The organism is Nocardia sp. NPDC041819 (assembly GCF_055590505.1).
Genome location: NZ_JBVJAP010000004.1, coordinates 412,341 through 501,867 on the forward strand (window position 1 = coordinate 412,341; position 89,527 = coordinate 501,867).

General features: G+C 67.9%; 74 protein-coding genes and 2 pseudogenes (1 of these 76 running past the window's edge). 27 read left to right on the forward strand and 49 right to left on the reverse strand.

Annotation, left to right across the window (positions count from 1 at the left end):
* Both ACZ6DL_RS16550 and ACZ6DL_RS16555 read left to right on the forward strand, forming a co-directional pair.
* Window positions 1-388: the end of an endonuclease/exonuclease/phosphatase family protein gene (locus ACZ6DL_RS16550; protein ID WP_466051873.1), read on the forward strand. It extends 557 nt beyond the left edge of the window; the window shows 388 of its 945 coding nt (coding positions 558-945); the start codon falls outside the window, past its left edge; the stop codon is at window positions 386-388.
* 151 nt (window positions 389-539) lie between these two features.
* Entirely contained in the window at window positions 540-1,979 is a 1,440-nt protein-coding gene (locus ACZ6DL_RS16555) for a neutral zinc metallopeptidase (RefSeq protein WP_466051875.1), read from the forward strand.
* A 4-nt stretch (window positions 1,980-1,983) separates the two neighbouring features.
* On the opposite strand, the gene ACZ6DL_RS16560 is transcribed toward ACZ6DL_RS16555, so the two are convergent.
* From ACZ6DL_RS16560 to ACZ6DL_RS16575, 4 genes are read right to left on the reverse strand one after another with little or no spacing between them, the layout of a single operon-like run.
* Window positions 1,984-2,436 (reverse strand): 6,7-dimethyl-8-ribityllumazine synthase, encoded by a 453-nt coding sequence (locus ACZ6DL_RS16560; protein ID WP_040865773.1) that lies wholly within the window; start codon window positions 2,434-2,436, stop codon window positions 1,984-1,986.
* A 9-nt stretch (window positions 2,437-2,445) separates the two neighbouring features.
* Entirely contained in the window at window positions 2,446-3,333 is an 888-nt protein-coding gene (locus tag ACZ6DL_RS16565; RefSeq protein ID WP_466051877.1) for an alpha/beta hydrolase, read from the reverse strand.
* A complete protein-coding gene (locus tag ACZ6DL_RS16570; RefSeq protein WP_466051879.1) occupies window positions 3,330-4,700 on the reverse strand; it encodes a M20 family peptidase in 1,371 nt (456 codons plus the stop codon). The genes ACZ6DL_RS16565 and ACZ6DL_RS16570 overlap by 4 nt, the downstream gene beginning before the upstream one ends.
* On the reverse strand, window positions 4,697-6,364 hold the full coding sequence (locus ACZ6DL_RS16575) for a CocE/NonD family hydrolase (protein ID WP_466052007.1): 1,668 nt from the start codon (window positions 6,362-6,364) through the stop codon (window positions 4,697-4,699). The genes ACZ6DL_RS16570 and ACZ6DL_RS16575 overlap by 4 nt, the downstream gene beginning before the upstream one ends.
* Before the next feature lie 679 nt (window positions 6,365-7,043).
* On the opposite strand from ACZ6DL_RS16575, the gene ACZ6DL_RS16580 reads away from it, so the two are divergent.
* Both ACZ6DL_RS16580 and ACZ6DL_RS16585 read left to right on the forward strand, forming a co-directional pair.
* Window positions 7,044-7,487, forward strand: coding sequence for a TY-Chap domain-containing protein (locus ACZ6DL_RS16580; protein WP_466051881.1), 444 nt, complete (start codon window positions 7,044-7,046; stop codon window positions 7,485-7,487).
* Window positions 7,488-7,548: 61 nt separating this feature from the next.
* The gene (locus ACZ6DL_RS16585) at window positions 7,549-8,283 is read left to right on the forward strand and encodes a DUF4191 domain-containing protein (RefSeq protein WP_063049043.1); all 735 of its coding nucleotides are present in this window, start codon (window positions 7,549-7,551) and stop codon (window positions 8,281-8,283) included.
* A gap of 112 nt (window positions 8,284-8,395) precedes the next feature.
* Here ACZ6DL_RS16585 and ACZ6DL_RS16590 read toward each other — a convergent pair whose 3' ends face one another.
* Window positions 8,396-8,851 (reverse strand): RDD family protein, encoded by a 456-nt coding sequence (locus ACZ6DL_RS16590; RefSeq protein WP_062976623.1) that lies wholly within the window; start codon window positions 8,849-8,851, stop codon window positions 8,396-8,398.
* Window positions 8,852-9,102: 251 nt separating this feature from the next.
* Here ACZ6DL_RS16590 and glnA point away from each other — a divergent pair, with 251 nt between their 5' ends.
* Entirely contained in the window at window positions 9,103-10,539 is a 1,437-nt protein-coding gene (gene glnA / locus ACZ6DL_RS16595) for a type I glutamate--ammonia ligase (protein WP_466051884.1), read from the forward strand.
* Window positions 10,540-10,674: 135 nt separating this feature from the next.
* Here glnA and ACZ6DL_RS16600 read toward each other — a convergent pair whose 3' ends face one another.
* Entirely contained in the window at window positions 10,675-11,694 is a 1,020-nt protein-coding gene (locus tag ACZ6DL_RS16600) for a hypothetical protein (RefSeq protein ID WP_466051886.1), read from the reverse strand.
* Window positions 11,695-11,993: 299 nt separating this feature from the next.
* Between ACZ6DL_RS16600 and ACZ6DL_RS16605 the strand changes: the two genes are divergently transcribed.
* From ACZ6DL_RS16605 to ACZ6DL_RS16625, 5 genes and pseudogenes are all read left to right on the forward strand, one after another.
* Window positions 11,994-13,031: a prenyltransferase/squalene oxidase repeat-containing protein gene (locus ACZ6DL_RS16605; RefSeq protein ID WP_466051888.1), complete on the forward strand. Its 1,038-nt coding sequence runs from the start codon at window positions 11,994-11,996 to the stop codon at window positions 13,029-13,031.
* A 10-nt stretch (window positions 13,032-13,041) separates the two neighbouring features.
* Window positions 13,042-13,431, forward strand: a complete 390-nt coding sequence (locus ACZ6DL_RS16610) for a hypothetical protein (protein WP_466051890.1) — start codon at window positions 13,042-13,044, stop codon at window positions 13,429-13,431.
* 34 nt (window positions 13,432-13,465) lie between these two features.
* Window positions 13,466-13,750: pseudogene (locus ACZ6DL_RS16615) on the forward strand (type VII secretion target); the annotation flags it as partial.
* Between the two features lie 237 nt (window positions 13,751-13,987).
* Window positions 13,988-15,469: a hypothetical protein gene (locus tag ACZ6DL_RS16620; protein WP_466052014.1), complete on the forward strand. Its 1,482-nt coding sequence runs from the start codon at window positions 13,988-13,990 to the stop codon at window positions 15,467-15,469.
* Complete coding sequence (locus ACZ6DL_RS16625; RefSeq protein ID WP_466051892.1) at window positions 15,469-17,550, forward strand: hypothetical protein; 2,082 nt, start codon at window positions 15,469-15,471, stop codon at window positions 17,548-17,550. Before ACZ6DL_RS16620 ends, ACZ6DL_RS16625 begins: the two co-directional genes overlap by 1 nt.
* Window positions 17,551-17,555: 5 nt before the next feature.
* On the opposite strand, the gene ACZ6DL_RS16630 is transcribed toward ACZ6DL_RS16625, so the two are convergent.
* From ACZ6DL_RS16630 to ACZ6DL_RS16665, 8 genes are all read right to left on the reverse strand, one after another.
* Complete coding sequence (locus ACZ6DL_RS16630; RefSeq protein WP_466051894.1) at window positions 17,556-19,751, reverse strand: elongation factor G-like protein EF-G2; 2,196 nt, start codon at window positions 19,749-19,751, stop codon at window positions 17,556-17,558.
* A 611-nt stretch (window positions 19,752-20,362) separates the two neighbouring features.
* Entirely contained in the window at window positions 20,363-21,787 is a 1,425-nt protein-coding gene (locus ACZ6DL_RS16635) for a WGR domain-containing protein (RefSeq protein ID WP_466051896.1), read from the reverse strand.
* A 238-nt stretch (window positions 21,788-22,025) separates the two neighbouring features.
* Window positions 22,026-22,376, reverse strand: a complete 351-nt coding sequence (locus ACZ6DL_RS16640) for a hypothetical protein (RefSeq protein ID WP_466051898.1) — start codon at window positions 22,374-22,376, stop codon at window positions 22,026-22,028.
* Window positions 22,377-22,458: 82 nt separating this feature from the next.
* On the reverse strand, window positions 22,459-23,586 hold the full coding sequence (locus ACZ6DL_RS16645) for a DUF6301 family protein (protein WP_466051900.1): 1,128 nt from the start codon (window positions 23,584-23,586) through the stop codon (window positions 22,459-22,461).
* 43 nt (window positions 23,587-23,629) lie between these two features.
* The gene (locus ACZ6DL_RS16650; protein ID WP_466051902.1) at window positions 23,630-33,091 is read right to left on the reverse strand and encodes a toxin glutamine deamidase domain-containing protein; all 9,462 of its coding nucleotides are present in this window, start codon (window positions 33,089-33,091) and stop codon (window positions 23,630-23,632) included.
* The gene (locus ACZ6DL_RS16655; RefSeq protein WP_466051904.1) at window positions 33,091-33,405 is read right to left on the reverse strand and encodes a WXG100 family type VII secretion target; all 315 of its coding nucleotides are present in this window, start codon (window positions 33,403-33,405) and stop codon (window positions 33,091-33,093) included. Before ACZ6DL_RS16655 ends, ACZ6DL_RS16650 begins: the two co-directional genes overlap by 1 nt.
* A gap of 57 nt (window positions 33,406-33,462) precedes the next feature.
* Window positions 33,463-34,146, reverse strand: a complete 684-nt coding sequence (locus ACZ6DL_RS16660) for a hypothetical protein (RefSeq protein WP_466051906.1) — start codon at window positions 34,144-34,146, stop codon at window positions 33,463-33,465.
* Window positions 34,147-34,555: 409 nt separating this feature from the next.
* The gene (locus tag ACZ6DL_RS16665; RefSeq protein ID WP_062975236.1) at window positions 34,556-35,065 is read right to left on the reverse strand and encodes a YbaB/EbfC family nucleoid-associated protein; all 510 of its coding nucleotides are present in this window, start codon (window positions 35,063-35,065) and stop codon (window positions 34,556-34,558) included.
* A 467-nt stretch (window positions 35,066-35,532) separates the two neighbouring features.
* On the opposite strand from ACZ6DL_RS16665, the gene ACZ6DL_RS16670 reads away from it, so the two are divergent.
* Window positions 35,533-38,982 carry a phosphotransferase gene (locus tag ACZ6DL_RS16670; protein WP_466051909.1) on the forward strand — a complete coding sequence of 1,150 codons (3,450 nt, stop codon included), beginning with the start codon at window positions 35,533-35,535 and terminating at the stop codon, window positions 38,980-38,982.
* 15 nt (window positions 38,983-38,997) lie between these two features.
* Here ACZ6DL_RS16670 and ACZ6DL_RS16675 read toward each other — a convergent pair whose 3' ends face one another.
* From ACZ6DL_RS16675 to sucB, 7 genes are all read right to left on the reverse strand, one after another.
* A complete protein-coding gene (locus ACZ6DL_RS16675) occupies window positions 38,998-39,516 on the reverse strand; it encodes a DUF5666 domain-containing protein (protein WP_466051911.1) in 519 nt (172 codons plus the stop codon).
* Between the two features lie 645 nt (window positions 39,517-40,161).
* Window positions 40,162-40,737: a transglycosylase SLT domain-containing protein gene (locus ACZ6DL_RS16680; protein WP_466051913.1), complete on the reverse strand. Its 576-nt coding sequence runs from the start codon at window positions 40,735-40,737 to the stop codon at window positions 40,162-40,164.
* A gap of 749 nt (window positions 40,738-41,486) precedes the next feature.
* Entirely contained in the window at window positions 41,487-42,527 is a 1,041-nt protein-coding gene (lipA, locus tag ACZ6DL_RS16685) for a lipoyl synthase (protein WP_466051915.1), read from the reverse strand.
* 10 nt (window positions 42,528-42,537) lie between these two features.
* A complete protein-coding gene (gene lipB, locus ACZ6DL_RS16690) occupies window positions 42,538-43,290 on the reverse strand; it encodes a lipoyl(octanoyl) transferase LipB (protein ID WP_466051917.1) in 753 nt (250 codons plus the stop codon).
* A gap of 582 nt (window positions 43,291-43,872) precedes the next feature.
* Window positions 43,873-44,409 carry a GNAT family N-acetyltransferase gene (locus ACZ6DL_RS16695; RefSeq protein ID WP_466051919.1) on the reverse strand — a complete coding sequence of 179 codons (537 nt, stop codon included), beginning with the start codon at window positions 44,407-44,409 and terminating at the stop codon, window positions 43,873-43,875.
* A complete protein-coding gene (locus ACZ6DL_RS16700; protein WP_466051921.1) occupies window positions 44,406-45,314 on the reverse strand; it encodes a TIGR01777 family oxidoreductase in 909 nt (302 codons plus the stop codon). The genes ACZ6DL_RS16695 and ACZ6DL_RS16700 overlap by 4 nt, the downstream gene beginning before the upstream one ends.
* A 19-nt stretch (window positions 45,315-45,333) precedes the next feature.
* Window positions 45,334-47,109 carry a 2-oxoglutarate dehydrogenase, E2 component, dihydrolipoamide succinyltransferase gene (gene sucB, locus ACZ6DL_RS16705; protein ID WP_466051923.1) on the reverse strand — a complete coding sequence of 592 codons (1,776 nt, stop codon included), beginning with the start codon at window positions 47,107-47,109 and terminating at the stop codon, window positions 45,334-45,336.
* A gap of 259 nt (window positions 47,110-47,368) precedes the next feature.
* Between sucB and ACZ6DL_RS16710 the strand changes: the two genes are divergently transcribed.
* Window positions 47,369-47,731 (forward strand): oxidoreductase, encoded by a 363-nt coding sequence (locus tag ACZ6DL_RS16710; protein WP_466051925.1) that lies wholly within the window; start codon window positions 47,369-47,371, stop codon window positions 47,729-47,731.
* 151 nt (window positions 47,732-47,882) lie between these two features.
* Here ACZ6DL_RS16710 and ACZ6DL_RS16715 read toward each other — a convergent pair whose 3' ends face one another.
* Both ACZ6DL_RS16715 and ACZ6DL_RS16720 read right to left on the reverse strand, forming a co-directional pair.
* A complete protein-coding gene (locus ACZ6DL_RS16715) occupies window positions 47,883-49,394 on the reverse strand; it encodes a leucyl aminopeptidase (protein WP_062975159.1) in 1,512 nt (503 codons plus the stop codon).
* Window positions 49,395-49,403: 9 nt separating this feature from the next.
* Window positions 49,404-50,210: a TetR/AcrR family transcriptional regulator gene (locus tag ACZ6DL_RS16720; protein ID WP_466051927.1), complete on the reverse strand. Its 807-nt coding sequence runs from the start codon at window positions 50,208-50,210 to the stop codon at window positions 49,404-49,406.
* An 89-nt stretch (window positions 50,211-50,299) separates the two neighbouring features.
* Here ACZ6DL_RS16720 and ACZ6DL_RS16725 point away from each other — a divergent pair, with 89 nt between their 5' ends.
* The 3 genes from ACZ6DL_RS16725 (at window position 50,300) to ACZ6DL_RS16735 (ending at window position 53,246) form a co-directional block, all read left to right on the forward strand.
* On the forward strand, window positions 50,300-50,902 hold the full coding sequence (locus tag ACZ6DL_RS16725; RefSeq protein WP_466051929.1) for a GNAT family N-acetyltransferase: 603 nt from the start codon (window positions 50,300-50,302) through the stop codon (window positions 50,900-50,902).
* 43 nt (window positions 50,903-50,945) lie between these two features.
* Window positions 50,946-52,046, forward strand: a complete 1,101-nt coding sequence (gcvT, locus tag ACZ6DL_RS16730) for a glycine cleavage system aminomethyltransferase GcvT (protein WP_466051931.1) — start codon at window positions 50,946-50,948, stop codon at window positions 52,044-52,046.
* A 102-nt stretch (window positions 52,047-52,148) separates the two neighbouring features.
* Window positions 52,149-53,246: a branched-chain amino acid aminotransferase gene (locus ACZ6DL_RS16735; RefSeq protein ID WP_466051933.1), complete on the forward strand. Its 1,098-nt coding sequence runs from the start codon at window positions 52,149-52,151 to the stop codon at window positions 53,244-53,246.
* A gap of 1 nt (window position 53,247) precedes the next feature.
* On the opposite strand, the gene ACZ6DL_RS16740 is transcribed toward ACZ6DL_RS16735, so the two are convergent.
* The 5 genes from ACZ6DL_RS16740 to ACZ6DL_RS16760 all read right to left on the reverse strand — a co-directional run bounded on the left by ACZ6DL_RS16740 (window position 53,248) and on the right by ACZ6DL_RS16760 (window position 58,094).
* Window positions 53,248-53,961 carry an MBL fold metallo-hydrolase gene (locus ACZ6DL_RS16740; protein ID WP_062975155.1) on the reverse strand — a complete coding sequence of 238 codons (714 nt, stop codon included), beginning with the start codon at window positions 53,959-53,961 and terminating at the stop codon, window positions 53,248-53,250.
* Window positions 53,962-54,093: 132 nt separating this feature from the next.
* On the reverse strand, window positions 54,094-54,849 hold the full coding sequence (locus ACZ6DL_RS16745; RefSeq protein ID WP_466051935.1) for an adenosylcobinamide-GDP ribazoletransferase: 756 nt from the start codon (window positions 54,847-54,849) through the stop codon (window positions 54,094-54,096).
* Window positions 54,850-54,895: 46 nt separating this feature from the next.
* Window positions 54,896-55,975 (reverse strand): nicotinate-nucleotide--dimethylbenzimidazole phosphoribosyltransferase, encoded by a 1,080-nt coding sequence (cobT, locus tag ACZ6DL_RS16750; protein WP_466051938.1) that lies wholly within the window; start codon window positions 55,973-55,975, stop codon window positions 54,896-54,898.
* A 375-nt stretch (window positions 55,976-56,350) separates the two neighbouring features.
* On the reverse strand, window positions 56,351-56,908 hold the full coding sequence (cobU, locus tag ACZ6DL_RS16755; RefSeq protein ID WP_393239393.1) for a bifunctional adenosylcobinamide kinase/adenosylcobinamide-phosphate guanylyltransferase: 558 nt from the start codon (window positions 56,906-56,908) through the stop codon (window positions 56,351-56,353).
* Between the two features lie 217 nt (window positions 56,909-57,125).
* Entirely contained in the window at window positions 57,126-58,094 is a 969-nt protein-coding gene (locus ACZ6DL_RS16760; protein ID WP_396985594.1) for a helix-turn-helix domain-containing protein, read from the reverse strand.
* 85 nt (window positions 58,095-58,179) lie between these two features.
* Here ACZ6DL_RS16760 and ACZ6DL_RS16765 point away from each other — a divergent pair, with 85 nt between their 5' ends.
* On the forward strand, window positions 58,180-58,341 hold the full coding sequence (locus tag ACZ6DL_RS16765) for a hypothetical protein (RefSeq protein WP_466051941.1): 162 nt from the start codon (window positions 58,180-58,182) through the stop codon (window positions 58,339-58,341).
* A gap of 408 nt (window positions 58,342-58,749) precedes the next feature.
* Here the strand turns inward: ACZ6DL_RS16765 and ACZ6DL_RS16770 are convergent, their stop codons facing one another.
* Window positions 58,750-59,421 (reverse strand): DUF3043 domain-containing protein, encoded by a 672-nt coding sequence (locus ACZ6DL_RS16770; RefSeq protein WP_396985597.1) that lies wholly within the window; start codon window positions 59,419-59,421, stop codon window positions 58,750-58,752.
* A gap of 196 nt (window positions 59,422-59,617) precedes the next feature.
* On the opposite strand from ACZ6DL_RS16770, the gene ACZ6DL_RS16775 reads away from it, so the two are divergent.
* Both ACZ6DL_RS16775 and ACZ6DL_RS16780 read left to right on the forward strand, forming a co-directional pair.
* Window positions 59,618-59,968: a HesB/IscA family protein gene (locus ACZ6DL_RS16775; protein ID WP_040865873.1), complete on the forward strand. Its 351-nt coding sequence runs from the start codon at window positions 59,618-59,620 to the stop codon at window positions 59,966-59,968.
* A gap of 192 nt (window positions 59,969-60,160) precedes the next feature.
* Window positions 60,161-61,129, forward strand: a complete 969-nt coding sequence (locus tag ACZ6DL_RS16780; protein WP_391469795.1) for a carbohydrate kinase family protein — start codon at window positions 60,161-60,163, stop codon at window positions 61,127-61,129.
* A 57-nt stretch (window positions 61,130-61,186) separates the two neighbouring features.
* On the opposite strand, the gene asnB is transcribed toward ACZ6DL_RS16780, so the two are convergent.
* Window positions 61,187-63,130: an asparagine synthase (glutamine-hydrolyzing) gene (asnB, locus tag ACZ6DL_RS16785; protein WP_396985601.1), complete on the reverse strand. Its 1,944-nt coding sequence runs from the start codon at window positions 63,128-63,130 to the stop codon at window positions 61,187-61,189.
* Window positions 63,131-63,494: 364 nt separating this feature from the next.
* Between asnB and ctaC the strand changes: the two genes are divergently transcribed.
* From ctaC to ACZ6DL_RS16800, 3 genes are all read left to right on the forward strand, one after another.
* Complete coding sequence (gene ctaC, locus ACZ6DL_RS16790; protein WP_357038051.1) at window positions 63,495-64,586, forward strand: aa3-type cytochrome oxidase subunit II; 1,092 nt, start codon at window positions 63,495-63,497, stop codon at window positions 64,584-64,586.
* Window positions 64,587-64,600: 14 nt separating this feature from the next.
* Window positions 64,601-65,017 carry a cytochrome c oxidase subunit 4 gene (locus tag ACZ6DL_RS16795; RefSeq protein WP_040865876.1) on the forward strand — a complete coding sequence of 139 codons (417 nt, stop codon included), beginning with the start codon at window positions 64,601-64,603 and terminating at the stop codon, window positions 65,015-65,017.
* Between the two features lie 108 nt (window positions 65,018-65,125).
* Window positions 65,126-65,797 carry a TetR/AcrR family transcriptional regulator gene (locus ACZ6DL_RS16800; protein ID WP_357038054.1) on the forward strand — a complete coding sequence of 224 codons (672 nt, stop codon included), beginning with the start codon at window positions 65,126-65,128 and terminating at the stop codon, window positions 65,795-65,797.
* Here ACZ6DL_RS16800 and ACZ6DL_RS16805 read toward each other — a convergent pair.
* The 16 genes and pseudogenes from ACZ6DL_RS16805 to ACZ6DL_RS16880 all read right to left on the reverse strand — a co-directional run bounded on the left by ACZ6DL_RS16805 (window position 65,794) and on the right by ACZ6DL_RS16880 (window position 81,150).
* Entirely contained in the window at window positions 65,794-66,606 is an 813-nt protein-coding gene (locus ACZ6DL_RS16805) for a hypothetical protein (RefSeq protein ID WP_466052016.1), read from the reverse strand. The genes ACZ6DL_RS16800 and ACZ6DL_RS16805 overlap by 4 nt on opposite strands.
* Before the next feature lie 84 nt (window positions 66,607-66,690).
* Window positions 66,691-67,047 (reverse strand): annotated as a pseudogene (locus ACZ6DL_RS16810) (hypothetical protein); the annotation flags it as partial.
* Window positions 67,048-67,217: 170 nt separating this feature from the next.
* Window positions 67,218-68,495, reverse strand: a complete 1,278-nt coding sequence (locus tag ACZ6DL_RS16815; RefSeq protein ID WP_466051945.1) for an FAD-binding protein — start codon at window positions 68,493-68,495, stop codon at window positions 67,218-67,220.
* 52 nt (window positions 68,496-68,547) lie between these two features.
* Window positions 68,548-70,113, reverse strand: coding sequence for an alkaline phosphatase D family protein (locus ACZ6DL_RS16820; protein ID WP_466051947.1), 1,566 nt, complete (start codon window positions 70,111-70,113; stop codon window positions 68,548-68,550).
* A gap of 74 nt (window positions 70,114-70,187) precedes the next feature.
* Window positions 70,188-70,952: a sporulation protein gene (locus tag ACZ6DL_RS16825; RefSeq protein WP_466051949.1), complete on the reverse strand. Its 765-nt coding sequence runs from the start codon at window positions 70,950-70,952 to the stop codon at window positions 70,188-70,190.
* Between the two features lie 108 nt (window positions 70,953-71,060).
* Window positions 71,061-71,720 (reverse strand): phosphoribosylanthranilate isomerase, encoded by a 660-nt coding sequence (locus ACZ6DL_RS16830; RefSeq protein ID WP_466051951.1) that lies wholly within the window; start codon window positions 71,718-71,720, stop codon window positions 71,061-71,063.
* 49 nt (window positions 71,721-71,769) lie between these two features.
* Entirely contained in the window at window positions 71,770-72,501 is a 732-nt protein-coding gene (locus ACZ6DL_RS16835) for a lysophospholipid acyltransferase family protein (protein WP_466051953.1), read from the reverse strand.
* Between the two features lie 178 nt (window positions 72,502-72,679).
* Window positions 72,680-73,690 carry an ROK family protein gene (locus ACZ6DL_RS16840; RefSeq protein ID WP_466051955.1) on the reverse strand — a complete coding sequence of 337 codons (1,011 nt, stop codon included), beginning with the start codon at window positions 73,688-73,690 and terminating at the stop codon, window positions 72,680-72,682.
* On the reverse strand, window positions 73,687-74,103 hold the full coding sequence (locus ACZ6DL_RS16845) for a hypothetical protein (RefSeq protein WP_466051956.1): 417 nt from the start codon (window positions 74,101-74,103) through the stop codon (window positions 73,687-73,689). Before ACZ6DL_RS16845 ends, ACZ6DL_RS16840 begins: the two co-directional genes overlap by 4 nt.
* A complete protein-coding gene (locus tag ACZ6DL_RS16850) occupies window positions 74,093-75,403 on the reverse strand; it encodes an ArsA family ATPase (RefSeq protein WP_466052010.1) in 1,311 nt (436 codons plus the stop codon). The genes ACZ6DL_RS16845 and ACZ6DL_RS16850 overlap by 11 nt, the downstream gene beginning before the upstream one ends.
* The gene (locus ACZ6DL_RS16855) at window positions 75,400-75,837 is read right to left on the reverse strand and encodes an SRPBCC family protein (RefSeq protein ID WP_466051958.1); all 438 of its coding nucleotides are present in this window, start codon (window positions 75,835-75,837) and stop codon (window positions 75,400-75,402) included. Before ACZ6DL_RS16855 ends, ACZ6DL_RS16850 begins: the two co-directional genes overlap by 4 nt.
* Before the next feature lie 37 nt (window positions 75,838-75,874).
* Window positions 75,875-76,258 carry a polyketide cyclase / dehydrase and lipid transport gene (locus ACZ6DL_RS16860; RefSeq protein ID WP_466051960.1) on the reverse strand — a complete coding sequence of 128 codons (384 nt, stop codon included), beginning with the start codon at window positions 76,256-76,258 and terminating at the stop codon, window positions 75,875-75,877.
* 29 nt (window positions 76,259-76,287) lie between these two features.
* Window positions 76,288-77,415, reverse strand: a complete 1,128-nt coding sequence (locus ACZ6DL_RS16865) for a glycosyltransferase family 4 protein (RefSeq protein WP_466051962.1) — start codon at window positions 77,413-77,415, stop codon at window positions 76,288-76,290.
* Between the two features lie 734 nt (window positions 77,416-78,149).
* On the reverse strand, window positions 78,150-79,151 hold the full coding sequence (locus tag ACZ6DL_RS16870) for a hypothetical protein (RefSeq protein ID WP_466051964.1): 1,002 nt from the start codon (window positions 79,149-79,151) through the stop codon (window positions 78,150-78,152).
* Between the two features lie 147 nt (window positions 79,152-79,298).
* Complete coding sequence (locus ACZ6DL_RS16875) at window positions 79,299-80,363, reverse strand: NlpC/P60 family protein (protein ID WP_466051966.1); 1,065 nt, start codon at window positions 80,361-80,363, stop codon at window positions 79,299-79,301.
* Between the two features lie 217 nt (window positions 80,364-80,580).
* Entirely contained in the window at window positions 80,581-81,150 is a 570-nt protein-coding gene (locus ACZ6DL_RS16880; protein WP_466051968.1) for a C40 family peptidase, read from the reverse strand.
* 595 nt (window positions 81,151-81,745) lie between these two features.
* Between ACZ6DL_RS16880 and ACZ6DL_RS16885 the strand changes: the two genes are divergently transcribed.
* Entirely contained in the window at window positions 81,746-83,542 is a 1,797-nt protein-coding gene (locus ACZ6DL_RS16885) for a DEDD exonuclease domain-containing protein (protein WP_466051970.1), read from the forward strand.
* A 5-nt stretch (window positions 83,543-83,547) separates the two neighbouring features.
* Window positions 83,548-83,823 (forward strand): Lrp/AsnC family transcriptional regulator, encoded by a 276-nt coding sequence (locus ACZ6DL_RS16890; RefSeq protein WP_040865888.1) that lies wholly within the window; start codon window positions 83,548-83,550, stop codon window positions 83,821-83,823.
* Between the two features lie 6 nt (window positions 83,824-83,829).
* Here the strand turns inward: ACZ6DL_RS16890 and ACZ6DL_RS16895 are convergent, their stop codons facing one another.
* The 3 genes from ACZ6DL_RS16895 to ACZ6DL_RS16905 all read right to left on the reverse strand — a co-directional run bounded on the left by ACZ6DL_RS16895 (window position 83,830) and on the right by ACZ6DL_RS16905 (window position 85,837).
* Complete coding sequence (locus ACZ6DL_RS16895) at window positions 83,830-84,120, reverse strand: hypothetical protein (protein WP_466051972.1); 291 nt, start codon at window positions 84,118-84,120, stop codon at window positions 83,830-83,832.
* Between the two features lie 155 nt (window positions 84,121-84,275).
* Window positions 84,276-85,337, reverse strand: coding sequence for an anthranilate phosphoribosyltransferase (trpD, locus tag ACZ6DL_RS16900; RefSeq protein WP_466051974.1), 1,062 nt, complete (start codon window positions 85,335-85,337; stop codon window positions 84,276-84,278).
* A 68-nt stretch (window positions 85,338-85,405) separates the two neighbouring features.
* A complete protein-coding gene (locus ACZ6DL_RS16905; RefSeq protein WP_466051976.1) occupies window positions 85,406-85,837 on the reverse strand; it encodes a hypothetical protein in 432 nt (143 codons plus the stop codon).
* A gap of 199 nt (window positions 85,838-86,036) precedes the next feature.
* Between ACZ6DL_RS16905 and ctaE the strand changes: the two genes are divergently transcribed.
* The 4 genes from ctaE to ACZ6DL_RS16925 all read left to right on the forward strand — a co-directional run.
* Window positions 86,037-86,648, forward strand: coding sequence for an aa3-type cytochrome oxidase subunit III (gene ctaE / locus ACZ6DL_RS16910; protein WP_040865892.1), 612 nt, complete (start codon window positions 86,037-86,039; stop codon window positions 86,646-86,648).
* Between the two features lie 85 nt (window positions 86,649-86,733).
* Window positions 86,734-87,597 carry a cytochrome bc1 complex diheme cytochrome c subunit gene (gene qcrC, locus ACZ6DL_RS16915; protein ID WP_396985628.1) on the forward strand — a complete coding sequence of 288 codons (864 nt, stop codon included), beginning with the start codon at window positions 86,734-86,736 and terminating at the stop codon, window positions 87,595-87,597.
* 96 nt (window positions 87,598-87,693) lie between these two features.
* Window positions 87,694-88,869: a cytochrome bc1 complex Rieske iron-sulfur subunit gene (qcrA, locus tag ACZ6DL_RS16920; RefSeq protein WP_396903285.1), complete on the forward strand. Its 1,176-nt coding sequence runs from the start codon at window positions 87,694-87,696 to the stop codon at window positions 88,867-88,869.
* Window positions 88,866-89,527: cytochrome b (locus ACZ6DL_RS16925; RefSeq protein WP_466051979.1), on the forward strand; the 662-nt coding region annotated here is incomplete at its 3' end. The genes qcrA and ACZ6DL_RS16925, both read left to right, overlap by 4 nt.

Below are 89,527 nucleotides of genomic sequence, written 5' to 3' on the forward strand. Positions count from 1 at the left end.
GACGATGGATCATCCCGAGCGTGGGCCGATCACCGTCTTCGCGTTCCATCCCGTCCCGCCGCCGTTCGATTTCCCGGCGTGGCAAGCGGAAATGCGCAGAACCCGCGAAATCCTCGACGCGCACCGAGGTCCCGCCATCGTGGGCGCCGACTTCAACGCGACTCGCGACCACGCTGCCTATCGTGACCTCTTGCGCGGCCGCTTCGCCTCGGCCGCCGACCAGACCGGCGCGGGCCTGCTGCCCACCTTTCCCGGGGACCGCGTCTGGGGCCCGGTGATCGGCATCGATCACATCCTCCTGGCCGACGCCACCGCCGAGGAGTTGCGGACGCTCTCCATCCCCGGCTCGGATCATCGAGCGCTGGTCTCTCGCATCCGCCTGCACTGACCGGGAGTTCGCACTCACCTGCGCGAAGACGTTGCGCGCCTTGCGAAGCCGGTGACAATCGTGGCCGCGATGATGCGCGAAGCCGGTTCGCAGCGATTACGATGTGAGCGCTCGGCGGGCCCGAGACGCGGTACTCGGGGAGGCGAGTTCGATGACGAAGAACACGCGCTTCGGCGCGGTGGCCGTGCTCGCGGTGGTGACCGCCGTGCTCGCCGGTTGCGCAGCGGGAACGAACGATTATGCGGCGCAGCATGTCTCGCCGCCGACCGACACCTGGGAGCTGGCCGGATCCATGACGGCTTCCGGCCCGAACGGCCCGCGCAAGGGCGTGGCGGACGCGCCGCTCACGGCGGTGAACGGCGACGGCGGCACCATGGACAAGCTCGCCCTCAATGCCATCGCCGACGTTCAGGACTTCTGGGCCACCGAGTACCCCGAGCACTTCCCCGGCACATTCGAGCCGGTGACCAAGTACATCTCCTGGGACGCCAAGGCGCCGAAGGTCAAGGCGGTCGAGTTCTGCAAGTCCGACACTTACCAGGTGGTTAACGCCGCCTATTGCGGCGGCGACCACACCATCGGCTGGGATCGGGGCGTCCTGCTGCCGAAACTGGTGCAGAAGTACGGTGAGATGGCGGTGGTGATGGTGCTGGCCCACGAGTACGGGCACGCCATCCAAGGGCAGGCGAAGCTGGCGGGTTTGCTGACCCCGCCGCTCGTGCAGGAACAGCAGGCCGATTGCCTCGCCGGTGTCTTCCTGCGCCACGTGGCCGAGGGGAATTCGGCGCACTTCGCGCTCAACACCACCGACGGCCTCAACGCCGTGCTCGGCGCCACGGTGGCCGTGCGCGACCGGGACCCGAACGATCCGGAGAACGTGCACGGCTCGGCCTTCGAGCGGGTGACCGCGGTGCAGATCGGCTACACCGACGGCGCCGACGGATGCAAGAAGATCTCCAGGAAGGAGATCGCGCAGCGCCGCGGCGATCTGCCCACCACCTTCGAGCCCGGCGAGGAGCAGGCCCAGCTCCCGGTGGATGCCGCCGCGCTGAGCAGTCTCGGCCAGGCGCTGACCGAGATCTTCCCGGTGACGCGGCCGCCGCAATTCGACTACTCCGGCGTCGGTCGCGGCTGCTCGGACGTCACCGTCACCCGGCCGGTGTCGTATTGCCCTGCCGCCAACCGGATCGGCACGGACGTCCCCGCACTGGCCCAGCGCGGCGGACCGATGGCGGGCGACGACCCGCTGTCGGCGGTGGTGGACGGCGACTACAACGCGTTCGTCGTCTTCGTGTCGCGGTATGTGCTCGCGGTGCAACAGGATCGCAAGCTGTCGCTGACCGGCGCGGAGACGGCCGGTCTGCGCACCGCCTGCCTCAGCGGCGTGGTGACCACCATGCTGAGCCGGCCGGGCAGCGATCCGCACCTGTCCGCGGGCGATCTGGACGAAGCGGTCTCCGGCCTGCTCGCCGACGGCGCGGCGGCCGCCGATGTGAACGGCAAGGTCGTGCCGAGCGGCTACCAGCGGCTGGAAGCTTTCCGCACCGGCGTCCTGGACGGCGAGAGCGCCTGCCTGGCCCGGTTCCGGTAGGCGCCTACACCGGCAGCGACCGCAGCGAGCTGAGCGTGCCCGCCAGCGCGCGGGCCGCCTCGGCGCCCTTGGTCAGGAAGTGCTCGGTGAAGTACGTGACGTGCTCGCTGTGCTCGTGGAAGTGGTGCGGGGTGAGCACGACCGAGAACACCGGCACGTCGGTGTCCAGCTGCACTCGCATCAACCCGTCGATCACCGCCGACGCCACGAAGTCGTGCCGGTAGATGCCGCCGTCCACCACCAGCGCGGACGCGACGATCGCCGCGTACCGGCCGGAGTGCGCGAGGCGCTTGGCGTGCAGCGGGATCTCGAAGGCGCCCGGCACCTCGTAGACGTCGATGCCTGCGGGATCGAAACCGAGGTCGGTGTATTCGGTGCGGAAGCCCTCGTAGGCCTTACCGACGATCGAGCTGTGCCAGCTGGCGCGGATGAACGCGATGGATCCGGTTGTACTCATGTCGAGATACTACTTTCCGGTAAGGTGCGCTTCCAGCCAGCCGACGACGTCGTCGAGGACCTTGTGCTGCTCGGGCTCGTTGAACACCTCGTGGTAGAGGCCCTCGTAGCGGATCACCGTGAGATCCTTCGACCCCGCGCCGCGCTCGATGAGATCGGAGCTGGATGGCGCGGCGATCGCGTCGGCGGTGCCGTGCAGCACCAGCACCGGCGCGGTGAGCCGCGCCAGTCGCTGCTTGACCGAATCCGTCGCGCTCAGCATCTCGGCGGCGGTGCGGGCGGGCAGCTTGCCCCGGTAGACCAGCGGATCGTTGTCGTAGGCCGCGACCACCGCAGGGTCGCGGCTGATCTGCGACGAATCCAGCTTCAGCACACCCAGATTCGGAGTGAACCGGCTCAACACCGGTGCCAGACCGCGCTGCACCGGATTGCCCACCGGGATGTCCAGCGGCGGGGCGGACAGCACGATGCCCGCGACGTCGATCGGCTCGCGGGTGGCCAGAGACAGGGTGATCAGACTGCCCATCGAGTGCGCGACCACGAAGCGCGGCACGCCGGGCTGCTCACGGCTCGCGATGGCCAGCATGGCGGCGACGTTGTCGGCGGCGGCCGCCATGGAGCCGATGTTGGCCTTGCCGCCCGCGGACTTCCCGTGCCCGATGTGGTCGAGGGCGTAGACCGCGAAACCCGCGCCGACCAGCCGCCGGCCGACGTGGGTGTAGCGGCCGGAATGCTCGGCCACGCCGTGCACCAGGACGATCACGCCCCGCGCGGCGCCCTCCGGCAGCCACGCGCGCCAGGCGACCGCGCCGTCTGCTCCGTCGAACTCACCGGACTCGGTGCGGATCGCGGGCGGCTCGGTGGGCGTGGCGTCGCCCGCCGTCGGCTTGGTCGTCATGCCTGGGCTCCTGACGTTTCTGGCGCGCCGACCGTCGCGAAATGCTCGATCAGCCGCCGGTTGAACTCGATGAGTCGAGCGTAGTTGACGCGGGAAAGGCGCTCGTCGGTTCCGTGGATCGAGGCCAGGTCGCCCGCCTCCAGCACGATCGGCGCGAAATTGCACCGGGTGTCCGCCAGGTCGTCGTAGTGCCTGGAGTCGGTCGCGCCGGGGACGATGCCGGTGGTCACCGCGATATCGGGGACGACGGCACGGGCGATACCGGCGATCAGCTCGAAGGCGGGGCCGGGCCCCGTGATCCGCGACGGCTCCGACGACATACCGATCAGCTCGAAATCGATCCCTTTGTCGCGCACCACTTTCCGGCAGTGGGCGAGCACCGAGGCGACCGTGTCGCCGGGCAGGATGCGGAAGTTCACCATGGCCTCGGCCCGCTGGGGCAGCACATTCGCCCGCACGCCGCCGCGGATCACCGTCGGCGCCGTGGTGGTGCGCACCATCGCCTCGGTCTGTGGCTGGGCCGCCATCACCCGGGTGATCACCGGCGCGGCGACGCCCGCCAGGCCGAGCAGGCGCCGCCGGGGGCCCGGCATGACCTGGCGCATCCTGGCCAGCATGTCCGCGATCACCGGGGTCAGGCGCAGTGGCATCGGATTGTCCTGGATGCGGGCCACGGCTCGCGCGATCCGGCCGACCGCCGTCTGCTTGCCCGGCATGGACGAATGCCCGCCCACCTCGGTGACCGACAACCGCACCGTCGCGTAGCCCTTCTCGCCGAGCATGATCGTCGCCACCGGCTGCCGCACGCCGTCGACGATGCCCGAGGTGATCACACCGCCCTCGTCCAGCAGTAGATCCGCGCGCACGCCCGCCTGTCGCAGGTGGGCGGCCATCCGCTCGGCGCCGTCGCCGCCGAAGACCTCCTCGTCGTGCCCGAAGGCCAGGTACACGGTGTGCCGGGGCCGCAGGCCCGCGGCGAGCGCGGACTCGACCGCCTCCAGGATGGCCAGCACCCGGCTCTTGTCGTCGATCGCGCCACGGCCCCAGATGTATTCCTCGTCGACCACGCCGGCGAACGGTGGGTGGGTCCAGCGCTCGAGGTCGTCCACCGGCACCACGTCCTGGTGCGCGAGCAGGATGGCGGCCACCCGGTCCGGTTCGACGCCCGGCCAGCGGTAGAGCCTGCTGTGCGCGAACTGTCGCAGTTCGAGTTCGGCGTGCACCCGGGGAAAGGATGCCCGCAGGTGCGCGTCGAGGCGTTCGAACGCCGCGCTGTCGGCGTCACGCGGGTCGTCGGTGGACACCGTCGCGCATCGCAGCGCGGCGGCGAGGCGTTCGGCGGTCAGGTCGTCGACCGGTTCCGTCATCGGTCACCGGTGCGGTCGGGCAGATTCATGGACACCGTTGCATTGTTCAACATGCTCGGGTCCAGGGCGATCGTCTTCTCGTTTCGCCACTTCACGATGCCTTCGGTGAGCCCACCCGGCAGATCGGGACGGCGCGTTCCGGTCAGCAGGGGCAGTTCGATGCGCGCGGACCTCACCGTGACGGAGGCGAAGGCGGGGGAGTGCGACCACACGTCGTCGACCACGTCGGTGACCCGCACGCCGATTCGGTGACCGGCCGCGATCGGCCAATCCTGAGCCAGCAGGCGGACCTCGGCGACGTCGCGGACGGGGGCGATCCCGCGGGTGATCACGGTCGCGCGCAGGTCGGGTGCGATGTCGTAGAGCTCGACCGCGACCGTCGCGCTCGCAGGGCCGCTCAGCCGCAGGGTGGCGGTGGGGATGCCGGACAGGTGCTGGTCCCCGGTCAGCGGCGCGGAGACCGACCAGAGTTCCCGGTCGGGCCCGGGGATCAGGCCCCGGTCGGTGTACTCGCCGGTTCGAAGTTCGACCGGGATTCGCCGCGCGTCGGCGGGCGGCCACGCGGTCTCCGCGCGCCAGCGGCCGTCGAATTGGCCGACGGTGATCCGCGGTCCGGCAACCACCACATCGCGACCCGCGACGTGCTTGTCGAAGAACGCGAGCAGCTCGGTGTCGAAGTGGGGTGTGCCGCATTTGTCGTGGCAGGTGCGGTGCCCCCACTGACCGAACCAGGCCCGATGCTCGCCGGGCCCGAGGCTGTTCCACAAGTCGAACACTCGGTAGGCCCGGGTGTTGTAGTCGACGAAGCCCTGACCGAGGAACAGCGGGATCGTGTTGCCGCGCAGTCGCGCGACGAGGTCGCGGTCGCGCCAGAAGGCGGTGTCCGGATTGTGGTCGCCGATCTCGGCCAGATACTGCCGATAGCACTGCCACGGCAATTGCGTCGCGTTCGCCTGGTATTCGCCGGAGTCCTCCGGGCGCGGTGGGGTCGACGCGATGAGCAGATGCTCCAGCCCCGCGAAGTCGGCGGGGCGCACACCGCTCTCGGTAATCGGCTTGCCGGAGAACTTCCACGAGACGCCCTGCATGTACAGGTAGGAGTACGGGTCGACGACCGGCTCGAACGCGCCCACCGCGGCCAGGCCCTCAGGGGCCATGGCGGAGCCCATGAGACCGGTCCAGGCTTCGTACGACGTGCCGAACAACCCGACCTTCCCGGTGGACCAAGGCTGACCCGCCGCCCACTCCACGGCGGCGGCGACATCCGCGCGTTCGCCGGGGCCGCCGAAGTCCGGGCAGCCGTCGGAGCCGCCGAACCCGCGCAGGTCGACGATGACGTAGGTGTAGCCCGCGTTCAGGAACAGTTCGGCGGTGAGATTGTCGGTGGACGGGCCCCCGGTCAGGCGCGGCTCACTCAGGTACGCCAGGTGCGCGCGATACGGGCTGACGGTGAGGATGACGGGTGTGCGGGTGTCGTCGGAGACATCGGCCGGGCGCAGGATGTCCGCGTGCAGCCGGGTGCCGTCCTTGCCGTCGATGAACGTCTGCTTCCACTGATAGTGCACCGCCAGCGGCTCGGCGGCGGCGGTCACCGGAGTGAACGCCGCCAGCAGCAACAGCAGGCCGCACACGGCACGCGGCAGGACGGCTCGTTCGGTCACCATAGGACTATCGAGTGTGCCCGGATAGCCGTCCAGCCCCCGGAACCAGGGTGGTTGCCGGGCGGACGCCATCCGCCGTTCCTGAGCAGACCGGCATCCGGCGGCCGTTCCGGAGTGCGGATTCGCGGTTGTCACCCATGGAGGGCTTCGGCGGTCGTACCGATGACGCGTGGCCGAACGTGACCGCCATCCGCACATCAGGGCCTGCGAAGGAGTGGACGATGGCGGAGAACACCGAGCCGGGATATCCGGCGTATGTGCGGACCATTCTCGGATTTCGGAGATTCCCGGCGCGATGGTGATCGCGCCACCACGTATCCGGCTGGTGAAGGAATGGGCCTGTGCCGGTGCGTTTTTCGAACTCACCGGTGCATTCATGTCGCATAGGGCGCACGGATCGGCGGTCGTCCATCATTTCTACCGGGGATCTTTCGCGGCCCGCGGGGTCGCGTCCTGGGCGTTGCGCCCGGCGAGCGGTAAGCCGTGCGCGCCGGTGTTCCGGCGATACGGGCAGGTCACGTGGGTGAAGGAGGCGCAACGGGATACAGCGGCGGCGTAATATCGAGGCAGGCCATGGCGAATGGCTATGGCTGGGTCCAACTCATCGGTGGCACAAGGTAATCCATCCGGTGTCCGATGGGGTCGGCGTATGATCATGCCAGTGCGAATACCCGGGGGAAGAATGAACGAGCCGGCTACCGCGGACTGGGAACGGTTCGTGCAAGCGCTGGCGCACTGTCTTTCGGAGTTGCCCTCACGGGCGACCCTGATCATCGCCGCACCCGGAAATCGCTATGTCCAATTTGTCCAATACGACATCAAATTGTCCGCTGAACTGGCCGGGAACCATTACCTGAGCAACCCCATACCGGAGCCCGCCGCGCAGGAGTTACGCGCACTGGGCTGGCACGAGCCCGTGGTGCGGCGCGACGCGGACAACTGGACCAGGACCCTGTTCTGGCCCATCGCGCCGAACAGCCTGGTCGAGTTCGCCCGCTCGGTCGTCGTCGGCCTGCGCGACGCCCTCGGTGTGGCGACCCCCGTCGAGTTGCGCGCGATGGGCTGGACCGAGGCGTCGGGCGACCTGGATCTCACGGTGCTCGGCCCGATCGCCCGGCGCGGGTAGAACCGACCAGGCCGCTGTCCCACGGCAAAGCCGCGACTACCTGGGCACTATCCTGAGAGACATGGCAGCAGGCAAGCCCACCAAGGAAGCGAAGGCCGCGGCGAAAGCGGCCCGCAAGCAGCAGTCGAGAGAACGCCGCAAACAGCTGTGGCAGGCGTTCCAGATGCAGCGCAAGGAAGACAAGCTGCTGCTGCCGCTGATGATCGGCGCCTTGGTCGGCATCACCGCCGTCTTCGTCGTGATCGGCCTCGTCTTCGGGCTGACCTGGTTCCTGGTTCCGCTGGGCGTTGTGCTGGGGGCGCTGGTGGCGTTCATCATCTTCGGCAGGCGGGTGCAGAAGAGCGTCTACCGCAAGGCCGAGGGCCAGGCGGGCGCCGCGGCCTGGGTGCTGGACAACCTCCAGGGCAAGTGGCGGGTGAGCAACGGCATCGCCGCCACCACCCAGTTGGACGCGGTGCACCGGGTGATCGGCCTGCCCGGCGTGGTGCTGGTCGCCGAAGGCTCCCCGCAACGGGTCAAGTCGCTGCTCGCCCAGGAGAAGAAGCGCACCGCCCGGCTGATCGGCGATACCCCGATCTACGACGTCGTCATCGGGAACGACGAGGGCCAGGTTCCGCTCAAGGACCTGCAGCGCTACCTCACCAAGCTGCCGCGCAACATCGACACCAAGCGGATGGACCTCATCGAAGGCCGGTTGTCGGCCCTCAGCGCGCGCGGCGGGCCCGCCCTGCCGAAGGGGCCGATGCCCGCGGGCGCCAAGATGCGCGGCGTGCAGCGGACCATCCGCCGCCGCTGATCCTGCTCGGTCGAAAGGCTCGCGTCCGAGGACGCGGGCCTTTCGTCTGTGATCGGGCGCGAGGACATGGCTCGAGCCGCGCCCGGTTCGCGCTACCGGCCGAAACCGGCGCTCAGCGTGAGCGCACCAGCGCCGTGCCGGTCGCGCGGTCGTGCATGCCGCGCCCGTCGGCGTCGGTGAACAGCGCGGGCACCACGAACAGCAGCAAAACCTGCCTGGCCAGCGCTCGGACGAACCCGACCGGCGCGTCCGCGTCGATACGCACCGTCCGCAACCGCAGGAAATACTGCCCCGGCGTGAACCCGAACAGCGTGACCGCGCCGACGCCGATGACGAACCAGATGAGCAACGTCACACTCGACGCCGAACTGCCGCGGACGATCAGGGCCGCGATGCCGAGCGCGATCATCCAGTCCACGAACAGGGCGGCGATGCGGCGCCCCATACCGGCCAGCGAGCCCGCTCCGGTCTTCGGCAGCCCGAGTTCCGCACCGGGGAACTCGGGGGTTGCCGGGCCGCCGGAGTCGGCCGGAGGTCCGGAGAGCCAGGAGCCGGTGATGCGTGCCATGCCCCCAGAATAGGCGCGGACGGACCTGTGCCCGGGATCGCATAAGCGGAGTTCAGCGTCGGCGAGCATGTCGGCGGAGGCCGGACTACCATGCAAGTCGAGTCCGGGTGGTCAGTACCACGCGGCCGGAGGCACGTGTAACACCGGCGAAACACATCCTTGACTGCGGGGAAACACGGCATCCATAGCGTCTGGTCGCGACGAACCCATGCAAGCGACACTGGCTGGGAACCGATCCGTAAGGAGAACAAGTGACGTTCAGCACGGCCGACGAGGTCATCAAATTCATCGCTGACGAGGACATCGAGTACGTCGACATCCGGTTCAGCGACCTGCCCGGTGTGCAGCAGCACTTCTCGATCCCGGGGAAGGCCTTCACCACCGACCTCGCCGAGGAAGGGCTAGCGTTCGACGGCTCCTCCGTTCGTGGGTTCCAGTCCATCGACGAGTCGGACATGCTCCTGCTGCCCGACTTCTCCACCGCGCGCGTCGACCCGTTCCGCGCCGCCAAGACGCTGAACCTCAACTTCTTCGTGCACGACCCGTTCACCCGGGAGGCCTACAGCCGCGACCCGCGCAACATCGCGCGCAAGGCGGAGGAGTACCTGCGCTCCACCGGTATCGCCGACACCGCGTACTTCGGCGCCGAGGCGGAGTTCTACATCTTCGATTCCATCCGTTACGACTCGGCCATGAACGGCGCCTTCTACGAGATCGAATCGGTCTCCGGTTCCTGGAACACCGGTGCCGAGTTCAACCCGGACGGCACCCTGAACCGCGGCTACAAGGTGCGCAACAAGGGCGGTTACTTCCCCGTCGCGCCGTACGACCACTACGTCGACCTGCGCGACAAGATCTCGACCAACCTGCAGAACGCGGGCTTCGAGCTCGAGCGCGGCCACCACGAGGTCGGCACCGCCGGTCAGGCCGAGATCAACTACAGGTTCAACACCCTGCTCGGCGCGGCCGACGACCTGCAGCTGTTCAAGTACATCGTGAAGAACACCGCGTGGGCCGAGGGCAAGACCGTCACCTTCATGCCGAAGCCCCTCTTCGGTGACAACGGCTCGGGCATGCATGCGCACCAGTCGCTGTGGAAGGACGGCAAGCCGCTGTTCCACGACGAGGCCGGCTACGGTGGCCTGTCCGATATCGCCCGCCACTACATCGGCGGCATCCTGCACCACGCGCCGTCGCTGCTGGCGTTCACCAACCCGACCGTGAACTCCTACCACCGTCTGGTGCCGGGTTACGAGGCCCCCATCAACCTGGTGTACTCGCAGCGCAATCGCTCCGCCGCGGTCCGCATCCCGGTCACCGGCAACAACCCGAAGGCCAAGCGCATCGAGTTCCGCGCACCGGACTCCTCGGGCAACCCGTACCTGGCCTTCGCCGCCATGCTGATGGCGGGCCTGGACGGCATCAAGAAGAAGATCGAGCCGCTGGCCCCGGTCGACAAGGACCTCTACGAGCTCCCGCCGGAGGAGGCCAAGAACATCCCCCAGGCCCCCACCAGCCTGGCATCGGTCATCGACCGCCTCGAGCAGGACCACGACTACCTCACCGAAGGCAACGTCTTCACCGAGGACCTGATCGAGACCTGGATCACCCTCAAGCGCGAGGGCGAGATCGCCCCGGTGAACCTGCGGCCGCACCCGTACGAGTTCGAGCTGTACTTCGATGTGTAAGCCGTAGTTCGCTCCGGCCCCGTGCAGGAGCGCCTCTTCAGGCGCTCCCCAGGCGCTAGCCGACGAGTCCATCTGGTCCGTGATCCTCCGGGATCGCGAGGCAGATGGACTCGTTGACGTCTGGGCGTCGGCGGGCTACACAGCGCTCCACGTGGGTGTGCCGTAGACGTTGAGTTTGTCGATGCCGTGGTCGGCGGAGAAGCCCAGTCCGACCGCCGAGTAGCGCCAGGCGGCACCGGACGACTCCGCAGCCTGGGCGAGTGCGTCTACGGCATATGTGGTGCCGTGGTGGCGGGATGCGAGTTCGGTCACGAGATCGCCGAAGTCGGTATGTTGTCGCGACCCGAGTGAGAGGCCGAAACCGGTGCCGCCCGCGCTTCTCGAACAGCACACGAACCAGTCGTGTCGGTGGAGTTCGGCTGCCTCGATGCCACTCCGGACGAACTCGGACAGCAGTTCCCAGGCCGGATGCCCGAAATATCGGGACAGCTTCATCGGCACACCGACGTCGTCGTAGCGTGCCTTCAAGTAGATCTTGTGGTTCACATCGCCCCGTGCATCCACCTCGAGCGCGGCCGCCACCGGGGTGATGAGCTTCTCGTGATCGGGCACGGTGACCAACCCGGCGAAGCCGGGCCAGGTGCTGCACAGCCTGTCCAATGCCCCCGGCACGATCTTGAGGCCGCCGTAAACCTTGAGGCGAGCCGCATGACGTGGCGCCGCGACATGATGAACAATCCCCGTCCACGTCGCCGAACGATGCTGTGCGGGCACTGTGGCAGGGTCCGGATACAGCGTCCTGACAAATGACTGCAGCATCTCGACCACGTTCTCATCACCGTTGGGCAGCCACGCGACCAGATCGCGTATCGAGGCCAGGTGAGCGGCGACACGAGAGGCGAATTGCGTCTCCTGCGTCGCGATCTCGGTGATGTAGCGAACGGCGGGCGTGAATTTCCCCCGGCCACCGCTGACACTGGCTTCGAACGGCGTGCCGGAAATCGTCAACATGCTGGCCCGGTGACCATCCGGCCCCTGCGCGTCGAGTCGACCTCCGCAGGCTTGTTCCATCATGGCGCGGATGGTCGATGGGTCGCTACCCGGCGACAATCGATCGGCCACGTCGACCAGGAATTCTCCGGCAGGTCCAGTCATCGAGATCGTCAGGATCGCCCGGCGTTGACGGGGCCTGCGGACGGCGCTGCGGCACTTCTACCCATATCGGCAGACTCTCTCACTCCAGCGCCGCGCCTCCTCGCGGCGCTGTTCCCAATTCTGGGAATTGCGAGTCCGTGGGGCCCTGCTGTGCTCGGGAGTGGCATGTCTTTCGATCGGCAGGGGGCGCGACCTTGCCGGGTGGTGGGAGCCTGCCGCCGACGTCCGCGTACACCGCCGGGGCGGCTTGCGCGCGTCGTGGTCTAGCCGGTCCGATCTCAGAGGGAAAGCAGGGTGCCGTGGACAGTGATGTCACCGAAATGATCGCCGCGGCGTGCGAGTTCTTGGTGAGCCACCAAGATGCCGATGGCCATTGGCGCGACTATGAATTGCCCCCCGGCAGATCCGAATCCTGGATCACCGGATGTGTGGGTGTCGCGCTGAACTCGGCCGAGGACCTCCTCGTGCCCGATCCTCGCCGTACCCTGGCGCTCGACCGTGCCGTCGCGGCGTTGCGTGACTCGCAACGACCGGGCGGGTGGGGATACAACCGATCAGTGTCGTGCGATGCCGACACGACCTCATGGGTGGTGCGATTGATGGCCACACGCGATATCGAATATCCCTTGACGGCGGATCTTTTTACCGGCTACATCACACCGGTCGGCGCGGTGCGCACCTTTCCGTCGCCGGTATTCGGTTCGTGGGCAGAGGAACACGACGAGGTTGCTCCCATGGCGGGGCTTGCGCTTCTCGCACTGGGTGACTCGCCCACGATCGAGATCATCCGCGCGCATGCTGTGAGCCGCCACCTGGACAACGGAAAGTGGGATTCGTTCTGGTGGCGCTCGGACGCTTACGTCGCGGCACACAACTTGACGTTTCTGGCACTCTCCGGCGGCATACCGCGGGGGATCGCCGAAGCGGAGCAGGAGCGCTTGCGTGAAGCTGTCGGCCCGGCGGACGGTTACCTTGATCCCGGCTGTGAGCCATCCTTCGACATCGCTCAGCGCCTGATCACAGCCGTGCGGCTGGGTGCATCTGGCTACGTCGCCCTGCTATTTCAGGCGCTGCTGGCGGCGCGGCTACCGGATGGGGGCTGGCCGGCCTCGCTGGGGCTGCTCGTTCCGGGTCAACGGACGCCGACCACCGAGATGTTCGCCGATGATCGCAGGTTACTCAGCACGGCAATGGCTGTGCTGGCCCTGACGGATGTCGCGCGCGCAGCACGGCTCGGGCTCGCCACGACAGATAAGCCTGCGACCGCTGCGCCGACGCCCGAGCCCGTAGGATCGTCGGTCAGTCGCAGTGCAGGCGGGCGTCCTGCCGGCGGATGAGTGAGGATCCATGCGAGAAATTCACCCCAACGTACGCGCCGCACTCGGCCTGGGGCGGGAATTGCGGCACCGCATCGCCGCCATGCGCGAACGGTCCGACGGGATCGTCGCACGCCGACCGTCCCCGAGCGGCTTGGTCATTCCCGAAGTCGACGCGACCGGCCGGTTGCTGGACCTCTACCTGGCGCCCGGAACCTGCGCCCGGTTCGACAATGGAGAGCTGGCCGCCGAAATCATGGCCGCCGTCACCGAGAGCGTGGAGGATGCGCGGCGGCAATACCACATCGCGATGAACGACGCTGACAATCTGCCACGGCCGCTGTCGGAGGTCATGCGGGAATGGCAAGGCGAAAAGGGGCCGGACCAGCAGGCCCCCAACTCTGGGAAGGCGGAACAATGAGCCTGAGATAGCTGGCGGGAGGGATCGACCGAGCATGCCGAATTACCTGGATGTGGAGCCGGATCAGCTGCGCGCGATCGCCGAGCAGCACGATCTGGCCGCCGCGAACATCCGGAAGTGGGGTGAAATCCCGCACCAGTGGCTTGCCGACTTCGAGCCCACCTACGGCATGATCGCCGATCCAGTGCGAGCGGCTCTGGTGGACTACTACAACAGGCGCCATGACACCGCCGAACGCCTCGCCGCCAACCATGAACGGTCGCGAGACGAACTGATCGCCGCCGCGAGGGCGCTCGAGGCGGCCGATCACTCCGGCGGACATCGAATCGGAGGCGCCGGTGATGGTTTCGGCGACGCAGTCCCTCGAGTCGGCCCGACACCCGGCGCGCCTACGGATCACACGGCCCCGGTGGGAGACAGCGGGGACACGCCCTCCACGAACGGCACCCAGCCGCTGCCTCGGCCTTCCGTCGCGCCCGACGCTCCAGGTGCGCCGGGCGTGCCCGACGGTGACGTCGGACGCTCCGACCAGCCGCTTCCACCATCGGTCTCCTCGGTGCCGCAGGCGTCCGACGCCGGATCCACCGGGATCGCCGCGCCGGGCGGGGCGATCCCGTATTCGGTCAGCGGATCGGAGCCGGACATCGGCGATCGGACCGATGCGGCTCCCGCCGTCGACGGCTCGAGCGACACGACAGGCATGGCCGCCGGCATGGCCGGCGATTCGGATAATGCCGGAAGTGCAGTCGGCGGGCTGGGTGCGCCACCGGTGCTGGAACCGCTCCCGGCGAACGTTGCCGGCGATGCCGCGGGAATGGCCACGGGGATGCCCGCGCCCCTGGCAACAGGTCCTTTCGTATCGATGGCCCATGCGTCCGAGAACAGGCGGCGCTTCTCGTCGTTGGTAGTGGGTGGACAGGTCGGAGAGGATCTGGCACTCGCCCGTACCTTGCTCGCCGCTACTCTCGCTGCCGTAGCCCAATCGGCGCATGGTCTGGAATGGGCCGTGGCGGTGATGCGGACTCCGATCGGGCCCATCGTTCTGCTGACTTCCACCGAGGGCCGTGGTTGGCTGCCGTCCGGACTGTTCCTGCCGTCCGAGGTCACCCTCCCGTGGAAATGGGACGCCGTGCTGGACAACGCGGCCCGGAGAGCCACCGCGGCGCTGGAGAGCACAGCCGACCCGGCCCGGATGCTCGCGGAGTTCGGGTCGGTAGGCCGACTCAGGAGCGCTCGAATCAGTGCGATGGTGTCGTCTGCGGCCATCTCCGACGACCTGTTCGCCATCCTTGGCGATGATGTCGCTGTCGAGGGCGGGGTATCGCCTGCCGAGGCCGCCGTCGACTTCACCACCCCCGGTGTCGGACTCGTGGATCGCTTGGCGCTTGCCGGTTCGAGCGCATTGTTGCTACAGGCGGATGCGGTGCCCGAAAACGAAATCCGGGCAAAGTGTCTCGAACTGGCCCGAGTGGCGGATGCCCGGGTCCGCGCCGCCGTCCCGCACATCGGTGGTGAGTTTCCCGCCCACCGTGCCGCGCGGCAGCAGATCTTCGATGCAATGCACGCCGGTCGGCCTGTTCCGGCGATCTGGTTGGAGGAGATACTCGCCGCCGACAGCAGGACGGCGGCGGAATTGCGGTCGCGGCAGACGGGGACTTCTTACGCTCCGCCCGGGGGGCTTCCCTCGGACGTATCGAGCGCGGAAGCGCTGCGGGCCATTGTCTTCGAGCGTCGTGCCAACGAACTGCTGTTGCTGGCCGCCGTGGGCGAACCAGGTCGGCAGACGCTGCGCGACGCGCTCTATGCGTATGGCCAAATCGCTGATCACCCCCAGCTACCGGCGGTCGCGCGCGTGACAGTGGAGGCGACCGACCCCGCCCTTGCGTACCCCCACGCTGGAATGACGCGGGATGCCGGGACGGATTCGCACGGCGTAAGCGTCAGTCCCATCGGCTCCGACGGGGCGCCCCCGCGCATTACAGAATTGTTGAACGGTTCGGCGGGGTCAAAGGGCTCCAGTGAGCAGAGGAGCGCCTGATGAGCAATGTAGACGACGCCGTCAACAAGATCAACAAGCACTATGAGTCGAGCACGTGGGACGGGGCCGGTTTTCAGGACGGCCAAGCCGAAGACTCGCTGAAGGCGCTGGACGGACTGAATTCGACCGAGTTCAAAGAAGCCTTCGACAAGCTGAAGCCCGAGGTGCGAGAAATGCTCGCCAGGGACACGTCCGACGATGTCGCCAAAAAATACCCGAAGATCATCGATGCGCTGAAAACCGGACACCCGGAAGATGTCGTCACCGCGAAAAAGACGAAGGAAGACGAGGCTGCCACTCCGAAGTTCGCGGACGGTTACGGCTGGGAGTTGCCCGACGAGAAAGAACATTTGTATCGGGTCGACCTGTATCAGCCGAAGGGCGCCAGCGCCTCCCTGATCAGCCTGATCGAGGACACCGAGTTCACGATGCAGTGGGGCTTCGACACGCTGGGAGCTCGTGATCCGAAAGCCGCTCCCGACTTCACCAACGTGCTCGACGGCCAGCAGGTCACGAGTGCGGACGGGTGGTCGCAGGTCAGAGACAAGCATGACACGTTGAAAGAGCAGTTGAGCAAGCGGCAGACCGAGTACACCGACGCGCACAAAAACGTCAAGGTAGACACAGACGACTCGGCGGTGCTGAACTCGGATACCTTCAAGAAACTCAAGCGGATCACCGAAGATCTCAATGAGAAGCTCCAGTTCGCGTTCCCGGGTGCGAAAGTGGTCGACGGCAAGATGAAGTACAGCTTCAAAGATGTCGACAATTCTATGACAGAGATCGTGGCTTATGAGAAGAACAAAGATTCGGGAAACTATTTCCTGACCGCAGAAGCGGAGCAGTCGTACTACGTGCGACATATAGATTCCGCTGCCGAAAATTGGGACAAGGAATACGAGCAGGCAACGAAGGAGTTTCAAAAGAAATCCGAGAATATCGATAACCAAAATAACAATAACAATAACAACAACAACTCGAACAACAACAACAACGCAAATAATAATAATAACGCCAACAATAATAACGCCAACAATAATTCCAACAACGGCAACAACAACAGTCCCTATGTGCCGCCGTCGCAGCAGACTTCCACCCAGCAAACCGGCACTACGAACGACGACTGGAGTTCCACCTACGACGACCTGATCGGTGATTCCACCGACACCTCGGCGACCGAGACGGGTACGGGCACCCAGCCGATCTCCGACAGCGGCAGTGTGGATACGTCCTCCTCGGGCGCGTACCCGGCCGCAACTCAAGCAGGGTTGCAGACCGGGACCGGATCGGGGACGACGGGTACGAACACCGGCGCGAATACCGGTAGCGTCGCGCCCGCGGCCAGCACCGGCGACAACGGCATGGCCAATGCGATGCAGCAAATGGCGATGATGAGCGCCATGAGCGGGATGATGAACCAGGGTAATCGTCAGCCCGACGACGATCGAGCCTACGCGGAGCGGGATCGGGAAAGGGAGCGGGAGCGGCGTGAGGAGCGCGAGCGGAACCGCAACGCCCAGACGACCACTGCGAATCAAGCAGTTCAGCAGGGGGCTCCTCCCGGCGTGACGGCGCCGACGTACGCGGGCTCTCCGCCGCCGATAACGGCACCCGGCACGACGCCGGCGGTTCAGATCGGGAATACGACGGTGCAGGCATCGCCGCCGGTGGCAGAGGCTTTGCAGAAACAGACGCAGAACGTCGCTCTCGATGCGATATCCGCGTACAAGGGGACCGCGGGTGAGATCACGGCCGAACATCCGCCCGCGGTGGTCAATGGTCCCGGTGACCTGAAGACGGGCGACATTCTTCAGTGGGAGAAATTCAGTGCGCTGGTCGTCAGGAACCCGAACGGAATGGACGGACTGTTCGTCCTGGACGGTGGCCAGCTCATTCCCTTGGATCCCAACAACCCCCCGTTGACGGAAAAATACGGGAACTTCACGGGCTTCGTCCACCCGACGGGTCTGGATGTCGGTTCCAATACCGCCGATCCCGGAGCGACGGCACCGCCTCCGCCGACGTTGAGCACGGCGCAACCTTCCGGTCCGCCGCCCGTCGGACCACCACCTCAGGTCTGAGCAGGCTACGCGCGCGCCTTCTCCCCGCGCACCGACGCGGCGATTTGGTTCGGCATCGGTTCGTGGCGGGCGTAGGTACGGGTGAAATCGCCGGTGCCGTGCGAGATCGAGCGCAGGTCGATGGCGTAGCGGCTGAGTTCGAGTTCGGGGACCTCGGCGTGGACGCGGGTGCGGCCGGTGCCGTGCGGTTCGGTGCCGAGGACGCGGCCGCGGCGGCTGGACAGGTCGCTGAGGACCGGGCCGACGTAGTCGTCGGAGACCAGGACCCAGACTTCGGCGAGCGGCTCCAGCACTCTGATCCCCGCGGCCGCCGCTGCCTCGCGCAGGGCGAGGGAGCCTGCGGTCTGGAACGCGGCGTCGGAGGAGTCGACGGAGTGGGCTTTGCCGTCGAACAGGGTGACGCGCACGTCGACGAGGGGATATCCGGCGGTCAACCCGCGGGAGGCCTGCGCTCGAACGCCCTTTTCCACCGACGGAATGAATTGGCGCGGAACAACTCCACCGACCACTTTGTCCACGAACTCGATCCCGGCCCCTTCGGGCAGCGGTTCGACCTCGATCTCGCACACCGCGTACTGCCCGTGCCCGCCGGACTGTTTGACGTGTCTGCCGCGTCCGGTGGCCTTGCCCGCGAACGTCTCCCGCAACGCCACCTGGTGATCGGTCACGTCGACCTGCACGCCGAACCGGGTCCGCAACCGTTCCAGTGCGACGTCGCGATGCGCTTCGCCGAGGCACCAGAGCACCAGCTGATGGGTCTGCGCGTTGTGCTCGAGTCGCAGTGCCGGATCTTCGGCGGCCAGGCGGGCAAGGCTCTGGGAGAGCTTGTCCTCGTCGGCCTTGCTGTGCGCGCGAATGGCGATGGGCAGCAGCGGGTCCGGCATCGGCCACGGCTCGATCCGCAGGGGGCTGTCGGTGGACGACAGCGTGTCACCGGTTTCGGCGTGACCCAGTTTGGTGACGTAGGCGATGTCGCCCGCGATCGCCTGCCGCAGCGGGCGTTGCTGCTTGCCGAAGGGTGCCGAGATCGCGCCGACCCGCTCGTCCAGCTCGTGGCTCTCGTGGCCCCGATCCTCCAGGCCGTGTCCGCTGACGTGCACCGTGTCGTCGGCGTGCAAGGTGCCGGAGAAGACGCGGACCATGCAGACCCGCCCGACGTACGGGTCGGAGGCGGTGCGGATGACCTCCGCGGCCAGCTCTCCGTCCGGGTCGCAGCGCAGCGGATGCGGCTCGGCGCCGTTGCTGGCGGTGATGGCGTGCTCGGCCGGTGTCGGAAAGCCGCCGGTGATCAACTCGAGCAACTCGACCGTTCCCAGGCCCTGCTTGGCGCCCTCCGGCGCGGGCGCGGCGAACAGCACGGGGTGGAAGCTGCCGCGGGCGACCGCGCGCTCCAGGTCGGCGACCAGCGTCGCCAGGCTGATCTCCTCGCCCTCGAGATAGCGCTCCATCAGGGTCTCGTCTTCGCTCTCCGCGATGATGCCCTCGATGAGACGGTTGCGCGCTTCCTCCAGAGCGGGTACCTGATCGGGCGAAGGGTCGCCTTGCACCTCCTCCCCGGAGGAGTAGTCGCCCACGCAGTGCGGCAGCAGCTCCACCATGCCGGTGACCGGCCGGTGGCCGTCCGGGTTCTTCGGGCCGTACACGGGCAGATGCAGCGGCAAAATGTTCTCCGACGATCCGCCGCCCAGCACCGTCCGGCAGGTCTCGGTCATCACGTCGAACTCGTCGCGCGCCGTGTCCAGGTGGGTGATCACGATCGCGCGCGGCATCCCGACGGCGGCGCACTCCTCCCACAGCGCCCTGGTCGCGCCCGCGATTCCGTCCGCGCCCTCGGCCGCCGAGATGACGAACAGCGCGGCGTCGGCCGCGCGCAACCCCGCCCGCAGCTCGCCCACGAAGTCCGCGTATCCGGGGGTGTCGACCAAGTTGACCTTCATCCCGGCCCATGCCACCGGCACGACCGACAGCTGCACCGACCGGTGCTGGCGATGCTCGATCTCGTCGTAGTCCGACAGCGAGGTGCCGTCCTCCACCCGTCCGGCGCGGTTGACCGCCCGCGCGGTGAGCGCCATGGCGTCGACGAGCGTGGTCTTGCCCGACCCGCTGTGCCCGACCAGGACAACGTTGCGGATCTGCTCGGGCCGCTCCGCGGTCACTACGCCGCCGTTGCCCGCGGCAGCTCCGTTGGTCTTGTCCACCATGTGTCTCGCTCCTCTGCTGACACCTGCCGTACGTCCACCTTCCCACCGGGCGTTGCGTTCCGCCGACGATTCGGCAGATCAGGGTGTGGACGGGCGGTCCTTCGCAGGCGGAGGATGGCTCGTCGGTGAGAGGGTCGCCTCGCAGGTGGGGCACGTGGCGCCGCCGCCACGAGCCGTCACGCGAGACGAGTGGCACGCTGCTCGGAACCGGCTCCTCGGGCGGGTAAACCTCATAGTCGCGAGGAGCTGACCGGGGCCGGTGACGGTCACCTTGGTCACCGTCGCAGTGACCGGATTGATGGCACGCGCGAGGCGGGCGATCAACTCCGGGTCCTGTCGTCTGCTGCGGGCCGCAGTGGCTTCACCGCCGCCGGGACCGCTGCGTGTGGCGTCCAGCGCACTGTTCGTCCAGGGTGGCGACCGCGGGGTTGGGCGGGTTGGGCTGAGCAGTCGCCGGCCGGTCGGGCGCCGTGCCCGGATACAGCTGCCAGACGATGCCGGACCAGACGGTGGAGGCGGTGGCCCCCAGCGGGGGCGGTGCATCGCCGGTCTGCCAGGACCGCTCGAAGCGGGGCTCCCAGCGGCGAGGCGAGAACCCGATGCGGGTTCGGTCAGGACAGCCGGCGGATGTCTCCACGGACGCGGTAGAAACCGCCGCGTGCCGACTCGGCGATGCCGTCGACTACGTAGCGAGCACCCGGACGTCGGATGTCCTTGGGAAACTGGACATTCCAGCCCTGGTGGAACCCGGGCGAGACGACACGCACGCGCAGCGAAGTGCCGTGACTCACGCATTCCACGATCACGCCGGTGCCCGCGTCGGAGGTGATTTCGACTGTGTCGCTGGGCACCACCGCCGAGATCTCGGGTGCTTTCACCGACACCGTCTGCGGCAGCACGCCCTGCTCGGCATCGCGGATGGCGGCTTCGCCGACGTCGAGACAGGCCAGCGCGCCGGTCGTGGTGACGAGGTACAGCTTCTCGTCGTGATACTGCATGGAATAGGCCGAACCGCAGCCGGTGGCCAGCTTCCACACGCGGTTCCCCGTGGCGTCGAAGCAGTACACCGAGGAGTAGTTGTCACCGGCGAAGACGTAACGGCCGTCCGGCGAGGTGGCGCAGGAGAAGACCGCGGCATCGCACTGGTAGATGTGCTCGGCGCGGCCGTTCTTTGTCACCATGCGGACCTGGTTGCGGGAGGTGCCCGCGTAGACGGCGTCGGATTCCTGCCAGCCGAACAGGACGTCACCTCCGGTACCCGCCTGCCACAAGGGATTCCCGGTGTCCAGGTCGTACTTGGTGACGCCCGCGGAATGCCCGTGGTAGACGCCGTGCGCGTCGATGCGCACCATCCAGCCCGAATCGCCGGTGCTGCGCCGGGTCCACAGCGACTCCTCCTCGTAATCGATCACGGTGATGCCGCCTTGGCGGTCGGAGACGCCGAGGATGCCGTCGTGGATGTCGAGCCAATAGATGTCGACATCAGCCGCGATGTCGTAGGCCGCCCGCGGCACCTTGCCCGACAAGTCGTAGACACGGCCGTCGTCGCATCCGGCGTAGATCCAGAAATCGTCGGCCACAATGCATTTGACGGCGTCCGGCAGGCGGTACCGGCCGGTGACCACGCCGTCCGGGGTCAGGGTGAACACGTCGCCGCTCTCGTTGCCCACCCAGCAGCGGCGCTCGTCGACGAAGATGCCGAAGGCGGCGGCGCCGGAGTCGAAACTCCACAGCACGGGCGCGGCCTTCGCGGTCGAGCGGCCGCTGCTGATCGCCCGCCTGGTCACCGGACGCCTGCCCCGCGCCCCCATCACGGCGGGCGCGTAGCCCTTCCGCACCTTCTCGCCGACCTTCTTCGCCGCGGCCGCCCGCGCCTTCTCCTCGGTGGCGAACGAACTGACCTTCGTCTGCCCCTGCTCGCCGATGCGGCCGAAACGGACGCTCACTTGCGTGCCCGCGACGATCACCTCGTAGAACTTGTGCGCGGTCCCACTGTCCTCGGACAGTTCGAGATAGGTGGTTCCCCCGATTGTCATAGTGCCTCGCCTGTTTTCGTCAGATCAGAACGGAACGAAAGTTAGCAAGAGGCACCGACATTCAGCGGGTCCTCGCTGCATCGCAGGGCAAGCGTCCGACCGGCGCCGGTAGGACAGCCGACGGCCGCGGGCCCTGCGCGAGGCGCGCGTTGGCAGTCCTACTCCTGTTCGGGCGTTCAGCACGTAGCTCCCCAGGCCCTCGCTCGCGGTCTGCTGGGGAGTTACAAGTCTGCCCTGATCAGCTGATCGTCTTCTCGGCGCTCAGAGGATTTCCCTCGGAATCGACTTGTTCGTAGTCGATACTGAATTCGAGACCTGCGTTCCTGGAGAGATCTGCAAGGTCTCGAAGCCGAGTAGTAGCAGTATCGGGTGCGTCCTCGATGCGGCCTTCGAGAAGGAAGTAGAAAGGCGCTTCCGGGCCGCCGGCATCGTAACAATAGAGTTCGAATCCGTCGGTCTCGTAGTGCATCTGAAACCCGCGATGCGGCTTCATCTGCAGATCGTTCTTCGACAGCCACGATCTCAGTATCTGTTCGATGATTTCCGGGCTCTCGGTATAGAAAGTTCCGTGGTACGAGGTAATGGCCATGGTCATCCTTGGTTCGATGCAATAGATGTGGCTGGACCCGATTGCGTACGCCGGCCACTTGGTGGGAGCGAAGTGGTCGATACTAGTCCCGCTCCACGTTTCGCTTGCGGCGAGCGCTTTCGGCTTCTCCATGGATCGTAGTGATTCCGAGGTTGAGGCGCACGATGATCCGGACAGAAGGGTGTCGGTAGGCGAGTGCTAGTGAATTTTCCGTTCCGGTCCATTCGATCTGCGGAGTCATTCCCGAGGAACGCGCGGTGGGTTCACCGTAGGTTTCGATGAGTACTGCGGTCATTCGGGTGAAGGTATCGCTCGACGGTGTACGGCAGTCGTCGCTATCGGACACGGTCGCGACCGGCAGGTCTATGGAATGGACGTCGCGGGCATTTCCGTCCACATAACACTCACCGGCCACATATCTGCTGGTAAATACGACCCGATCGGTTTCGTGTCTTTCTATCGACCAGAATCCGGCTCGTGCGCTGATGGTCATCAGGTCATCCATTCGCCACGACCAGATCAGATTGCGAAGTCCGTTGACGAGTTGGACCAGCTCTGTATCCGCCAATTCCGATCGATGGACTGGTGGCTGCAGTGGAGTGTACGGCGGCACGGCTCCGAGTTGCCGAATCGTTCTATCCATGAGGTCGGCGTCGTATTCAGGCGAGTCGGCCCACCCACTCGAGGGGCTGGTAGGCGATATTGTGCTGAGATCCAGCAGTGGAGTCGGCATCGGATGCGGGGCGGCAGCAAGCGCGGCACCAGCCGTTGACAGTTCATCGGTGGATTGGTCGATGCGAGCCGACGGCGCCGGATCGCCGATATCGGAGAGGGGCGTCGACGACGGCAGCTGTCGTTCGGCGATGGTGAGTCCTGCTTCCTGGGCACTCATTTCGGCGAGGCGCTTCCATTCGGAGAAGTCGGTGCGCGGTATGGCGTCGAGCGTAACGGTCCATTCGTTGATGTCAGTGCGCAGTAAGGTCAGCACCATCGCTGTAATCGTCTGATATTGCGGGTGATATTGGAGGCGCTGTCCGAACCGGGTGCCGACCGGGTCGGTGGTGGAGCCGGTTGAGGACAGGCCGAGGTTGTCGCGCAACAGGTCGAGGTGAACTTGGTCGAGCGGGCCATGGAGGATGAGTGTCAGTTGCCGCTTCAGGAGGTTCACTTCGCGCCGCTCGGCATCGATCGATGTCTGCCACTCCATCATAGGAACACCATAGTCGCCTTTGCTGTTGCATATCGCGCCACGTTCAACGGTCGCGTTCGGCACGGAGCTGCCGCGCACGATCGAGTTCGAGCGCCCGCGCTCTGGTTACTCGCGGTGAATTCTCGGGGCGCTCGCGGACAGCTTCCTCCGCTGCCGTAGCGTGACCGATCGACCGTAGGAAATCAGCCTCGACCAATTGCGGAGAAAGTCCGCCTTGTATGGCTCTGACAGCCTGCGCGTACCGACGCTCCATCGAATCATGGAGGACATGGACGGGAGGTCGCCCTGGCGGCTCGTACACGTACACGCCCCTTGCATGATCGTAATTCGTCGGTGTGAGGTCCAGGCACAGCGAATAAGCTTGTATATCCAAGCGCCTTGCCTGCTCCTGACTCAATTGCAGAACTCTGCTCGGTCCAACGATCTCGTTATGGTGATGTCGCACAATTTCCTTGCCCAACGTATCCGCTGCTTTGCCCAATGTGCGGGCGCGGTCGGCATCGAGCGCCTGGCCAACCAGTCGCCGATGCGCTGGATCCAGACCAAATGATTCGATCCGGCGAGCCTCTATTGTCTGCTCCTGCCGGATAGCACGCTGTATTGCCTCGAAATGCCGCGTCACCTCACCGAGCTCCGGAGCCCGGCCGCGAGCAAGGGCCTGCGAGTATTCGCGTGCATTGTGCAGGTCGTGCTGGAGGGAAGGGGTACGCAGGTCTGGATGCTGGTCACGGAATTCCAGTACTTCCCGGGCGGCTACCTCGACGAGTTGTCGCTCGGTGATCTCCAGCCGGGTCGTGGTCGCGAGGTTGCGCTCGAGCACATCGAGTTCGAGGATCTGCCCGACAACTTGCGTGTGCTCGCCTAACTGAAGTTCACGCAGCGCGTCGAGGCGGCTATGGAGTTCGAGTTGCTGCACTGTAGCCAAGCGGTCCCTCGCAAGCGCGATGTTTCTACTCACATCGGTCAGCGGCGCCCCCCGTTCTAGCGCTTCCCGGATCCGATCGAGCGCATCGCGAGCCTGAATATGTCCTAGCGACTCCGCCGCGCTCTGCACTCGATTCATCTCGGCGAGATCTCTCGACAGCTGCAGGACTTCCCGCATATGCGGGTCCAGCTCCGCCAGCAACTTCCCGCGTTGGCCGTCGATCCGGTCACTCTGGAATTCGAATTCCCGCGCGGCGTATAGCTGACGAGTAAATTCTTGCGCGCGATCCTTATCAGTAGTTTCGACGACGGGTAACTCGGGACTGGAATCGAAGTCGCTGCCAGGGACGATCAGTGAAATATCCTCGATGTTCAGCTCCGGATATTTGCTCTGGATCTCCTTGCCAGCTGCCTTGAGTGGTTTCGAAATATCGTGAGTTGATCGGATTACGCCTTTTCGTACAGCGTTGGCGAATGTATGCGCCTGATTATTGTAAGCCTTCGGATTTTGGTGGATCTTTTGGGCCAGCTCCCGGAGTTCGGACCGCGTGAGCCCTCTCAGGGTAAGAGCCCCGGGCGGTGCCGCATCGGTGGCCTTGGTCGCTATTCGTCCGTCGTAGCGCTCCACGAGAATTTCATGAAACCTGTCACGGTCGATGACGACAGCGATGTCGACGTCGTTGGCCTGGGGACTACGCAGCGCCGATCCTTGAACGAAGACACCGTGGTCACCGAATCCGGCATCGTGGAGGATCCGATCGAGATCCCTGGCGAAGGCGTTGAAGCGACCGGCGTCATCGAAGCGGTACGGGTAGCCGCGATCGGAAACCACGTTGGCCCAATTTTCCATGTGCTGTGCGAGCAGATCAGGGGTGATGGGCTTCGCGATGCGGGAACCGATATGGATGAGGTCGGCGATGCCGCGATCATCGAGTCCCAGTCGACGTCCGTGCTCGATCAGCGCGTTGAGATCCCTCTCGCTGTAGCTGAGTTCGAATTTGGGATCCCGGGCAGCACGGTCGCGAACGCTGTCGACGAGCCTCTCGATAGGAATCCGCCCCTGCTCATCGCGCACGCCAAGATCTCGGAAAAAGAACTCGGTGCTCCGTTCGACGTGGGGTGCTTCGGGTCGGTTGTCGGGGGTTGGGTGGATGATGCGTTGGTTTTCGGCGAGGATGGCGGCCGCGTTGGGGTCGGTGCTTCGCTCGACGGGCCGTGCGTCGGGACGGTTGTCGGGGGTTGGGTGGATGATGCGTTGGTTTTCGGCGAGGATGGCGGCCGCGTTGGGGTCGGTGCTTCGCTCGACGGGCCGTGCGTCGGGACGATTGTCGGGGGTTGGGTGGATGATGCGTTGGTTTTCGGCGAGGATGGCGGCCGCGTTGGGGTCGGTGCTTCGCTCGACGGGCCGTGCATGGGGATGGTTGTCAGGCGCGGGATGGATGGTTCGTAGGTTTTCGACGAACTCCGGGGCGTAGCGCCGTGTGTCTTCTGCGGTCGGGCCCGAAGCATGGTTCGGCGGATTCCGCGGGTCCTCGGGTTCTCTGGAACGATCCCGTGAGCGTCCTGGGTCGGCAGGCGCCGATCCACGGGCTGGGATCGGTGGTACGCGCGTGTCTGTACTCGGTGGAGTGGCCTGCGCGGAGGTTGGTCCAGGGGCTGCTGGGCCGTCGCGGTCGTCTAGAACTCGAATGTCCCGAGCTGCGGCCAGGTCCCATCCGTCCGGTTGCGCATCTCGGCCCAGGACACTGCGTTCGCGGACGGGCTGTCCGTCGGACTGAACCACAGGGTGTTCTTGTTGATCACGAGTTGGTGCTCGATGCTCGGCTCCGGTGGCTCGGTCAGTGACGTCGCTTGGAGCAGGTACTCGATCTCCTGCGAGTCTTCTTGTGTCCGGGAGATGTTCACGCGCCAGGTCGGCGGGTACACCTGGCCGCCCATCGGTGGCCGGCCGGTCCGCTTCGCTTCTGCGTAGTCGTCCATCACCATCCGAGTCGACCAGCTCGGATACTCGATCACCACGCCGGTCTCGGAATCGATCACCAGCTTCGTCGCGCCCAGTCCGAGACCGGCCGCGATCTCCTCTGGTGTCAGGATCGAGTGGCAGACCCATCCGTTCTCGAACTGGTACAGCTGGTACTCCCGATCGGGCTTGAATATTCGGGCCAGGTACTGCTCCACTTGGCCCCTGGTTCGATACTGCTCCGGCACTTCCTGCTCCTTGATTCGGTGGAATCGGTGTGAACCACAGCCGGGACGAATCATCGACCATCCATGCCGGCGGGTGATCAGAAGTGGCACCCGACTGCGGATCCCACCAGACGGGTCCGGTCGCTCCAGGTGGGTACACGATAACGGTGGCGTGGGTGCCCTCCGAGATCGGTTCTCCATTCGAGTCGTACCGCAATTCGCCGTTTCCGTCGCGGGCATGCCACTCGTTGACGACGAGTGCTGCCGATCCAGGGCCCAAGTTGGCGATAACGTCGTGGACCGCGTCGAACTGCTCGGCTGTGGACATGCCTTGGTCGGCATAGCTGAAAAGTCCGCTGCCGAGCCAATCGGCGGCGCGCTCGAGCCCTTCGTGCTCACCGCTTCGGTTGTCGATGCCCCCGTCAGGGAGCCGGTCCGGCCATCTCGGCAGAGCGACGTGCGGATCGCCGAAGAACGACGCCAGTGCCGCCAGCGCGTTGTCGAGGCAATTGTTGCGGCGACCCCGAACGCGTAGACCGCCGTCGTTGATCAGTCGGCCGTAGGGGTGGGTGCGTGGGTCGGCACCGACAATGAAACGATCGCCGTCTCGCAGCGAATCCTCGACCATGGCCTGATACGCCTGGTTCTCGAGGCGACCGAGCCGACGATGATCGATTGTCCGGGTGCCAGGTAAGCCGGTGAACCGGGCCTGTGTACGTGCCGCGGCGATGTCGTTGCTGATCTGCCGCAGGTCTTCCGGACGGACGGTCGGCTGATTCCGGCCGTCTGCCGGCAGGCCGAGATGCTCGCGCAGGTGGTTGGTGAGCGTTTCGGAGCTGTCGCGTGGATGCCAGCTCCTCGGGAGTCCCGTTTCGTTGTCGACGTTGACGGAGAGGTATGCGGTGGATGGGTCATCGGTGAAGACGACATCGACCAGCAGCCAGTCACCGTTGAGCAATCGGTGGCCATTGTTGAAGGCACGGTCTGTTGCCAGGTGAGCGTTTTCGATCAGATTCCGCATATCCTGCGGCGAGAGGTGTGCGCCGGCTTCGAGGTGGATCCGCACGCTGACCACGGCGACATGCTCGGGTCCTTCCGCGTACCGCCGCATCTCGTATGCGGGGTTACCGGGTGTTCGGACCGGGCGCACCGCGACGACTCGATCGGGTTCTCGGTGCCGGTAGTTCTCGCGGGCGTTGCGCGCCTCGAGCGCCCGCTGCGTTTCCGGGTCTATCGGACGGCGTTGATCAGGAATCTCGGCAGGGTGTGCTGAGCTGCGCGGATCATGCGGTGGCACAGAATCCTGTTGCCGATGCCGTGGTTCCGAGCCCGTGTTCCGAGCGATGCGTGGGTCGGGGTGTTGCCTCGGCGCGCGGTCAGCAGTGGTGTGCTCAGGCTCTTGGGGTGAGCGAGGAGCAGGTCGTGGCGCGGGCGTGGGGTGTGAGGGGCCCCGTTGATGCGGGGCGATGGGTGGGTGCGGTTCCGCTGCGTGCCTCGGTGGCGATGGGATACGCGGCGGCGGCAGCGATTCAGGGGCTCGCATTGATGACAGCTCGGCCACCGGTGTGCGTGTTTCGGGTGCGTGCGGCGGCACCGAATGCTCAGCTCGCCACGCCCGATCGGTCCCACGGTGGGAATTCGCGATGTGGCTCGTATCCTGGTGAGCCGGCATCGGTGGAGCCGACTCCACACGTGGTGGCGTTGACGGCAACCGCCGATCAGCGGGCCGATTCGTCGGACCGTTGTGGGGCGGAACCATTTCCGGACGGATGCTCTGCGGGCCACGATCGGACTCCCGGACGCGCGGAGTGTCCGGGTGCGTGTGTTGTGGATACACATTATGCGGACGCTGAGGGCTCACGCGCTGCGTCTCGACATGAGATCGGGGGTTCTCTTGTGCGAGACGTCGCGGCTCGTGAGTAGTCGGTGGGAGCGATTCCGGCGCCCGCATCGACCGCCACTGGTCCTGCTGTGGCGGAGGCTGGGCTTCGGGAGCACGATGGTCGGTGTGCTGCCGGCTGTGGGCGTCGAGCCAGTCGCGTACCTGGATGTCGTACGGGCTCGCACCCAGAGGGTGGGCGTGCGCGGCCTCGGTCTCCTGCGGTGTCGGCTGGTAGCGGCCGATAAGTGGGTTGTATCGGCCGTAGTAGAACGGATCGTGTGGGATCACGCGACCGTCGTTGAAATGGCCGACGTACCTGTGGACGTTCGGGTCGAAACCGGGCCGGTGCGGTGGAGGTTCCGGGCGAGGGATCTGCGTGTGCGATGGTGCGTGTTCCGTTGTGGGACTGTGCTCTTCGAACTGCCCGGAGTGCGCCTCGTGCTGCTGGGCGCGCTCTCTCGTCTGCCGTCCCTGGTCGAGAGCGGGAATGTCGTGGGTGTCGACGAAACGGGGATTGTCGAGGTGGGCGAAGCGCGGGTTGTATACAGGCTCGCCGACTCTGACGGACACCACGTTTCCGTTGGCATCGACGATGATCTCCCGCGGCCAGACTCGGTAGACGGTGTCGCCGGATATTCCGCCAAGGGCCAATATCTCGGCTTCCCGGTGGCTGCCCGTGTTGTATCGACTGTGGGCAGTGGCATCGTGGAAAGTGGCGTCTACATCGATGCCGTGCGCGTGATACAGCTCGTGCATGTACATCGTCTGCCGGAAGGTGCCGTCGGGCAGACGTGTCAACCTCCCTTCGTCGGCGAGCCGGTTCAGGTCGTTGCCCGCGATATCCGCTTCCCGGGCGATGGTGTGCTCCGGACTCCTCGACAGCGACACGAACCCGTCGGCTTGGCCGGGGCCGGTGTGGCCGACGTGCGCACCGATGTTGAGGTTGCTGGGATCGCGTGCCGAGAAGCCGAGGTCGAAGATCTCCGGCCCCCGCGAATCCATCCGAAACAGGGCGTTCCGGGCGTCCAGGAACGCGTCTCCAGCACTTCGATCACGCCATACCGGCGACAGGCCGTCGCCGTGATAGTTGACCACCAACCTCGTAGGGTCGGCCGGCGCTGTCGCGTCGTCGAGCGCCGCGCTGGGCATGGACCGGGTCAGGTGATCGGGCAGCCGGCTGTCGGGGCATCCGGCTTCGAACGCGTCGGGCTCGACACTCGCGTAGCGACGGTGCACGTGATCCCGCAGGTCGTGATCCACGACCTCGGTTAGGTATTCCGGGTCGAGCCGGTCGGGAATCTCGTGTAGTGGCTGTTGTTCCCGGGTCTCGTAGACGCCGTACTCTTCGACACGCAGCTTGCCGTCTTGGACGTCGCGGACGATGTCGGCGACCGCCAGACCGCGCCTGGCGGCGTGATCCTCGATCACCCGCATGTCGTTGTAGCTCAGTTCGGCCGGCCCGTGCGGTGACGAAGGTGGCTGCGGCACAGTGCCCGGGGCATCGGGAGCTTCACGAGGTGGATCGGCTGGCACCCGACTCGTCGACACCTGCGGTCCACGGTCGGACTCCTGTGGGCGTGCAGTGTCCGGATGCGACTGCGCTTCGCGTGGACCGCTGTCGTCGGTTACGAGGCGATCACGCCGTTCTGGGGCCACTGCTTCTCGCGTCTGGCCCGGATCATGATCTGTCCTGCCGCCGCGCGGAAGATCCCGTCCTCCGGTTGGTCCGTGCGGGCGGTGTTGCTCGTCTTGTCGATGGTCAGGGTGCGATCGAGGTTGTCCCTCGTCTCCCCGAACTGGTACTCCACCTCGCTCGGGTTGTCCTTGGTCTGGTTGAAGTAGATCAGCAGTGCCATCGTGTCGTCCCCACAGTGTGTCGTAGCGTTCGCCCGTTCGTGGCGGTATGTCGTTGGACCAGTGGTGGTCGAGGTTCGCGTGTGCGTGTGCGTCCTGATACGTCGATTCCGGATGGGCACGCAGATAGTCGGACTCGGCCAGTTCGTGTTCGAGTAAGACGATATCGGCGGGCAGTGGATGTCCGGCGCGCAGCCGGATCCATGCCTCGGCGATGTCCGGATCGGCGTCGAACCTGCGTTGAATCAGGTTGCCGTCATAATCGACGATGGCGTGTTCTTCGCGGAACAGGTGATTCTTGATCTGTTCCACATCGTCGCGGGTGAAATGTGAGCCGTCGGTGCGCGGATGTTGACCGAGTGTGCGCGCGATGTCATCGATGTCACGGTCGTCGCGGCGGAAATGGTCGTAGGCGTCCTCCGCCCACTCGAATGCCGCGAAGTCGTCGCGTGGACGCACGGCACCACCGGAATACGACATCGACCCGGGATCGGTGGTGCCTGGATCGTTCGGGTTCGATTGCCGCCGCGTACTCGGGTCGGCTCGTCGATTCGGCTGCGCCGCCTCCGATGTGTCGTCCCGGCGGGGCGCACCGGTGGCCGCCGTACGGTCGGTGGTGGGTACCGGCTGTGCAGTATCGACCGATGACGCACGGTCGGGTGGACTCGCGCGGTGGACGAAGTCTGCTGGCGGGGCCCCAGTGCTGCCTGGCCCGCTGGTCGCGGTCGGCGGTGAGACCGATTGCGGCGGAGTCGTCGGGCGGTCGGTGTGGTCGGGCCGAGGTGTGGTGACGGGTGCGGACTGTGCCGGACCGACGGATGAAGCAGGGTCGGGAGTGGGAATGGTCGAGCGCTGGCCCGGGTCGGTGGTGGGCGCGAATGTCCCGGCGATCGTGTTGTGCGGCAGAGCCGCTGGAGATGCTGTTGTCACAGCACTCGAGGTGACGGTTTCCGATGGCGTATTCGCCTGGGCATCCGATCGGGGCGTAGGCGTCGAGGGTGGTGTCGCGGCGTGGGGGCTGGTCGTGCTCGGTGTCGAGGTGTCCGGTGCGGTGGCCTCGTCTACGCGCTGGTTCGGCGCCGAGGCGGCCGGGTCGAGGACGGGCGGTGGACTGTCGGCGGTCGCCGGGGTCTGGGGGTTGGGTTGCGGGCCGGATGGATCAGCGACGACATCGTAGGCAGCGGGCGCGGGGTTCGGTGGGGCGGTCGAGTGCCCGTCCATTTCGCTCGGAATGTGTGACGAAGCCGCAGGGGCGGGTGAAGTCGCGGTTCCCGTCGGGTCTTGCCCGTCAGTGATGTTGTGTGCCGTGACGTCGAGAGACGTCGACTGGTTGCTGCTGAGCCTGGGCGGGCCCGGATCTGAATTCACCGCGCCGGTGGTGCTATCGGATGGGCTGTCGGCATGTGACGGAGTCGAGGTTTCCTCGGCGCTGGTAGCCGGAGTCTGTGGTTGCGGGTTGTTCGAGACCGGATCTGTATTGCCGACCGGGGCCGGGGTGGGACCGGAGTTGTCGTTGCCGACCTCGCTCGTGGGATCCGTCGCGTTCTGCGGCTGGGTCGAGCTTGTCGAGGCAGGCGTGGTGTTTTCCGCGGGGTTCGATGTGACGGACTCACTATCGGTCCCGTTGGTGGTGGCGTCCGCGCTCGCGGGTTGAGTGGGTGTGGGTGGCTGGTTGTCGCTGGGTGTGGGTAGGTCTGGGCTGGTTATGTCGGGTGGGGGGGAGGAGGTTGTGTCGTGGTAGGTGTCGTTGCCTGCGGCGTGGAGTCCGTGGGGTACGCCTTGTGCGGCGGAGGAGGTGATGCTTTCGAGGGTGAGGTTGAAGGGTTGGTCGGTGAGCGCGGCGGCGGTGGCGGCGGCGGCGGTTTCGCCGGCGATGCCGGTGGCTGTCTCGGTGGTGGCGGCGATGGTGGCTCGGCCGAGGCGGCTGGCGGCGACGTCGTCGACACCGGACAGTAATCCGCTGCCGCCGAGTCCGCCGCCGACCGCGCCACCGGCGCCGCCGGCGGCAGCGGCGATGGCGGCGGCTTTGAGATCTTGGGTGGTGATGTCGTCGCGGCCTCCGGCGGCGACTTGGTAGATTTTGGTTCCGAGTTCCAGGCCGCCTTCCTCCAGCGCCTCGTTGAGCGCGCCGAGTAGGGCCACGCGGGCGGCGGCTTTGGCGGCGGCGCGGGTGAGCAGGCGGGCGATGAGTTGTTTGATCGCCATGCGGATGGTGACCTGTGTGGCTATTCGCAAGGCGACAGCGCCTCCGGCGCTGATCCCGGTCCAGGCGGTCAACAGTAGGGGCGCCACTTCGATCGAGAAGATGACCATCGAGCCGATGATGACCAGTTTGGTTTGCTCAATATCGGCTGCGCCGTCACCGATTTGGTCGGCCAGTTTGTCGATGTATTTGACCAGTGCCTGCCAGGCGCCTTCTTTGCCTGCGAGGGTGTCCCAGTGGGCGGCGATCGCGTCGTGGGTTTGTCCGTCGATCGCCGCCAGCGCATGCTGCATCGTGTGAGCGGCGTCGTCATCGAGCTCGTTGAGCGCGGCCGACATCCCCGACCATGCGTCGGCTACTCGCCGCATCGCGGTTTCGTCGCCTTCGGGCCAATCACCCGCGCCGACGACCCATTTGGCGACCCATTGCAGCCACTCCGGGATCTCGATACCCATCAGGTGGTGATCTGGTCGATCCGGGCGGCATTGGCCTGGTCGCGGTTTTGCAGCGTGTTCGCGATGGCGACCATGCTTTCGCCGAGGTTGGTCATCGTTTTGCCGAGGTTGTCGACGCTGGTCAACGCTTTGGGGACGTCGGGTGTGTAGTTCTTGGCGAAGCTTTGGCCGATCTTGTCCGAACCCCAGCACTCGCCCTCGGCCTCGATGACCCGCCGCAGGTCGGCAGCGGCAGCGGCAATCTTGTAGGCGACATCGGTGAAGCCTGGCCGGGTGGCGCGCAGCGCATCTGGGTCGACACGGAAGGTGGTCACGGGCGATCCTGTGAGTAGGGGCGGACGAGGTAGTATCCGGAGGGCCGTTTCATGCGTTTACGTTGCATCGGATTCTGCCGCGGCACGCGTATGTTCGGCGTCCGACCACTCGCGCCACCAATCAGTCAGATCCGAACCGGGAATGGTGGGGGAAAGGAGGCCGCCCCCCAGATCGAGGGATAGACCGGGGTTGAGCGACAGCCATACCGACTCCTGCGGGCACACTTGCTCGAGGAGCTCCCTGCCCGGGACGACCCGCCGTAGCCAGGGGTTCACGTCCTTCGGCAACCTGACCGGCGAGGTGTAGATATCCAGCGTCCTCCCCCATTTGGAAGAAAGGAACGGCCACCCACGCTGCCCCTGCGGGTCGTCCGCGGCCAGTACCATGGTGAACTCGCTGCGGCTGAACGCCTCGATGAACCAGGCGATGTTGTTGAACCCTCGAATCGCTCGCCACAGCATCAGCTCGAAATCATTCGTGAATTCCACGTGGATCGACTCCGGGACGGGTATGAATTCAGGGTTCACCCATTGCTCGGCGAATCCGCCGTTGTCATCGGCCAACCACCCACCGAGCACGTTCTCCTTCCGGATCGCCGACTTGTCGGCGTTCGGGTCCGTGAGGTACCTCCACTTGCCTGGGTTCGCTCGCGCCCAGGCATAGTCCGAATCGGTTGGTGTGGGCAAGATCTCGCGCCGGAGATTAGGTTCCATGAAGTCGTAGAGACGGGTCTCCGCCATCACCGTCCACCGCCGCGTTTCCGAACAGCGACTGACACCCATAGACACCTTGACCGAGCCAACTCGGATTCCCGCCTTTCTCTAAACCAAATATGCTGCCGCACAGGCCGATAGAGATACCTGCTCGATTATCACCAGGTTCATTACTTCCGGTGGCCGTAGCCCTAGACCTGGCCTTGTCCCCATCTGTACGGTCGGATGGCAGGCATAGTCGTCCCGGTCGTGCGCTCGGCCGCGGCGGTTGCACCCGATCGGCGGCCTCGCGCAGCATCGATCGTGGTCCGTCTTCCGGTGACTCTCGGCGCCCCTCGCCCCGGACCGCATCCGGCCGGAGAGTATCGAACAACGACGACACCGGTGGACCCGGAAACGTCGACGCGCAGTACCTCCGGCTCGACACGGATGTAGGTCACGGGCGATCCCGCAGGTAGGAGCGGTCGCGGTAGTACTGGTCCTCGGATTCCTCATCAAGCGATGCGGGTTCGTCCGCTGCGGTGGGCGGTTCAGGAAACATCGTGCGGACCAGATCACGGATGCTGGGAGCACCGGGGACCAGATCGGAGAGATCGGGAATCCCACCTGCGGACGCTTCTAGGGGTGCGACGGCCTGCTGGGTCGCCTCCAACGCCAATCGTGCGGCGGCTTGGACGGCCTCGGTGATGGAGTGGCCGAGCTTCTCCGGAGTGGAACGCTTGAACGCATCCGGCTCCACGTGGACTTCTACCGGAACACCGGCGGCGTTGCTGAGCACGCGTATCAGGTTGTTCGAAGACCACGCCGTGACGGTGGTGGTCGCGAGCGTGGACTGCGCCTCGGCCAGGTCATTGCGCTGTTGCTCGAAGATCTCCAGCAGCGAATCGACTTGGTCGCGCAACGCCTCGTTGCGTTCCTCCGGCGCCTCACGTCCACTGTCCTTCACCTGCAAACCCCACTTCCGAGAATTCGTCCGTTGCTGAATCTGACGCAGCTGACCGCCGATCGGTTCCACCGAATGCCAGATTCCATCACCGGCTATGCGGCTGCGGCAAGTGCGAGGAGCGTCCACATGTTCGTGCGGCGACCGATAGCCGGATCCGGCTGCACTGCTGGAGGTTTGCTCCGAACGGTGCGGATCTGCGCCTCGCCGCGAACCAGTCGAGGACCGTCGCGGTGGTGCTCCACTGGCTGTGCTGAGTATGGTGAGCTGCGCGGGTGTGCGGCTGGGCTACCGGGGTGCGCGTCGCCCCTCGGGCGGCGTGAACGACGACCGCGCCCGCCGGTCGGCCAGCGGGACGAAACGAAAACTGGCTAAGAGCAAAAATATTCGACGGCAAGCGCCAGATCCAATGGATCGACCGGCGACGGGCTCTGGCAGAATCGTGCCGGGCTCGTCGTGAGGGGGACGTCATGGTGTTGACCGCGCGATTCCAGCCGGGATCGACCAGTCGTCCGTTCGTCGATCGGCAGCCGGTGCTGACGCGGTTCGAGGAGTTGCTGGGCGACGCCGCCGAGCATCCCCGGGTCATGCTGCTCAACGGTGTCGGCGGGATCGGCAAGTCCCGGTTGGTCACCGAGCTGCGGGCGCGGGTCGAGAAGCGTCATCCGGCGGCGGTGCTCGATCTGCAGGTGCCGAGCCATCGGCAGGCCGCGGACGGGCTCGCCGTGCTGCGCGTCCAGTTCGGCGCGCAGAAGATCAAGTTCCACCGCTTCGACATCGCCTGCGCGGTGCTGTGGCAGCGCATGCACCCGCATCTGCGCCTGACCTCGGACTCGCTGGCGCTGGCCGAGCACAGCGAGATCCTGACCGAAATCCTCAACGACGCCACCGGCATCCCGGTCTTCGGCACCGCGACCCGGCTGCTCGACCTCGGTGCGCGCCGCGCCATCCGCACCCACCGGATACGCCACGACCCGGTCCTCCAGGAACTCGACCGTTTGAGTCTCGCGGGCCTGGAAGAAGCCGTCTCCTACCTGTTCGCCGAAGACCTCAAGCAAGGGACCCAGGGCAAGAAGCCCTACGTGGTGTTCCTTGACGCTTACGAAGCCTTGATGGGCGGAACCGATCGCGAAGGCCGCGCGGCGGCGTCCGACGCCTGGTTGCGCGATGTGGTCGCACAGCTGGACACCGGCCTGGTGGTGATCGCTTGCCGCGAGCCGCTCGGTTGGGAGCGGCACGACCCGGAGTGGTCGACCCGGATTCGCGCCGTGCCGGTCGATGACCTGCCGATGGACGCCCGCTTCGAGCTGCTCGACTCGTCCGGTATCGAGGATCCCGCCGAGCGCGCGGCGATCGCCGCTTCGAGCGCAGGCGTCCCGTTCTATCTGCATCTGGCCATCGATGCCCGCACCCGGGCCAGCTGGGTGACGTCCGCCGAATCGGTCTCGCCCGAAACGATTCTGGAGCGCTTCCTGCAACATGTGCGCCCCGATGAAGTCCGGTTGCTGGAATTGCTGGGGCTACCTCGTACGTTCGATCGGGAGATCTTCGCCGCCGTCGCGGAGCAGTTCGAGCTACCTCATCACATCGCGGCATGGAAATCCCTGATCGCGTACTCGTTCGTGTACGCCGCCGACGAAAGCGGCGAAGGCGAGCGCTTTCAGCTGCACCAGCTGATGGTGGACGCGCTGCAGCGGCGCTTGGATCCGGATGTTCGGCGCACCCTGCATGCGGTGCTGCACAACCTGTGGTTCATCCGTGCCGAACGGCCGACCGGCCGGGTCACCGCCCTGCGGGAGGCGGGATACCACGGTGTTCGTTCGGGCATGCTTTCTGCGGTGACGTTGCTGCACTACGTCGACCGGATCGAAGCGGCAGGTGGCAGCCAGGGTATCGGCGGAGTGATCAGCGATCTGGACCGCTACCTGAGCGATCCGCATGAGAACCTGGCAGGTATGGCGGAACTGTCGGAACTCACGCGGTGCCTGGAAGCGGAAGCGGCGGTGCTGCTCGGTGACGCAAAGCAAGCCGATCGCCTCACGCGGGACGTCGCTTTGGATCGGACCGGACCGATCGCGGAGCGGTTGGCCGTCGCCGCGGCGAACGCGCGCCGCATCCTCGGTGACACCGACGAGGCGTTGACCATCTACCAGGACGTGTGGTCGCGCGGATCGGGGCGGGCCCGGCTCGTCGCCGGTCAGTGGGCGGCCGACCTGCACATGTGCCAGGGCCGATTCGATCAGGCCTTGACCATGTGCGAGGAACTCGTGACGATGGCGGACGGCGACGACCGCGAGTTCCTGGGCGATGTGGCGCGGTTGCGTCACCTCGCCTACCGGCTGGCGTTCGACACCGACCGCGCCGCACAGCATCTGGCCGAAGCCGACACCCATTACCGCGCCGCGGGCAGCGTCGTCGGACAGGCCAATATCGCGACGAACGTGGCCGAGCTGCTGGCGCTCACCGACCCGCCGCGCGCGATCGCGGCCGCCGGAGCCGCGATCGTGCAACAGCGTGAGCTGGGTGCGCTGCACGAATTGGGAAAGGCGTACACCGCACTCGGTCTGGCGCGGCTGTCGCTCGGAGAACTGGACGCTGCCGAGCACGCGCTCGCCGAAGCATGCGAGATTCTCGAACAAGCCGGGTACCGGTCGGGCCGCGCCAGGGCGGAGCTGTTCCGTGCCGGCGTCTTCGCACGCCGCGGCTTACGTGACGATGCCGTCCGCAGTGCGCGCTGGGCCATCGCGGAATTCGAGGGCGCGAACGTCTACCCGGGGCTGGTGCTCGTGGCGCGAGCGGTCCTGGCGCTGTACGGCTGGACCGAACCGGGCATCTCGAGAGCCGCCGCGGCCGCGCGGTCGCGCATCCAGCCGCCGACGCCAGGATCGGGCGTGGACCGCGACGCGACACGGGTGATCGCACGAGTACTCGGTATCGACGCGGCGGCGATGTACCACGACGCGCTGTCCCGCTCGCAGTCGGCGGCCGGGTACTACAACCACAATGTCCGGGTCGACGGCATCGCGGGCGCGGTGAACGTGCGGATTCCCGTCGAGGGCGCCGATGCGATGGATCTGCGGCAATGGCCGGAACCCGCGATCTTGATCGCGATCGAGCCCTTCGTCGCCTCGGCGCCGAAACTGCGCTGGGAATCGGTACGTCCCGCCTACCAGATCCACGACTACATCGACGGCGACCTGCTCGATCGCCTCGCGCCCCGCGGTGTGCCTGTTCCGGCTCATGTACCGCCGGACGTAGCGGCGTTGTTCGCGGAACTCCGCCGTATTCCCCGGGAACTGCTACCGCCGATCGAATCGGACGGGGACGACGATCCCGCCGGGTTCGCCCGCCGATTGTCCGCTGTCACCGCGCGGGTGCACCGCGAAAGCAGCGCGGAATTCGGCGAGCTGTACCGTCGGCTGGGTGTCCCCGATCGGCCGCTCGAGCAGATCGTCGCGTCGTGGGACACCCTCGAGGCCAGGCCTTTTCGAATGGTGCACGCCGACGTGCACCGGAAGAACATGATCGTGCGAAACGGCCGGGTCGTGTTCCTCGACTGGGAATTCGCACTGTACGGCGACCCGGTGTACGACGTGGCCACCCATTTGCACAAAATGGGCTACCTCCCGCAGGAGCGGGACGCGTTCCTCGCCGAATGGATCGTCGCCGAACCCGAGGCCGCCACCGGTGAGTGGCGACGCGACTTGCAAACCTACCTCGATCACGAGCGGGTCAAATCGGTCATCGTCGATGCGGTTCGCTACAGCAAGGCACTCAGGCAGGGAGCGGGGGATGCGGCGGCGGAGGCCGCGTTGGTGCGCAGCATGGCCGGGAAGCTGCGGCTGGCGCGTGAGGTGTGGGGGCACAGCGAGCCGGTCGATGACGGGATGGTGGAAGCGGTGTTACGCGGGCGAGGATGACCCGGCAAGCCGAAATCACTTGGGCAGGGTACCGATCGAGATCCCGGTGATGACATCGGCAATGATCACACCATCGGCGTATTGCCGCCCGTAGACGGCGACCAGGGCGCCCACGCGTATCTCGGTCGCCCGCTTGGCGAGCAGAACCTGCACCTTGGTGCCGGTGTCGGTACGGACCTTGACGCTGTTGCTGGTGAACGCGTTGCGCACCACCATGGTCGTGCCGTCGTTGGCGGTGACCTTCCCGAAGGTGATCCCGATGCCCGAGCGGCCGGCAGGGGGAGCGGGAGCGGGGACCGATGGCGTCGTCGCGCGCCCGGTGGACGAAGGTGGCGAGGTGCTCGGGGCGCTGGTGCGCGCCGGTGTCGTCGTCGATGAGGCCGCCGTTTCCTTTGGGCCGCCGACGAATAGGCATCCGGACACCACCAAGATCACCATGCCGATGCAGAGCCCGACGAATGCGGCCGCTCCCGTGTTGTGCAGCCGATGCGGCTCGTCATCCCGATTTCGCCGCGGCAGCGGCGGCATCCCCATCGCCGTTGTCCGAGAAACGGTTTCGGACCGAGGGGTGAGCGCACCCGGATGCACTCCGGACCGGACGGGACGCGAGGCTTCGCTGTCGGCACGCGACCGCGAGCCGCTCGCGCTAGAGGCAGTGGAGTTCGATCGCGTTCTCGCCATCGAAATTGTTGTCGCCGAGAGTGTTTCGGGATCTCCCCCGAGTCGTGCGAGCCGACCTACTCTCGCCGACTTCCCACTGTGCGTACTCCAGCGAGGCATATGGCAAGGGTAGGTGCGCCTAATCGTGTGCTTGTTGTCACTGGCGGGGAGTGCCGGTGTGACCAGCATCGATGGGTGGTCACCAGCAGTGAACGACTTCGTTCGGCCACTCCGTCCGTGCCCGATGATGTTGTGCGACAGATGCATTGCATCGCGGTGGCGGCGAGCGCCCGGCTTGCAGCAGGGCGGTTTCGGCCGACTGTCGACAGCAGCGGTGTCCTCGGACGTTTTGTTCGCCCTGATCCTCGCGGCGGTGGTGCTGAATATCCTTGACCGAGCCGCTGAAGCGTCTGCCGCTGCGGCAGGGAAATGCTGGAGCAGCTCGGTGAAGCGCTGCCCGGAAACGGCGGCGCCTCCCCGTCGATGAGACGAGGAGGCGCTGTTCGATTCCGGCCGGGCTCAGTACGCTCCGTTGACGTTGTCCATCGAGCCGTAGCGGTGCGCGGCGTAGTTGCAGGCGGCGGTGATGTTGGCGACCGGGTCGTAGATATCGAAGGCGGTGCCATCGACGTGGTAGGCGTTGAAGGTCGGGTCGATCACCTGGAGTAGCCCCTTGGAGGGGGTGCCTTTGGCGGCGTTGGAGTCCGACAGGTTGATGGCCCGGGGGTTGCCGCCGGATTCGCGCATGATGTTGCGGTGGATGCCTTCGTAGCTACCCGGGATTCCGTGGACGCGCATGACGTCGAGGGACTGGCGAATCCAGCCGTCGAGGTTGTCCTCGTAAACCGGCGGCGGCGCGGGCAGGAAACCTTGGGGCGGCAGTCCGGGCAACGCGGGCAGTTCGGGCAGTGCGGGTAAGGCCAGGCCGTCGATGGGCGCGGCGGCGGCGACCGGCGCGACCGGGGCCGGAGCGCTGTCATCGGCCACCGCGACCCCGGCGGAGAAGCCCATGGCGATGACGCCGATGGTGGCCGCGAGAACGGCCCCCTTTCGAAGCGGCAGATGGCGGAAAGAAGAGAGGCGTGCGTCAGGCATCGAGAAATCAGTTCCTTGATCGTGCGGCGATCCGGCTCCAGAGGCAGAGCGGATCTACGGCGGGCACCAGGGCGGATCCGCCGTCTCGGCTCGTGTGCGATTTTCGGATTTCGTTGTGAAAGCCAGGGTGCGATTTCCTGGCGGCGCGACGCGGTGAACATCCCGGGCGGTGCCCGTCGGTGCCGCTGCCGTACCCGAAGAGAAACAAGCCGTAAGCTGTGGAGCTGGTTTCTCGGGTCTCTTCCGGACCTGATCTCAGCTTGATCACAGTCGGTGAACACACGGCAAACAAGCAGTTAATGTAAGAAATTGCCGATCTTGGAGTGGTCTGTACGGCCACAAATCGGTGGCCTTGACCAGCTATTTCTCCGATAAACGTGATTTGAGACACATTCTGAGGTTGTAGTAACGAGCGCGACTTTATCTCGATGCGATTACGCCGGACATCCGAATCGGGGAGCGGCAGGAGCGCGAGGCGTCGATATTCTGGCCTCGTTCGAGCGGCCTGGGATAAGGCTCCTCGCCGCTACGGAGGCGATGTCGTCGAAAGTAGCGTCCCCGTGAGGTGAGGGAATTCACTCCCGTGCTCGGACGAGATCCTCTGGTTCCCGATGCTTCGCCTTCACGCGCCACTCGGTGGAGTGCCCCCCGCCAGGGGAGCGTGATCAGCCCCGAAAACTCGGCGGCATGCATCGGCCCTCGCCGCCGACGATGCGGGCGAGGGCCGAATTCGTTCGGTAAGTGACTGACTAGCTGCCGAAGCGGGCCAGCACGGCGCCGGCTTCCTGGGAGGCGGTGCCTTCCTCGGCGAGGTGGGCCATTTCCGGGGCGATCTCGCGACCGTGGTGGGCCATCGCCTGGGCGTACAACCGACCCGCTCGGTAGGAGGAGCGGACCAGCGGACCGGCCATCACGCCTGCGAAGCCGATTTCCTCCGCCGTCTTGGAGTGCTCGACGAACTCCTCCGGCTTCACCCAGCGGTCGACCGGGTGGTGGCGGGGGGACGGGCGCAGGTACTGGGTGATGGTGAGGATGTCGCAGCCCGCCTCGTGCAGGTCGTGCATGGCCTGGGTGACTTCCTCGGGGGTTTCGCCCATGCCGAGGATGAGGTTGGACTTGGTGACCAGGCCTGCTTCGCGGGCGGCGGTCAGCACCGCGAGGGAGCGCTCGTAGCGGAAAGCCGGGCGGATGCGCTTGAAGATGCGGGGGACCGTTTCGAGGTTGTGCGCCAGCACTTCCGGGCGGGCGGAGAAGACCTCGGCGAGCTGGTCGGGGTCGGCGTTGAAGTCGGGGATCAGCAGTTCCACGCCCGTGTGCGGGTTCGAACGCTTGATGGCGCGGACGGTTTCGGCGTAGAGCCAGGCGCCGCCGTCTTCCAGGTCGTCGCGGGCGACGCCGGTGATGGTGGAGTAGCGCAGGCCCATGGCCTGGACGCTTTCGGCGACACGGCGGGGCTCGTCGCGATCGAGGGCGGCGGGCTTGCCGGTGTCGATCTGGCAGAAATCGCAGCGGCGGGTGCACTGTTCGCCGCCGATCAGGAAGGTGGCCTCGCGGTCTTCCCAGCACTCGAAGATGTTGGGGCAGCCCGCTTCCTCGCACACGGTGTGCAGGCCCTCGCGCTTCACCAAGCCTTTGAGTTCGGAGTACTCGGGGCCCATGGTGGCGCGGGTGCGGATCCACTTGGGTTTGCGCTCGATGGGGGTTTCCGCGTTGCGGGCTTCGATGCGCAAGAGCTTGCGGCCGTTGGGTGCGGCGGCGTTGTGTGGTGTCGGGGTGTCGACTGAGGTCACTCGATCGACCTTACGCCGTCGCGCTCGGGGACTGCGGGGTGGTGTCACCAGGAGTGACACGCGGAATATTGTGCACGGCGACCGGCAGGTCGCCGTCCAGCGCGCGGATGAGGGCGTCGGCTACCAGCGGCTTGATCTCGGTGACGGTCACTTCGCGATCGAGTTCGCGGGTCAGCGTGGTGACGCCCGCGTCGCGTATGCCGCACGGAACGATGGCCTGGAAACCGTCCATGGCGGCGTTGCAGTTGAGCGAGAGGCCGTGCAGGGCCACGCCGCGCTGCACACGCACACCGATCGCGGCGATCTTGCGTTCGGCGTACAGCTCGGTGGCGGGCAGCCAGACGCCGGAACGGCCCTCGACGCGGCCACAGACGAGGCCGAGCCCGGTGCAGACGGTGATCAACGCCTCCTCGAGGCGGCGCACGTAGTCGACGACGTCGACCGGCTCGGCAAGCCGCACGATGGGGTAGCCGACCAGTTGGCCGGGACCATGCCAGGTGATCTTGCCGCCGCGGTCGACCTGCACCACCGGGCTGCCGTCGATGGGCAGATCGTCGGCCTCGGTGCGGCGGCCCGCGGTGTACACCGACGGGTGCTCGAGCAGCAGCAGATGATCGGATCCGTTGCCCTCGGCGCGCTGCTCGGCGATGCTGCGCTGCAGCTCCCAGGCGGCGTGGTAGTCGATGAGTCCGAGATCCTCGACCACGATCGGGGTCGTATCGAATCGGGCGGACAGGGTGGTGCGCGTGTCTGTCACAGGCATGACGGTACGCCCACCGGGGCAGCCGATTCCAGCACCTCGATGTGGGAACCCCCACAGCCGAAGCGGATAGCCAGGGGTAGAACTGGAAGGTTGCGCGCCTATCGGCCGCCGCCCGGCCCTGCGTCCGGGTCTTGCTCCCGGATGTGCGGTACGGCGCGAGCGTGCGGGTTCCGCCGCGAAGGGCGCATGGCCCTCGATGGCGTCGATCGCGTCGGATTGCAGTAGGCCCCGCCGCTTCAAGTCGATGTCGAGGAGTGCCCGACTAGGTCGGTGTCCCTCGCACCTGCCTGCCGTCACGTGCTGAAATACACATCGCATCCGTATGAGCCCGGCGCCGTAGGACAAACGAGCAGCCGTTTCCGAGACCGCGCGGATTCTGGCGGCCGCGCTCGGCATTGCGGTGCCGCCAGCGCCTGCGAGAGATCAGCTTCGGGGAGGCGGCCGTCGAACGCGTGACTTACGCAGCGACAGTCTCCGCGTATCCCACTGCGGCCCCGCCTATCGCGCAGACCCGCGTTACTCCCGCCACCCGATGCGTCCGCGAGACGGAACGCGGTACGTGCAGGCGACCGGGGCAGTGCGTCAGTCGACGTCGATGGGAAGGGTGAGTTGCATGAGCGTCAAGTCCATCCAGCGGCCGAATTTGTGGCCCACCTCCGGCAGGACGCCGACGGTGCGGAAGCCGAAGCGTTCGTGCAGGAGGATCGAACCGGCATTGCCGGATTCGATGGCGGCGATCATGGCGTGCACCGTGCCCGCGCGACGAGCCCGTTCGATCAGCTCGGTGAGGAGGGCGGTGGCGATGCCGCGACGCTGGAAGCGGTCGTCGACGTACACGGAGTTCTCGACCGTGTGGCGGTAGCCGGATTTGGTACGCCACGGGCCGTAACTCGCGTAACCCGCCAGCGCGCCGTCGATCTCGGCGACCAGCACGGGCAGCCCCGCCCCGGCGCGGGCCTGGAACCAGCCGAGGCGCTCGTCCAGGCCGACCCGCTCGGTGTCCCAGATCGCGGTGGACGTGGCGATATTCGCGTTGTGGATGTCGAGGATCGCCGGAAGGTCATCGGTGGTCGCGTCGCGGATGGCCGTGGCGGGCCTGGTGTCGAGTCGGTCGGTCATCGAGCATCTCCGGGTCGCCCCACCGCGGCGGCCAGCGCGGCGCCGATGGTGGGATGGTGGAACTGGTAACCCGCTTCCTCGAGGGCGGTGGGGATGGCCCTCGGCCCGCGCAGGATCGCCTCCTGCGCCATCTCGCCGACCAGCGCATTCAGCGCGAATGCCGGGACGACGAGGGGAGTGGGGCGATGCAGCGCCCGGCCGAGCGCGCGGCTGAACTCGGCGTTGGTGACCGGTGCGGGGCCGACCACGTTGATGGGGCCGGAGACCGTGTCGTGGGTGAGCGCGAAGACGATCGCGCCGATCTCGTCGGCCATCGAAATCCACGGCGTGTACTGGCGGCCGTTGCCCAGCCGCCCGCCCAAGCCGAGCGCGTACAACGGATGCAGCACGCCGAGCACACCTCCGTTCGGGGACAGCACCGCGGCGCTGCGCAACAGCACCGTGCGCACATCGGCCGTGGCGGCGGGTTCGGTTGCCTTCTCCCAGTCCCGGCACAGGGCGGCCAGGAAACCCGAACCGGCGGGGGAGGTCTCGTCCACCACCCGGTCGCCGGTGTCGCCGCCGTAGTAATGCACGCCGCTGGCATTGAGCAGTACGGGCACGCCCGCGGCGACCACCGCACCGGCCAGGACGTCGGTGGGTGTGATGCGGCTGTCGCGCAGCTCCTGTTTGAAGCTGCCGGTCCAGCGGCGCCGCCCGACGCTCGCACCACAGAGGTTGACCACGGCGTCGGCGCCGCGAAGCGCCCGCTCGTCCAGCTGGGCACGAGCCGGGTGCCAGGCGAATTCGTCCGCGCCCGCCGCTTTTCTGCGCACCAACCGGGCGACCTCGTGCCCGTCGCGGCGCAGTGCCGCGACGAGCGCTGTCCCGATCAACCCGGACGAGCCGGCGATCACGACCTTCATAGGTGCCGCGGGACCTTCCTCACAGACCGAGATCGGCCTCGAACGCCGCTTCCTCGAGCCGGTGGCGAATCGTGGTCAGGAAGCGTCCGGCGTCGGCGCCGTCGATCAGGCGGTGGTCGTAGGTGAGCGGCAGGTAGCACATCGAGCGGACGCCGATGGACTCGTTGCCGGTCTCGTCGGTCACCACGACCGGGCGCTTGACGATCGCGCCCGTGCCCAGCATGGCCGCCTGCGGCGGCACCAGGATCGGGGTGTCGAACAGCGCGCCCTGGCTGCCGATGTTGGTGATGGTGAAGGTGCCACCGGCCAGCTCGTCGGGCTTCAGTCCGCCGGTGCGGGCGCGGTGGGCGATGTCGCCGATGGCGCGCGCCAGTCCGGCCAGCGACAGGTCGCTCGCGTTGTGGATCACCGGCGACAGCAGGCCCTGCTCGGTGTCGACCGCGATGCCCAGGTGCACCGAGGCGTGGTAGGTGATCTCCTTGCTGGACTCGTCGTAGCTGGCGTTGACGTTCGGGTGCACGCCGAGCGCCTCGACCACGGCCTTGGCGAAGAAGGGCAGGAACGTCAGGTTGACGCCCTCGCGGTCCTTGAACGCCGCCTTGGCCTGCTTGCGCAGCGTCGCGATCTTGGTGACGTCCGCCTCGTGCACCTGGGTCAGCTGCGCGGTGGTCTGCAGCGACTCGCGGGTCTTGGTCGCGGTGATCTGGCGGATGCGGTTGGCCTTCTGCACGGTGCCGCGCAGGTGGGCCAGTTCCGGGCTCGCCACCGCTGGCGCCTTCGCCGCGGCCGGAGCGGACGCGGCAGGTGCGGCGGCCGGAGCAGGGGCCTTCTTGGCCTCGGCGGCGGCGAGCACGTCCTGCTTGCGAATGCGGCCTCCGACACCGGAACCGGTGATCGCGGCGAGGTCGACCTTGTTCTCCTCGGCCAGCTTGCGGACCAGCGGAGTGACGTAAGGGGTTGCGCCGTTGGAGGATTCGGCAGCCGGAGCGGCGGCGGGCGCGGGGGCCGGAGCGGGCTTGGGCGCCGGAGCGGGGGCAGCTGCCGGAGCAGGCGCGGCGGCGGCCGGGGCCGGTTCCGGCTTCGGGGCCGGTGCGGGCTTGGGAGCAGGCGCGGGTTCGGGAGCCGGGGCGGGCGCGGGAGCCGGGGCGGCGGCCGCGGGGGAACCGCTGCCGATGACGCCGAGCTGTCCACCGACCGCGACGACGTCGTCTTCCTGGGCGGTGATCTCCAGCAGGGTGCCCGCGACGGGCGAGGGGATCTCGGTGTCGACCTTGTCGGTGGAGACCTCGAGCAGCGGCTCGTCGACGGCGACCTCGTCGCCGACCGACTTCAGCCAGCGGGTGACGGTGCCCTCGGTGACCGACTCGCCGAGTTCCGGCATCTTCACCGGCGTGCCGTCACCGGACGACGCGGGCGCGGTCTGGGCGGCGGGCGCGGACTCCTCGGCCGGAGCGGCCTCGGGCTCAGCCGCGGGCGCCTCCTCCGCGGGGACGGGAGTCTCCTGCGCGGGCGCGGCGGCTTCCGGAGCGGGGGCGGGAGCGGACGATTCCGCCTCACCGGCCTCACTGATGACGCCGAGCTCGCCGCCGACCTCGACCACGTCGTCTTCGTTCGCGACGATCTTCGACAGCACACCCGCCGCGGGGGACGGGATTTCGGTGTCGACCTTGTCGGTGGAGACTTCGAGCAGCGGCTCGTCGACCTCGACCGTGTCTCCTTCCTGCTTCAGCCACCTGGTCACCGTTCCCTCGGTGACGCTCTCACCAAGAGCGGGCATCTGGACGGAGAAGGCCATGTCCGTTGACTCCTCTGACTGCTCGACGGGGTTCTACAACAGTTGATCTCGCTGCGGACGCCCGCCGCGGGTCGCGCCGGGAGTCCGTAAGCCACCGATCATTGTGGTGGCGCCGGAGATCCGTGTGGTTCTTGTACCGCGGTCCATCCTTGCACTCGCGCGCAAGCCATGTAGCACAGGGCGGCGTACTGCGCGGAGCTGGCAGTATGGGAAGACCGGCGGTGAACATTCTCCGGTGCAGGAAAGGAGGTCGGCGTCGTTGGGTTTGCTGGATCGTTTCCGCGGCGGCGCGACCCGGGGTGGCGGCACTCTACGTGGGCGTTCGGTGGATGGGCGGGATGCTCGCTACCTAGCCGACTGGGTGCGCACGCACGTGGGCGTCGAAGGGTACATCGAACCGAAGACCACGGTGACAGATGTCACAGTTGTCCTTATTGCCGCGGATGGTGAATGGACGCGGCGGATCGTCGGCGAGCGCGGGGCGCAGCGGCTTGCCAAGGATTTGCACATCCCCGTCTACGACGTTCGCAAGACCGGATATCCGCAGCGGATGCGTGACTACGACGCTCGCAAGCGGGTGGAGCGTCGACGCGAACTGGAGCGGGATCTATACGACCTGTGAGCCGTCGGATTGTCCGTTCCGTCCGGTTTTCGATGGCGTGTGCGGGGGTCTGTTGACGACGCGCCCTTCCGAGCGGTCGGCCGCCTTCTGATCCGCCCAGGTCGCATGGAGCGCGTCGGCCGGGAGTCACCCCGGACGACGCGCTCGGCACTCACTCCGCGGCGATGTCCTGCAACACGGCGATCAGGGTGCGCACCGGCACGCCCGTCCCGCCCTTGCCGATGTAGCCGAACGGGCCGCCGGTGTTGTAGGCCGGACCGGCCACGTCGAGGTGGGCCCACTGCACGTCCTCCGGGACGAACTCCTTGAGGAACAGTCCGGCCGAGAGCATGCCGCCCCAGCGGTGCGGCGCGACATTGGCCAGGTCGGCGATCTTGGAGTTCAGGTCACCGCGCAATTCGGCGGGAAGCGGCATCGCCCAGCCGTTCTCCCCGACCTCGCGGGAGATGCGGGCCACCCGGTCGCGGAACTCGTCGGTGCCCATCACGCCGGGCGTGCGGGTGCCGAGCGCGACCATCTGCGCGCCGGTCAGGGTGGCCACGTCGATCAGGTACTCCGGCTCGTCCTCGCTCGCGCGCACGATCGCGTCGGCCAGGATCAACCGGCCCTCGGCATCGGTGTTGAGCACTTCGACGGTGGTGCCGCCGTACTGGGTGAGCACGTCGCCAGGGCGCTGCGCGGTGGCCGAGGGCATGTTCTCCGCCATCGGCACCGTGGCGGTGACCGTGATCGGCAGACTCAATCGCGCGGCCAGCAGCGTCGCGGCGATCACGGCGGCGGCGCCGGCCATGTCGGAGGTCATGTTCTCCATGTTCTGCGCGGGCTTGATGGAGATGCCGCCGGTGTCGAACGTGATGCCCTTACCGACCAGCGCCACCTTCTTCGGGCCGCCCGCGTAGGTGATCCGGATCAGGCGCGGCGGGCGCGAGGAACCCTTGCCCACCCCGAGGACGCCGCCGTAACCACCCGCTTCCAGCGCCTTCTCGTCGAGCACCTCCACGGTGAGGCCAGCGGCCTCGGCGAGTTCCTCCGCCCGCGCGGCGAACTCGGCCGGGAACAGGTGGCTGGGCGGGGTGTTCACGAAATCCCGTGCGGTGGCGACGGCCTCGGCGGTGAGTTGCGCGCGGAACAGGGCCTCTTCGCCGAATCCGGGCTCGGGCACCAGCAACTCGACGCGGGCCACGGGGCGCTCGTCCGGCTTGGGCGCGGACTTGTCCGAACGGAACGGCGTGAACGAGTAGGCGCCCAGGTAGAAGCCTTCCGCGGCGGCGCCGATGTCCAGTCCCGACAACGTGGTCGCCACCAGTTCGGTGCCGGACAGCGAGCGGGCGGCCACACCGGCCGAGCGGCGGATCTGCTCGGCGTCGAGTTTGTCGGCGGAGCCGAGGCCGACGGCGAGCACGCTGGTCACCCCGTCCAGTCCGGGCGGCGCCGGTATCCGGGTCAGTTCCTCGGCCTTGCCCTTCGCGCCGACCGCGCCCAGCTGATCGAGCAGTTCCGCGCGCACGTCGGCGGTGAGCACGTCGCCGAACAGGTCCTCGGGCACGATGGCGGGGCCGTCCTCCGAGGAGGTCAACCCGATGACGAGCACATCGGTGTCCGCGCCGATGGTCTCGGTGCGTGCCAGTTCCGGTCCGAGCGAGCGATCTGCAACAGCGGTCATGGGCACAGGCTATTCGGTCCGTTCCGGATATCGCACCGCGACGCCGTCGAGCAGGAGTTCGACGGCCTCGGTGAGCAGATCGTCGAAGTCCATCTCGAAGCTTGCGTCCGGGTCGGTGAAGAAACGGTGCAGGACGGGGCGGATCGCCGGGTCGAGCAAATCGGCGAGATCGTGGCGCGTCGCTTCGGTGTCGCGCGGATCGCCGCGCTCGGAATTCCCCAACAGCGCGAGTCCCTGGACCAGGCCCGAGAGCGCAAGGTAGATGGCGAAGCTCGTCTGCCGGGTCGGGCCGGAGTGATCGAGGGCGGCGAAGTTCCGTTCCAACACATCCAGCAGCGCCGGGCCCAGCGGCGGGCGCGTGCGCGCCAGTAGCGGCAGCATCCACGGATGCCTGCGGTAGAGGCGCCACTCCTGGTGCGCCTCGTGCCGCAACCGAGGGCGCCGGCCGGTGCATCCGGCACCCGGCGGCGGGATCTCGTCGAGTACCAACTCCGCCATGGCGGCCAGGAGGGTTTCCCGGTCGGGGAAGTGGCGGTAGAGGGTGGCGGTCGCGACGCCGAGCGCACTGGCCAGGCGGCGCATGGTGAGGCCGTCGATCCCGTCGCGGTCGGCCAGCTCCACCGCCACCAGGGCGATGCCGACCGCGGTGAGCCGTGCGGGGCGGCCGATGCGGCGCACCGGCAGCGCCGCCCGGCGGGCACGGTAGGCGCGGGCCTGGCAGGAGCGCGAGCAGTACGTGCGCCTGCGGCCCCTGGCGGGCTGGACGAGGTCGTCGCGGCAGATCGCGCAGGTCATCCGAGGTTGTCGTTTCGACACACGAACAAGTGTGACGAAACAGTGGGCAGATGGCCCTGACCTGCCTAGATTTGCGCACGAATACGGTGTTCACATCGGAAGGGAACGCAATGGAGATCACCGCGCGCCAGGCGACCGGGCGGGACCGTGACGCCCTGATCGAGGCATTCGGCGCGGCCGCCGCGGACGAGGTGGTGACGACGTGGGTCCTCGAGGATCAGCCCGATGGCGCATTCCGCACCGCGTTCGTGCCGGGCTTGGTCGATCGGGCACTGCGGGACGACGAGATCTGGGTCGCGGGCGCGGCGGGGGAGATCTGGTCGGTCTCGATCTGGCAGCAGGTCACCTCGGTCGAACGCTTCGCCGCGGAAGCCGCCGAGGCGCGGGCCATGGCCGAACAGGCGCCCGGTGTGCGCGCGTTGCGACGCGCGGCGATCGTCACCGACCTGCTCGCCCGCGAGCATCCCCGCGAATTCCCGCACCGGTACCTGCAGGTGATCGTCACCAGACCGGAGCATCGCGGCAAAGGGGCCGGTGCGGCGATCCTCGCCGACCGGCTGAAGGAATCGGTCGTCCCGGTGTTTCTCGAAGCGAGCACCGAACGATCCGCTCGGCTCTACGGCCGGTGCGGGTTCGCCCCCACCGGAACGACGCACACGCTGCCGGAGAACGGTCCGACCCTGATCCCGATGTGGTTCGGTCACGGGGCGTGAGCGGGGCGAGGACCTGGGCCTCGGTCCCGGATAAGCTCGGCTGGTGACCGAGACGAGCCTCCTGCAAGGACCCATCCACGCCGTGCACGTCGAGCTGGGCGCGACCTTCGCGCCGTTCGGGGGCTGGGAGATGCCGGTGTCGTACGCGGGCACCGTGACCGAGCACCAGGCGGTTCGCACGACGGTGGGGCTGTTCGACGTCAGTCATCTCGGCAAGGCGACGGTGCGCGGTCCGGGCGCCGCGGCGTTCGTGAACACGGCGCTGACCAACGATCTCGGCCGGATCCGCGCGGGTAAGGCGCAGTACACGCTGTGCTGCGCCCCGGACGGGGGAGTGATCGACGACCTGATCGCCTACTACGTCGCCGACGACGAGATCTTCCTGGTGCCGAATGCCGCCAACACGGCGGCGGTGGTCGCCGAACTGCGCAAGGCGGCGCCCGAAGGCGTCACGGTCATCGACGAGCACCGCGACTTCGCCGTGTTCGCCGTGCAAGGGCCGCGCTCCACCGAGGTGCTGAGCGCGCTCGGTCTGCCCACCGACCTCGAGTACATGGCCTACGCCGACGCCGACTGGGACGGCCGCCCCGTCCGCGTCTGCCGCACCGGCTACACCGGCGAGCACGGCTACGAGTTGCTGCCGCGCTGGGACGACGCCGAGCCGCTGTTCCGCGCCTTGGCCGAGCGGGTGCGCGCGGCCGAAGGCCAGGTGGCCGGACTCGGCGCCCGCGACACCCTGCGCACCGAGATGGGCTACCCCTTGCACGGGCACGAACTCTCGCCGGACATCTCGCCGGTGCAGGCGCGCTGCGGCTGGGCGGTCGGCTGGACGAAACCGGAGTTCTGGGGGAAAACCGCTCTGGAACAGGAGAAGTCGGACGGTCCGCGCCGAATCCTGCTCGGCCTGCGGGCGCTCGACCGCGGTGTGCTCCGGCAAGGGCAAACCGTGCTGCGCGACGGCGAACCGGTCGGCGAAACCACGTCCGGCACCTTCTCGCCCACCCTCAAGGTGGGCATCGCGCTGGCTCTGCTGGACACCTCGGCCGACGTCGAACCCGGCACCGAGGTCGAGGTCGACGTGCGCGGCCGCCGCCTGCGCTGCGAGACCGTCCGCCCGCCGTTCGTCCGGACCAACACCAAGTGACCGCCCTGCGCCCCGACGCGGGCATCGGCTGAGATCGGCGCGGCGCGGGAGGGTGCGGACCATGGCGAAATGGCGCGGATCGGGCCGGATAGGATCGTCGGCATGACCGCTGCCGCACAGTTCACCCGTGTTCCGCATCCCGCGCCACTCGCAGCGCAGCGGCGACAAGAGGTACTGGCGCAGCCGGGGTTCGGGCGCCACTTCACCGATCACATGGTCTCGATCGACTACGCGGGCGGCACGTGGACGAACGCGCGGGTTGAGCCGTACGGACCGCTGGCGCTGGATCCCGCGACCATGGTGTTCCACTACGGCCAGGCCATCTTCGAGGGACTCAAGGCCTACCGGCAGGGTGACGGCAGCGTCTCCTGTTTCCGCATCGATGCCAACGCCGCGCGTTTCCGCCGGTCGGCTCGCCGGATGGCGATGGCCGAGCTGCCGGACGAGCTGTTCATCGAGTCGGTCCGGCAACTGCTGGAGGTGGACCGGGACTGGGTCCCCGCGGCGGGCGGCGAGGAATCGCTGTACCTGCGGCCGTTCATGTTCGCCACCGAGGCCGGGCTCGGGGTGAAGCCCGCCGCGGCGTACAAGTACCTGCTGCTCGGCTCCCCGGCGGGGGCGTACTTCCCCCGTGGCGTGAAGCCGGTGCGGGTCTGGCTGTCCACCGAATACGTGCGCGCCGCGCCGGGCGGCACCGGCGAGGCGAAGGTCGCGGGCAACTACGCGGCGTCGCTGCTCGCGCAGGCCGAGGCGTCGGCCAAGGGATGCGACCAGGTGGTGTGGCTGGACGCGTGTGAGCGCCGCTATGTCGAGGAAATGGGCACCAACAACCTGTTCTTCGTCTTCGGTTCCGGCTCCGAGGCGCGGCTGGTCACGCCGGAACTGTCCGGCTCCTTGTTGCCGGGCATCACCCGTGACTCGCTGCTCACCCTCGCCGCCGATTCCGGCTTCCCGGTCGAGGAGCGCAAGATCTCGGTCGAGGAATGGCGCAAGGGCGCCGAATCCGGTGAGATCACCGAGGTTTTCGCGTGCGGCACCGCCGCGGTGATCACCCCGGTCGGCTGGGTCCGTTCCGATGACGGCGAATTCACCGTCGGCGGCGGAGAGCCCGGCGTGGTCACCATGGCCCTGCGCGACACCCTCACCGGCATCCAGCGCGGCACCTTCGCCGACAAGCACGGGTGGATGCGGCCGATGTGACTCAGCCCGGCATCAGCATGTGCCACTGCTCCAGCGTCTGCGGACGCATGACGTAATTTTTGTCCCGGACAGTGGACAGTGCGGCGTTGGGTTCCTGCGAATACCAGTGGCCCGGGTAGACGACCGGATCGCCGGCGAGTCCGGCCAGGTAGCGCAGGCTGCGGAACATTTCGTCCGAATCGCCGCCCGGGAAATCGGTTCGGCCACAGCCGTCGACGAACAAGGTGTCGCCGGCGATCAGGCGATTGTCGAACAGGAAGCATTGACTGCCCGGTGTGTGGCCGGGCGTGTGTAGTAACTCGATCTCGAAGGTCCCGACGCCGACCTTGTCGCCGTGCTCGTGGCCGGTCAGCTCGCTCTCGGCGATCCCGGTGACGTTGGCTACCCACGGCAGCTCTTTGGCGTTGACATGCACTGGGACGCTTGTCTTTTCGAGGAGCTCACGCACTCCGCGCAGGGTGAAGCCGAGCATCGTGCCACCCACGTGATCAGGGTGATGGTGGGTGGCGAGCACGCCACTCAAGCGCAGGCCGTCTCCCTCGGCGATATCCACCAGATCACCCGCCGCGTAGGCCGGATCGATCACCACGCACTCGCCCGTTTCCCGATCGCCGATCAAATACGCGAAGTTGCGCATCTGCGTCGCGATCGGATCGCCCACGGCGTAGTCGCGTCCCGACAACAGCTGGCGAAAATACAGGCGCTCAGAAGACATACCGCCCACCTTATTGCCCGACCCAGACGATCCGCGCGGCACGGCCGGAAAAATTCCAGTGACCCAGACTCCCGCCCGCGTTCGAACTGGACCAATGTTCAAATCGCCATGCCGGGCCTGCCGCCGGGTGGGTCAGCCGGTGTGGACGGCGAGCGACAGCACGGCCGCCGTGAGCGCGACGGTGGTCTCGACCGCGGCGCCGAGGATGTCACCGGAGAGTCCGCCGAAGCGACGGGCGCAGTGCCGGACCAGAATCGCCGAGGCGGCCAGACCGAGCACCACCGCGAGGGGGCCGAGCCACGCACAGCCCGGGACGGCGAGTGCAGCGAGGCCGATCGCGATCGCGGACCAGGCGGCCCCGGCGAGGGCCGACTGCGTGTCGGCCACCAGAATGCCGAAACCGGTGCCGGGCGCGGCCGGGATACCTCGGCAGGCGTGGATTACCGCGATACGGCCGGTCGCCACGGCGAGGGCGACCGCGAGCCATCTGCCCGAATCGGCGAGGGCCGCGAACGAAAACGCTTGGACCCCGATGGTGAAGACGATTCCCGCCACACCGAACGGGCCGGCCCCGCCGCTCTTCATGATCTCCCTGGCCCGCTCCGGCGACCCGTAGCTGCCGAGCCCGTCCAAGGTGTCGGCCAGGCCGTCGAGGTGCATGCCCCTGGTGATCAACGCCAGCGCGCCCACCACCAGTAGCCCGGCAAGCACGGTGCTTGCTCCGGCCCGGGACAGTGCCCCGAGCAGGGCCGCCGCCCCGGCGCCGAGCAGGGCTCCGACCAGTGGCGCCAACAAGATCGCGCGCCCCGCCGCCGGTCGATCCACGGCATCCGGCCCGCGGACCGGCAGCACGGTGAGCCAGGAAATCGCCAACCGGACACCGTTCATGCCGGACCTCGGGCGATCCGCCGTCGGCCTGTCGTGCGGGACGGCGTCACTTGCGCAGGTTCGGTGCGGGGCTCGCCGGTTCCGGGTCGGCGGTGCTGACGCCCGCTTCGCCGAAGGTGGACATCTCCGCGAGAGTGGCCACCGCCGCGCGGAGGATGGGGAGGGCGGTCAGGGCTCCTGAGCCTTCGCCGAGGCGCATGGTCAGATCGATCAGAGGGTCCAGGCGCAGGTGACGCAGCGCGAGATCGTGGGCCGGTTCGGTGGAGCGGTGACCGGCCAGCCACCAGGCGCTCGCGCCCGCGGCGAGATCCTCGGCGACCATCGCCGCCGCCGTGACGACGACGCCGTCGAGGATGACGGGCGTGCGCCGGGTGGCGGCTTGGGCGAGGAAAGCGGCCATCGCGGCGAAGTCGGCGCCCCCCGCGACACGAAGGAGTTCGACCGGATCCTTCACCACCGGGCGGGCGCGGCGCATCGCGTCCCGGATCGCGGCGACCTTACGGATCCATCCGGCGTCGTCCACACCGGTGCCGCGGCCGACGGCGGCGACCGGTTCGGTGTTGGTGAGGCTCGCGACGAGCACAGTGGCCGGGGTGGTATTGCCGATGCCCATGTCGCCCGCGATCAGCAGATCGGCGCCCGCATCGATCTCCTCGTCGGCGATGGCGCGGCCCGCCTCGAGCGCCGCGCGGACCTCTTCCGCGGTGAGTGCGTCCTCGCGATCGATCGCCCCGCTGGAACGACGCACCTTGTGCTTGGACACCTGCGGGTCGGTGTCGGCGTCCACGGAGATGTCCGCGACCCGGACCGTCGCGCCCGCGACGGCCGCGAGCGCGTTGACCGCGGCGCCGCCACCGAGGAAGTTCGCCACCATCTGCGCGGTGACCTCGCTCGGGTACGCCGATACCCCGTGCCGTGCGATGCCGTGATCCCCGGCGAAGACCACGACCCTGGCGCGCTCGAACTGCTTCGGCGGGCACGTGCCCTGGCAAGCCGCCACCCAGTTGCCGAGTTCCTCCAACCGGCCCAGCGCCCCGGCGGGTTTGGTCAGCTGCGCCTGCCGCTGCTCGGCGGCCGCACGAAACTGTGTGTCCGGAGGCGCTACCGGTCCGAATCCGTGCGTCACTATCGAGCCTTTCGGTCATGGCGGTTAAGCCGACTACGCCGCCCAATCTTGCCATTGCCCCCTTCGCGCCGTCCGCCCGTGACCTGTCTCGCGGCAGTGGGCCCGCCCGCGCTCGCCTGCTCGTTGCGCCTGCGAGCGCATCCCCGGTTCACGGCATATACCGTCCTCCGGACGAGCGGCCGGGTACGCGCCGCCTGCGAGCAACCTCTCAGCTGCGCCACTCCTCGCGCAGGCGGCAGTAGGGGTCTGCAACCCACCTGTACGGCGGGTCGCATTTCGTCGAGCGGGCCTCGCGCACCCGCGCGGTGGCGGCAGTGCACGCCCGTCGTCCTCGACGGCGTCGTCGTCACGGCGGCGGCAGCGCAGCGTGCGGCGCTATTTGAGGCGCAGCGGGAGCCCCGCGACGACGAGGAAGGCTTCGTCGCAGACCTGGGCGAGGCGCTGGTTGAGGATGCCGATCTCGTCGCGGAAGAGGCGGCCGGAGCGCGTGGCGGGGATGACGCCCATGCCGACCTCCGGGCTGACGATCACCAGATCGCCGGTGTAGGCGGCGACGGCTGCCACCAGTGCGTCGGTGTCGGGGCAGACCGTGCCGCGCGGGGCGTCCCACGCGTCGCGTGCGTCGATGCGGGCGGTCAGCCAGGTGCCGATGTCGTCGATCAGGGTGAGGGCGGGCGGCGGCGCGGGTTCGGCGAGAATTGTCGCCGGATCGGCGCTTTCGACGGTCGACCAGCCTGCCGGGCGTCGGCCGCGGTGCGTGGCGATGCGTTCGGCGAAGTCGTGGTCGGCGGGGTCGGGCACCGCGGTGGCGAGATAACGTACCGGACCGCCCGCCCGGACCGCGATGTCCTCGGCGAACGCCGACTTCCCCGAGCGCGCGCCACCGAGCACAAGGGTGCTGCGTGGCGCTGCCGACGAGGAAGTTTGTGACACCGGTGCACGGTATCAATCGAAGAGCACACCGCCACGCGTGTCTGCGGATCCGCGCTCAGGGGCCGCCGAGGCAGACGTGTCCCGCGCCGATCTGCGACGCGCCGACCGGGAGACCTCTGAGCGGCTGCGGTAAGCCGGTCGGCATCCTATGCGGGTTCGCCGACAGGCGTCGGGGTGGCCGTGAGCGAGGGCGGTGACAGCTGTCTCGTTTCCGCGTTCACAGCGAGGCTTCCGGGCTGCGGCCGAAGCGGCGACGGTATTCGGTGGGGGCGATGCCGACCAGGCGCTGGAAGTGGTGGCGCAGGAGAGCGCCCGAGCCGAAGCCGGAGCGGGCGGCGATGTGCTCCAGCCCGAGGTCGGTGTCCTCGAGCAAATGCTTGGCCAGTAGCACGCGCTGGTTGGTGAGCCATTTCACGGGCGTGGTTCCGGTCTCGGCGACGAATCGGCGCGCGAAGGTGCGGGTGGACATGTTGGCGCGCGTGGCGAGGTCTTCCACCGTGTGCGGCAGGTCGAGGTGCTCGTTCATCCACTCCAGAGTGGGGATGAGGCTGTCGGAGGTGCAGGCGGCGACGGGGCGTTCGATGAACTGCCGCTGCCCCCCGTCGCGCTGGGGCGGGACCACCATGCGCCGCGCGATCGCGTTGGCCACGCCGCTGCCGAGTTCACGCCGCACCAGGTGCAGGCAGGCGTCGATGCCCGCGGCGGTGCCCGCGCTGGTGATCAGATCGCCTTCGTCGACGAACAGCACGTCCGGATCGACGGTCGCCGCGGGGTACGCGGCGGCGAGTTGCTCCACATGACGCCAGTGCGTGGTGCACTTGCGGCCGTCGAGCAGCCCGGCCGCCCCGGCCAGGAAGGCGCCGGAGCACACGGTGAGCACGGTCGCCCCGGCTGCGGCTGCCTCGCGGACGGCCGTCACGACCCGTGGATCGAATCCCTGGTCGGCCGCGGCGGCGGGGATGGCCACCAGATCGGCCGCCGCAAGCTCCGCGAGCCCGTACTCCGGTGTGACCGTGATCCCGGGGCTGGTCGAGTGCAGCGGGACGCCCGGCTCGGCCCCGCACACCCGGAAATCGAAGCCCGGCAGCCCGTCGGCCGTGCGGTCCAGGCCGAAAACCTCGCAGATGACCCCGAATTCGAACATGGCCATGCGTTCGGACAGCACCACGGCGACCTTCGACAGCATGCCGTCAGTCTAGTGGCCGTATTTTTACGAACAATGTCAGCACCGCCACTTTCGGCCGTAAATAACTGAACGCAAAATTACTGCCATGGTTACTTTTCTCGTCTCCCTGGCAGTCATCGTGGCTTTCGCCACAGTCGTCGCCCGCGGAACGGCTCGCGCGGGTTCCTCGAACGTGGTCGACCGCGACGCGCAGCGCCTGCACTCCGAGCTGACGGCGATGCTCGGCCGTAACACCCATCACCGCTGACGCGACGTCGCGCTTCCCTCCGGCATCGCGCAGCGGCCCAGGCAAGTCGGGCGAAGGGCGACTGTGACCGCCCGGGCTCAACTGCAGCTGTTCGGGCGAAGCAAGATCGAGCATGGCCCGGCGCGCGTCGGAGCGGCTGCCGCGCAGGTGACAGGGACGCAAGCGGCTGTCAGCTCGAGTCGGCAGCCGCGTCTATCGACCGTATGACGCGAGAGTGAGCTTTGACACCTACGCGCCCGGCGCACCTCGACTCCCGGTTTCGAGCGAAGCGAGACCGAGCATCCGCCGTTCGCGGCCCGGCTCGCGTCCGAGTGGCCGCCGCGTACGCGACGAAGGAGCAAGCGGCGGTCACTCGGACGCGAGCCACAAGGGGGCCGCGAACACCCAGCGCCGCAGGCGCTGGAAAAACTACACAGCGTCGCCGGGGCTGACGCGCGGCTTGGGGGCGCGCATCTTGCGGATCTGTGAGGCGCGGACGAATGCGTACCAGCCCAGCCGGTACCCGCCGTCGGTGGTCTCCGGGAAACGCTCCCTGACCCGGTTGTTCACCACCCGCCCGAGCAGCACGCCCTCGACGCCCATGAACAGCATCATCACCAGCATGGCCAGGGTGACGATGGTCTGTAGCGCGGGCGCGACGAACATCGACAGGATCAGCACCAGTGCCATCGGCATGAACAGGCCGACCAGGTTGCGCCGGGCATCGACGATGTCGCGCGCGAACGCCCGGACCGGGCCCTGGTCGCGGGGCGGCAGGTATTTGTCCTCGCCCGCGAGCATGCGTTCCCGTCGATCCGCGGCGGCCTCGCGCCGTCTGGCGGACGCGGCCTTGCGTTCCGCCCTGGTGCCCCGCGCGGCCTTGCGGCGGGCGCGGGCCTCCTTCGCGGTGAGCGGAGCGGGCGCTATCGGGCCACGGCGCTTGCCTTGTGCGTCACGGCGTTTCGGGGTGGGGCGGCCCTTGCCCGCGGTGGCCGTGGCCGCCGCGCGGGTGGTGCCCGCGGCCGAGCCACCGTCCGTGACCACCGTCGATTCGGCGGTCGCGTCGGTGCTGCTGGACTCGCCGCGACGGAACAACTTCACACAGACCAGGCTATTCGATGGGTAGCGCGCCGAGAAATGCGGTCCGATTCGCCCGGAGTGTGCGGTGTCACGCAGGTTGCGTGTCACCGCGGATCGGGTGGTGGCAAGATGGAGGAATAGCAGCCGGCCGAGTGGTGTTGACCGACACGACCCCGTGCGCTGTTCGGGTAGACCACAGGTTCCTCGAGGAGAGTTCATGACTGTGCAGAACGAGACCGCCACCCACGGTGTGAGTCTGACCGACGCCGCCGCCGCGAAGGCGAAGGCACTGCTGGACCAGGAGGGACGCGACGACCTGGCGCTGCGGATCGCGGTGCAGCCGGGTGGTTGTGCCGGCCTGCGCTACCAGCTGTTCTTCGACGACCGCTCGCTCGACGGCGACCTCACCGTCGACTTCGCGGGCGTCACGCTGGCCGTCGACCGGATGAGCGCGCCGTACGTGCAGGGCGCCTCGATCGACTTCGTCGACACCATCGAGAAGCAGGGCTTCACCATCGACAACCCGAACGCCACCGGCTCCTGCGCCTGCGGCGACTCTTTCAACTGAGGCCGGCCGCCGCTCCGGGCCTTCGGGCCGTACGAGTCGGGTGACGTGGGCTCGCGAAATCGGTTGTCCCGTCCGGACATGTAGGTGCGCGGCTGCGCCCGGATCGGTGCGGCGGATCCGCTACGGTGAGACCGGGACCTTTGTCGTCCCGGTCTTGACCGCCTGCCGCCTACAGTTGAAGGGCCCAGCCACGTGTCCATAGCCGTTTCCGCGTCCATTGCGACCGACCACCTCATGCGCTTCCCCGGACGGTTCGCCGACGTACTGCTGGCCGATCAGCTCGACCACGTGTCGCTGAGCTTCCTCGTCGATGATCTGCAGATCCGTCGCGGTGGCGTCGGTGGCAACATCGCCTACGCCATGGGCCTGCTCAATCGCACCCCCTTGCTGGTCGGCGCCGTCGGCGCCGACTTCGGCGAGTATCGCGCCTGGCTGGAGAAGCACGGCGTCGACTGCTCCACCGTCCTGGTGTCCGAGCGCGCCCACACCGCGCGTTTCGTCTGCACCACCGACGACGACATGGCCCAGATCGCGTCGTTCTACCCCGGGGCGATGAGCGAGGCCCGCGACATCTCCATCGCCGAACTCGCCGAGACCAGGGACCTGGATCTCGTCCTGGTCGGCGCCAACGACCCCGAGGCGATGCTGCGGCACACCGCGGAGTGCCGTGAACTCGGCATCCCGTTCGCCGCCGATCCCTCCCAGCAGCTGGCCAGGCTGGACGGCGACCAGTCCGTGCAGCTCATCGATGGCGCCGCGTACCTCTTCACGAACAAGTACGAGTGGGCGCTGCTGCTGCAGAAGACCGGTCTGAGCGAGGAAGAGGTCGCCCAGAAGGTCGGCGTCCGCGTCACCACCCTGGGTGCGGAAGGCGTGCGGATCGTCGACCGCGACGGCACCGAGGTGACCGTCGGCGTCGTGCCCGAGGTCGAGAAGGTCGAGCCGACCGGTGTCGGCGATGCCTTCCGCGCCGGCTTCCTCACCGCGCACACCGCAGGGCTGAGCCTGGAGCGTTCCGCGCAGCTCGGCTCGCTGATCGCCGTGCTCGTCCTGGAGACCATGGGCACCCAGGAGTGGACGCTGAGCAAGGAGTCCGCGCTGGAGCGCCTCACGCAGGCCTACGGCCCGGAGTCCGCCGCGGACATCAAGACCCTGCTCTGATCGTCACGACGAAAGGCGCGCACCCGGCCGGGTGCGCGCCTTTCGCATGTTCGCGCGCTACAGCGAAACGGGGTACGCGGGTTCCTGGATCTCCGGCTTGATCCGGTCCTCGACGAAGATGCCGTGCCACACCATGAACACCAGCAAGGTCCACAGCCTGCGGCTGTGATCGGCGGTTCCGGCCCGGTGCGCGACCAGCATCTCGCTGATCGCGGGCTTGTTCAGCAGGTGGCCGGTCTGCGACTCGGCGATCTGCTGCTGTGCCCAGTCGTAGAGCTCGGTGCCGCGCAGCCAGTGCCGCAGCGGGACCGGGAAGCCGAGCTTGGCGCGATGCAGCACGTGCGGGGGCACGATGCCCTCCAGCGCCTGGCGCAGCGCGTACTTCGTGGTCTCCTTGGTGATCTTCTGATCGAACGGCAGCCCCTCGGCCGCCTTCAGCACCTCGGTGTCCAGGAACGGCACGCGCAATTCCAGCGAGTTCGCCATGGTCATCTTGTCGGCCTTGACCAGGATGTCGCCGCGCAGCCAGGTGAACAGGTCGAGGTGCTGCATCCGGGCCACCGGGTCCCAGCCGCGCGACTGGGCGTACAGCGGCGCGGTGACGTCCTGATGGGTCCACTCCGGCCGGAACTCGCGCAGCACGGCGCGCAGCTGGGCATCGCTGAAGCTGCGCGCGTTGCCGTAGTAGCGCTCCTCCAGGGTGAGCGAGCCGCGGTGTAGCAGGCTCTTGCCCCTGGTGCCTTCCGGGATCCGCTCCGACAGCTTGCCCGCCAGCCTGCGCAGGCCGCGGGGCAGCTTCTCGAAAGGCCGCAACGACAGCGGCTCGCGGTAGATGGTGTATCCGCCGAACAGCTCGTCGGCGCCCTCACCGGAGAGCACCACCTTGACGTGCTTGCGCGCCTCCTTGGCGACGAAATACAGCGGGACCAGCGCCGGATCGGCCACCGGGTCGTCGAGGTACCAGACGATCTCGGGGATCGCCTGGGCGAACTCGGCCGGGGAGACCACCTTCACCACGTGGCGCGCGCCGATCGCCTCGGCGCTCTCGGCGGCGACGTCCACCTCCGAGTAGCCCTCCCGCTCGAATCCGGTGGTGAACGTGATCAGCTTCGGGTTGTGCCGCATGGCCAGCGCGGCGACCGCGGTGGAGTCGATGCCGCCGGACAGGAACGAGCCGACCGTCACGTCGGCGCGCATGTGCTTGGCGACGGAGTCCTCGAGCGCCGCGGCGATCTCCCGGTAGCGCGCCGTCGCCGAACCGGGGGTGAACGGGCGCACCGGGAACTTCGGGGTGAAATACCGGGTGACGACCGGAGCCGCACCGGGCCGGACGGTGGCGTAGCTGCCGGATTCCAGCCTGCGCACGTCCTTGTGCAGCGTCTCCGGTTCCGGTACGTACTGGAGCACGGTGTAGTGCTCCAGCGCCCGCGGGTCCAGCGCGTCGCTCAGCTCCAGCGCGGGCAGCAGCTCCAGCAGGCTCTTCTTCTCGCTCCCGAACGCGGTGCCGCCCGGCCCGGTGGCCAGGAACAGCGGCTTGATGCCGAACGGGTCGCGCGCGAGGAACAGGTCCTTGGTCTCGGTGTCCCAGATCGCGAAGGCGAACATGCCGCGCAGCCGCCGCACCGCCTCGGGGCCCCAGTAGTGGAACGCCGCGACGATGGCCTCGCTGTCGCCTTCCGTGTGGAACATCTTCCCGTCCGGGAACTCGGCGGCGTGCGCCTCGGCGAGTTCGGCGCGCAGCTCCAGGTAGTTGTAGATCTCGCCGTTGAAGGTGAGCGCGTAGCGGTCGGGCTGCTCGGGCGGGCCCCAGCGCAGCGGCTGGTGCGAGTGCTCGATGTCGATGATCGACAGGCGGTTGAAGCCGAAGATCACCTGGTCGTCGTGCCAAGTGCCGCGCTCGTCCGGGCCGCGGTGACGTACACAGTGCAAGGCTTCGTAGACCTGCTCCACCGTGCCAGGTGCCGCCTCGTCAGATGCCAGGAATCCGAGCAGTCCACACACGGCGTCGGCAACCTCATTTCTCACAGTCGGGATACGCGCGCACCGGATGGGGCGCAAAGGGGCGAAATCTAGTGTCCGAGTATGCCGCACCCACGGGATCCGCGCGTCGTGCGCACCACGTCCGGGACGGAATCGCTGGTGACGGTGATCGGTGCGCGCTCGGTGAGGTGCCGAAGCCGACCCGACGACGAACCGGGGGTGCGTTTGGTCTACGCTGCGTAGTACTCAGGTCTCTCTCAGGCGACCCGCGCGCAACGCGCTGGCCCGGAGGGCGTCCTGAACGAGCTTAGGACGTATCGTCGGGGCCTATCGCAGCCCCGAACGATGCACTGTCGGAATGTGTGGCGACCAGGAAGGCGTGAGCGTGGCGCACAAGGCGAGCGAAGAGATCGGGGCACGACCCGCCCGGGGTCGGCAGGGCCGCATCCTTCGGCGGGCCGGGCTGGCGGTGTCCTTGGGGATCACCGCGCTGCTCGTCTCGGGCTGCTCGATCGACAATGTTTGGCTGCGGTTCGGTTGGCCGTCGGGTATCACGCCGCAGGCCACCCGGATGCGGGAACTGTGGACCTGGTCGGTCATCGCCGCGCTGGCGATGGGCGTGCTGGTCTGGGGCCTGACCTTCTGGACCGTCGCGTTCCACCGCAAGAAGGCGGACTCCCCGGAGTTCCCGCGCCAGACCGGCTACAACGTGCCGCTGGAGCTGACCTACACGGCGATCCCGTTCGTCATCATCGCCGTGCTGTTCTACTTCACCGTGGTCGTGCAGAACTACGTGCACGAGAAGGTGGCCGACCCCGATGTCACGGTCGACGTGACGGCCTTCCAGTGGAACTGGAAGTTCGGTTATCGCGAAGTCGACTTCAAGGACGGCTACAAGTTCGACGGCATCGACACCGCGCGTGAGACGGTGAACCAGGAGCAGCTCGAGCAGTACGAGGAGCGGACCAAGGACGGCCACCCGCAGCCGGGCCCGGTGCACGGCAAGCCGGAGAACGACATCCTGTCCTACCTGCACTACGACAAGGTCGAGACGATCGGCTCGAGCAACGAGATCCCGGTGCTGGTGCTGCCGACCGGCAAGGTCATCGAGTTCCAGCTCGCCGCCGCCGACGTGATCCACGCCTTCTGGGTGCCGGAGTTCCTGTTCAAGCGCGACGTGATGCCCAACCCGAAGGAAAACAACTCCGACAACGTCTTCCAGATCACCAAGATCGAGAAGGAGGGCGCGTTCGTCGGCCGCTGCGCCGAGATGTGCGGCACCTTCCACTCGATGATGAACTTCGAGGTCCGCGCGGTCACGCCGGAGAAGTTCACCAAGTACCTGGACGCGCGCCAGGCGGGCAAGACCAACGCCGAGGCGCTGGAGGCCATCGGTGAGTCCCCCGTCGCCACGTCCACCACGCCGTTCAACACCAGGCGCGACACCAAGAGCGCGGCCTCGGCCGAGAGCAAGTGAGGATTTGATCTGACATGAAGATCGAAGCGCGGATTTTCGAACTGCTCACGGTGTTCTTCATCATCGTGGCGGTGGTCTACGGCTTCTTCACCGGCCAGTCGCGCACCGGCGTCGAGTGGGCGGGTACCACGGCCACCGTGCTGACCGCGGGCCTGTCGCTGATCATCGGCACCTACTTCCGGTTCGTCGCCCGTCGTCTCGACCTGCGCCCCGAGGACTACGAGGACGCCGAGATCGTGGATGGTGCCGGCGACCTGGGCTTCTTCTCCCCCGGCAGCTTCTGGCCGATCACCCTGGCCGCCGCCGGTTCCGTGACCGCCCTCGGCCTGGCGTTCTTCCAGTTCTGGCTGATCGGCATCGGCGTCGTCTGCGTGCTCGCGGCCGCCGCCGGTCTGGTGTTCGAGTACTACCTCGGGCCGGAAAAGCACTGACCTGAGAACCCGCCGAAGCGGCCCCATCGGAAAACCGGTGGGGCCGCTTCGCGTCTGCCTGTGCCTGTTCGGTCGAACCGGCTCATCCCCGACGAGACCGTGCCTGATATGAAAGTCCGGGTGGGACGTAAGAAGTTGCTGGAGCCGACCCTGACGGAGTTGCCGCACGGGCCGCACGGTCTGGCTCGTGATCTGGTGACCGGGTCCCAGCGGCAGCGGCTTTTGTACGGGGTGACGGTTGTCGTCGCGGATCGTGGCTATCCCACCGCGACAATCGCGGATATCGCCGCAGCGGCGAAGGTTTCGCGCCGCACGTTTTACCAGCACTTCTCGGACAAGGAAGCGTGTTTCCTCGCCGCGGCCGAGACCGGCCGGGATCTGATGATCGAGCACCTCGAGCGCGTGATGAGGCAGGTGTTCGCGGGACCGGTCGAGCCCCTCGAGGCTTTACGGCTCGGAATCCGCGAGTATCTCACTCTCTTGCGTGACGAACCGTCGTTCGCCCGCGCGTTCTATCTGGAAACCGCCGTGGCCGGGTCGCGCGCGATCGAGTCGTTCGAACGATGTCAACGCTGGTTCGCCGGATTCATCCGATCATGGCGTGAGGCGGCGGGCCCCGTCGATCCACCGGTGCCGGATGACGCGTATCTGGCGGTGACCGACGCGGTCAACGAGGCCGTCCGCCGAACCCTGCGGGCGGGAGGTGACTTGCTCGCACTCGAGGACACCGTGCTGTACATCCACCGTGCGCTGCTCGGTCTCGCAACGTCGGCCGACTAGGGCACGACTGTGTCGCCAGGACCGGTGAGGTCGCAGGAAGCGTCGTCGCTGGTGTTGCCGCCTTCGGAGACAATCCTCGCGAACGCCTTCGCGCAGTTGGACGAAGCGATGCCGGAGGTATTTCCCGTGATGATGGAATTCCGCACTTCCACGATGCCCACCGGAACATCGAGCGCATCCGTCACCTGGCGTGGGAGGGTATCGAGATAGGCGGGCGCCACGTTGATGCCGCCACCGGCGTCCGAGGCACTGTTTCCGGTGACCGTCGTCCGATCGAAGGTCACCACCCCTCGGCCTCGGACATCTACACCGCCGCCGCGTCCGGCGAAGCCACCCGGGCGGTACCACACTCCGGGATCGACCACGCGGTTGTCGGAGATCCTGGAGTCGGTGAAGGTGCAGGTGTTATCGCATCGCACGCCGCCCGCCTCGCCGGACACGTTGCCGGTGATGATCGTATTTCTCGTTTGCAGATCCGAGCCCGGCACATTGAAGATCCCGCCGCCGTACCCGGCGCTGTTACCCCGGACCACAACATCCTCGAGTACGAGGTTCGAGGAATTGGAGATTCCGCCGCCGCCGGTGTCGTAGTACGGGATCTCGTGTTGAGCGGTGACTCCGCCGGTCACGGTCAATCCCGTCATCGTCACCGGCGCGGAGACACTGAGGACCCGGTCGATCCCCGCGGCATCCAGCACCGTCTGATCGCGGCCCGCGCCACGCAGGGTCGTCGCCGCGGTGAGGTTCAGGTCTCCGGTGGTCGCATCCGGGTTGCGGCCTTGCACCTTCTGTGGATCGGGACGGATCATCAAGATGTACCGTCCTTCGGGCACCACGATTGTGCTCCCGGGCCGGGCGTTAGCGGTCTGCACTGCCGCGCGCAGTGTGCAGGCGCCGGCGACGGCACGGCAAAGCCCGCTGTACGGATCGGCCGCGACGCCGTCGGCTGTGGTGTTCACGGTGATCACCGCTGGAGAATTCGCATCGGGCACGGTGTCGGCGGAGGCCGCGCCAGGGAATCCGCCTGCAGTTGCCGCGATCAGGGATGCGATGGCGACGCTGCGGGCCGTCGCGGGAAATGCGCTCGTCCTCATGAAGTTTCGAATCCAATTCAGCAACACGAAATAAGGTACGCCGCGTATGAGTGGGGTACGCAAGCGTCTACAACTATGTCGCAGAGTGGCGCTCTTCGGGGGTGTTTCCGGGAATCCGCTCGCCGGACGCCGATCCGCCTCCGCACGCCGGGTCATGCCGGGCGCCGTGGGAGGCGCCCTCGAGCCGCTTCGAGAGCGTCGATGCGCTTCACTGCTCTTCCAGGCTTTTCAGCCGTTCAGCAGTGTCTTCGCCCCGGGTGCGGTCAGCAGCGACGTGATTGCACAAGCTCGCGTGCCGCGGGCGCTGTGGCCGGGCGCACGCGAATCTACTCCGCTTCGTACCGCAGCGCGTTCTCCGAGCGGCAGATCTCCTCGATGCCGGAGACGATGTCGCGCAGCAGTTCCGAGGGCAGGGCGGCGGGACGCAGGCGGCAGGTGAAGGTGATCAGGCCGTGGTCTTCGGGGGGCAGGCCGCGGGCGGCGGATTCCGCGCGCAGGTAGCGTGAGCGCACGCCGTAGGTCATCGCCGAGATGACGGTGAAGCAGCCGGTGCGTTCCCGATGGCCCGAGAACAGGTCGTGCAGGCGGTAGAACACCGACGCATAGCTCGACAGGGGCGCGAAAACGCCCACCCGGTAGGCGGGACCACGCTCGGACGAACTGAGCGCTGTATCGGCCAGATACTCGGCATCGCGCAGGGTCTGTACCTTCGGCGCGAACAGCACCGCGCCAGCGGCCGCGTTGCGCACCGGCATGCCCGCCTTGCCGGGCGTGGCCGAGGCGATGGCGCCCAGCGATTTCCGTGCCCGCGACCCGACCTCGCGCCGGGCACGCAGTCCCCGGGTGGGCGCGGTGGGGTACAGGCTCGACCACTGCCCGAAGCGCACGGTGCCCAGTTGCACGTGGCCGGTGCCGACCGGACGCGCCACCTTCAGCGGCGCGGTGTCGACCCAGCGGCCGACCTGCAGTTCGGCGTTGCCGGGCCGGGTGATCTCGGCGTAGGCGTGCTCGACGAAGGAATCGAAGTCGAGGAAGCGGTCGGCGTCGGTGGTCAGCCAGGTGCGCTCCTTGTCGATCTCGATGGCGTCCAGAGTGAGCGCGGTGATGATGCCCGCGCGACCGCCCGCGCCGAGGACGCGCTGGAATCGCTCGGTGTGGTGGGTGCGCCCGCAGGTGCCGATACGCCCGTCGGTGTCCACGTACTCCAGATCGACGATCTGGTCGATGAACAGGCCGTGCTTGTGCGAGGCCGCGCTGACGCCGCCGACCGAGGCGAAGCCGCCCGCCGTGATGTCGCGGTGGTCGCCGACGATCGGCAGGCCGAGGCCGTGGGCGCCGAGCCTGCGGTCGATGTCGGACAATTTGGCGCCCGCCTGCACCCGGACGGTGCGCCTGCCCAGGTTGATGTCCAGCACCTGGTTCATCCGGCGCAGCGACACCACGGTCGGCTGGGCGGGCAGCGTGAGCCCCTCGTCCAGCAGTTCGCCGCCGCGTACCATCAGCCGTTCCGTTCGCCCGCGTGAATCCCGCACCGTGCGAACGACATCGGCGGTATCGCGAGGGAGGTATTCCTCGGCGTTGGAGACAGTTTGCGGCGTGCTCATGGCCCAAAAGCTAACCACAGCGCGGCCCGCCCCGCTTCCCCGAATCCGGGAGTCACCGCGACGCGGGCGCAAGGCTCTTGCTGAACAGGACGGATCCGGCGGCATCGCACAGGTCGACGGTCAATTCCCTCGACTTTCCATCGATGCGGACCTCGCCGAAATGCTGGAAGGCGTCCAGCGGCGAGCTGTTCTGCACCGGCGGCGCGTGGACGTAGACCGCCTCGGGGCCGAACGTGCCGTCCAGCTGATTCGGGCCGAACGCGCCCGCGTTGAGCGGACCGGAGACGAACTCCCAGAACTCGTCGAAGTCGGTGAAGACCGCGCGCTCGGGGGAATAGCGGTGGGCGGCCGTGTAGTGCACGTCGGCGGTGAGCCAGACGACGTTCGCCACCTTGTTCGCCCGGATCGACGACAGCACCTGGGCGATCTCGCGTTCCCGGCCCGACGGCGCGCCGGGATCGCCGTTGGCGGGACCTTCGAAGGCGGTGGCGTTCTTCTGCTCGCCGTCCGGGACGATCACGCCGAGCGGCAGGTCGTTGGCGATGATCTTCCAGGTGGCGGTGGATTCGCGCAGACCGTCGATCAGCCATTTCGTCTGCGCCGGACCGAGGATGCGGCCGTTCGGCCCGTTGTTGACGTCGTTGGCGTCCTTGTTCGCGCGCATGTCGAGCACGAAGACGTCCAGCAGCGGACCGTGGGCGATCTTGCGATACAGGCGGCCGTCCACCGCTTCTCTCGGCTCCAGCGGCATCCACTCGTGGAAGGCCTGCCAGGAGCGCGTGGCGAGGGTGTCCATGCGGCGTTCGGTGTAGCCCTTGGACTCGGCGAGGAGTCCGCCCGGGTACCAGTTGTTCACCGTCTCGTGGTCGTCCCACTGCACCACCTGGGCGACCGAACTGTTGAACCGGCGGTAGTTCTCGTCGGTCAGGTTGTAGGCGTAGTTGCCGCGGAACTGATCCAAGGTCTGCGCGACAGCGCTTTTCGCCTCGCTCACCAGATTGCGCCAAACTCGGCCGTCGGGCAGCGTGACCGATTCCTGCAACGGTCCGTCGGCGTAGATGGAGTCGCCGGAGTGCAGGAACAGATGCGGGTCGCGGGCGGCCATCGCGGCGAAGATCCTCATACCGCCGAGTTCCGGGTTGATGCCGTAGCCCTGACCCGCGACGTCGCCGGACCATTGCAGCCGGATGTCCGCCGCGGCGGTGGGCGCGGTGCGGAAGACGCCGGTGACCGGTTCGGAGGTGGCGCCGTCCTCGCCGCGCAGCGTCACCCGGTAGTGCACCTGCTGTCCCGCGGGCAGGCCGTTGACCCGCACCCGGCCGGTACCGTCGGAATCCGGGGTGAGCAGTGGCCCGGTGAAGCGCATGGGATCGGCGAACGATTCCGTCGCGGCGGTTTCCACGAGCAACGTGGCGGGGCGATCGGCGCGGGCCCAGATCAGCGCGCCGTCGGTGCGTGGGTCACCCACGGCCACGCCGTGGGTGAGCACCGGCCGCTGCCGGACCAGCGCCGGGCCGTTGCCCGGCGAGCATGCCGCCGACGCGGGGGCCGCCACGAGTCCGAGTGCGCAGGCGCGTAAGACGGTGCGCCGGGAGGGTCCTGAGGCCGAGCCGCTCATGAGGAAACTCTGGCGCAATTACGTCAACGTCACATGAACTCGGCGGGTCCGTGCGGCCAACAAGCAACGGGACCTCAGTGCGCGAGTCGCTCCAGCCGGTGGTGCAGCTCGCCCGCCCAGTCGACGCCGCCCAGGTGCTGGTAGTCCACCCAGAGCGCGTCGAAGACGTCGCGGCCCTCGGAGATCCATCCGCCGCGCTTGTCCGCCTCCAGGACCACACTCATGCCGGTCTCGGTCGGGACGAAAGTCACCTCGAGCTGGTTCAGGCGCGGGTAGTGCGGCGAACCGGCGAACTCGATCTCCTGGTAGAACGGCAGCGTCTGAGGTGTGTTGTGCACCCGTCCTGATTCCACGTCCGCGCTGCGCAGGTGGAATCCCAAGCGCTCCACCGCTTCCAGCAACACGTGCTGGGCGGGCAGCGCGCCGACGCCGATCGGGTCGGAGTCGGCGGCGTCCACCGCGCCGCGGATCTCCACGACCGTGCGCAGCGACACCACCGTGCCGGGCAGGTGCCTGCCGTTGTAGAACGTGATCGGCGTTTCCATCGGTGCGCGGGCCGCGAAGCGGAACTCCGGCACCGCACCCACGGGCAGATGCAACGGCCCGTGCACCCCGGTACGGCCGAACGCGATATCGCGCAGGCCTTCGTGATCCTCGTACTCCTGCTCGGCCCTGGTCACGAACTCGACCGCCACCTGAGCGATTTCCTGCGCGACCGCCCCGCCCCGCAACCGGATCACACCCTCGACCGTGCCCCCGGGCTGCACACCCGGCGTGAACAACTCGGTCTCCACCTCGGCCCCACCGACCCCGGCCGCCGCCAGCAACTTCTTGAACATGCTCGTACTTTCGCCGCGCCGTCTTACCGAAGGCTTGTCATTATCTTGTCGCCCTGGACGACTCGGCCGAGTGTATGGCACCGGCCGGTGGAAGCAGCGCCGCTCCGGTCAGGGCGTGGATCGAGCGGCGGCGACAAAGGCGGCGCACGCAGCGGGATCCTTGTCGCCGCCCGCGGTTTCCACACCACTGTTGACGTCGACGGCGTACGGGCGCACCTGCCGGATCGCCGTGGCGACCGTGGCGGGGGTGAGGCCGCCCGCGAGCACCACGGGACGGTCGAATCCGGCCAGCGCGTCCACGATGGCGGCACTGACCGACCAGTCGTGTGGGCGACCGGTGCCGCCCAGGCGATCCGAAGTCCGTGAATCGAGCAGCACGGCATCGCAATACGGAGCCACCGCCCGTGCCGCGTCGACGGACTCCGGGCCGGTCACGTGCACGGCGGCGAGGATCGGCCGTTCGGCGGCACGCTCACATACCCGCGCCACCACATCGACGGAAACGAGCCCATGGACCTGGATCGCGTCGACGCCGATCCGGTCGGCCAGATCGATGATCGCCGTAGCGTCCGTCAGATGGGTGACCAGCACGCGGGTCACGAATGGCGGGGTGGCCGCCGACAGGGTGGCGGCACGGTGCCGATCGAGCGCGTCCTCACTCACATGTGTGACGCCCGAAATGAATCCGATCGCGTCGGCGCCTGCGGCGACGGCTGCGCGCAGATCGGCCTCCGACCGGATGCCACAGATCTTCGACCGCATGGTCATCGGGCGCACGAAGGAAGGCCTGGTGTCTACGAGAGGAGTAGGGGAGGATTCAGCCGGCGGCGGTGTCCGGGATACGGACGGGCACGGCATCGGGGCGGCTGCCGCTGGGGACGCCCTTCTTCAGGCTGTGGGCGTAGACGTCGACGTATTCCTGGCCGGTGAGCTGCATGAGCTCGTACATGACCTCGTCGGTGACGGCGCGTTCGACGAATCGGTTGCCGCCCATGCCTTCGTAGCGGGAGAAGTCGATGGGCCTGCCGAACTTGACCGTCACCTTCCTGCGGCGCCAGCGGAACGGTCCGGGCGGGCTGACTTCGTCGGTGCCGATGACGGCGACCGGGATGACGGGGACGCCGGTCTCCAGCGCCAAGCGGGCCAAGCCGGTCTTGCCCTTGTACAGCCGGCCGTCCGGGGAGCGGGTGCCCTCCGGATAGAGGCCGACCAGACGGCCCTCGTCGAGCAGCTTGCGGGCGGCGTTCAGCGCGTCCTCGGCGGCGTCGGCTCCGCTGCGGTCGATCGGGTACTGACCCGAGGCGCTGAAGAAGAACTTCTGGAACCGGCCCTTGACGCCCGGGGTGGTGAAGTACTCGGCCTTGGCGAGATAGTTGATCCGCCGCGGACTCAGCAACGGAGCGAACAGCCAGTCGGCGAAGGAGAGATGGTTACCCGCCATGATGGCCGGCCCGTCCGCCGGAATGTTCTCCACACCCTCGACCGTAGGCCGGTTGTAGAGATGAATGAACGGTCCCAGCAGCACGAACTTCAGCAGCCAGTAGAACATGACGTCCTTCCCCCGGGACCGGGATAGTTGCGGGCACCTGCTTCAAATGCCGACTTTACCGCTGGTACAAGATCACATCCAACCGCAGCGGCGAATCTCACCACACTTCGGCGCCGACGCCGACCGATGGCGAGCATCGGCGTGTCGCGCCGGACCACGATCCTCGTGGCCCGCGGTGTCAACGGCCGGTCCGCGCGATGCGGGCGGATTTGCCCGCGCCGGAGGGCAGGGCGGCCCTGGCGAGATCGGCGGCGCCGATCATGCCCGCCGCCTCGCCGAGCTGAGTGGTCCGGATGCGGGCCAGCGGCCGGTGACCCGCACCGGTGATCGTGCGCGCGTATTCCTCACGCGCCTCGTCCAGGAACAGCGGCGCCGAACTGCTGACCCCGCCCGCGATGACCACCAGATCGGGATCGAAGATGTCGCTGACGAACGCCAGCCCGAGGCCGAGCCAGCGCGCGAAGTCGGCCATCACCCGCGCCGCGAGCGGATCACCGTCCTGTGCGGCGCCCGCGACCCGCCGTCCGGTCAGCGAGCCGGGATCGCGCGCCACGTCCCTGGCGAGCACGGAGTGCACCGTGTCACTGGCCAGCATCTCGATCGCGGTCTCGGCCAGCGCGGTTCCGCTGCAATAGCGCTCCCAGCAGCCGTGCTTGCCGCACGGACAGGGCCGACCCTGCGGAACGACTTGCAGATGACCGAGTTCCGGCGCGACACCGTGCGTGCCCCGGTACAACTGCCCGTCGATCAACAAGGCGGCGCCGATGCCGGTGCCGATCGCGATCAGTACCACGTTGTGCCCGCCCGCCGCGGCGCCGAACCGGTATTCGGCCCACATCGCCGCGTTGGCGTCGTGTTCCAGGATCACCGGCAACTCCAGCCGGTCGGTGAGTCGCTGGGCGACCGGCGCGTCCTGCCAGGGCAGGTGCGGGGCGAACCGCACGGTGGAGCGATCACCGTTGATGAACCCGGCGACCGCCAAGCCGACCGCGCCGATGGAATGCCGGCCGGACAGGTCGCGCACGGCCCGGTCCAGCGCGTCCTCCAGCGCGCGGGCGGAATGCGGCGTCGGCGCCTGGACCGTGTCGAGCACCTCGCCGCTCTCGTCGATCACCGACGCCCGAATGTTGGTGCCGCCGACGTCTATTCCGACGGTCAGCGGTCGTGTACCGGCCATCTGGTGTGTCATACCTTGATCGTCACGGGAATGTCGACGTAACGCGGGCCATCGCCGTCCTCGCCTGGACCGTGGCGGTGCGGCACGCCGGTTTCCGGGTCGGGGTCGGTGGGCATGACCGGCTCGACCGGCACCCCCGCCAGCGCTTCGCGCAGCACGGTGACGATCGCGGTGCCGTGATCGGCGACGGCGGCCAGCACGTCGTGGTGCTCCCCGCGCACGAGCGCCGCGGCCGCGCACACCGGGCACCAGCTGCAGCCGGCCCACTCGGCCTGGCCGTCGGCGGCGCGCCGCAGCACCGGCTCGACCCGTTCCAGCACCGCTTCGGCCAGCAGCTTCAACTCCTCGGCGAATTCGCTGATGCCGTCCGGCGCGCTGTGGCCGCCTGCCTCGTGTCCCTCGGGCGGGTGCGGATCACCGGTCATGGTCGTGGCTTTCGGACGCCTGCGCCCACACCCGCGGATCGGGCCGGAAGCGGACCACCAGATACCCGTCATCCAGCTCGGCGCCGTCGACCGTGCACCGCCGCAATACCGGCGCCAGGCGCACCCGCCGCCGGACACCGTCCGCTCCCACGATCAAATCGTCCTCCACTCGGCCAAGGCGCAACGTGGCGGCGTCGACCACCGGCAGGTGCATGCGCAGCGCGTACACCGACTGCAATCCGGTGCCGGATTCCCGCAGAACCAGCGGTTCGCCGGAACTCGCGTCGACCTCCGTCTGATTGTCGCTCAGCATAAGCGCAGCGTCACCGGTGTCGCCCGCCGAGTCCATCGCATACGACAGCGCGGCCAGCGAGTTCAGCCCGATCGGCTCGGCGCCGGTGTGCTGCGCGATCACCACCGGGATACCCGGCATCTTGCGCCGCAAATCGGCGATGACGTCCGATTGCTCACCGCGCCGGTTCGAATACCAGTGCACCGCCGGATGTTCGGCCGAACTCGGTTCGGCGAGCGGCGCGAGATCGGGCAGCACCTTGTTCACCACCACGGCATCCAGTCGCAGGCCCAGCAGCGCCGCCGCGGAACGCACCCGCTCCGATTCGGCCACCGCCACCCGCTCGGCGACCGTGATCAGCCGCGCCCCGGTGCGCCGGTGGTCGGTGAGCAGGTCACGAACCTCGGTGACCGCCTTGACGATCCGTTCGACCGTGGCCGCGAGCACGGCGCGGCGCAGGTCGGTGCCGATGGCGCTCATCGTCCGCGCGTGCGGCGGCCACATCCGTTCCAGGTAACCGAGCAGGGTGGCGGGGGCGGTGACCAGGCGCAGCATGTCCGCCGAGGGCGGGCAGTCGACGACGATCAGATCCCAGTCGTCCTCGGCGGCGAACTGGGTGATCTCCACCAGCATCAGCAGTTCCTGCACGCCGGGCAATCCGGTCAGCTCCGCCGGCTCCAGCGCGGCGAGGTCGAAACCGTGCTCGTGCCCGCGGCCGGTGGAGATCAACCGCACCACATCGCGGAACCTGTCCTCGAGCAGCGCGAGCGAATCGATCTCGATCACGTCCAGGCCCGGCAGCACGGTGGCGACGCCGGTGACGGTGCCGGGATCGTGCGGGAAACGGAAGCCGAGCGCGTCGCCCAGCGAATGCGCCTGATCGAGCGAGGCGATCAGCACGCGACGGCCCGATCTGGCCTCGGCCATGGCGGTGGCACACGCGAGCGTGGTCTTGCCCACCCCACCCTTGCCGATGAACAGTTCGACCCGGGTCTTGTGCGCGGTCAGCCTTCGACCCGTTTCTTCAGTTCCTTCAGCGCGGTATCGGTGATCACTTTCTCGGCCTTGCGCTTGAACATGCCGATCATCGGGATGTTCAGATCGACGGTCAGCGTGTAGACCACCTCGGTGCCGCCATCCGGCCGATCGATCAACTCGTAGGTGCCGTTCTGGGCCTTCTGCAACTCGCCGCTGAGCAGCCGCCAGCTGACCGCCTTACGGTCGGCGCGCCAGTCGTAGGACAGGACGTAGGTGTCCTTGACCACCCCGGCGTCCAGCACGAACCGGGCGGTCTCGGCCAGGCCGTCCGGTCCCGTCTCCAGCACCTCCACCGACTTCGCCGCCGATACCCACTCCGGGTAGGACGCCAGATCGGCGATGACGGACATCACCTGCTGCGACGGGGCCTCGATGACGATTGATCTCTGGGTCCTGTCGGCCATGCGGACAGCGATTCCTTTCAGCGTCGGTGCTGGTAGATCAAGACAGGGCCGCGGGAGCGACGCCGGCCGGGCGACCCGACTCCAGCCGGGACTTCACTTCGAACGACATGTTCTTGCCCGCGACCCGGCGCGCCCGGGTGGCGGCGGCGAGTTTGCCCACCGGCAGCGCGGGCTGCGGTTCGGCGTGCAGGAAGTAGTGCAGGATCACCCCGTCGAGCGAGGGTTCCAGCCACACCTCCATGGTTCCGGCCAGCGCCCCGGACACCGACCAGCGGATGCCCTTCTCACCCCGGTTCTCCCGGACCTCCAAGTCCAGGTCCGGCCACCAGCGGCGCCACTGGTTCGGGCCGGCCAGCAGGTCGGCCACGGCGGCCCCCGATGCGGCGACGAAGGTCTGATCTGCGACCTGGATACTGCTCACTCCGCTGAGCGTAGTAGATGCGACGCGGATCACCGCAGCAGCTGTCGCAGGCGCGCGCCCAGGGTGTCCCAGCGCCACTGCTGCTCGACGAACGCCCGGCCCGCCACGCCCATTCGCGCGGCCGCGTCCCGATCGGACAGGATCTCCACCAGGGCGTCGGCGATCTGCTGCACGGAGCGGCCGTCCACCACCCGTCCGGTCCTGCCCTCGATCACGGTCTCCGGCGCGCCGCCGGAATTGCCCGCCACCACCGGGACGCCGGACGCCGAGGCCTCCAGGTAGACGATGCCCAGCCCCTCCACGTCCAAGCCGGCGCCCCTGGTCCGGCAGGGCATCGCGAAGACGTCCGCCAGCGTGTGATGCGCGGCCAGCTCACCGGATGGGACGCGGCCGGTGAACATCACGTCCTCGGTGACGCCCGCGGCGACCGCGAGGGCGCGCAGCTTGTCCTCGAAGGGGCCGCCACCCGCGATCACCAGGACCGCGCCGGGCACTCGCTCGCGGATATCGCGCATGGCCAGGATCAGCGCGTCCTGCCCCTTGCGCGGCACCAGCCGCGACAGGCACAGGATGGTCGGACGGTCGCCCAAGCCGTAACGCTCGCGCAGCTCGGCACGTGCCGCCGGATCCGGGCGGAACACTTCGGTGTCCACCCCGGGCGGCAGATATTCCAGCGCCGCGTTCGACCCGAACGCGGACGCGAACCGGCGGCGGGTATAGCGGCTGACGTAGGTGACGACGTCGGTCTGCTCGCCGATCACCCGCAACGCCTGCCTGGCTCCGGGCAGCATCGACCAGCCGACCTCGTGGCCGTGCGTACTGGCCACGATGCGTTCGGCGCCCGCGCGACGCAGCGCGGGCGACATCAGCGCCAGCGGTGCCGCCGCCCCGAACCACACCGTGTCGCACTGCTCGCTCCGCAGCAGTCGCGCGGCGCGGCGCAGCACGAGCGGAGTCGGCAGCATCAGCGTGGTGGGATGGCGAATCACCTGGAACTTCTGCTTGGCGTCGAACTTCAGATGACTGTCGCCGCGCCAGCGCGGAGCGTAGACGACCAGGTCATCCGGCGGCAGCTCACCGGCCAACGCCTGCAGATACGACTGGATACCGCCCGGCCGCGGCGGGAAATCATTGGTAACCAGCAAAGTTCGGGCCATGCGCAACAAAATACTGGGTTGGATTTGCCGCGACTGCGTCGCGGCGTGTTCGCGGCCCCTTCATGGCTCGCGTCCGAGCGACCACCGCTTGCTCCTTCGTCGCGGACGCGGCGGCCACTCGGACGCGAGCCGGGCCGCGAACGGCAGATGCTCGGTCTCGCTTCGCTCGAAACCGGGAGTGGAGGTGCGCTGGGCGTGTCGGGGCGTGAACGCTGGGCATCGTGCACGCGGCTCGCAGTGGTCGGTGGTCGTCGGTGACCGGTGATCAGTGGGGTACGTGGCGGGCGCGCGAACGCGAGTCGGGCCGCGAACGGCGGATGCTCGGTCTCGCTTCGCTCGAAATCGGGAGTTGGGGTGCGCTGGGCGTGTCGGGGTGCGAACGCTGGGCATCGTGCACGCGGCTCGCAGGGGTCGTCCTGATGACCGATCCGCGACGGCCGTGCGAACCGGGCCGGGCCGCGAACGGCGCACGCTTCGCTCGAAACCGGAAGCCGGGTGCGGCGGCATTGGGGCTCGTCGGCATGGTGCACGCGGGTTGGGCCGGCTGTCTTTCCAGTCGGCGGTATTCGTTGGTCGACGCTTGCGCAGGGGCGGGTTGGTTCGGGCGGGTGGCTCGGCCGACCAGTCCCAGCTCGGCACGGCGCCTTCCGTTGCCTATGCCGTCCGCCGACCCTGCCTGACGGTGGGGGCGCGGCGTAGAAGCAGTCCGCGATTCGCAGGTTGCGGAGGAAGGGTCAGGCGGTTCGGGCTCGGAGCCACTCGCGCCAGTCGTCGACGAACTCGGTGCGGGTGATGCCGAGGACTTCGCGGAGGATGCCGTCTTCGGTGGTCGGGTCCTGTTTGCCCGCCGCGATGCGGTGGTAGAGCTGGACGAGGTGAGGGCGGTCGTATTTCTCGGCGACGAATGCGCAGATCGACCAGGCCTTTTCGTAGGTGAAGGCGGCGTCGGGGCCGGAGAACTCGGCGTCGGCGGGCAGATCGGCGGGGATCCGCCCGGCGTGGGCATGCGCGGTGAGGGTGGGGGCGATCTCGGCGAACCGCTGGCCTTCGCCGTGGTGCGCGGTGTAGTCGGCGAAGCCTTCCAGCATCCACAGCGGTGCGCCGTCGACGGTGTCCGCACGCGCGGCGATGTGGGTGAGTTCGTGCCGCAGCAGGGTGGCCATCCCTTCGGGATCGAGGCGGCGTCCGGTGTCGGGACCGAAGACGACACGCTGGCCGGTAGGGCTGCTGCCCTGGGTGAACGGGTCGGCGACCGAGGCGGCGGCGACTTCGGCGGGCAGGAGGTCGGGCGAACGCAGCAGAGCAGCGAACTCCGAAGGCGACGAGGCGACGACGACGAGCGCGGACTGCGCCCAGCCGGGACCCCAGACGTCGGTCACCGCGGCGGTGGCGTCGGCGAGTTCGCGCTCCAGCACGTCGATTTCGATCCGCTGGTCGGAATGGCCGACGACCAGGGATTGCCGTCCGTCGCCGGTCGGCACCTGGCGGGCGACGATGGAGCCGAACGGCTCGACGATGCGCCGCACCTCGGCGAGCCTGGGATCGGTGGCCGCCGCCTGGCCCACCGCCTCGGTCGTCCCCGGTTCGGCGGCTCGCAGTTTCGGTAGCACCGTGTTCGGCAACATGATCAGTGCGACACACACGCCGGTGAGCGCCACCACCATCGCGACGGTGAGGCAGAACTCGAATCGCCGCCGCGCCGACCACCAGTCGCGCGATTTCCGCATGCCGGTCATCGGCGCACGCCGTCCGGCGGCATGGCGCCGCGGTGCCGTGCGGTGGCGGAGGCGCCGTGTCGACCGCGCGGGTCGCTCACGGTCGTCCGTAGCCGGTCGGTCGTGCCTGGAGTAGTGCGGTGCCGCTGTTTGGCTCGCTCACAGGGTCTAGTATCGCCGAGCCGAATGGAACGGTGTCGAGCCCATGGGCGCGACCGCGACGGGCACGCCGAAGGTCGAGGCGTGCAACATGAGTCCGTTTCCCGCGTAGATGCCGACGTGCGAGATGTCGGAGTAGAAGAAGACGACGTCGCCGGGCTGCAGATCGTCCTCGGCCACCGGGGTGCCGTAGCCGGCCTGCTGCGAACTGGTTCGTGGCACGTTCTTGCCGACCTGCTTGAAGGCCCACTGGACCAAGCCGGAGCAATCGAACTGGTCCGGGCCGGTGGCGCCCCAGACGTAGGGGTCGCCGATCCGCGTGAGTCCCGCCGCCAGTGCGCTGGTGCCGCTGCCGGGAACGAGACCCTGCAAGAGGGTGTCGCGGTCGAATCCGGGCGGGAACGGCGAGCCGGCGAGCGCGGACTTGTCCTTCGCCGACAGCGTGCCCCAGGCCTGCACCACCTGCGCGATGGCGCCACCGAGATCACTGCGCTTGTGTTCCAGATCGATGCGCACCGCCTCGGCCTTCTGCGCGGCGGAGCGGGCCGCGTCGGAGGCGGCGCGGGCCGCCGATTCGGCCGCGGTGGCGGCGTCGGTGGCCTTCTCGTAGTGGTCGAGCTGCTCGGAGGTCTGCGCGGATACCACATCCAGCGTGGACATCTGGTCGAGCAGTTGCTGCGGTGAGTCGCTGACCAGCACGGCGAACAGGCGGTTGGTGCGGGCGCCCTGATAGGCGGCGATCGCGGTGCGGTCGATGACCGGCTGGTACCGGCGGACCTCGGCACGGGCACGGTTGACCGCGTCGGTACTGGCGGCCAGCCGGGCGTCGGCGTCGCGCTGCACGGCGAGTTTCGCCTCCAGCTCGGCCTCCGCTCCCAGCGCCTGCTGGTTGAGCTGCTCGGACTGATGGGACAGATCGATCATCCGCTGCACGGCTTCGGTGGCCGTCGAGGGAAGTGCTACCGGATCGGCTCCGGCCGGACCGCCGCCGTAGAGGCCCGCGGCCAGGATTCCGGCTGCCAGCGTCCCGCCCACCAGACGTTTGGCCTGCTGTCTCCGGTGATGTTCAGCCACAGCCCGCGGTGCCCCGTTCTCTCGTGAAGCGATCTCTCGTGAAACCGACGCAGAGTCCTTCGCCGAAACCGAGGTTTGCTCCGGCGAACCGCGGGTAATCGGTGGAAGGTCTCGGTTAGGTTACGGAACGGCCCGCATCGATGTCCAGTAGAGCACGGAACGATCACGGGCCGTTGGTGCGGTCGGGCCGCGATACAGCGGCCCGACCAGCTGCTTCTCAGAAGCGACGAGCACCCGCGACCGGCATGGACGAGATCGGCGCGACCTTCACGGGCTGGCCCGAGGTGGACGCGTGCACGACATTGCCGTCACCGGCGTAGAGGCCGGAGTGGCTGCCGCCGTAGAACGAGACGAGGTCGCCCGGCTGCAGATCGTTCAGCGAGACCGGGCTGCCCGCGGACAGCTGCGCGCCGCTGGTGCGGGGCAGTTCGACGCCCGCTTGGCGGTAGGACCACTGGACCAGGCCGGAGCAGTCGAACGAGTTGGGGCCCGCGGCGCCGTAGACGTACGGGGAGCCGACCTTGCTCATGGCGGCGTCCAAGGCGATCTCGCCGGAGCTCTTGGGGGCGGCGAAAGGAAGGGGAGCGGGACCGGGCAGCTCGAGGCCCGGCACGGCCGGCGGGACCGGGATCTCGTTGGGAACGTCGAAGGTTCCCACGCCGGGGATGGTCACCGGCTGGGCCGACGCGGGGGCTGCGGGCAGCAGGAACGCGCCGAGAGTGGCAGCGCCGACGGCCCCGGCGGCAACAGCGCGCTGTGCGTGACGCTTGACGGCGTTGGTCGTCATGATGCGGAACTCCCAATCTGCCTCACGACGCCGCACCCGGTGGTGCCGCGGACTGCGTCTGGGCCGCACCGGTTGGCGCGGCGGACTCCGTGAGGTCTCGAAAAGGTTACGAACACATCACGGTGATTTGTAAAGGCCGGGCAATGCGAAAAGCGTCTGCTCAACAATTGCGCGGTCCAAACGCTGTGAGATACGTCCCACGGAATCACGAAAAGATAACGGTGTCGAAATCCCAGGAAAAGTCCGGTTTCGGACGTCTGCTGGGGCGGGCCCGACCGGTCGGCGGGCCCGGGTTGCCTCGACCGTCGTTTGGCCAGGTAGGTGGACTGAAAACGCCGTAGGGCACGGCATGGTCGCCTGTTCGTACACTGTAGAGCTGCGGGTGGCGGATTCGCCTGCTGGTGATCGACTGCATTTCGCAAGACTCGCGGCAATGTTTGATACAGTTTTGTACCTTTTGTGATCTGAGTCTCTTTTTCGCATTCCTAGATCATTTCGCGGGTATCGCCCCAGAATCCCCACGGTGTAATTCGGACATTTCGTGGCGGATCCGCGTGCCCGGTTCCTGTCGGACCGTGGCCCTACGCTGCTCGCCGTGTCCGACCTCGCGCCGCGCCCGGCCGTCCAGCAGCTGGCTTTCGACGAGCTCGACACCCCCCTGTACGACACCACCTTCGTGGTCGTGGACCTGGAGACCACCGGGACCAGCCCCGGAACCGACGGCATCACCGAGATCGGCGCGGTGAAGGTGCGTGGCGGGGAGGTGCTCGGCGAATTCGCGACGCTGGTCAACCCGGGACGCGCGATTCCGCCCGCGATAGTGCACGTCACGGGCATCACCACCGCGATGGTGTACGCCGCGCCGGGGATCGAGGCGGTGCTGCCCGGCTTCCTGGAATTCGCCGCGGGCGCCGTGCTGGTCGCGCACAACGCCCGGTTCGACATGGCGTTCCTGCGCGCCGCCGCGGCGCAGTGCGACACCCCGTGGCCGGCCGCGCAGGTGCTGTGCACCGTGAAACTGGCGCGACGGGTGCTCGGGCGCGACGAGGCACCCTCCGTGCGGCTCGGCTCGCTGGCGCGCTTGCTCGGCGCCTCCACCCAACCGACCCACCGCGCACTGGACGACGCCCGGGCGACCGTCGACGTGTTGCACGCGCTGATCGGACGAGTCGGGAACCAGGGCGTCCACAGCCTCACCGAGCTGCTGGACTATCTGCCCGACGTCACGCCCCGGCAGCGCTCCAAGCGCGTCCTCGCGGCCGATCTCCCCGCTGCTCCCGGTGTGTATCTGTTCCGCGGTCCTTCCGACGAAGTCCTATATATAGGTACAGCCGTGAACCTGCGCCGTCGTGTCCGTAACTACTTCACCGGTTCGGAGACCCGGGGCCGGATGAAAGAGATGGTGTCCCTGGCGATTCGGGTCGACCACGTGGTGTGCGCGCACGCGCTCGAGGCGGGGGTGCGCGAACTGCGGCTGCTGGTGGCGCACACTCCGCCGTACAATCGCCGGTCGAAATTCCCGGAGCGGGCCTGGTGGCTCACCCTCACCGACGAGCCGTTCCCGCGGTTCTCGGTGGTGCGCGAACCCACTCGGGACGCGCTGGGCCCGTTCCGCTCCCGCAACGACGCCGCCGACCTCGGCGTGATCATCGCCGAGTTCACCGGACTGCGCACCTGCACGACGCGGCTGTCGCGCAGGGCGGTGCACGAGTGCCCGCCCGCCCTCGTCGGTGGGTGTCCGGCCGGGTCCACGGGCAACCCGCTGGATATGGCGCAGTACGCTGCCGCGCCCGCGCTCGTGCGTTCACTGTTCGCCGGGCACAGCGACGCGCCGATCCGGTCCATCCTCGATCGCATCGAAACCCACGCGCGTGCCCAGCATTTCGAGGCGGCCGCGCGGCTGCGCGATCGTGCGGCGCGGGTGGTGCGGGCGCTGCGCCGTACGCAACGGCTGGCCGCGCTGGCACGCATAGCCGAACTGATCGCCGCGCATCCCGACGGCGACGGCGGGTGGGAGTTCGCGGTCATCCGTTACGGCCGCCTGGCCGGTTCCGGCACGGCACCGCGCGGTGTGCCGCCGATGCCCCTCGTGGAACAGATCGTCGCCGCCGCCGAAACGGTGATTCCGACGGGCGTTCTCGCCGAGCATCCGCTGCCGGAGGGGGAAGCGCCGATCACGGAAGACGCGCCGCCGTTGCGGGGCGCGTCGCCGGAGGAGGTGGCGTTGGTCGCGCGCTGGCTGGCCCGGCCGGGAGTGCGGATCGTGCGCACCACCGAGGGGTATCGAGAGCCGCTGTTCGGCGCCGCGCGGTGGCTGGGCTGGGCGGAACTGGCCGACGCGGCGGTCCGCGCGCAACCGACCGAGCAGGGCTATCTCGACCGCTTAGGCTGAGCGTCATGATTACCGCGATCGTCTTGATTCACGCCGACAACGGCCGCATCCCCGAGACCGCGCAGGCGGTCGCGGACACCGAGGGCGTCGCCGAGGTCTACTCCTGCGCGGGCGACGTGGACCTGATCGCGATCGTGCGGGTGCGCGACCACGAGCAGATCGCCGAGGTGGTGACCGCCCGGATCGACAAGACGCCCGGTGTCCTGCGCACCACGACGCACATCGCGTTCAAGTCGTACTCGCGGGCCGAAGTGGAGGCCGCGTTCTCGCTGGGCGACTAGTCCCGTTCAGTCCTCGACCCGGACGCTGAGCACCGCGAAATAGGCGGCGTCGTTCGGCGCGAGCACTTCGACGACATCGCCCGAGCAGCCCGGCACGTCGTACAGGTGCACGACGCCGTCGGTGCGGTTGCGGACCTCCACATCGGACCCGTCGCCGACCTCGAGGCAGCCCGCCGGGTTCTCGTAGCTGAGGCCTGCGGCGAACAAGGCTCCTTCGGCCGCGTTCGCTCCTGGCGCGGCGGCGGCGATACCCGCGGTGGCGAGGACAGCGAGTAGCGCCGGAACGGTGGGTCGCATATCTGTGCTCCTCGTCGGTCGAACCGGCCGGCGCGGTGCCCGACGAACTCGGCGATGCGCCGGATTGCCGCCTCGAACGTTACCGGCCGCGACAGCGCCGATCAGGGCCTTCGTTCAAGTCAGCGTGTCGACCCGCACGCATCGACCGACCCGGTTCAGTTGTCGCCGAGTGTCTGTGTCAGCTTCGCCCATCGCTCCAGCAGCGCGGCCGCGTTGCCCGCATCGATCGCCTCGGCGGCACGGTCGATGCCCGCGGCGAGCGCGGCGTGCAGATCCGCGTCCGGATCGCCCGCGCCGCGCGACCAGTCGTAGGCCACGATCGCCGCGGCCGAATTCAGCAGTACCGCGTCGCGGACCGCTCCACCGCGACCGGCGAACACGTCGCGCGCCACGCCCGCGTTCACCTCGGCGTCGCCGCCGCGCAGCGCGTCCAGCTCGACCCGGGGGATGTCGATGCGGGTGGGGTCGATGGTGGTCCGACGCGTCCGTCCGCCCGAGACGATCCACGCCTCGGTGGTGTCCGAGGTGGTGATCTCGTCGAGCCCGTCGTTGCCGCGCACCACCAGGGCGCTCGCACCGCGTTCGGCGAACACCCCCGCGATGACGGGCAGCAGGTCGGCGAACGCGCAGCCGACCAGCCCGGCGCGCGGCTGCGCGGGGTTGGTCAGCGGTCCGAGCACGTTGAACACCGTCGGTATGCCGATCTGGCTGCGGGCCGCCCCCGCATAGCGCAGGGCGGGATGGAACACGGCCGCGAAGCAGAAGCCGATGCCGACCTCGCGCACACAGCGCGCCACCGCCTCGGGACCGAGCGCGAGCTTCACGCCGAGTGCTTCCAGCACATCCGCGCCGCCGCTCTTCGACGACGCGGCCCGGTTGCCGTGCTTGACCACGGGGACACCGGCCGCGGCCACCACGATCGAGGACATGGTGGAGATGTTCACCGAACCGGACCGGTCACCGCCGGTGCCGACGATGTCCACCGCGTCGCCATCGATGCGCACCAGCCGGGCGTGGTCGAGCATGCCCGCGGCCAAGCCGGTCAGTTCGGCGGGCGTCGGGCCTTTGATCTTCATGGCGACGCCGAATGCGGCGATCTGCGCGGGAGTGGCGTTGTCGGACATGATCTCGTTCATCGCCCACGACGTGTCGTCCGCGGCCAGGTCGCCACCGTCGGCGAGGACTCCGAGCACCTGAGGCCAGCTGCGCACGCTCATTCCACACTTCTCCCGTCACACCGGTTCCACGCACCAGTTTGTCCGCACGCAGCCTAGTGCGCGACCGGTTATGCCGAAGGTCCCGGTTGCAGGGCGTCCCAGCCGTCGGCGGTACCGTCGTGGCGCTGGGCGAGGCCGGCCATGCGCGAGCGTTCCTGGGAGCAGTGCAGGGCATCCAGCAATTGGACCCGCTGGAGGATCACCGTCTCGAGTTCGTCGCTGCCCGGGCCGCCGACCTGCGGCGCGGGGGAGTAGCCGTCCTGTGCGGCGATCGCGCAGACGGTGGGCACGTGCCGCGGCGGGATGCGCAGGTGGTGCCGCAGCACCGCAGGCGCGTCCGGCGTCAGACCGGTCGCGCGCGCCAGCACGGCCGAGCACGCCTCCGTGTCGTCGAAGCAGGTCGCGACCACGACCAGATCCGCTCGCGCCGGGTCCAGTGCGGTGGGCCGGTCCCGCCGGAACAGCCGCTGCCACAGCCGCGCCCCCATATTCGTCTTCATCTCAGCTTCTCCTTACCCTCGCCTGTCATGCTGGCCGGGCGTTCGTCCGCGCTATGTGACCCGTTCCGGGGGTCGCCGACCCCGCTCGCCCCCTGCCTCGCCTGGTCGAGAGCCTGTCCTTCCTGCGTTTTCGGACACGGAGGAACGAGTTTCGTACCCGGGTTCGGCTGTCGTACTACGACGAGTCATACTTACCCCCGTGACGACCGCAGTAGGGACCCCAGGATCGGCCATTACCCAGCGTGTGCACTCGCTGAACCGGCCCAACATGGTCAGCGTCGGTACCATCATCTGGCTGTCGAGCGAGCTGATGTTCTTCGCAGGCCTGTTCGCGATGTACTTCGTCGCGCGCGCCCAGGCGCACGGTAATTGGCCGCCGGAGCCGACCGAGCTGAACCTGAAGCTCGCGGTGCCGGTCACGGCCGTGCTGGTCGCGTCGTCGTTCACCTGCCAGATGGGCGTGTTCGCCGCGGAGAAGGGCGATGTGTTCGGCCTGCGCCGCTGGTACGTCATCACGCTGATCATGGGCGCGTTCTTCGTCGGCGGCCAGGGCTACGAGTACACGAACCTGGTGCACGAGGGCACGTCGATCTCCAGCAGCTCCTACGGCTCGGTGTTCTACATCACCACCGGCTTCCACGGTCTGCACGTGATCGGCGGTCTGATCGCGTTCGTGTTCCTGCTGATGCGCACCAAGGTCAGCAAGTTCACCCCGGCGCAGGCCACCGCGGCGATCGTCGTCTCCTACTACTGGCACTTCGTCGACATCGTGTGGATCGGGCTGTTCGCCACGATCTACTTCGTCCGCTGATCGTGGCCGCCGCGCTGCCGAACGCGCGCGGTGCGACCCAGGATCTTTCGCAGAAGTCGGTTCCGTCTACTCCAAAGGGACACAGATGAGTTCATCTCCCCCGTCAGCGCCAGAGCCCGCCAGCCCCGGGAACGGCCAGGCCAGCAAGACGCGCAGGCAGCGCCGCGTTCGCCGTCGCATCGCGGGCGGGCTTGCGCTGCTGGTGGGCCTCGTCGGAGCAGGCTTCCTGGCATCGGCCCTCACGCCGGACCCGCAGCGCGCGACCGCGCACGAGGACCAGTCCGCGCTCATCCGCGAGGGCCAGCAGCTCTACGACACGTCCTGCATCACCTGCCACGGCGCGAACCTGCAGGGTGTCGCCGATCGCGGTCCCAGCCTGATCGGCGTCGGCGAGGCCGCGGTCTACTTCCAGGTGTCCTCCGGGCGCATGCCGATGGCGCGTAACGAGGCCCAGGCGCAGCGCAAGCCCCCGAAGTTCGACGCCCACCAGACCGACGCGCTGAGCGCGTACGTGGCGGCCAACGGCGGCGGTCCGACCGTGATACGCGACGCCGACGGCGAGATCGCCCAGGAGTCGTTGCGCGGTGACGACATCGCCCGCGGTTCGGAGCTGTTCCGGATGAACTGCGCGTCCTGCCACAACTTCACCGGACGCGGCGGCGCGCTGTCCTCCGGTAAGTTCGCGCCGCCGCTGGAACCGGCCAGCGAGCAGCAGATCTACGCCGCGATGCTCACCGGCCCGCAGAACATGCCGAAGTTCTCCGACCGCCAGTTGAGCGCGGAGGAGAAGCGCGACATCGTCGCCTACGTCAAGAACGCGACCGAGGAGCACAGCCCCGGCGGCTGGGACCTCGGCGGCTTCGGTCCCGCGACCGAGGCCCTGGCCATCTGGGTGGTCGGTATCACGCTCGTGGTCGGTGCCGCGATGTGGATCGGGTCCCGGTCATGACCGGTCAGCGCCTGGAGGCGGTAGCTAGCGTGGCCACGGATGGCGCCCGGCCATGCCGAAAGGACACAGGTCATGAGCAGTAAGGAGCGAGACGACATGGGTCGCCCGGATGAGGGCCACGACGCGCAGCCGTCGAACGAGCACGCGGTGAACGCCACTCCGGCGGACCCCACCGAGGCGGAGCTCGACAAGATGTCGCGCGACGAACTGGTCAAGCTCGGCACCGAGCGCGACGGCGTCGACGTCGCCTACCGCCGCGAGCGCTTCCCGATCCCGGGCACCCGGGCGGAGAAGCGCGCCGAGCGCGCGGTCACCTTCTGGTTCGCCGTTTCCGGCATCGCGGCCGCGGCGCTGGTCGGCGTGTTCCTGTTCTGGCCGTGGGAGTTCAAGGGCAAGGAGGAGGAGGGCCACGGGCTCTACTCGCTGTTCACCCCGCTGGTCGGCCTGACCTTCGGCATCTCGGTGCTGGTGATCGGCGTCGCGGTGGTGCTGATCCGCAAGCTGTTCATCCCCGCCGAACTGTCCATCCAGCAGCGGCACGACGGTCCGTCTCCGGAGGTCGAGCGCCGCACCCTGGTCGCCGAACTGCAGGACGCGCTGGACACCTCCACCCTGGGCCGCCGCAAGATGATCACCCGCACCGCGGGCGCGGGTGTCGGCGTGCTCGGCATCGGCGCGCTGCTGGTGTTCGTCGGCGGCATGATCAAGAACCCGTGGGCCAAGGGCGACAAGTCGCCGCTGTGGGTCTCCGGCTGGACTCCGGACTACCCGGGCGAGACCATCTACATCCGCCGCGACACCGGTCGCCCGGAGGACGTGGTGCTGGTGCGCCCGGAGGACCTGGACGCGGGCGCCATGGAGACGGTGTTCCCGTGGAAGGAGAAGTGGCGCGGTGACGAGCACGCGACGTTGCAGTCGCTGCGCGGCATCCGCAACGCCGTCATGCTGATCCGTCTGCGCACCGAAGACGCGCAGAAGGCGATCAAGCGCAAGGGTCAGGAGAGCTTCAACTACGGCGACTACTTCGCCTACTCGAAGATCTGCACCCACCTCGGCTGCCCCACGTCGCTGTTCGAGCAGCAGACCAACCGGATCCTGTGCCCCTGCCACCAGTCGCAGTTCTCCGCGACCGAGTGGGGCAAGCCGGTCTTCGGTCCCGCCGCTCGCGCGCTGCCGCAGCTGCCGATCACCGTCAACGCTGAGGGCTTCCTGGTCGCCAACGGCGACTTCATCGAGCCGCTCGGCCCGGCCTACTGGGAGCGCCGTTCATGAGTCCTTCAGTCGCAGCCCAAGCCAGCGAGGCGGACGAGCGGTACCGCGCCGCCGCGTTCATGAAGCGGTCGATCAACAAGGTCTTCCCGACCCACTGGTCGTTCCTGCTCGGCGAGATCGCGCTCTACAGCTTCATCATCCTGCTGCTGTCGGGCGTGTACCTGACCCTGTTCTTCGACCCGTCGATGAGCGAGGTCGTCTACAACGGCGCTTATCAGCCGCTTCGCGGTGTGACGATGTCGCGGGCGTACGAGACCGCCCTGAACATCACCTTCGAGGTCCGCGGCGGTCTGTTCGTGCGGCAGGTCCACCACTGGGCGGCGCTGCTGTTCGCGGCCTCGATCATCATCCACCTGTTCCGGATCTTCTTCACCGGCGCGTTCCGCAAGCCGCGTGAGGCGAACTGGGTGATCGGCTCGCTGCTGCTGATCCTGGCGATGTTCGAGGGCTTCTTCGGCTACTCGCTGCCCGACGACCTGCTGTCGGGCACCGGCCTGCGGGCCGCGTTCGGCGGTATCACGATGAGCATCCCGATCATCGGCACCTGGATGCACTGGCTGATCTTCGGTGGTGACTTCCCCGGCGAGATCATCATCCCGCGGCTCTACATCGCGCACGTGCTGCTGTTCCCAGGCATCATCCTGGCGTTGATCGCCGC

Coding starts and splice junctions, on each gene's coding strand:
- ACZ6DL_RS16555 (WP_466051875.1), top strand. CDS start 540: ATGACGAAGAACACGCGCTTCGGCGCGGTGGCCGTGCTCGCGGTGGTG.
- ACZ6DL_RS16560 (WP_040865773.1), bottom strand. CDS start 2,436: ATGAGTACAACCGGATCCATCGCGTTCATCCGCGCCAGCTGGCACAGC.
- ACZ6DL_RS16565 (WP_466051877.1), bottom strand. CDS start 3,333: ATGACGACCAAGCCGACGGCGGGCGACGCCACGCCCACCGAGCCGCCC.
- ACZ6DL_RS16570 (WP_466051879.1), bottom strand. CDS start 4,700: ATGACGGAACCGGTCGACGACCTGACCGCCGAACGCCTCGCCGCCGCG.
- ACZ6DL_RS16575 (WP_466052007.1), bottom strand. CDS start 6,364: ATGGTGACCGAACGAGCCGTCCTGCCGCGTGCCGTGTGCGGCCTGCTG.
- ACZ6DL_RS16580 (WP_466051881.1), top strand. CDS start 7,044: ATGAACGAGCCGGCTACCGCGGACTGGGAACGGTTCGTGCAAGCGCTG.
- ACZ6DL_RS16585 (WP_063049043.1), top strand. CDS start 7,549: ATGGCAGCAGGCAAGCCCACCAAGGAAGCGAAGGCCGCGGCGAAAGCG.
- ACZ6DL_RS16590 (WP_062976623.1), bottom strand. CDS start 8,851: ATGGCACGCATCACCGGCTCCTGGCTCTCCGGACCTCCGGCCGACTCC.
- ACZ6DL_RS16600 (WP_466051886.1), bottom strand. CDS start 11,694: ATGACTGGACCTGCCGGAGAATTCCTGGTCGACGTGGCCGATCGATTG.
- ACZ6DL_RS16610 (WP_466051890.1), top strand. CDS start 13,042: ATGCGAGAAATTCACCCCAACGTACGCGCCGCACTCGGCCTGGGGCGG.
- ACZ6DL_RS16625 (WP_466051892.1), top strand. CDS start 15,469: ATGAGCAATGTAGACGACGCCGTCAACAAGATCAACAAGCACTATGAG.
- ACZ6DL_RS16630 (WP_466051894.1), bottom strand. CDS start 19,751: ATGGTGGACAAGACCAACGGAGCTGCCGCGGGCAACGGCGGCGTAGTG.
- ACZ6DL_RS16635 (WP_466051896.1), bottom strand. CDS start 21,787: ATGACAATCGGGGGAACCACCTATCTCGAACTGTCCGAGGACAGTGGG.
- ACZ6DL_RS16640 (WP_466051898.1), bottom strand. CDS start 22,376: ATGGCCATTACCTCGTACCACGGAACTTTCTATACCGAGAGCCCGGAA.
- ACZ6DL_RS16645 (WP_466051900.1), bottom strand. CDS start 23,586: ATGATGGAGTGGCAGACATCGATCGATGCCGAGCGGCGCGAAGTGAAC.
- ACZ6DL_RS16650 (WP_466051902.1), bottom strand. CDS start 33,091: ATGGGTATCGAGATCCCGGAGTGGCTGCAATGGGTCGCCAAATGGGTC.
- ACZ6DL_RS16660 (WP_466051906.1), bottom strand. CDS start 34,146: ATGGCGGAGACCCGTCTCTACGACTTCATGGAACCTAATCTCCGGCGC.
- ACZ6DL_RS16670 (WP_466051909.1), top strand. CDS start 35,533: ATGGTGTTGACCGCGCGATTCCAGCCGGGATCGACCAGTCGTCCGTTC.
- ACZ6DL_RS16675 (WP_466051911.1), bottom strand. CDS start 39,516: ATGGGGATGCCGCCGCTGCCGCGGCGAAATCGGGATGACGAGCCGCAT.
- ACZ6DL_RS16680 (WP_466051913.1), bottom strand. CDS start 40,737: ATGCCTGACGCACGCCTCTCTTCTTTCCGCCATCTGCCGCTTCGAAAG.
- lipB (WP_466051917.1), bottom strand. CDS start 43,290: ATGCCTGTGACAGACACGCGCACCACCCTGTCCGCCCGATTCGATACG.
- ACZ6DL_RS16695 (WP_466051919.1), bottom strand. CDS start 44,409: ATGACCGACCGACTCGACACCAGGCCCGCCACGGCCATCCGCGACGCG.
- ACZ6DL_RS16700 (WP_466051921.1), bottom strand. CDS start 45,314: ATGAAGGTCGTGATCGCCGGCTCGTCCGGGTTGATCGGGACAGCGCTC.
- sucB (WP_466051923.1), bottom strand. CDS start 47,109: ATGGCCTTCTCCGTCCAGATGCCCGCTCTTGGTGAGAGCGTCACCGAG.
- ACZ6DL_RS16715 (WP_062975159.1), bottom strand. CDS start 49,394: ATGACCGCTGTTGCAGATCGCTCGCTCGGACCGGAACTGGCACGCACC.
- ACZ6DL_RS16725 (WP_466051929.1), top strand. CDS start 50,300: ATGGAGATCACCGCGCGCCAGGCGACCGGGCGGGACCGTGACGCCCTG.
- ACZ6DL_RS16735 (WP_466051933.1), top strand. CDS start 52,149: ATGACCGCTGCCGCACAGTTCACCCGTGTTCCGCATCCCGCGCCACTC.
- ACZ6DL_RS16740 (WP_062975155.1), bottom strand. CDS start 53,961: ATGTCTTCTGAGCGCCTGTATTTTCGCCAGCTGTTGTCGGGACGCGAC.
- ACZ6DL_RS16745 (WP_466051935.1), bottom strand. CDS start 54,849: ATGAACGGTGTCCGGTTGGCGATTTCCTGGCTCACCGTGCTGCCGGTC.
- ACZ6DL_RS16760 (WP_396985594.1), bottom strand. CDS start 58,094: ATGCTGTCGAAGGTCGCCGTGGTGCTGTCCGAACGCATGGCCATGTTC.
- ACZ6DL_RS16765 (WP_466051941.1), top strand. CDS start 58,180: ATGGTTACTTTTCTCGTCTCCCTGGCAGTCATCGTGGCTTTCGCCACA.
- ACZ6DL_RS16775 (WP_040865873.1), top strand. CDS start 59,618: ATGACTGTGCAGAACGAGACCGCCACCCACGGTGTGAGTCTGACCGAC.
- ACZ6DL_RS16795 (WP_040865876.1), top strand. CDS start 64,601: ATGAAGATCGAAGCGCGGATTTTCGAACTGCTCACGGTGTTCTTCATC.
- ACZ6DL_RS16800 (WP_357038054.1), top strand. CDS start 65,126: ATGAAAGTCCGGGTGGGACGTAAGAAGTTGCTGGAGCCGACCCTGACG.
- ACZ6DL_RS16805 (WP_466052016.1), bottom strand. CDS start 66,606: ATGATCCGTCCCGATCCACAGAAGGTGCAAGGCCGCAACCCGGATGCG.
- ACZ6DL_RS16815 (WP_466051945.1), bottom strand. CDS start 68,495: ATGAGCACGCCGCAAACTGTCTCCAACGCCGAGGAATACCTCCCTCGC.
- ACZ6DL_RS16820 (WP_466051947.1), bottom strand. CDS start 70,113: ATGAGCGGCTCGGCCTCAGGACCCTCCCGGCGCACCGTCTTACGCGCC.
- ACZ6DL_RS16825 (WP_466051949.1), bottom strand. CDS start 70,952: ATGTTCAAGAAGTTGCTGGCGGCGGCCGGGGTCGGTGGGGCCGAGGTG.
- ACZ6DL_RS16830 (WP_466051951.1), bottom strand. CDS start 71,720: ATGACCATGCGGTCGAAGATCTGTGGCATCCGGTCGGAGGCCGATCTG.
- ACZ6DL_RS16835 (WP_466051953.1), bottom strand. CDS start 72,501: ATGTTCTACTGGCTGCTGAAGTTCGTGCTGCTGGGACCGTTCATTCAT.
- ACZ6DL_RS16840 (WP_466051955.1), bottom strand. CDS start 73,690: ATGACACACCAGATGGCCGGTACACGACCGCTGACCGTCGGAATAGAC.
- ACZ6DL_RS16845 (WP_466051956.1), bottom strand. CDS start 74,103: ATGACCGGTGATCCGCACCCGCCCGAGGGACACGAGGCAGGCGGCCAC.
- ACZ6DL_RS16855 (WP_466051958.1), bottom strand. CDS start 75,837: ATGGCCGACAGGACCCAGAGATCAATCGTCATCGAGGCCCCGTCGCAG.
- ACZ6DL_RS16865 (WP_466051962.1), bottom strand. CDS start 77,415: ATGGCCCGAACTTTGCTGGTTACCAATGATTTCCCGCCGCGGCCGGGC.
- ACZ6DL_RS16870 (WP_466051964.1), bottom strand. CDS start 79,151: ATGACCGGCATGCGGAAATCGCGCGACTGGTGGTCGGCGCGGCGGCGA.
- ACZ6DL_RS16880 (WP_466051968.1), bottom strand. CDS start 81,150: ATGACGACCAACGCCGTCAAGCGTCACGCACAGCGCGCTGTTGCCGCC.
- ACZ6DL_RS16890 (WP_040865888.1), top strand. CDS start 83,548: ATGATTACCGCGATCGTCTTGATTCACGCCGACAACGGCCGCATCCCC.
- ACZ6DL_RS16895 (WP_466051972.1), bottom strand. CDS start 84,120: ATGCGACCCACCGTTCCGGCGCTACTCGCTGTCCTCGCCACCGCGGGT.
- trpD (WP_466051974.1), bottom strand. CDS start 85,337: ATGAGCGTGCGCAGCTGGCCTCAGGTGCTCGGAGTCCTCGCCGACGGT.
- ACZ6DL_RS16905 (WP_466051976.1), bottom strand. CDS start 85,837: ATGAAGACGAATATGGGGGCGCGGCTGTGGCAGCGGCTGTTCCGGCGG.
- qcrC (WP_396985628.1), top strand. CDS start 86,734: ATGAGTTCATCTCCCCCGTCAGCGCCAGAGCCCGCCAGCCCCGGGAAC.
- qcrA (WP_396903285.1), top strand. CDS start 87,694: ATGGGTCGCCCGGATGAGGGCCACGACGCGCAGCCGTCGAACGAGCAC.